This window comes from Halomonas rhizosphaerae, from assembly GCF_030010555.1.
GTDB lineage: Bacteria > Pseudomonadota > Gammaproteobacteria > Pseudomonadales > Halomonadaceae > Halomonas > Halomonas rhizosphaerae.
This window is the reverse complement of record NZ_JASCQP010000023.1, coordinates 1-113,148: the sequence shown is the minus strand read 5'-3', so window position 1 is coordinate 113,148 and position 113,148 is coordinate 1. Positions and strand designations below refer to the sequence as shown.

Genomic DNA, 113,148 nt, shown 5'->3' with positions numbered 1-113,148 from the left:
TCGTTGACCGATGAGGACCGTCAGGACCTGAAGGCCGCCGTGCCGCAGGAACTCCTGCAGATGGATGCGTACCTGCACGAGCTCTCGGCGTCCCTGGCCGAGGCCGGCCAGGCCCAGGACACCGCCCGGCAGGTGGAGGTCTACGGGCGCATGACCGAGACCTGCGTGGCGTGTCACAGCGCCTACGTCACCGACCGCTTCGAGGGGCTACAAGACGCCGATATCCCGACCGGCTGGGGAATGGCTCCCTCCACGCAGGACAACGACTCAGAAGGTTGACCTGCCTGGGGTTTTGCGTCAGAACAGGCTGATAGCCCGGCTCGATGGCGTGATGGCCGCCGGGTCGTTCTGCTTGATCAGCAAGGAGTCTTGAGCGATGCCCCTTTCCCCTTTCGAGCGGACCCTGGCCGCCCTGGATGCCCTGCACGCGGAGGACCCGCGCCGTGTGGAAGTGGACGGCGAACCGCTGCCCCAGGAGCTGTGGCATGCCGGACGCATGAGTGCCTGGCTGGAGCGGCTGCATGAGCACCCCGACGAGCTGATGCGCCTCGCAGTGCGCGGCCAGCACCTGCAGCGCTGGCAGGTGCCGCGCACGGACTACCCCGAGGGGCGGGTGGGCTACCTGACCTGGCGGCGCGACCAGGGCCGGCGCGCCGGCGAGACCACCGCCCGGCTGATGCAGGAGGCGGGCTACCCCGCCGAGCAGGCCGAGCGGGTGGCGCGGATGATCCGCAAGCAGGGCCTGGGGCGCGACCAAGGCGCCCAGGCGGTGGAGGACTGCGCCTGCCTGGTGTTCCTGGAGAACTACTTCGGCGACTTCTCGAAGCAGATCGACCACGACCACCTGATCCGCATCGTGCAGATGACCTGGAAGAAGATGTCACCGCGGGCCCATGAGCTGGCGCTGGGGCTGCCGATGACGGCCGAGGCGCGCGGCCTGGTGGAGGAGGCGCTGGCGGGGTGACGTTGCGCCGAACCGGGTTCAAATAGTGCGGGCGGGTCATGTCACCATGCCCCGCCCGCGTCGTATTGGTTGGTCGTTAGGGGATCAGCGTGCGGGCGGATTCGAGGTAGATCTCGCCGTTGCTGCGTACCCGTTCGACGTTGCTGGTTTCGGAACCGAGGTGGACCTCCTCCAGCACCTCGGCCATTTCCTCCACATCCTCTTCGATCTTCTCCAGGGCGTTCTCCAGGCTATAGGTGAGGATATGGATCTCGCCGATCTCGCGCCTGGTCAGTTCATCCTTGGCCAGCAGGTCGGCAAGCTCTTGGTTGTATTTCGAGAAGTTAGCTACCGCTTCGGCCAGGGAATCCGAAGGCTCTCCCTCGAAATGGGTGCCGGGTTTTTCCTCGGCTAGGATCGGAGTGGCCAGCAGGCCGGTGCAGAGGGCGGCGCAAAGCAGATGCTTCATGGGAGCATCCTCCATATTGATGAGAATCAATCTCATTATTGACGCTATCACCCCGCCCTTGCAGTGACAAGTATTAACATTTTCATTACTGTCGCATTCGGTCCGCGTCATGCGCTGGCGCATGGTCACTCGGTATCGAACTGTACGGTCAGGCTCTCGTCGCTCTCGCAGGGCTTGCCGTGGCGCAGCGTCAGGCGACGCCGGGTCAGGTTCATCACCACCGAGAATAGCGTCTCCATGCGCTCCTCGGGGGGCTGGTCGGGATTGAAGTGGCGGCAGATGGAGAGCGGTGCGCTGTCATGGTCGCTCAAGATGGCGAACAGCTCGCCTTCGCCGAGCTCACCCTCGGCGGGCAGCCGCTCGCGCAGCAGGCTATCCAGCCGCGCCAGGCGCGGGCGCGAGTCGGGTCGCGGGAAGTCCTCGACCTGGCCGGTCGCGGCGCGGGCATAGAGGTGGTTGGTGTGGGTGACCAGGCCACCCTCGGGGGCCAGCCGGCCGGGTTCGCCGGGGTGGACCTCCAGGCCGGCGGCCTGGTCCCCCTCGTTGCCGACCTGGGCACTGGCGATCAGGAAGTGGGCGGGCGAGCAGACCCTGTCGCGGCTGGCCACGGCCACGGCGCTGTCCATGTCGGCGCTCTCGAGGATCTTGCGCAGGGCGACGTGGATGGGCAGCCCCTCGCCGCAGGTCCGCGAGCGAATGGCGTTGAGGCAGACGCCGATGCCGTGCGCGTTCATGCCGATCTTGGCCACCATGCCGGCCTCGCCGATGCTGATCAGGGCGGGGGCGTCGAGGCCGTTGATCTCGAGTGCCACCACGTTGTGCAGCTGGTCGGTGCGCCAGTCCCAGTTCTGGGCCAGCCACTGGGTGCCGTCGCGGTTCAGGGCGAAGGCGGAGCAGCCGCCGCTGGCCTGGGTCAGCGAGATCTCGCTGCGGCAGTTGAGGGTGAGGATGTCCTCGAACTCGAGCCCGGCCCCGCGGGCGATGCCCTCCATCTCCTCGAGGATGGCCGGAAAGCCGCGCTCGATCATCGGCAGGAAGCGGCCGGCCGCCTGGCGCGCCCTAGCCCAGTCCAGCCCCACGAAGTCCTGGAACAGCCGGTCGTAGACCTCGAGGCTGTGGGTGATCAGCCCGGCATGGGCGCGGCCGTGGGCCTCGCCGATCTGGGTGCGGCTGCCGGAGAGGGGGGTGATGTGCATGCTCACAGCACCTCGTCGAGCAGGTTCTGGAAGGCCGCCCAGGACTTCTCGTCGGCCCGCTGCTGGTAGCGGTCCTCGGTGAACACCGTGAAGGCGTGGGGCGCGCCGGAGTAGACCTGAATCTCGTAGGTGACGCCGGCATCCTCGAGCTCCTCGCCCAGGGTGGCGACGTCGTCCAGGGAGATCGACTGGTCGGCGCCGCCATGGGCGATCAGGATGGGGGCGGTATCGCCGTCGTAGGACTGGCCCTCGGGAGTCGCCAGGCCGCCATGGAAGGTGGCGTAGCCGGCCACGTCCTCCGCCTCGCCGGAGCGGGCGAACTCCAGCACAACGGCGCCGCCGAAGCAGTAGCCCATCACCACGGTGGGCCGGGCGGCTCCCTGCTCGCGGGCCTCGGCCAGGCCGGCCAGGGTCAGGCGGCGCATGCGCTCGCGGTCCTCGTAGAGCCGGGCGGTCTCGGCCTTCCTGGCCTCGATCTCCGCCGGGCGATTGCCCTGGCCATAGAGGTCGACGGCGAAGGCGTCATAGCCCTGTGCGGCGAGCATGTCGGCGCGCTCTCGCTCGTAGTCGTCGAGGCCGTCCCAGTCGTGGATGACCAGCACGGTGCCGCGGGCCTCGCCTTCGGCGGTGGCGAGGTAGCCCTCGAAGGCCTCGTCGCCGACGTCATAGGTGACGTCCTGGCCGGCGGGCTCGAAGGCGAAGGCGCTGCTGGTGGCGAGGCCCAGCGTGACGGCCAGGGGCAGGGTGGCGTGAAGCGGGTGGGTCATGGTGTGCCTCCAGGGTCGATGAACGCCTGTCAGTATAGGCGTCGTCTCGGTGAGCGTTGGCGAGGCGGGCTTGTGTTCTGCGGGGAAGGGTTCCAGATTGTGAAGGTGTGTTACCCGAGCAACCTGAGCGAGACGAACAATCATGAAAAAGCGCGTACTGGCGATGGCAGTCGCCGCGTCCACGGTGGCCCTTTCAGGCATGGCCCAGGCCGAGGTCAAGATCGGTTTCCTGGGTGGCTTCACCGGCGGGATCGAGAGCCTGACTCCGCCGATCTTCGATGGTGCCCAGCTGGCGGTGAACCAGATCAACGAGCAGGGGGGGCTCCTCGACGGCCAGATGATCGAGATGCCCACCGGTGATACCACCTGCTCCGATGCCTCGGCGGCCTCCAATGCGGCCGACCGCATGGTCAACACCGAGGAGGTCACGGCCATCGTCGGTGCCCTGTGCACCGGTGCCACCATCGCGGCGGCCAACAACGCGGCCATTCCCGGTGGGGTGGTGATGGTCTCGCCGGCCTCCACGGCCCCGGCGGTCAGCGAGCTGGACGACAACGACTTGGTGTTCCGCACCGTGCCGTCGGACGCCTTCCAGGGCGAGATGCTGGCCAAGCTGCTGATCGAGAAGGGGATCGACGAGGTGGCGGTCACCTACGTCAACAACGACTACGGCCAGGGCCTCTCCGATGCCTTCACCGAGACCTTCGAGGCCGAGGGTGGCACGGTTGCCGAGAACCTGGCCCACGAGGACAACCGCGCCGACTACCGTTCCGAGCTCGGCACCCTGTCTTCCAGCGGCGTGCCGACCCTGGTGGTGCTGGCCTATGCCGACACCTCAGGCCAGACGGTGCTGCGCCAGGCCTACGAGAGCGGCATGTTCACCCAGTACGTGGGGGCCGACGGCATGGTCGGCAACAGCCTGGTGGATGCGGTGGGCGCCGATGTCCTCGAGGGCATGATTGCCACCCGGCCGGGCAGCCCGGACCTGCCCGGTACCGCCATGTTCAGCGAGGCCGCCGAAGCGGCGGACGTCGACCCGGATGCGGTGTTCGCGGCCCAGGCCTACGATGCGGCCTTCCTGCTGGCCCTGGCCATCGAGCAGAACGGCAGCGCCGAGCGCGAGGGGCTCTCCGAGGCGCTGCGCAGCGTCGCCATGGCGCCCGGCGAGGTGATCCTGCCCGGCGAATGGGAGAAGGCGGTGGAGCTGATCGCCGCCGGCACCGAGATCAACTATGAGGGCGCCTCCGGCACCCATGAGTTCGACGAGGCCGGGGACGTGCCGGGCATCGTGGTCGAGATGACCATCGAGGACGGCGAGTTCGTGCAGGTCGGCGAGCTCGAGGGCGACGACCTCTAAGGTCCTGGCGCCGACAACAGCAAGGCCCTGGCGGGCAACCCGCCAGGGCCTTTTCTATAGGGGACCGAGGTTCCCTAGCCGTGGTGGCGGACCTTCTCCGGGAGCAGTCCCTTGGGCGCATAGCGCAGCACCAGGGTGATCAGCAGCCCGATCACGAACACCCGCGCCTGCAGTGCCCGGCTGTCCAGGTTGGTGGGCGCATCCCAGCCGAAGGCGCCCTCGCCGAAGGTGACGGCCAGCTCCATCAGGAACAGTGCCAGCGGCTCGGACATGATCCAGATGATGTAGACCGCCACGGCACCGAAGATGGTACCCAGGTTGTTGCCGGGCCCTCCCAGGATGACCATCACCAGTACCAGGAAGGTATGGTTGAGCGGCAGGTAGCCCTGGGGGTCGAACATGCTGTTGAAGCTGGCCAGGGCCGCCCCGCCGATGCCCATCAGGATGCAGCCCAGCACGAAGATCTCCAGGCGGCGCTTGTTGATGTCCTTGCCCATGGCCGCGGCGGAGATCTCGTTGTCGCGGATGGCGCGGATCATCCGCCCCCAGGGGGCGTGGTAGGCGCGGCTCAGCAGGAAGAAGATCGCCGCGATCATCACCGCGGTGACCGAGAGGTAGAGGGCCCGGGCCAGGGTGAAGCCGACCTCGGACGGTCCCGGTACCGGCCAGGGCAGCGGCGAGACGGTGGCGGTGCCGCGGGTCAGCCAGTCGGAGTTCTTGAGGAAGGCCTTGATGATCTCGGCGATGCCCAGGGTGGCGATGGCCAGGTAGTCGCTGCGCAGCCCCAGGCAGACGCGGCCGATGAAGTAGCCCACCCCGCCGGCCAGCGCCCCGCCGATGATCCAGCCAACGCCGACCGGCAGGCCGAGGCCGCCGATGAAGCCGGCGCGGGACTCGATCTGGTCGGTCACCCCGCGCAGGGCGTTGATCACCACCAGGTAGAGCACCACCGCGAGCATTACGGCGATGACGGTGCGCAGCCTTTTCGGCACGCCGAGCCGGTCGAGCCGGGTGGCAGCGAACACCACCAGCACGGCGGTGACCATGTAGAGCAGCACCCGGCCGAGCTCGCCGGGCAGCTCGCTGCCCCAGAAGGCCTCGTTGACCGGGATGCTGAAGAACATGGCACAGAAGCCGCCAAGGGCCACGAAGCCCATCACGCCGGCGTTGAACTGGCCCGCGTAGCCCCACTGGATGGTCAGGCCCAGGGCCAGGATGGCGTAGCAGGAGGCCTCCACCAGCATGCGGGTGCTGTAGGCCGGGCCCATGACGGCGTAGACGCCCAGCACGGCCACCAGTACGGCGGCGAAGAGGAGGAGTTCGCGCAGCGGGAAGCGGCCCGGCGCGGCGACGGTATCGGCGCGTTTCGTGTCCATCAGATCACCTTGCCCTTGAAGATGCCGGTGGGGCGCCACACCAGGATGACGACCAGGATGAAGAAGGGCACCACGATCTTGTACTCGGTGCCGACGAAGGCCAGGTTGCCGGCCTGGGTCAGCCATTCCGGCAGGCTGTCGCGGAAGGGGCGCAGCAGCACGCTCCAGTTGAAGACCGCGAGGGTCTCGGCGAAGCCGACCACGAAGCCGCCGGCCACGGCGCCGTAGGGGTGGCCCACGCCGCCGACGATGGCGGCGGCGAAGATCGGCAGCAGCAGGAAGAAGCTGAGGTCGGGCTTGAAGGTGACGTCCAGCGACAGCAGGGTGCCGGCGATGGCGGCGAGCGCCCCGGCGATCACCCAGGTCACGGCGACGATGGTGTTGGTGTTGATGCCCGAGGCCTGGGCCAGGTCGGGGTTGTCGGACATGGCGCGCATCGCCTTGCCCAGCCGCGAGCGGCTGAGGAAGAGATGCAGGCCGACGACCGCGACGAGGGTGATCACGAAGAGGTAGAGCTGCGGCTCGGTGACCACCACCGGGGCCCGCGCGCCCTCGAAGGGCAGGGCGAGGCGGAAGATCTCCTTGCGATCATCGATGTAGAGGCTCTGGCCGCCGGTGCCGGCGAACAGCCGGATCAGGCCCTGGAGCATCAGGGTCACCCCCAGCGAGCCGATCACCAGCACGATCGGCTTGACCCCGTGGGCGCGCAGCGGCTTGTAGAACGCCCTGTCGATGCCCACCGCGAGCAGGGCGGTGAGCGCCATGGCCAGCGGCAGCAGGACCAGCGCGGTGGGCACGCCGATGGCGGCCCCGGCCCCGGGGAAGGCGGTGGTCAGCAGCAGCACCATGAAGGCGCCGAAGGTCATCATGTCGCCATGGGCGAAGTGGGCGAAGCGCATGATGCTGAAGATCAGCGTCACGCCCACCGCGCCGATGGCGTAGATCGAGCCGGTCACGCTGCCGGCGATCACCACGTTGTTGATAAAGAAGACCAGTTCATTCACGTCGGTACTCTCCCACCTTCTCAGGCCTTCTGGGCTAGCCGCCCAGGAAGCTCTTGGCGACGTCCGGGTCGGCCAGCAGGGCGGCGCCGGAATCGGTGAAACGGTTCTGGCCGGCGGCCAGCACGAAGCCCCGGTCGGCGATGGCCAGGGCCTGCTTGGCGTTCTGCTCGACCATCAGGATGCCCACGCCGGCCGAGTTGACCAGCTTCACCTGCTCGAAGATCTCGTTCATGTAGAGCGGCGAGAGGCCGGCGGTGGGCTCGTCGAGCAGCAGCAGGCTGGGTTCGGCCATCAGCGCCCGGCCCATGGCCACCATCTGGCGCTGGCCGCCGGAGAGCTCGCCGGCGGGCTGGTGGCGCTTGTCATGGAGCGGCGGGAAGAAGTCGTAGACCTGCTTGAGCATGCGCCTGACGTTGCCGGGCTTGAGGAAGGCCCCCATCTCCAGGTTCTCCTTCACCGTGAGGCTGGGGAAGACGTTCTTCTCCTGGGGGACGAAGCCCATGCCCTTCTGCACCAGCTTGTTGGGCGGCAGGTTGTGGATCGGTTCGCCACGCAGCAGGATCTCGCCCTGGCTGACGCGGAGCAGGCCGAAGATGGCCTTGAGCATGGTGGACTTGCCGGCGCCGTTGGGGCCGACGATCACGCCGATCTCGTCGGCCTCGATGGCCATGTCCACCCCGTTGAGGATGTTCATGCCGCCGTAGCCACCATGCACGTCGCGTGCGTCGAGTAATGGCATTGTCAGACGTTCTCTGCGTTCGTTCTCGTTGTTGGGAAGCGCTGGAATGTGCTGGCCGGGTGCCTGTCCGCGGGCGGCGGCTCTCCCGTCAGGACGCGGCGCCGAAGTAGGCCTCGATGACCTGGGGGTCGTTCTGGATCTCCTCGATGCTGCCCTCGACCATCACGCTGCCCTGGGCCAGCACGATCACCGGGTCGCAGAGCCGCGCGATCATGTCCATGTCGTGCTCGATGACCAGGAAGGTGTAGCCCATCTCGCGGTTGAGCCGCTCGATGTTGGTCACCAGGTCGCCGAGCAGGGTGCGGTTGACCCCCGCGGCGATCTCATCGAGCAGCACCACCCGGGCGTCGGTCATCATGGTGCGGCCCAGTTCCAGCAGCTTCTTCTGGCCACCGGAGAGGTTGCCGGCCAGCTCGTTGCGGACGTGGTGCAGGCCGATGAAGTCGATCACCTCCAGGGCGCGGCGGCGCACCTCGGCCTCCTGCATCGTCACCAGGGAGGGCTTGAGCCAGGCGTTGAAGAGGGTCTCGCCGGCCTGGGCGGGCGGCACCATCATCAGGTTCTCCAGCGCCGTCATCTGCGAGAACTCGTGGGCGATCTGGAAGGTGCGCAGCAGCCCCTTGTGGAACAGCTCGTTGGCGGGCCGGTTGGTGATCTCCTCGCCGTCGAGCAGGATCCGGCCGCTGTCCAGCGGCAGGGCGCCGGCGATGATGTTGAACAGCGTCGACTTGCCGGCCCCATTGGGGCCGATCAGGCCGGTGATCGAACCCTGCTCCACCTGGATCGAGCAGTCATTGATGACCCTGAGGCCACCGAAGGCCTTGTGGACGTGCTGGACGTAGATGATGGCTGCCATGTCGGGTTCCGTCGGTTGTTGTTCTTACAGTGCCTGGCTGTCGTCGGCCAGGAAGGTGCGGCCGGCGGCGAAGGCGCCGACGATCACCACGGCGCCGATGGCCGGGATCAGGTAGCCCTCCACCTGCGGGATGCTGCGCAGGAAGACGAAGGCGACCGCAGCGGGGGCCACGAAGCGCACCAGGAAGCGCCAGATGCGGAACCAGCGCTCGTTGGTGCGCATCTCCTTCATCACCTCGGAGTGGGTCAGCGCCCAGCCGGCGAAGAGCGCGATCAACAGGCCGCCCAGCGGCATGAAGATGTTGGTCAGCAGCTCGATGAAGTCGAAGGCGCTGCGCCCGAAGAGGGCGTGGAAGAGGGTGCCCTCGGCCCAGAGGTTGAAGCTGAGCACGGTGAGCAGCCCCAGTGCCCAGCTGGCGATGACCATGATCGCCACGGCCTGGGGCCGGGTCATGTCGAAGCGCTCGACCAGGAAGGCCGCCACCGGCTCGATCAGCGAGATCGAGGAGCTGATGGCCGCCCCCAGCACCAGGATGAAGAAGGCCCCGCCGACCAGTGCCCCGCCGGGCATCTCGGCGAAGGCCAGCGGCAGGGTGACGAACATCAGCCCCGGGCCCTCGCCGGGGTTGAGCCCAGCACCGAAGACCAGCGAGAAGATCGCCAGGCCGGCGACCATGGCCACGGCGGTGTCGACCACGGCGATGGAGAAGGCGGTGCGGGTCAGCGAGGTCTCGCCGGGCATGTAGGCGCCATAGGCCATGATCGCGCCCATGCCCAGGCTCAGGGTGAAGAACGACTGCCCCATGGCCTGCAGCCAGCCCTCCAGGCTGAGGTCGGCGAGGTTGAAGGTGAACAGGAAACCGGCTGCCGCGCCGAAGTCGCCGATGATGCCGCCGTAGCCTAGCACCACCAGCAGGATCACGAACAGCGAGGGCATCAGCACGCGCAGCCCCGACTCGATGCCCTTGTGGATGCCGAGGCCGACGATCAGCGCCGAGGCGGCGATGAACAGGGTGTGATAGAGGGTCAGCAGCCCGGGCGAGGCGAGCAGGGCATCGAAGCTCTGTCCCACGCCGGCCGCATCCACGTCGACCATGCTGCCGGTGAACATCAGCCCGGTGTAGTGAATCGCCCAGCCGGCGATCACCGAGTAGAAGCTCAGGATCAGGAAGGCCGAGACCGCCCCCAGCCAACCGATCGACTCCCAGGCCCGGGAGGTGTTGTGGGTACGGGTCAGGAAGCGCATGCCCATGATCGGGCTGCGGCGGCTGTTGCGCCCCAGCATGATCTCGGCGATCAGGATGGGAATGCCCACCGCGAAGATGGTCAGGGCATAGACCAGGATGAAGGCCCCGCCGCCGTTCTCGCCGGTCAGGTAGGGGAAGCGCCAGAGGTTGCCGAGCCCGACGGCCGAGCCGACCGCGGCCAGCAGGAAGGTGCCCTTGTGGGTCCAGACGTTGTGCGTGCTCATGGGGATCCAGGATTGCCTTGGTTGGCCTTGTGGGCCTGTCTCCCCAACTTTGCGGCACAAGGCCCCATTCTGGCTAGTCGACCTGCGTTTAGGGGCCGTTGGCGGTCGGGATGGTATCCGCGCCCGCAATCACTCCCTGTCGTCCTCCGGGGCGCTGGGTTCGGGCTCCAGGGCGCGGCAGGCATCCGGCAGGCGCACGGTGTCGCCGAGGGCGAGCTTGCCGTGGGACTTCATGCGCCGGCCGTTGTCGGCGGCGATCAGCGCTGCCACCTCGCCGATGCTGGTGCCGTCGACCCAGGCCTCCACCTTCACCCGGACGATGGCGCCCTGGTAGCGGGCCGAGAGGATGTCGCCGGGCCGTGGCTCGTCGAGCTGCTCGGGCTGGTTCGCGAAATGCTCCAGCACGCTGTTGCGGCCGGGGTCGTCCCACTCCACGTGCTTGTGCATGTCGGCTCTCCTTCGATAGGGGGGATTCCAGCCTCCAGCATAGCCGCCGACGCAGCGAACGACAGCCCGCCGCGGGCGAAAACGAGAGAGCCCGCCGGATGTTACATATAGCACATAAAAGTGTGTAATTTTGATAAGAAGCCGCCTCTGGGCGGCTTTTTCTTGGTCTTCTTGCCATGAGGGTTTATAGTTTAATCAATGTAATTTGTGTAGAGGTGGGCATGGCTGCCGTCAGCGTCGTCGCAAAAATCGTAGAGGACAACACGGGGGTAGCAAGCGAGATCCCTTTGCTGATAACAGAGGAGGGGGAGCTTTCGCCTCTGACCGACTACCTACTGTACCTACACGCCAATGGGCGCTCCAAGTCGACGCTTGGGAAAGTCGTCCGGGCAGTGGCGATGCTTCTGGACTACATGGAAGCAAACGCTGATGCGTTCACAGACCCCGAGAAGCTGTTCCAGGCGTTCGTCAGGCGTCTATACAGCGGGACAGCTTCTGAGTCGGGCCTAGACCCTTCCGGCCTGTACTGGGTGCCCGCCTCCGAAGCCACAGTGAGAGAGCGCATCATCGCACTCACGGGCTTCACGGACTGGCTTGCTGATAAACAGGGCACCAAGCCGCTGAACCCTTTGCGCAAAGCCACGCCTCACGAAGAACGCCTCAACTACGCGGCATGGTTTCGGCGAAACCAGAACGATTTCCTTGGACACCTCAAAGACAAGTCCATCAGCACCACCGTCAAGCGTGCGCGGAGTATCAAGGGTCGCACCCCGCTGGCGAAGACGGAGGATGACGCGATCTCCTTTCCGAATACCCAGTTCGAAGCCTTCTTTACCCAAGGCATCGGCGGCGCCAAAGATCCCCGCGTCGCTTTACGGGATAAGCTGATTCTCCTTTTGATGCACGGCGCGGGGCTTAGGATCAGCGAGGCGATGCTGCTGTGGGTCACTGATGTCTTTGAAAATCCCGCCGATCCAAGTCAGGCGCTTGTACGCATCTACAGCGAGCGCGAAGGTGTCGCCCCCGAAGGCTGGAAGAGTCGTAAGGGCGACCGAACTCGCAAGGTGTATCTGAAAGAGAAGTACGGGCGCATACCGCGCCGCGAGATGAAGGGGACGCAGTACCTTGGCTGGAAGACCAAGCTTGTCGATGATAAGGAAGGCTACTTGATTGCGCAGTGGTTCCCAGTCGATTTTGGCAGGGTTTTCATGACTCTATGGAAGACCTACCTGAAATACCGCGCAACAGCGGACGCGCATCACCCTTACGCGTTCGTCAGCTTCGACAACAAATCGTTTGGCAACCCGTACACGATCAACGCCTTCAACCAGAACTATGCCGCTGGGCTGCGCCGTATCGGCTTGGAGCCGAACAAGGCCGAGGGGCTCGATCCCCATGGGCATCGGCACAACTACGGGCGGCGTCTAACCCAGGCGGGCATCGACCCGCTTATCCGCAAGAAATGCCTTCACCACAAGTCCCTTGAGTCGCAAACGGTCTATACCCTGCCGGGCAACCAGGACGTTTCGAACATGCTCATCGCGGCCTCCGAGCAACTGGCGCGGCCCGACGGCAAGGCGATGAGCACCGACTGGAAGGCACTGGTTGAACACGGCTTTGAGGACATCGATCCGCAGGGGCTTTACACCGGCAAGCGGCCGCGATTGGGAGGGGCATGAGAATGGCACAGAAGAAACACAACGGGCGCTCGACTGATCTGACCCTCTCCTGGCTAACGGGCTCGCATGGCGAGGACTGGCTGCAATGGCAGCAGTATGCGGCAGAGTGGATGGCGACGCAGCACGCTGGCGTTTCTAACAAGCTGGATGCTCTCCGTCATTTCTTCTTCACCTACTTGATGCGCCATGCCTCCTACGCCAGGGATGTCACAGCGTTTTTCAGGGGGCACGCTAGACACAGAGCGTCGTCCGAGGAATTTGTCGAGGTCATGCAGGCTGCGGGCGTCAACAGCCAAGAGTTCCAGGCGAAGTACGTGAACCACGTGGCCGCCTTCATCGACCACGTCATCGAGCAGCATTACAGCGCCGAGGACGATCACGGTGTCGCTCGACCCATTATCTCTAATCCTTTCGAGCGGATCGCGAGACAGGGCTCGACGCAGGAGACCGTCAGGAACCCGCTGCCGTACCGCTACATTCAGCAGCTACGACAGATCCTCTGCCCTTATGACCTCGGCAGCGGACAAGAGGAACCACAAGAAGGGTTTGCCGAGAGTGCTCCGTGGGCCAATCGCCATTTCCGCGACTGGTCGTGGGCGCATGCCAATGTGTTCTATGCGTGGTTCGAGGTGGAGCCAGAGATCATCGACCGCGACGACCCCGACTGCGTGTGGCGCACCAAGGTAGTCACGCGCGAAGGCAAGAAGGCCACCATCCATCAGATGTGGTCGCCGATAACCGCCATGCTGCTGTTCGTCAAACTCCACCTGCCGCTACGCACCTATCAGGTGCGCTTTCTCGATTCCGGCGAAGCCGATACCTGGCGCTATGAGGACGGGCGCTGGGCGTCGAATGCACACCCCTTCGCCTACGGTAGCAAGAAGCGCCCTTACGCCAAAGGCGTGTTCCGTCGCACCTACGATGCGATGACCGAGACCTACGCCACCGCGCTCTACGTCTCCACCAACAAGACCGTCGATCAGAACAAGAATGAAGTGGATCGCGGCTACACGATCCCCTGGCAGCACGAGGAGTTGCTGTACTGGCTTGAGAAACTGCGCAACTGGCAGGAGAAGTACAACCCAATCCCCGCCCCGGTCAGTGCGAGCACACTGAAGAGGAAGCACACTAAGCACGTTAAGAGCGAAACCGCGCTAAAGGCCATGGGCGAGTATTGCTTCCTGTTCCGGGACGCCAGCGCCAAAAGCGCTGAAGACCGTGCCAAGCCAATTTCCGACATGCCCATCGGATTCTCCTGGTATCAACTGCTCCTTCTGTTGGAGCAGAATCTGGCTGCGACGGGCCATGCGCTGAGCGACGGCACTGCGCTGAAACTGGTGGAAGACTACCCGGACGACACGCCTGACAGGGCTAAATGGAAGACCCTATTCCCGCTGCACAGCCTCCGGGTGTCCCTGATCACCGCCTACACCATGGACACGGCCCTGCCCCTGCCGGTCGTCTCCAAGCTGCTCGCGGGCCACACGCGCCTGCTGATGACAATCTACTACAACAAGATCACCCCCTCTGTCATGGCGGAGAAAATGGAAGAGGCGCATGTGGCATTGGATGCCAAGGCGCAAGACTCGCTTCGCACCTTTCTCAAGGATGCGGAGCTGTCCCAGATCCAGGCTCGCACCGTCTGCAACAGCGAGGAATCGGTCGAGGCGGCCATCGCCAACCGAAACCCAATCGGTTGGGAGCACCGCGCGACGGGGCTGTGCCTGGTCGGCGGCAATACCGTTCGTTCGGATGAGCTGAGCACGCTGGGCGGCTGCTGGAACGGCGGCCCGGTCGTCAAGGATGCCGCGAGCGTGCATTCCCGAATATATGCCCCGGTGCCCCACGGGCTGGAGAACTGCATCCGCTGCCGCTGGTTCATCACCGACGCCAGCTACCTGCCCGCGCTGAACAGCCAGTTCAACCAGATCAGTTACAAGGCCCACCAGGCGGCGAGTCTGGCGGTGGAGATCGAGAGTGAGCTGGAAGCGCTAAAGGACGAGCTGTTCTTCGCGGAGGAGCAAGGCGTTCCTTTTGCCAAGCACCATGAGCTTCAAGTGCTGGAGCGGCGCTATGAGAAGCAGAGAATGGAGGCCGATGAATACGCCAAGGACTTCATCGCCTGCTTCAACCTGATCCAGCACTTAATGGATGTCGAGAACCAGCGCGTCGAAGCCGATGACGGCCAGAAGCTCGTAGCCGTGGGCTCGCGCGAGGATCTGGCGGTGAGCATGCGCTTTATCGAGACCGAATCGGAGCTGCTGCACCTGTCGCTGCTCTGCGAGGACGCTGAGTTCCACCCCGACTTGCAGGATGAGCTTCGAAAGACCCCAGCAATCGAAAAGCGAACCCGGCAGCTCAGCCGAATGATGATGCAGAAGGGGTATCAGCCGATATTCATGGAAATGAACGAGCGAGGCCAGCTGATCGCCGCGAACGCCCTGCTTCGCAAAATGGCCAAGCTCGCGCATCCGATCGACAAGCTGGAGGGCTACCGGATCGCGACGGACTACATCGAAGCCCGGAAGTACCTCGAGGACGACCGCCTTCTTGAGGCGAGTATCGAGCAGGTGAGCCAGGCAGCTCCGCTGACCCTCCCTAGCCTCAAGCAAAGGCTGATCGAACGCGAGGAGTTCATCTGATGGAGATCGATATCGACGTCATTCTTGAGGATCTCAAGGAAGGCAAGACCAACAAGACGCGGCAGTCGCTCGACAAGCTCAACGAGACCTTGCGCGAGTACCACGGGCGCGGCGAACGCGACTTCTCGATCACAACCATCGGGCGGGTCTCGGGGGAAGACGGGGGTGTCGGCTACGAGTCCATCCGGGCGACGGCTAACAAGCACTACCGCGATCTGATCGAGGCATGGGCGGCGAAGGCCAAGACCACCACCAAAAAGCCCCTTAGCAGCCATAGCCGATCCCGCCGAGTGCCTCAGGACAATCAGCTGCTTGAGCGCATTTCTGATCCCGCCCTGCGGGTGCTGTTCGGCCAGATCATCGCCGAGCGCAACCGCTACCGTACCCAGCTCAACATTCTCAAGAGCCAGGCCGAGGTCGTGATTGATAAGCGTCCTGTCAGGCAGTTCGAAGCCAGCGCCAAACCCTCCGTCGAGCTTCTCCCTTCGCTCAAGGGCATCATTTCGGATAACGAGCTTAAGGCGCTGCGGTTCGCAGCCTCCGATGAATGTATCGAGCGCCAGGGGTGGCTGGTCACGCAAGCGGGGCAAGTGAAAAACGAGCTTCGGGAGGAGGTATTTCCCCGTGGTTTCATGACGGGACTACGAAAGCTGGTGGGGGAGGTGGAAGTCGATGACTAATTTTCTCAGCCGCCTTCGAAGCAGAGACAGACTGCCGCGCAGCGGAGGGCACGGGGATGGCTAACGGACAACAACTCGCCGCTGAGAACCTGAAACGGTTTGAGTCATGGTCGGAAGAACGTGAAGCTGCCGGCGACTGGGTCGACTACATCCGGCAGGGCCAGCTCAATCGCACCGAAGTCGCCGCCGAGTGCGGCTTTGCCAAGTCCGTGCTGCGTCAGAACCCAGCGGTAAAAACCGCCCTGGGTGCGCTGGAAACGCGTCTACGGGCAGAGGGCATCCTGACCCCTAGCAAGGGGGAGAGGTCGCAGCAGACGCAAGATGAGGCGTCTTCAGCGTCGGTAGATCGGCGCATCGTCACGATCAACAGTCGAAGCGAGCAGCGCGTGAAGGCACTCGAGGAGCAGAATGCCGCCCTTCGCGCCGAGTTGCTGGAGTTGCGCGAGCAGATCAAGCGCTACCGGATGATCGATGACCACCTTGCTCATACGGGTCGAATGGTGCGGCCATGACGGATCTCTCTGTCGAGCTGGCCATCACGTCCGTCCTTAGCCGAGGGGCCCGCGGTGGAGTCATCATGGCCGGTGTCGATACCCAGGGGCGGCGTTATGTTGCGCGCTGTAGCTGGACGCTCGTTCCCGACTCAGCCCTGCCCTGCAATGGCCAGCGATGGGCGCTGCGCGGTTCGCTGAGTATCTACAAGCAAGAGCAGCAGATCGATGTGGAACACGCCGAGCTACTGAGACCATCGGGCAAGAATCTGATCGCCTGGATTGCCGGGTGTCCGGACATCCCCGGTGTAGGCCAGGTCAAGGCGCAGAAGCTCTACGACTGCTTTGGGCCTGAGCTGGTGTCGCTCATTGAGCAGAAGGATATTGACGCCCTGAGCGCTTTTATCAGTCCCGAAGCCGCTGGCCTGCTATGCCACGCCCTTGAGAAATACCAAGTCGCGCAGACGCTTGTCTGGCTCGACCAGGTGGGTATGCCGCGCCGGATCGGCCAGCGAATTGTCGACTGCTATGCCGAGAAGGCGCGAGCGAAGATCGAGGCCAACCCCTATGCGCTGATCAGCTTTGAGGCGCGCTGGGTGACGGTGGATGCCCAGGCGCGACAACGATTCAGCGTGCCTGAAGATGACCCGAGACGACTGGAGGCAGCGGTTGAGGAGACGCTTTACCGGGGGCTGAAAGACGGTCACACCTGCTTGCCGGAAAAGGATGTCAAACGTCGGCTCAAAGCGCTGCTAGGTGACGCCGACCTTGTTGAGCAGGCACTGGCCATTGGCGGGAGCAGTCAGTATCGCAAGGTGGGTGACCTCTACCAACCGACCGGCACCTATCTGATCGAGCTTGAGATCGCACAGCGCCTCTCGGGCATAGCCGCGGGCGAACTGGCCCGGCAGTCATCGCTCTTCGCGGCGGATGAGGTCGATCACGACACGGTGCAGGCGGCTATTCGACGTTATGAGCGCACGCAGGGCTTCGCACTCTCTAATGAGCAGCGCCAGGCCGTATTGGGCAGTGTGAACACCTATCTCAGCCTAATTCTGGGCGGTGCGGGCACCGGCAAGACCACGGTGCTCAAGGCTCTCTACGAGGCGCTAGAGGCCGTGCGGCCGGGCGTGGCCATCTATCAGCTTGCTCTTGCGGGTCGTGCCGCACAGCGCATGCAGGAGGCCACCGGGCGTGATAGCTATACGATTGCCGCCTTTCTCGCTCGGGTCGCTGAAGTGCAACTTGGCCCTGATGCACTGGTCGTCGTCGATGAGGTGTCGATGGTGGATGTGATTCTCTTCTATCGGCTCCTGCGCGACATCCCGCCAGGCACACGACTGATTTTGGTCGGCGACCCGAGCCAGCTCCCGCCCATTGGCCCTGGCCTTGTGCTGCATGCTCTCGCGGGTCATCCGGCAGTTGCCCAGACAGAGCTGAAAGTGGTCAAGCGCCAGTCGGAGGCCAGCGGGATTCTGCCTGTTGCCTCGGCAGTGCGCCGACATAGGTTGCCCGAGTATGCGGCCTACCAGGGCCGGGGTAGCGGAGTGTCGTTTATCGACTGCCCCGAATACGGGCTTGATGAGGCCGTAGAGCAGCTCTACGCAGAGCTTGGGGGTAACGGTGCCGACTACTGCGTTCAGATCCTTTCGACCACACGTAGCAACTTGGGCGGCGTGAAACACCTTAACCAGCGCCTGCATGACCGCTATCGACGTGATGCCGCACCAGTGTATTGCATCGACTCACAATTCGGCGTGGCGCCCGCCAAGACGCTTGAGTATGTACCGCTCAAAGTCGGGGATTTGGTCATCTTCACCAAGAATGACTATACGCTTGGGCTGCGCAACGGATCGCTGGGTCGGATCATTGATGCGCTGCCTGTCGCATATGCAGAGAGCGAGTGCTGCAGGGTCGATTTCGAGGGCATTGAGTATACCCTGAAGACCGCGCAGCTTGAATCGCTCAGCCACGCCTATGCCATCACCGTTCACAAGTCGCAGGGGTCGCAGTTCTCGCGGGTTATCGTGCCGATTCGTCGGTCACGCCTGCTCGACCAGGCCTTGATCTACACCTCGATCACCCGTGGGGTGGATCAGGTCGTGCTGATTGGTAATCGTGAGGCAGCCGGAGCAGCCATTCTCGCCCCGGCCTCTGCCGCACGACGTCACGTATCGCTGCCTGGACTTTTAGGGGGTGCATCACATGGAGCAAAGGCCAGCCCTTGATATTTCATAAGCGCTGCCCGTCAGCGCATGCTGATAGTGGTTAAAAAAATTTAGTTATTATTGAGTTGAGGGTGGCGGCTCTTATCAAAAACAATCCAGAAGCACTTGCCGGTAATGGTGAGAAAAGCTCACTCGATAGTATGGCGTAACATCTAAGTCGTACTCAAACTCACATAGTAAAGCTTCGTCCGCTGAGGAACTTGTTCCACTTTCTGGTGTTTCATCAGGCTCATTGGAGGACCCAGTTACATCATGGACATGCCCAGAGGACGCTGAAGGAAGCTCAACCTGGCTCAGCACCGCTAGGTCATCCGGAAGATCTTCTGCTATACGCTCAGCAAAGTGATAAAGAGTTGGCTCTGCGAGCATGAAAAGCCATGCCTTGTCATCGGTTTCCCCAGTACGCCTGATAACCCTACCCAGCACCTGGCGATAGTGCAGCTCAGTACGGATGCGGCTGAGGTAGCAGCACACCTGAAGACGCGGGATATCCGTTCCCTCGCTAATCATGCCGACTGCCACGATCCATCGGCAATCACTATGCCGAAACAAATTGATCACCTGCTGGGCGCCCGGCGTCCTGTTAGTGACAACATGGCAGGCCTCTCCTCGGGCCTCTAGGGCTAGGGCGATCTGATGAGCGTGTTCAATATCGGTCGCAACGACCAAACCGGCCGCATCTGGCTTGGAGCACCGGATATCATCCAGCCTCTCGCAACCCAGCCCCAGTATCTGATGCATCACATCATCGTGACGCAACAGATCCTCGTAGGTAATAGGGGATTCCCCAAGCAGTGAGGCAATACTGGGGAAGAGCCTGACGGTGCTCTCGGTCTCGAGCGCTTCGGTGAGCTGCACTTTCTGATTGTCAAGAAGAACAATGCGCGGGGAACGGCATACCCCATCGGCGATGGCCTGTTGTAAACCATAACGATAGTCGCAGATCAGCTCTCCTTCCGGAGAGGAGTAGCGCGCAAGGGCGATAGCCAAGTCATCTGAACGCCACGGGGTGCCCGAGAGCGCCAACGTAAAGGCAGCACGGTCCTGAATTTTTTGCAGGATTTGTTGACCCCATACATTGCTCAACAGTGGATCGTGTCCAGCGCAGTGGTGGATTTCATCAAAGACAACAAACACACGATATTCATCGAGAAGCTTCCAGAACGTATCATCTCGGTGCTCCATGGCTTGGTATGTGTAAGCACCGCCAACAGCACCGACCAAGCCATCAAGCCGCTTGCCCAAGACGTCTGTAAATGTCGTGAGAAATCCCTGCACTACCTGGCATGAGGGAGCAAAGCAGAGCACTAGATCGATCTCATCCCTTTCAAAGAGACAGCGGGCCAGAGCTGCTGCTAAGCGTGTTTTGCCAGCTCCAGGCGTCGCCTGGCACAGGAAGTGCGGAGTGGTAATAAAATGGTCCAGCGCTGCCTCAATGCAGCGCTGCTGCCATGTCCTCAGTCCTTGTATCGTCATGGCGAGGACAACGCAGTAATCGTCTTCTCGACCGCCCGGAGGTGACCCAGTAGACGAGAGCTGCGATCCTTGGCCTCTTGATACTCGCTTTCCACACGGCCCCGTAGATGCGGCATCTCACTAAGCAGCTGCTTGTATCGCTCGGCTTCCCCCATTGATGTCAGAAAATCCAGACGGACCTCTTTGAGGGTCGCCTCCAAGCACTGGTGCATATCCTCGTCGGAACTGCTTGGCGCAGAGCTATGCGTGGCTTTGGTTGGGGACTGCTGCCTTTTTCGGCCGGGCGTCAAGCTTAGCTCAAAGCCGTTTTGAATCAGGTTCAGCTGCAAGTGCTCTGGCATGGGACGCAGATGATAGACCTGTCCCCGGCTCTTGCGCTCAGCGTCAGGTACGAGCCAACCCACTCGCAGCATGCGGCGTATCTGCTCATACACATACCTCCGCACATCCTTCAGCTGGAATGAGCCCTCCTCTAGCCTGGAGGCGAAGGCATCCCGGAGGTCCTGAGTTGTAAACCGATCAAGCCCTTTCTCCTGAAGGAGCTCATACAGCCGCGCGTCGAGGGTGAACGAGTTGGGCTTCATGACGTCGAGTCCAAAAAAAGGATGAGATGCGGATTATAATCCGTGGCTCCGTTGTCCGCAAACGCTCGATAGTGCCGCCTCAGCAGATCTTGAGGCGGCTATGGACCAGTTGGCGAAAGCGGTAGGGGAGCGGGTTCGGTACCGGAGGAGGGCGTGCGGGCTATCCCAGGATAACCTGGCCTTGCTGAGTGGCATTGATCGGAGCTATGTAGGACGGATTGAGCGAGGTGAGGTCAACATCACGGTGGAAAAGCTTTACCGCATCGCCAAGGTTCTTGTCTGCGAACCGGCTACATTACTTCCGAAGATCCAGGATATCCATAGTTGAGCTTATCCTTCTCACTGTGCTGTTTAGTACGTCTACGAACCGGCAGACAGGGCGGTCTCAATGGCCAATGCTCAATACCGGATCACCCTGCTTGCTGAAGAGATCTTCGGTAGCCGGGAGAAAGCCACTAGGTGGCTACGCAAGCCGCGTCGGACGCTGGGAGGTATCAGCGCCCTGGAGGCTAGCGCAACGTCGCAGGGCTACGCTGCTGCGAAGAACTGCTGGAACAGATACGTCATGGGTTCGCGTCGTGATCGCATGGCCGCTGGCACCCTACCTATGAGCAACCAAGGATCCTTGCTGATTGGCAGACAAGGCCAGGGTTGGTGGATACCTTTTGGTTGCTACGCCATCGTCTGGCTCGGATTAGGTGTAAACCCCATGCTCTATCCTGCCTATCAGATCCAGCACCTGCTGAGGGTCTTCTTGCATGACATCGATGGGGCGCTTCCACCCCAGTCCCATGGCCTCACGGTGTAACCAGCGATCTGCCGCTGTTCTATCACCCCCAACATTTCGATAGCCGCTTGCCAGGCAGCGATCGCACTGTGCCCTTCTGGCTCAGCGGTACCGAGCATCGCCCAATCCTCGGCTTCTGAGGCGGGATCTCGCGTGGCCTCATGCCCCTGAAGCCGTTCAGGCGGCGTATCGCTTCGATTGGCCATCACTGCCTCCATCGATCAACGAAAAACGTTGGTTTTCTTTACGCCATAATCTCACATTGGTGGCCATGCCAGCATCGGATGCCGGCATGGGAAGCAAAGGATGGAGATGTGTCCGACAAGGCTCCACGATGGCACCTAACTGGAGCTCCTGAAACAGAGCCTGGTAGGCCGTCCGGCCGCATTCTCCCCATCACAACCATGAGGGTGGCCATCTCGGCGGTCAATTACTCAGCGCTTTTCTCGAGCGCGGATATTCCTTGGACGAGCAGCTTGTCGATCCGACGCCCATCCATATCGATGACCTCGATCCGCCAGTCGCCGACGGTGACGTGCTGGCCCACCTGCGGCAGTTCTCCTGCTTGGTGGAGCACGAGGCCGGCCACGGTCTCGTAACCAGATTCTTCCTCCAGCGTGAGACCGATGTGGTCGGCGAACTCGTCGACGGGCATCCACCCGGCGACAAGCAGCGAGCCGTCCGCGCGTTCGACCAGCTTGGGCTCGTCCGCCTCCGCGTCATCGAATCCCCCTGTGATCGCGCCGAGGATGTCCATCGGAGTGATGATGCCCTCGAAATGGCCGTACTCGTCGTAGACGAGCAGCATTTGGGCGGGGGCCGCCTTGAGCTGCTCGATCACCTGCATGGCCGGCAGGGCGTCGTGGACCACCGGGGCAGGCCGTGCGAGAGACCTGGGGTCGAAGCCCCCCTCTTCCATCTGCAGGAGGTCATGGCTCTGCAGGATACCGACGATGTCATCCTGACCGCCCTCACGCAGTGGTAGGCGTGAACGGCCAGAGGCGCGCAGTCGGGCGAGGATCTCGGCACGGGTTTCGCCGACGCTTGCAAGCTCGACCTCATGCCGCGGGGTCATCAGACCACGCGCGAGGCGGTCGGCGATGCGCATGACACCGGTGATCATCCGGGTTTCGCCCTTCTCGATGGTGCCAGCCCCCTCAGCCTCGACGATGATCATCCGGATCTCCTCATCGCTGACGGTGGCCTCCCGCTTGCCAGAATGTCCGAGCAACGTGAGGACGAGCTTGCCCGACCGGACCAGGAGCCAGACGAGCGGCAAAGCGGCGCGGGAAAGCAGATGCATCGCCGGCGCCACACGGGAAGCCACCGTCTCCGGGTTGGCCAGCGCGATCTGCTTGGGGACGAGTTCACCGATGATCAGTGAGAGATAGGTGATCACGACCACGACGACACCCACGCCCATTGGATCGGCAAGCCGTGCTGGAACCCCGAGGCCCGGCAGCGCGTCAGCGAGCCGGGCACCCAGCGTCGCCCCGGAGAAGGCGCCGGAGAGTACGCCGACCAGGGTGATGCCGATCTGGACCGTCGAGAGAAACCGCGCAGGGTCTGCGGAAAGGGCAAGAGCGATCCTCGCGCCACGGGAGCCATCCGCGGCCCGCGTCTTGAGGCGCGTCGAGCGAGAAGAGACGATCGCCAGCTCCGACATGGCAAGCAGGCCGTTCAGTACGATCAGGGACAGAACGATGAGGATTTCGAGGAGCATGATAGCCGGCAAGGTGACGACGGCGAGAGGCGGTCGGGAGAGGGCGCTAAGAATAAGAAGTAGAGCAGCAGCGCGAGTGCCCCTTGATCATGGCACATATCGTGGTCCTCGACATGGGCATCAGTGGTGCTTTCCCTGAGCCGGAACCGACGCATTGCCCCGGCCCGGCGGCCGGGGCAATGCAGAACTTGCCCAGTCTCACATCATGCGCTTCAGCTCCCCATAGTCACCGTCGATGCGCAGTACCACGGTCACCTCGTTGTCGTTGCGGTTGCGGAAGAACCAGCCGTGGTTCCCGGTGAAGGCCGCTTCCAGTTCGCCCTCGTCCTCGGGCACGCCGCGGCCCTTCTCGTAGCTGATCGAATTGCCATTACCGTCACCGTGGGTGTCGAAGTTGATCGGCCCCCCGTCGGACGACCAGGCAAACGTCGCGACGGCGCCCTCTTCCATGGTCAGCTTGTACTCGGTGCCTTCGCCCGGGGTCAGGGTGAAGCTCACCTCATCACGCCAGGTGGCCGCTGCCTCGGGAGCTTCCGAGGCCTCTTCCTGGGACGAGGAGGCGTCAGCCACCGCCTGGCTGGCCTCGGGTTGCAGCTCCTCCTGGGCAGGCGCGGAAGAGGCCACCGGGTCAGTCGCGTCGCTGGAGGCTGAGGCGGTCGCCGGTTGCTCTGGGGTTGCCTCGGGCAAGGTGTCGTCGGTGGCTTGGCTCTCTGCCACGGCCTTGGGCTCCTGCTCCGCGACGACCGGCGACGCCTCGTCCGCGGCGGCCTGTGACGCCTCCCGGTCGAGCTCGGCCTCCTCGGCCAGCTGCTGCTTGATTTCCCCCATCTCGGTCAGGCCCAGCAGGCGCCCGGCGCCGGTGGGGTCGATGGCGTACTCCGCGGGCAGCACCACGGTCACCAGCAGGGTGGCGGCCACCACAGCGGCCACCAGGGTGGAACGGATCAGCTTGCCGGTCGAGGGCAGCTCGGCACGGGTGGGTAGATCGGTGTTGTACATCGTGGACTCCCTGAATCAGGCGACGAAATAGCCGGTGAGCTGATAGCCGATCAGCACGAAGCCGGCGCACATCATGGCGACGTTGGCGGTATAGGCGTGGTGCAGGAATCCGGCGGTGCGACGCCAGAAGCCCATGACGATGAGGATGGCACTCAGGGCCAGCAGCTGGCCGATCTCCACCCCGACGTTGAACGCCAGCAGGTTGGCCAGCAGGCCGTCCGAGGCGATTTCGTACTCGATGATCTTGGTCGACAGGCCGAAGCCGTGGAAGAAGCCGAAGACCAGCGTCGCCGCCTTGGTGTTGGGCTGAACGCCGAACCAGCGCTGGTAGGCACCGAGGTTGTCCAGCGCCTTGTAGACGACGGAGAGCCCGATGATGGCATCGATGAGGTAGCTGTTGATGCCGATGTTGAAGTACACCCCCAGCAGCATGGTCGTGGAGTGACCGATGGCGAAGAGGCTGACGTAGATGGCGATGTGCTGCATCCGGTAGAGGAAGAAGATCACCCCCAGCAGAAACAGGATGTGGTCGTACCCGGTCACCATGTGCTTGGCGCCCAGGTAGACGAACGAGATCAGGTGAACGCCATAGATCTCCTGGATGTAGCCCTTGTCGCCTTCGGCGACGGCATGGGCAAGGGCATCACCGCTGGCTCCCAGGAGCATCACCAGCAGCGTAAGCAGGGTTAGGGCATGGCGTCGGGCCTTGTCAGGCACGCCGAACGCCTCCCCCATTCGGGATGGGAACATGAAACCTCCACGGGTCTGTCTTGGGTATCGGCCGTCCGGTGGGCGGCCCCGGTCATCCAGCGATGACCGGCCGTGGAGGGCGCTCCAGGCGATAGACGCGGCGCAGCGGAACGCCGTGCCGGGCACCGATCCGCAGGGCGTCACGGAAGCGCGGTGCCAGACTCACGCCTGCCGCGAGACGGTCCGCCGTCTCGTGGAAGTGATTGCCACTCTCGTGATGCAGATGGCGACCGTCCCCTTGGTCCCTGTCGTCCCTGTCGTCCATGTGGTCATGGCCATGAGCGTGCCCATGACGGTCGGCCTTTGCCTCCTGGTGCGCTTCCGCGCTCAGCGGCCCATGGGCACGCGCCTCGCCGGCACTGGTCAGGACCAGCCCGGGCAAGAACAACAGCAGCAGGAACAGGTAGCCGAGACGATGGCGCAGCCGGTGGAGCATGAATAGCCAACCAGGATGACAAGGGAAGCCGGGGCGCAGGCGCCGGGCCGCGACGGGCGGCATTGGCACGCTGCCGGCAAGAGCCTAACATCCTCCCTAGGGGGATAGGAACAACGACAGGGAGCCTAAACATGCCACCACATACTCACGAGAGCCACCCCGACATCATCAAGCGGCTCAACCGCGCCCGGGGGCACCTGCAAAGCGTCACCCAGATGATCGAGGAAGGTCGCCCCTGCCTGGACATCGCCCAGCAGCTGCATGCCGTGGAGAAGGCCATCCAGCAGGCCAAGCGCACCCTGGTGCAGGATCACATCGACCACTGCCTGGACGCGGCCATTGGTGCCAGGACGGAGGGCCAGCAGGCCCAGATCGAGGACTTCAAGGCCATCGTCCGCTACCTGTAGCGGCGTGATTGGCCCCACCGGCTCCACCCGCCCTTCCACCATCGATGACAAAGCATGCCTTGCGTGATCAGGCGTGCGCTTCGGTCACTTGCGCCGGCCACAGACGCGCGGCCAGCAGGGTGGCGGCCAGGGACAGGATGGCCAGGGCCGCGAAGGCGGACATCATGCCCAAAGTGCTTCCCAGCCAACCGGCCAGCGGATAGGCCACCAGCCAGCAGGCGTGGGAAAGCGAGAACTGGGCGGCGAACAGCGCCGGGCGCTCCTCGGCCCGGCAGGACTGCTTGAGCAGCCTGCCGGTGGGGGTCATCACCATCGAGGCCCCGGCGCCCAGCACGAACCACAGCAATAGCAGCATCACGAAGCCGGGTCCCATTAGGCCCGCCAGCAGGCTGGCACTCATCAGCAGGCCGCCCGTCAGCATCACCGGGCGCTGGTCCAGGCGCTCCAGTAGCTTGGGCAGGGTGAGGGCGACGACCATCGAGCCGCCGCCCGCCGCCGCGAAGGCGATGGCCACCTGGGTCTCCCCCAGGCCCAGCCCATGGCGCACGTAGACCACCGTATTGACGATCTGCATGGCGCCGGCCGCGGCCACCGCCATGTTGAGGGCGAGCAGCCCACGCAGACGCGGGGTGCCGAGATAGCGGCTAATGCCCTGGGTCAGCCTGGCCCAGACACCGCCGCCGGCCGTCTGCGGATGCGGCGAGGGCAGCGACACGCTGACCACCAACAGCGCCGAGAGCAGGAAAGCCGCCGCGTTCAGCACGAACAGCAGGTTGAAGGACATTACCACCAGCAGCAGGGCGGCGAGCAGCGGGCTCAGCAGGTTCTCCAGGTCATAGGCCAGGCGCGACAGGGAGAGCGCCTGGGTGTAGCGGCGCTCGTCCTCGAAGATGTCGGGAATCGTGGCCTGGAACACCGGCGTGAAGCCCGCCGAGCAGGCGTTGAGCAGGAAGATCAGCAGGTAGATCTGCCACACCTCAGTCACGAACGGCAGGCTCACCACCACCGCAGCGCGCAGCAGGTCGAGGGTGACCAGCAAGACGCGCCGTGGCAGCCGGGTGGCATAGGCGCCGACCACCGGGGCGATGCCCACGTAGGCGATCATCTTGATGGCCAGCGCCGTGCCCAGCACCTCCCCGGCGCGCTCCCCGGCCAGCTCGCTGGCCAGCAGCGCCAGGCCGACCGTGGTCAGCCCGGTGCCGATCAGGGCGATCACCTGGGCGGAGAACAGGTGGCGATAGCGACGATCCCGAAACAGCTCCATACCGCTCCTCTTGTTGACGCGGGGTGACCCGAGGCCACCAGGCATGTCAATTCATATCCCCCCCAGGGGGATATAGGAAGCCTAGTGACTGCCGACCAGGAGGACAATTGATGTTGGGCAACTCATGACGAGATCGCGCATCATGCAGAGGGGGCAACAACGCCATACCGGGCACGACACAAGGAGTGGTGCATGAAGACACTGTATCGAGCCGCCACCTCCCTGCTGGCGGTCATCGCGCTTTCAGGTTGTGCGGTCTACGCCGATGGCTACGGGTATGGAAACGGGTATCCGGGGTACGAACGCAGCCAGGGTTTACCAAGCGGCCACCTGCCACCCCCCGGGGAGTGCCGGATCTGGTACCCAGACCGGCCGGAGGGACAGCAGCCACCACCCGGCGACTGCGATGAGCTCCGTTACCAGGTTCCGCCCGGCGCACGGCTCATTCGTGGCTGATAGCAGAAAGAAAACACACCTTTTCTTTCCATAGAAAGATTTACGCAGTTCCTTTACAAAAAACCGCCCCTCCAGGGCCTCTTGGAGGGGCGGTCAAACGTGCGTAAAGAAAACGACCATATTGCATACAGCCGCTATCGGCCAGGAGCGGACATTGAGGTTTTCCTGATGTATAATGCCTCATTATCCGTCACTTTCCGCACGATACATTGCCTGAGCAAGCATAGAACTAATGGTTGTTTCACCCTCGGGGGTTCTTACCAAGTCGGGACTGTAATCGTCGTTTTGGTACATTGCCCATTCAGCTTCAATGAGCTTTTCTTCGAAGTAGTTGAGGTTCAAATTGAGCCAATTTTGTAGCTGCTGAAAATTATGTACAACTGGTTGACCTTGCTGTTCCTTCTGATGACTTTCAATTACTATCGGGTAGCGAAAATCTTCTGCTGCCATAATAGCTTTTCTCGCTGCCGCTAAGATCAATTGCCCAGAAAAGTTCATAGAATAATCCCAAACATCTTCTCGGAGCCCATACTTGATTCTTAGGCTCTTTGAGTGCGACCAATAGCGGTCTTCAAGTAAGTAGAGTCTCTTGCTGTACATTTTGATTATTTCACCCTCAACCATATCCTTAGTTTCAGACTTTAACTCTTCAAAAGTTTTTAGATTTACATTGCTACTTTGTGCTGCCTCAGTAGCCCCTGATTGAAACCCTTTCTTTGAAACAATAAACCCACGGTCAGCACCAATATCATCTACGATTGCTCTTAAAGCCAGAACATGAGATTTATTTACTTTGCTATTCCAAAACTTAGCCTCGACAACCCAAGTAATATCTTGACCTAAAAACTTGGTTCTAACCAAAATATCAACATCATGGTTAGTCCTAACACCTTCAACTGTTACATTAGTCTGAGCATCGGCTCCTAACGCACGGAAGTGTTCGCAAATAACTTCTTGAAATTGATACCAGTCCATATCTTCTTGCTTCATTTTTACCTCGGATGGCTAACGTCCCGGAATTCTGCTGCGCAGCCTGTCCGGACACCAGCGTAATGTACCTACTACTTAAGCCGTGCCAGCAGCAATTCCTTGTTAGAAGGCATCACCCGCATGGTCACACACCAAGCTACTCCAGGAGCGGGGAGAGGCTGCCAACGACTCTTTCAACCTCCTGCACGAAGCCCGACACCAGTCCGGTGACTGCCTCGCCCTCCGCCACCTCAGGCTCGTTCAAGACCACGGTGAACCTGAACTGGAGCTCTGGGTTCGGCTCCTCGTCAGGGGCGCCTCGATAGAGCTCGAACCCGGGACTGAGCGGAAAGCCCTTATCTGCGGGGTTTAGGAAGAGATCCATGCCCTTCATCGCCTGCACGGCTTCTGCCGGAAACGCGTCGCCGACATGCACAGAGAGAAGCTGGCCGAGGTGTATTCCCGCGGCCTGTGAGCCGACCGTGAACAGGATGCGGTGCTTCTCGATGTTGTTGAGGCGATGGAGCTTCCAGAGAGTGTCATTACCACCCCGGAACGGATGCAGGTCATCCACCGCCGCGATCATCTCCGGAGAAGCACCCTGCAGCTTGGACGCCTTCGTTGCCTCGTACTTCTCTTCACTGTCGGCGATCGGGAAATAGATGCGCCGAGGCTGGGGCGGATGGTCATCAGTGGCTCGGCAGACGAGCTGGTAGGCTAGGTGGTCGAGTCCGCTCACCAGGTTCTGAATCGCGTCGCCTGCCAGCAACGGTATGCCGTCGGGAGCTTCCGCGACGTCCTCAAGGAAGTAGATGAGTCGTCGTTCCTCGTCACGTTTGATGCCAACCCGGTAGGGTTGCGTCTGGAGGAAGCCAGCGACGCTCGACTCAAGGTCGACTGCATGCGTCTTGGCCCGTTCAAGCTTGAGGGTGACATGCCTCGAACGTCTTTCATAGGACATGAGCGCTCACCATTCGGACTAGTACTTCGATGCCTTCTAACTGTTCAACACGATCTAGGTGCCCGCTGCCTATGCCGCCACGGCCGCTTCGGGTCGTCAACTGCCTCATCAGGCTCATCAGCATAGACTAAAGTTCTTCACTCGGCCAAAAGCAGACAATCAGTAAGCTCTGATGTAACGCCGCGCTCTGCGGCAAATTTGGAGCGCAGCGCAAAATTTGTCCGACAGCAGTGCATTGTTAGGCAAATGACCTGCCGCACATGAAATAATTGCCGCCGCATCACAAGCCAAAAAACATTCTGCGCGCATCATCTTTGTGAAGATCATGTTTTGCTATATGGTAGTTTTTAGGTATCACATTGCCTGAGAACAATTTAAAAGGAAGCTCATCTATACAAATCTCTGCCACAACTCCGCTAAAGTCTTTTTCGTAGCAATCTTGAAGAACCTTTAAATTTGTCGATGGAAAGCTATCTTTAAACTCTTTATTAAACTCTGGATAGAAATATCGTATTAACGATGCTTCATACAATGTTATGCGCTCTTGCTCCGTTGTGTTAAACAACTTATCTAGCCCCGACCTAATTCTTGCCGGCCCTTCATCTGTATTTCTAGCGAAAGGGTTCATCATAGTAAACAATTGGCTATTTGGCTGTATTGCCAACAACAACAATGACAATCGATAGCCTTCAGGGATACCTTTCAGTGATATTTTCTGTAGCGTTTCATGTTTAAGAAGGCGATCAATGGCGTTTCTTGATCCGTCTTTACCATATGCTTGGCCAATATATTTAACTTCAAAATTAACGGAACTTGTTTGTTCTGAAAGCTTTGCCTGAATATAGCTTTCATCTGGCCAGGAGCGATGACCATTCGAATCTTCTATATAAAGAAGATCTCCTTCGGCTTTCAAGTCAAACCCCTCTGGAAGCTCGAATAACAAAGAAACATCCTTACCCGCAACCTTGAACATAAGGGTTAACAAATCGCTTTCTTGTTTAGCGTCAACAAGATCAATGATTGGGGTAAGACCAATAAGGTAGATATGACACGTCTCAACAACCTCCATGAGAGGCTTTAGCGCCTCCTTATCGTATATGCACTCTGCCGGGATTGTACAATAACTTACAGCGTACATGCTCAAAGAGTGCTCGACATCAAAGAGCTTATCTGCCATTAACTTCTCGATTTCACGCTTTTCTGCCATTGCAAGAGCCTTTGGTTATTTTTGCGTATCCAATTTCGGGCTAATCGGCGAATGCCTGCTCACCGCTCATAGCCCACGTCCTTCGCCTAACACCAGAGCGCACCGGCGCACTTTAGTGCGTCCGCGTGGCGCGACTTGTTATGCTTTGCATTGCCATTTAACTATCTTTCCCTGAACTTTCTAATATCAACTTGCCTATCCACCAAATTGATTGTCCATAATTCGAGATTAGTTGCTCACCCTGCCTTAAACAAGACTGGCTTTCGTCAATGCCTACAAGTTTCAAAGCATCTGCGATCTTTGAGCTGGTGGGATGGGCATCACCAATTCGCATGTCATATGCGCCAACAATTGGGCTGAATACTTGATGAGCTTTCTCATCCCCTACCCTCTGAGCTAGAATGTTTTGAAGTAGCTTATTCGAACCAAGCTTGTCCTTGTCAGGATGTGTTGAAAGCTTGCGGAGATCTCGAACATTGAGTCGATCTGAAAAAATTCGGACGAGTTCTTTGGCGAGTCTGAGTAAAGATGCCTGGTCTCTGCTCGCAAAGCGGGATATGTGCTGCATAGCTGCAGGAGCATCTAAGGCATGAGAGAAAAGGGTAACGCCATACTCTTGACGAAATACGCCTTCGAGCATGTCCATCACTTTAAACAAAAGATCCTCTACAGCGTGAGTAGGTGCTGGTTGAACCTTTACTTGAGCGGCCAATAGTTCATTTGACACCTTGCCATCCGGAACAACGTTATGAGCAGCCCAAACATGCTGTTCCCATGGTGTTAGTCGAGTAACGTCATAAGCATATACGGTGATTAAATCCGAAGAGTTAATCCCAAAATGTATGACATACCCAGAGGTGGACCGAATTCCTCCTGTTTCTGCGGTATACCATTGCAGAGAGAACCCGCGAAAACCAAGAAGCTCGTTTACTAGGCTTGAGCGAAACCACAGCCAACGCCCTACATCTTCACTATTTAAGCTAGCAGATGCCATGCGCGCCCCGTCAGTTTCTACAATGAATTGAGGTAAATTTGTATCTTCATCCCCTCTGACCCTTTTACTTTGTCCGTGGTGCTCAACCCATTCATCTCGCCAAAACTCGCCCTCTACCCGTATTCCTCCAAAGCCACTCCGATGGCCCTGCGACCGCTCATAACCGGTATTATCATCCCTTTCCGGCCCCATAACCGGGGCATCTTCGTCCTCATCGACATCAGTTCGCCAAGTCCGGAATACAGCCCAACTTCCTCCGAAAACATCATCCAAACTGCGAATTAATAGTTCAAACCGACCGCCATCTCTTTGTTCTTGGCAATCCACTAGATCACAGTACTCACTGTCTTCAACAGAACCAACATTTTCCACTCTTTGGCGATAACATGAGAGCCGCAGTGATAGATTCCTTGCTGCTAAATAATCAAGAAGAAACTCCCGCTTAATTTCAATAAGAGTCTGCTCGCCGCTTTCACCAAGAACCTCTCGAGCAACCACAACGAAATTTTCTTCAGGCCTTACCCAGTTTGTTCCCTCTTTTATTAATCGAAGCGCAACCACTAGGTCAGGATTCAAGACCCAATAGCTTCCGCCTACTACTGGCTGGGGGTGCTCGAATACTAGATGGGTCCCAATCGGTTCCTTTTCGTTGTATTGGTATTGATCAATCGAAGCATAGTGACCATCCTCATAGGCGTAGGGTTGGACACTGCAACCAATTCCAATGTCGATCCAGCTAAGCTGCTCCGCAATTTCTCTATGTTCAGGCGGGAAAGCTACAGAGCCGCATCCGAAGTATTCACTGACGTAGCCAATATTCCGGACTTCACCTTGTTCGTTATTGATGGATGCCCTCAAAGGGACCCAGGTAGCCCTAGAGAAAACTCGGCGAGTCTCTTTCTTTTGAAGAATCCAGTCCTTCTTACTCATAAATCAAAATCTTCCTTGAGCATAACATAGATTAGGCAGTATGCTCTAATATTCGATGAACACGCACGCACGTTCAACAATGTTATCTAGCGCGCCATGCATGGCCTAACCTATTGAAACCCCAAAATGTTAAGCACCATTCGGCGGTATAACACCAATCATCGTGTCGGCTACCTAACATTGATGAGCGTACCTGCAGCCTTTGTCGGCACGACCTCTTTGGGTCGCTAACTGCCCCACAGCAACATCACTATATACTAAAGCTTACCATTCAGCCAGAAGCTGAATTTCAGCCAAAATCAATATAACGCCGACAGCAGGATCTCCAGACGCGTAGCGAAATATTTTACCACGCCTAGCATTGGCAGCATTCATTTCACGTAATCACTATGGATAAAGCCCCATAAGAATCTATCTTTCTCGAACTGGAACACGTGCCAATATATTCCATCACCCTTTAACCCTTCAACACGGTAATCGGTATCTATTCGAGTCATTTCATTTGGTGTGCGACCTGTCTCCTCTGAACTTTTATCTGCCTTCTTGTAAATGGGCACGTTTTCTTGAGAAAGCTCTAAGTAATATTTCTTCCGCTCAGTCCATTGTGTTGCCTGCCTAGTTCGATGAATGGATAGGATAACGTCAAGCGCAGCCGAAAATATATATTCGACCTTGTCAGCTAGTATGTCTTCATCCAACTTGGAAAAATCGTGCTTTACAATCCAGTCCCCATCTTGTGTTTTGTACACTGCTGGGGTCAATCGCCATACATTCCAAAAAGCAGTATTGTCGGCCCCTTGCGTAAGCAACTTCTCATTAACATTGCTATGATCGTATACTATAAAGTCTGTTGGGTCTGTAACATTCTCATCAACATACTGTTTGTTTCGAGCGTAATAAGGAGCATTTGTATATCCGCCTAACAACCCAACGGGCTGGCCGTCTTTATATGCAGAAATATCATACAGGCTTTCGATTTCTAAATAAATTGCTTTTCGGCAAGAAATTGCGCACGTTTCAAACTCGCCAGACTCGAGGGCGCTTTTAGCTTCAAGAAGCACATCCTTTGTTTCACCATCTTTAAGTAAATCTATCGCACTTACGGTCGAAAAAGATGCACCTAATATAGAGCTTGAAACTTCTTCAAAGAATTCCTTTGCAGCTAGTGATAGTCGGAGGCACTCATCTCTTGCTGGCTGTATTCCGTGGTGCTTGGAATCAACTCTAACTCTATTCAACCGAAGCAACCTACTTTTAAACGGCAACTCTTTAGGTGAAATTTTTTCGTTTATTTTGACGAAATATTTGTCGAACTTGGTGTTTTGATCTACTTCTGCTCCAACATAATCAGAAATGCCTACCAAAAAAGCTTCGACGGCGTCTTGGAACAAATTTACAGCAGAAAACAAGTGCATATCGTTCGCAGTTCTTGAGCTGGCGATACCTAACTCATAAAGATGCCTGGCTAATATGATTCGTCGAACTATTTCAATATCCATTCACTTCTACTCAGCAGGATAACAGTTATTAGAGCAAGAATCCTATTATTGACTAATAGAGTCAACTCGTTAAACTAAATAATCGCCACTGACGTCTCTTAACATTGAGCATACCTTGGCAGCCTCTCCTTAATAAACGTGCCCGCAGAATTACCCGGCATGTCCGCTTTGGGTCGATGGCTGACTTTCTCTATCACTCGGAGACTTCATCACATTCTGCCTTTAACTGGTCTAAGTGCCCACCATTTTGCAGTAGTTCAAGAACTTCACAGCCGGCAGAAAATATTAATTCCCGTTGCTCCTCCATTGTTTTGGAACCTCGAAGGACTTCGAGTAGAGGCGTTTCAAGATAGAGTGGGTGATAAGTGTTTGGCTGAGGCTCTGCCCCATGGTCGTAGAATGTCCATCGGCTACCTTGGGTCATTTCACACAGCATGGATTTTAGCTGCCGATAACTGTGCATGGATGGATAGTACCGGCTCAACCCATTGCTTAAGTCGAGTATCAACTGCAATTTAATGCTGTCTTCGATGCGATGATTGATCAGGTGGTCGCTTCCGTCGAGCACGCACCCGATAAAGATGCCTGGACTCCATGCGCGCTTGGCATCGGTCCGGTGAAACTCGATGCCAACTCGCCCCCAACGCATGCGCTTCATCTCGGGTTGGTAGGCACCATCTATTGGCCAGCCATATGCGACGAAGGGGGTAAAGGCCTGTTCCAGTTGTTGGGGTAGCTTGCCCGCGGTGGGAAAGTGACGGATTGCCTCGTGGGCGACAGGCGCCGATGGCTGAAGGCCTTCGTGAGCTAGCAAAGCGAGGAAGCTCTCAATGTGGAAGCGCTCTGTTGCTTCACTCACCCTACCGAGGTAATGCTCCAAGGTTTTGTAGATGTCACTCCAGCAGAGGTTGGCATCGGCTTCTCTACTGTGCTGATGGCGGCTGGCTGTGATGGCCACGACGCACACTGACGCGTCAGGAAAAGCCTGCTGAGCCAATGTTCGGTAGTCCTTGATCTGCGTATCACCCAGTCCTGACCAGACCTTATGCTCGAAGATGATTGCCATGCCTGGCCACATAGCCTGCATATCTGGTCGCCGGCTTCCCAATTGAGCTTGGGTGTTCCATTCGATCTCTTCGCTGTCGCGAGGCAGGTCGAAGCCTTCCCTCTCGGGCATAGCGCGCTGAAGTTGAGTCAGCACTGCCTCACTGATGCCGTTGCCATTGCGCAACAGCCATGCGAACACTTCGGTGATGAAGTTTTCAAGGGAGTCCCTGCCCTCGCGAGGGCGGTATTGGCGAAGGCTGACCAGCAGGCTGCTATCCATTGCGTGTTTCCTGTCCAGCGTGTGCCTGCCGGTTGAAGTGCTGTCTTGTCTCGGCAGGAGATGAGACCAGCCTAGCACAGGATGCTTAGCCTGCTCGGGTAGCGTAAGCTTAGGTAACTAACGCTGCCCACCCTCCATCGACGAGCAGGATGCCGCCACATGGACAAGAAGGCCTTCAGCGAACGGGATATCTGCTCGAAGTTCATCACGCCGGCGTTAGAGCGCGCCGGCTGGGACATCCAGACCCAGGTGCGCGAGGAGGTGTCGTTCACCAATGGCCGCATCATCGTGCGCGGGCGGCTGCACACCCGTGGCAAGCGGCGGCGTGCCGACTACGTTCTCAGCTTCCAGAAGAACCAGCCCATCGCGGTGATCGAGGCCAAGGACAACAAGCACGGCCTCGGCGATGGCATGCAGCAGGGCTTGGCCTACAGCGATGCCCTGGACGTGCCCTTCGTGTTCTCAAGCAACGGCGACGGCTTCCTGTTCCACGACCGCACCGGGCTGGGCAGCCAGACCGAGACCACGCTTGGCCTGGACGATTTCCCTTCGCCCGCGGTGCTCTGGGAGCGTTACTGCCAGTACAAGGGCATCGGCCCGGCCGCACGCCCGGTGGTGGAGCAGCCCTTCTTCGATGACGGCAGCGGGCGAACCCCGCGCTACTACCAGACGGTGGCCATCAACCGCACCGTGGAGGCGGTGGCTCGCGGCCAGGACCGCATCCTGCTGGTGATGGCCACCGGCACCGGCAAGACCTTCACCGCCTTCCAGATCATCTGGCGGCTATGGAAGGCCAAGCAGAAGAAACGCATCCTCTTCCTCGCCGACCGCAACATCCTGGTCGACCAGACCAAGAACAACGACTTCAAGCCGTTCGGCCAGGCGATGACCAAGGTCACCAATCGCACGGTGGACCCGTCCTACGAGATCTACCTCTCGCTCTACCAGGCGGTGACGGGCAGCGAGGACGAGAAGAACATCTACAAGCAGTTCTCGCCGGACTTCTTCGACCTAGTGGTGATCGACGAATGCCACCGCGGCAGCGCCGCCGTGGACTCCGCCTGGCGCGCGATCCTCGAGTACTTCTCCGCGGCCACCCATATCGGCCTGACCGCCACACCCAAGGAGACCAAGGAGGTCTCGAACATCGATTACTTCGGCGAGCCGGTCTACACCTACTCGCTCAAGCAGGGCATCGAGGATGGCTTCCTCGCCCCCTACAAGGTGGTCCGGGTGGACATCGACCGTGACCTGCAGGGCTGGCGGCCGAGCAAGGGACAGCTCGACGCCCTCGGCCAGGAGATCGAGGACCGCATCTACAACCAGAAGGACTTCGACAAGCACCTGGTGCTCAAGAAGCGTACCGAGCTGGTGGCCCGCAAGGTCACGGAGTTCCTGGAGAACAGCGACCCTTACCAGAAGACCATCGTCTTCTGCGAGGACATCGACCACGCCGAGCGCATGCGCCAGGCGCTGGTGAACATGAATCCCAAGCGGGTCGCCGAGAACCGCAAGTATGTGATGCGCATCACCGGTGACGAGAATGAAGGCAAGGCTGAGCTCGACAACTTCATCAACCCGGAAGCGCGCTATCCGGTCATCGCCACCACCAGCAAGCTGATGACCACCGGCGTCGACGCCCAGACCTGCAAGCTGATCGTGCTCGACCAGCGCATCCAGTCGATGACCGAGTTCAAGCAGATCATCGGTCGCGGCACCCGCATCAACGACGACTACCACAAGCACTGGTTCACCATTCTCGACTTCAAGAAGGCCACCGAGCTGTTCGCCGACCCCGACTTCGACGGCGAGCCGGTCAAGGTCTATGAGCCCAAGGGCGACGACGCCTCCATCGTGCCGGATGACGAGACCGCCGACGACGCGCACCCCGACGCCGGCGAGCCGGCCTGTGGGGTCGACGAGGCGGAAGTCGGTTACGAGATCGAGCCCGGCGAGACCTGGCAGACCGACGACCCCTTCACCGGGGCCGACCTTGCTGGTGACGAGCAAGCCGGCAAGCGCGTGAAGTACGTGGTCGACGACGTCGAGGTCAGCGTGGTGGCCGAGCGGGTGCAGTACCTGGGCCCGGACGGCAAGCTGATCACCGAGAGCCTGCGCGACTACACCCGCAAGAAGGTGAAGGAGCAGTTCGCTTCCCTGGATGACTTCCTACGACGCTGGCAGGATGCCGAGCGCAAGCAGGCGATCCTCGAAGAGCTCGAGGAGAACGGCGTCTTCTGGGAAGACCTGACCAAGGACCTTGGCGACACGCTCGGTGACGAGCCCGACCCCTTCGACGTTATCTGCCACATCGCCTTCGACCGTCCACCGCTGACCCGCCGCGAGCGTGCCGCGCAGGTGAGGAAACGCGATATCTTTAACCGATATGAAGGCCAGGCCCGCCAGGTGCTGGAATCGCTGGTCGACAAGTATGCCGATGCCGGCATCGCGCCCATCGAGGACCCCAAGGTGCTCACCCTGGCGCCCTTCAGCGAGATCGGCGCCCCCATGGAGCTGGTCCAGGCCTTCGGCGGCAAGCCCGGCTATACCCGCGCGGTCCACGAACTGGAAGACGCCCTTTACCAGTCCGGCAGCTGATCGCGGTTATCCTATGCACACCCTGATGCCGGCCGCCCTCTATGGGTGAGCCGGCGTCATCGCAACGAACACCAAGGAAGCTCTCGACTCATGGCCATCAGCACCACCATCAAATCTATCCAGGACATCATGCGCAAGGACGTCGGCGTGGACGGGGATGCCCAGCGTATCGGCCAGCTGGTCTGGATGCTGTTCCTGAAGATCTTCGACGACCGGGAGCAGGAGTGGGAGATGTTCGACGACGCCTACCGCTCGCCGATTCCCGAGCCGCTACGCTGGCGCAACTGGGCCGCCGACCCGGAGGGCATGACCGGCGACGAGCTCAAGGAGTTCGTCGACACCATGCTCTTCCCCGGCCTGCAGCAGCTGCAGGCCCGCGGCGACGACTATCGCGGCGTGGTGATCCGCAACGTCTTCGAGGACGCCTACAACTACATGAAATCCGGCCAGCTGATGCGCCAGGTCATCAACAAGCTGCAGGACGGCGTGAACTTCAACAAGGCCAGCGAGCGCCATGAGCTGGGCGACATGTACGAGCAGATCCTCAAGGACCTGCAGAGCGCCGGCAATGCCGGCGAGTTCTACACCCCGCGGGCGGTGACCCGGTTCATGGTCGACCGGGTCGGCCCCAAGCTCGACGAGAGCGTGATGGACCCGGCCTGCGGCACCGGCGGCTTCCTCACCTGCACCATCGATCACAAGCGCAAGCACTACGTGACGACGCCGGAGGACGAGCAGACCCTCCAGCGCACCATCCACGGAGTGGAAAAGAAGCCGCTGCCCCACCTGCTGGCCACCACCAACCTGATCCTCCACGGCATCGAGGTGCCCGACCAGGTCAAGCACGACAACACCCTGGCGCGCCCGCTGATCAGCTGGGGACTGCGGGAGCGGGTCGACGTCATCGTCGCCAACCCACCCTTCGGCGGCATGGAGGAGGACGGCATCGAAACCAACTTCCCCCAGGCCTTCCGCACCCGAGAGACTGCCGACCTGTTCATGACGCTTTTCATTCACTTGCTGAAGGACGGTGGCCGGGCCGCGGTGGTGCTGCCGGACGGCTTCCTGTTCGGCGAGGGCATGAAGACGCGCCTCAAGGAGAAGCTGCTCAGCGAGTGCAACCTGCACACCATCGTCCGGCTGCCCAACGGCGTGTTCAATCCCTACACCGGCATCAAGACCAACCTGCTGTTCTTCACCAAGGGCCGGCCCACCGAGGTAGTGTGGTATTACGAGCACCCCTACCCCGAGGGCGTGAAGAACTACAGCAAGACTCGCCCCATGAAGGTCGAGGAGTTCCAGGCCGAGATCGACTGGTGGGGTGACGAGAGCGACGGCTTCGTCGCCCGGGAAGAAACCCATCAGGCCTGGCGGGTGCCCATCGAGGAGATCAAGGCGCGCCACTACAACCTGGATATCAAGAACCCCTGGCAGGGCGAACAAGTCAGCCACGACCCGGACGAACTGCTGGCGCAATATGCCCAGCAGCAGGCCGAGATCCAGGAGCTTTGCGACCAGCTCAAGCAGATCCTCGGCGATGCGCTGGGCCACTCTGTTCAGGACCTGACCACTCAGGAAGCTCCTCACAAAGAGGAGGAGCAGGCATGAGCGCACGGGAACTGATCACCGAGCACCTCGACCTCTGGACCGGCGCCGTCACCCACAAGAGCAGCGTCGGCCGGGGCAGCAACGGAAAGATCGAACTCACCGGTATCAAGAAGCTGCGCGAGCTGATCCTAGAGCTGGCCGTGCGCGGCAAGCTTGTGGAACAAGATCCTCGCGACGAACCCGCCAGTGTGCTGCTTGAACGCATCGCCGAGGAAAAGGCGCGGCTGGTTAAAGAAGGAAAGATCAAGAAGCCCAAGAAGCCGCCGGAGATTACGGAGGAAGAGAAGCCATTTGAGCTGCCGAAAGGGTGGCAATGGGCAAGGCTGTCCGATGTTCTTCGCGTTATAAATGGCCGAGCCTACAAGAAGCATGAAATGCTTCAAGACGGCACCCCACTGTTGCGGGTTGGAAATCTCTTCACTTCCAATGAGTGGTACTACTCAGACTTGCAGCTTGAGGATGACAAATACATTGATCACGGCGACCTGATCTATGCTTGGTCAGCCTCATTTGGCCCTTTCATCTGGGATGGCGGGCGAGCCATCTACCACTACCACATCTGGAAGCTTGAGCTATTCGACTATCTATCCACTAGCAAGCACTTTCTTTACAACTACCTGAAGGCGGTAACTGAGGAAATAAAATCCTCCGGAAGTGGTATAGCCATGATCCATATGACGAAGGCAAAGATGGATGAACTGGTTGTGCCTTTGCCTCCTTTGGAAGAGCAGCTGCGCATCGTCGAGAAAGTCGATGAGCTAATGGCCCTCTGCAACCGACTGGAGCAGCAGGTCGGCGACCAGCTGGAAGCCCATGAGGTGCTGGTCGATACCCTCCTAGGTGTACTGACCTGCTCCAAGGATCCCGCTGAGCTGGCCGAGAGCTGGGCCCGTATCGCTAAGCATTTCGATAAACTCTTCACCACCGAAGACAGCATCGAAAAGCTCAAGCAGACTATTCTTCAACTGGCGGTGATGGGCCGACTGGTGGCGCAAGATCCTAACGACGAACCGGCCAGCGTGCTGCTGGAGAAAATCGCTGAGGAAAAAACGCGGCTGGTCAAAGAAGGAAAGATCAAGAAGTCGAAGGAGCTGCCGGAGAATACCGATGAAGAGAAACCGTTTGGGCTGCCAGAAGGCTGGGAGTGGACAAGACTCTCAGATGTTCTTAGGGTTATCAATGGTCGGGCCTATAAGAAGCATGAAATGCTTCAAGAGGGCACGCCGCTTCTGCGCGTAGGCAACTTATTCACATCTAACGAGTGGTACTACTCAGATCTTGAACTTGATGATGATAAGTACATCGATCATGGCGACTTAATCTACGCCTGGTCCGCATCTTTTGGCCCATTCATTTGGGATGGTGAGCGAGCCATATACCATTACCATATCTGGAAGCTAGACCTGTACGATAATTCTATAACTGATAAAAAATTTATCTACAACTACCTGAAATCTGTTACAGAAAAAATCAAGGCTTCTGGTAATGGAATTGCCATGATTCACATGACGAAAGCCAAGATGGAAGAGATCATTGTTCCTTTTCCACCTTTAAAAGAGCAACAACGCATTGTCGAAAAAATCGATGAACTTATGGCCCTCTGCAATCAGCTCAAAACCAACCTGGGCAAGGCCGGCGAGACCCGCGTCCACCTGGCAGACGCAGTGGTAGAAAACTTCGTTCAATAAAATAAAATTAACACCTCAGACATGCCCATCATGGAGGATGACAGAGATGAAGCAGGGAAAAGAGCCAACTTTGCAGATGCTAAAGGAAGGTACACTGGTAAAGCATGGAACAACCAGTCGCTCGTTGCAGGGTATCATTGATCAGGGAATACGCCCCAGAGCACACAACTATTATTACCGTAGTGTCGTTGAGCAAACACCGGTAGCCGAACAGGCAGTGTATGTAGGTAAGAATATGGCCTATTGTGCTGCCATGCTGAGCTTTATGGATCTTGTGATGGCAGATGAAATAAAGCCTTCACCGAAGAAGAAAAGCGCCATCCCAATTGTGCTCAATATCCGGTTGGGGGATGACTGCTTGGTAGTGGCGGACGAAGATTTCGTACTTTTGGATCAATATGATCAGCATGGCAATGTTCGGCTGACGCAGAAGTATATTGATGAACTCACAACGTCAGTACGTGAGGAAGGAATAAGAACTTGGGAAGAGTATGGCACTGTTGGGGTGGTCCGGCCAGATGGCATCCCCGCCGCTTGGATAGAAAGCTTTGAACATCCCAGGCTGAAACTAGAAACAAGCCCAGACATTTTCAGTGATATTGAATTGATGTTGCTTGGCTATCGACAGCAACAGGATGGGCTTTCATTGAAAGAAATCTCAGGAAAGATTCATGAATTTGACATACAAGGTGAATCGTTTTCTCAGCGCCATATCTTAACCCCTGAGGGGGTTGAAGCTTACAAGTCCCAAGAGACCCTGAAAAACATTCATGAACGACAACGTTATTGTCGTGAGTTAAGAAGAGCATTGTTCAATTTGGGAACACAAAAACATGGCCTTCCTTTCCACTGATGTTCTGCCGGAACGATGCATGGTGAGAGGGCCATTATAACCACAGTGTTAAAAATCCCACCTCGGCTCTTAAGAGTCAAGAGAGGGGGAGCGTGTTTGGGACTGCAAGCCAGGCATTGCAACGGACGCGGAGACGTTATTCTCTATCAAGCTCAAAGGGAGGTCCCTTTATGGCGCCGAACAAGGAATCTAGAAGCTGGTCGACGGACTGCAGAAGCTTCTTCGGCCCATGGGCCTCGCCGACGAGGGGCTGCTGGAAGAGCAGGTTATGTAGCTCGTATCAAGCTTCATCCGTTATTGGGCCTCTGCCTGCGGAGTAGCTACTCCCAGCAATGAGCAGGATTTATGCGTAAATGATATATAAAATCATAACTTTATAACCAAAAAACACATTCCCATTACGGGAACATCGTGTACAATTACCCAAAAGGGAAATTCTGGGCACTATGAAAATCTTAGGACGTGACAAAATCTACCAGTGCATCCAGAAGCACGCATCCTCAAAAAAAGCGTTGAATGCTTGGTTCATGGAGACCGAGCATGCGAAATGGAAAAATCCTCAAGACATTAAAAATCGTTACCGCAGCGCAGATTTTTTATCAGGAAACAGAGTTATTTTTAATATAAAAGGAAACGACTTCAGGCTTGTCGTACAGGTACGCTATCAGAGCGGAATTGTCGTTGTAGAGTGGGTTGGAACACACGCTGATTATGACAAGAAGCGTTTTTAAGGTGCAAGATTATGGATCACATAAAAATCATCAAGTCGCAGGAAGAGCATGAGAAAGCATTAGAGCGAGTCATTGCTCTAATGGAGTCTGACCCGCTCCCCGGTTCTCGAGAAGCGGACGAGCTTGATGTGCTTGCACTTCTTATTGAGCGCTATGAAGAAGAAAATTTCCCGATGGATATCCCGGATCCGGTTGATGCCATTAAATTCAGGATGGAGCAGCAGGGATTACGGAATAAAGACCTAATTCCATACATAGGTTCTGCTCCCAAAGTGACGGAGGTTTTAAATAAAGACAGAAACCTTAGCTTGAATATGATACGCAGACTTAGCGCGGGGCTTGGTATACCTGCCGAGGTTCTTATTCAGGATCCGATACAAAAATCTGCTGACCAGCAAGATATCGACTGGCAGGCATTCCCGCTGAGTGAAATGAGAAAACGTGGTTACTTTGAGGGCTTCACAGGAAGCCTACAAGAGCTAAAAGAATATGCCCCGGAGTGGATGGGTAAGCTATTTTCTAGTATCCCTGGAGGCTACTCACTGCAACCCGCTATGCTAAGAAGCAGCGCCCACCTTAGGTCTAATGACAAGGAGACTGACAGATACGCCCTCTGGGCCTGGCAAGCGCGGGTGCTTCAATTAGCACAAGAACAGTGTTTGCCATGCATTTATAAAAAAGGGACTGTTAATTTTCAGTGGATGAGAAGCTTAGCTCAACTTTCATGGTCTGAACAAGGCCCCTTACTGGCCATCGAATACCTAAATCGAAGTGGAATACACTTAGTTATCGAGCCGCACCTTCCAAAAACTTATCTTGATGGTGCTGTATGTATAGCTCCTAACGGAAATCCGGTGGTGGCACTGACACTCAGATACGACAAACTAGATAACTTCTGGTTCACATTGATGCACGAGCTTGCGCATATTGCATTGCATCTCGATGGTTCTGAGACTTGGTTCATAGATGATTTGGATTCATTAGGTTCTGATAATTTGGAGCATGAAGCTGACTCACTTGCTCAGAATGCCCTGATTCCAGAAGATGCCCTAAAAGACATCAATCCAGGTGATTCTGGCTCAGTTAATGACTTGGCGCGTAAGCTTAATATTTCTAGCTGCATTATAGCTGGGCGACTTAGGCACGAAGCTAACGACCATAAGTTGTTCGGCAGGCTTTTTAGGGAAAAAATCAAGTGTGCATTAAACAGGTTGGCTACGAAGTAGAATGGTTCCTTAACCTCTGATACCACAGCAGAATTAAAATAAAGGTAGTCCATGGCCATCGAATAAGGGATCTGGAAGCTATCGGATAGCACGGGCAAACGGCCCCAGAAGCTGCGTCCTGCGGGGCTAGCCGACGAGGGGCTGCTGGAAGAGCTGATCATGCAGGACGTCGCGATCCTCAATCGCGACTGGCTGCTGATCGGCCGTCAGGTGCGCACTGCCATCGGCAAGTTGATCGACCTGCTGGCCATCGACTATGCCTCCTGGATGGTCACCCTGGCCGACTACCAGCTGGAGGATATCTACCAAGAGTTCGCCGAGCGTTACGACCGCCCCCAAGCCACCTTGGGCAAGGCCTTCGCGAACAAGTTCGGCATTGACCTAGATGCCGTCACCCTCAATGAGAACCACAAATTAGTGGTGGTTGCCACCCAGCTCAGTGCCAGCAGCGAACGCATAAACAACTACCTCACTCAGCACGCCCAGCTGTCGATCAACGCCATGTACTTCAGCGCTTTCGAGGATGTCGGCAGCCGCTAACTCAGTCGCGCCTGGATGATCAACCCGGACGAGCCTAGCCAGCCCGTGGTCCGCAAGGCCAAGAAGGAGCCCTGGAACGGCGAGTTCTACGCCTCTTTCAGTCCCGATTACCTGTGGGAAGATACCCGTCGCCTTGGCTTCCTTACGCTCAGCGGGGTAACGCACGTTGATCACCTCTCAATCGGTTAAGGTGACAACTACGTTGACGGATAGGGGCGGCGCGGCGTGGTATTCCAAGACGCTCACCATGCTTTCAGAAGGTGACCCCGTCTGGGTCAATCTCCCCAAGACCGGCTACGTAGGCGTGGGCGAGGTGGTCGGCGAGCGCTGCCGCGCGGACGAATACAGTTTCGACACCCCGGAGGGACCCAGAACTCTCCTAAAGATGACGCTGATCGAAGGCTACTCGCAGACCGGCCCGGCTAAGGGGATGACGATGAGGCCGTGTACCTGGTCCCGCTTCGCTGGCTGCATACCGTCGGCCGCAAGGAGGCCTTCAGCGCAGTGGGTTTGTTCGGCAACCAGAACACCGTCTGCAGGCCCACCACGCCTAAGTGGTCACATACCGTGGAGCGCCAGAAGCAGATGTGGTGCATCAGAGACTAGCGCGCTTGAGAATTGCGACCGATCAGCTCGTGCCTGAAAGAGCATAGGTTTCTTACACACTAAGATTACACAGTATGTAAATGCTATAGATTTTAAAAAGCCCCGCAAAAGCAGGGCTATAATTCACTCACTCACTTACTTACATAGAATTTGCTATAAAGAACCTCGAGGCGGGCTCTGGGGGCGGCATGGGCAGCGGACCTTACTTCTTGCCGGCGCGCTTGCGCTCGTTCTCGGTCAGGTGCTTCTTGCGCAGGCGGATGTGGTGCGGGGTGATCTCGACCAGCTCGTCGTCATCGAGGAACTCGATGGCCTGCTCGAGGCTGAACTTCACCGGCGGCGTGAGCACGATATTCTCGTCGTTGCCCGAGGCGCGCATGTTGTCGAGCTTCTTGCCCTTGGTGGGGTTGACCACCATGTCGTTGGCGCGGTTGTTGATGCCGATCAGCATCCCCTCGTAGACCTCGGTGCCGTGGTCGATGATCAGCTTGCCGCGCTCCTGCAGGGCATAGAGGGCATAGGCCAGGGCCTTGCCGGAGACCATGGAGACCAGCACGCCGTTGCGGCGCTCGATCGAGGCATCGGGCTTGAGCGGGCCGTAGTGATCGAAGCGACTGGTGAGGATGCCGGTACCTGAGGTCAGGGTCAGGAACTGGCCACGGAAGCCGATCAGCCCGCGGGCGGGGATCATGAAGTCCAGGCGCACGCGGCCCTTGCCGTCCGGGTTCATGTTGATCAGCTCGCCCTTGCGATAGCCGAGCTCCTCCATGATGGCGCCCTGGTGCTGCTCCTCGCAGTCGATGATCACTTCCTCGTAGGGCTCCTGCTTCTCCCCGTCGATCTCGCGGATGATCACCTCGGGGCGGCCCACGGCGAGTTCGAAACCCTCGCGGCGCATGGTCTCGATCAGTACCGAAAGGTGCAGCTCGCCGCGGCCGGAGACCTTGAACTTCTCCGGGGTCTCGCCCTGCTCGACGCGCAGCGCCACGTTGTGGATCAGCTCCTGTTCGAGCCGGTCCTTGATGTTGCGGCTGGTGACGAACTTGCCGTCCTTGCCGGCGAAGGGCGAGTCGTTGACCTGGAAGCTCATGGAGACGGTGGGCTCGTCCACGGAGAGCGGCGGCAGCGCCTCGACGGCGGCCGGGTCGCACAGGGTGTCGGAGATCGCCAGGTTGTCGATGCCGGTGATGCAGACGATGTCGCCGGCGGTGGCCTCGTCGGTCTGCACGCGCTCCAGGCCCATGTGGGTCATCACCTGGCCGATCTTGCCCTTGCGGGTGTTGCCTTCCTTGGTGATGACGGTGACCTGCTGGTTGGGCTTCACCGCGCCGCGCTTGATGCGGCCCAGGCCGATGACGCCGACATAGCTGTTGTAGTCCAGCGCGGAGATCTGCATCTGGAAGGGGCCGTCGAGCTCGACCTTGGGCGGCTCGACGATGTCGACGATGGACTGGAACATGGGGGTCATGTCCTCGGCCAGCTCATCGGGGTCCGGCCCGGCGATGCCGTTGAGTGCCGAGCAGTAGATGATCGGGAAGTCGAGCTGGTCGTCGCTGGCGCCGAGGTTGTCGAACAGGTCGAAGATCTGGTCGATGACCCAGTCCGGACGGGCGCCGGGGCGGTCGATCTTGTTGACCACCACGATGGGCTTGAGGCCCTGGTCGAAGGCCTTCTGGGTGACGAAGCGGGTCTGCGGCATGGGGCCGTCGACCGCGTCCACCAGCAGCAGCACGGAGTCGACCATGGACATGACGCGCTCGACCTCGCCGCCGAAGTCGGCGTGTCCGGGCGTGTCGACGATGTTGATGTGGTAGTACTGGCCGTCGGGGGCCTGCCAGCGGATCGCCGTGTTCTTGGCCAGGATGGTGATGCCGCGTTCCTTTTCCTGGTCATTGGAGTCCATGATGCGCTCCTGCCCCTCGGCCTTGCGGTCGAGAGTGCCGGACTGGCTGAGCAGTTTGTCGACCAGGGTGGTCTTGCCGTGGTCGACGTGAGCGATGATGGCGATGTTGCGAAGGTTATCGATCACGACGGGATCCTGCTGACAAAATTGGGGGCGCATTATAGGGGCAGGGCGATGACGGCTACCAGCGTTGTCGCCGTGAATCTTGCGGGGCCACGGGATATCAGTGGCTTGGGAGGCTTCGCCGAGCCGTCTGCGGTTCAGGCTATGGCGGCGGTGATCCTGGCCTGGCAGGCATGCAGGCGCTCGATCAGGTCGGGAAGGGCCTCGGCGTCGAGTGCCGGGTCGCAGCCGCCGATGCGCTCGAACCAGGCCCGCGAGACGCAGAGGGTGTCCGCGGGCGTCTGGTGGCGCAGGCGTTGCCAGAGCTGCCTCAGCCGGCTGGGACTCGAGGTGGTCAATACCACGGCATCCCGGCTGTGTTTCTCGATGTCCACCAGTGCCTTCACGAGCCAGCCGGCGGGAATGGCGCGCCCCCGGGGCAGGAACAGCAGTGCCTGCCCCTGGCTATGGGCCACGGCCGTGTTGAGGCGATCCCCCAACGGGGTCCCCTCGGTGGTCACGATGCGTGCGTCATGCCCGCTCGCCAGGCGCAGCAGTCGCGGGTCATCAGTGTCGTCGGCCAACACCACTTCCATGCGCAGGTCGTGCCGCTGGCGGAGTGGCTTCAGGGCTGCCAGGCGTCGGGGCAGACCGGCACCCGCGGAGCGGGCATCGAGGAGGATGCTGCAGACGATCATTCTCGTGCCGGCTCCAGTGGTGGGTCGTGCGCAAGTCGGGCTGACATGGCGCCATCTCCGGAACCCGCGCCTTCCCCGGCCGGCGCCACCATGTAAATGAGTGTAGTTTTTGGTTGTGAAGCGTATCAATGAGGCGCCGGACTGATATTTCTATGCACAAGCCATGACGTCCCGGCCGTCCCGGGCATGAGGCGCGCCATCAACGGGCAAGAATGCCGCGGAATGTTCCAATATGGTGCGCAAGGGTGTCTTGACGCACCTGCGTGGTGCAATGAGATGCGCGACATCCCGAATTCCCGCATCGGCCTGCTGATGCTGGTGCAGGGAGTGTCCGGAGTCGAGGTGCTAAAGTCGCTTTAAATCATATGGATACGAAACGGCTGAAATGAAACGGTGCAAGATTGGCACGTTGCCTGCATTGTTCCGGGCAGTGCCATGTTCGTGCATGGCAGTCGTGGGCAGCGCTGCCGCGGCATGCTACAACACGTGCTGGGATCGCCAGCGCCAATGAATTACCTAAGCCCAACCTTTCGAGCCTAGCTCACAGTGGAGGACACCATGTCTGCCAAGACTCTCGCCCTGATTGAAGAACACGACGTGAAGTGGGTCGACCTGCGCTTCACCGACACCCGCGGCAAGGAGCAGCACGTCACCATCCCGGCCCGTGACGTCGACGAGGAATTTTTCGAGAACGGCCAGATGTTCGACGGTTCCTCCATCTCCGGCTGGAAGGGCATCAACGAGTCGGACATGATCCTGCGCCCCGAAGATGGCACCGCCTTCCTCGACCCCTTCACAGAGGACGCCACCCTGGTGCTGCGCTGCGACATCATCGAGCCGGCCACCATGCAGGGCTACGAGCGTGACCCGCGCTCCATCGCCAAGCGTGCCGAGGCCTACCTGCAGTCCTCCGGCCTGGGCGATACCGCCTTCTTCGGGCCGGAGCCCGAGTTCTTCATCTTCGACGAGGTGCACTGGAAGTCCGACATCGAAGGCTCCATGTACAAGATCTCCTCCGAGGAGGGGGCCTGGTCCACCGACCGTCCGGTAGAAGGCGGTAACCTGGCCCACCGTCCGCGGGTCAAGGGCGGCTACTTCCCGGTCCCGCCGGTGGACAGCTTCCACGACATCCGCGGTGCCATGTGCAACACCCTGGAAGCCATCGGCCAGTCCGTCGAGGTGCACCACCACGAGGTGGCCAACGCCGGCCAGAACGAGATCGGCGTGAAGTTCAACACCCTCGTGAAGAAGGCTGACGAGGTCCAGGAGATGAAGTACGTGATCCACAACGTGGCTCACGCCTACGGCAAGACGGCCACCTTCATGCCCAAGCCGCTGGTCGGCGACAACGGCAGCGGCATGCACGTCCACCAGTCCTTCTGGAAGGACGGCGTCAACCAGTTCGCCGGCGACGAGTACGCGGGCCTCTCCGAGATGGCGCTCTACTACATCGGCGGCATCATCAAGCACGCCCGGGCCCTGAACGCCTTCACCAACGCCTCCACCAACTCCTACAAGCGCCTGGTGCCGGGCTTCGAGGCGCCGGTGATGCTGGCCTACAGCGCCCGCAACCGCTCTGCCTCCCTGCGCATCCCTTACACCGCGAGCCCCAAGGGCAAGCGCGTCGAGACCCGCTTCCCGGACCCGACCGCCAATCCCTACCTGGCCTTCGCGGCGATGCTGATGGCCGGCATCGACGGCATCAAGAACAAGATCCACCCCGGCGATCCCATGGACAAGAACCTCTACGACCTGCCGCCGGAAGAGGGCAAGGCCGTGCCGACCGTGGCTCACAGCCTCGACCAGGCCCTGGAGGCGCTGGATGCCGATCGCGGCTTCCTCACCGAGGGCGGCGTGTTCACCGACGAGATGATCGATGCCTACATCGAGCTGCTCAGCGAGGACGTGGAGCGCATCCGCATGACCACGCACCCGATCGAGTTCGACATGTACTACAGCTGCTGATCGCGGGCGGCCGGCCACCCGGGCCTGCCGGTCCGGCGTGGCTCGCCGTCACGCGCGTTGAGCGAAAGAAGGGGTTCCGCCATGGCGGAACCCCTTTCTTTCATACACTATCCAAGAAAGGGATGATGCAGTCTCTCATGGCCGTTGCCGTCGGGCGGCGGCGACGACGCAGGGGGTAGGCATGAACAAGGCACTCGTGATCCTGGCGCTGGGGCTCTCGGTCAGCCTCGCGGCTCAGGCCCAGACTATCTATCGCACCACCGACGCCCAGGGCAACGCGGTGTTCACCGACAACCCGGAACGTGGCGGCGAGGAGGTCGACCTCAAGCCACTCACCGTGGTGCCCGGCCGCGGCGAGGTCCGCGAGGCGGAGTCGCCGGCCGTGATCGATGGTGGTGGCGGCGAGAGTGAAGGTGGGGCCTCTGCCGGCCCGGGGCAACCCTTCATGCCCTACGACAGCTTCGGCATCCGCTCGCCGAGTCAGGAGGAGACGCTGCCGACCGGAGCCGCCGGCAACGTCCAGGTGATCCTGGGCATCGAGCCGGACCTGCGTGAGGACCATCGGGTGCGCCTGCTGGTGGACGGCCGGGTCAGCCAGTCGGCGATGCACACCGATACCTTCATGCTCAACAACCTGGAGCGCGGGGAACACGTGCTGCAGGCCGAGCTGCTGGATGCCAGCGGTGCGGTGCGCCACCGCACTTCGCCGGTGACCCTCTACGTGCAGCGGGCCAGCGTCAACCTGCCCCAGAACCCCAACAATCCGGGCAGCAATTAGCTTCCCCTTCGCCGGCCACATCGGCCGCTGTGTCCGGACGGCACCCACAGGCCCTGTCGCGAGCCCCCGCCCCGCGACGCGGGTCGCGGCGATGCCTTCGGTCATGCCGACCGGGTGAGCGAGGGCCGCGCCTTCGAGCACCTGGAGCGGTTGCGCGACGACGATATCCCGCGCGACCCCGATGCCGAACGCAAGGCATACCCGCCCCATCGTCATCCTCCCCGCGCCTTCCCGCCCGAGGAGCGTTGACCGTCCCGTTCGCTGTCCGGCCCTGCTGCACGACGATGGGCGCTCGGCGACGCTGTGCACTAAAATAGGGCGTAATGCGGGTGCGACCCTGCCCCGATAAGGCGCCATGCCGTGCCCCATGGGGTGGCGCGCTTCTTGCAGAGAGCTTCTTACAAAAGCTTCTTGCATTAGCTGCTGAAAGCGCCTCCCGAAGGGGGCACCATCGGACCTGGCAGGACCTCCCCATGTACCAACGCTTGATGGAACACCTCACCACGTCGGTGCTGCTGCTCGATGGCGAGCTGCGGCTGCGCTGGATGAATCCGGCCGCCGAGGCGCTGCTGGCGATCAGCCTGAGTCGCCTGAAGGGGCTTCCCCTGCCGTCCCTGGTGGATGGCGGGGAGCAGGTCGGCGAGCTGCTGGCCAAGGCCCGCGACGAGTTTCACCCCTTCACCCAGCGCGAGGCACGTCTGACCCTGGTGACCGGTGAGGTGCTGACCGTGGACTACACCGTTTCGCCGCTCTCCGCCGACGAGCTGCTGCTGGAGGTGGAGCCCCGCGACCGGCTGCTGCGCATCTCCCGGGAAGAGGCGCTGCAGACCCGCCAGGAGACCATCAAGGTGCTTGCCCGGGGGCTGGCGCACGAGGTCAAGAATCCCCTGGGCGGCATCCGCGGCGCGGCCCAGCTGCTGGAGCGTGACCTCGACGACCCCGGCCTGCAGGAGTTCACCCGCATCATCATCGAGGAGGTCGACCGGCTGCGTGACCTGGTCGATTCCATGCTGGGCCCCAACCGGGTGATGCGCCACGCGCCGCTCAACATCCACAAGGTGCTGGAGCGGGTCCGCTCGCTGCTGATCGTCGAGCAGCCGGGGGTATGGATCGAGCGCGACTACGACCCCAGCCTGCCGGACCTCGCCGGGGACGAGTCGCAGCTGATCCAGGCCGTGCTCAACGTGGCGCGCAATGCCGTGGAGGCCATGACCGAGGCCGGTATCGCCTCGCCGCGGCTCACGCTGCGGACCCGCGCCCGCCGCCAGTTCACCCTGGGGGCCGAGCGCCACCGGCTGGTCTGCGAGGTGGCGATCATCGACAACGGCCCGGGCATTCCCGAGTCGCTGCGCGAGACCCTCTTCTACCCCATGGTCTCCGGTCGCGCCGAGGGCAGCGGCCTGGGGCTCTCCATCGCGCAGTCGATCCTGCACCAGCACCAGGGACTGATCGAGTGCGAGTCCGAGCCCGGCCATACCCAATTCCGACTGCTGATTCCGCTGGAGAAGCGCCATGACTGATGTCGCACGCGTGGTGGTCGTCGACGACGATCGCGCCATTCGCTGGGTGCTGGAGCGTGCCCTGGCCCAGCCCGACCTCGAGGTCGAGACCCTCGACCGGGCCGATCGTGCCCTGGAGCGCCTGCTCGAGGCGCCGCCGGACGTGCTGGTCACCGATATCCGCATGCCGGGGATCGACGGCCTGGACCTGATGGCCAAGGTGCGCGAGGTCCATCCGGAGCTGCCGGTGATCGTGATGACGGCCCATTCCGACCTCGACAGCGCCGTGGCCTCCTATCAGGGCGGCGCCTTCGAGTACCTGCCCAAGCCCTTCGACGTCGACGAGGCCCTGGCCCTGGTGCGACGGGCCGTGGCCCATGCCCGCGAGCGGCGTCGTCCGGTCAGCGTGCCCGAGGGGCTGGACGCCGAGATCATCGGCGAGGCCCCGGCCATGCAGGAGGTGTTCCGCGCCATCGGCCGGCTGTCACACTCGCATATCACCGTGCTGATCAACGGCGAGTCGGGGACCGGCAAGGAGCGGGTGGCCCGGGCGCTGCACCAGCACAGTCCGCGGGCCGGCAGGCCGTTCATCGCCCTGAACATGGCGGCGATCCCCAAGGACCTGATCGAGTCGGAGCTGTTCGGCCATGAGAAGGGCGCCTTCACCGGCGCGACCGCCCAGCGCCAGGGGCGCTTCGAGCAGGCCGACGGCGGTACCCTCTTCCTCGACGAGATCGGCGACATGCCCGCCGAGACCCAGACCCGCCTGCTGCGGGTGCTGGCCGACGGCGAGTTCTACCGCGTGGGCGGCCACACCTCCGTGAAGGTGGATGTGCGGATCATCGCCGCCACCCACCAGAACCTGGAGACCCTGGTGGAAGACGGGCGCTTCCGCGAGGACCTCTTCCATCGCCTCAACGTGATCCGCGTGCACCTGCCTCGGCTCTCCGAGCGGCGGGAGGACATCCCGCGGCTGGCACGCCACTTCCTGGTCGAGGCCGCCAAGGAGCTCGCCACCGACGTCAAGGTGCTGACCCCCGAGGCCGAGGCGCACTTCACCCGGCTGCCCTGGCCGGGCAACGTCCGCCAACTGGAGAACACCTGCCGCTGGCTGACGGTAATGGCGTCCGGCCGCGAGGTGCTCGTCGAGGACCTGCCGCAGGAGCTGCGTGAGCCCGGCGCCGCCGAGGGCAATACCGGTGACTGGCGCACCGCCTTCCGCGACTGGGCCGACCGGGCGCTGGCCGCCGGCCACACCCACCTGCTCGAGGAGGCCGTCCCGGACTTCGAGCGCATCCTGATCGAGACGGCGCTCAAGCACACCGGGGGTCGCAAGGGCGAGGCCGCCGAGCTGCTGGGCTGGGGGCGTAATACCTTGACGAGAAAGCTGAAGACGCTGCTGCCGGCACTGGCCGACGGGGAGTAGGCTTGGTCCCAAGCGGCCCGCTGGCGGTGGAGGAATGACCCTGACGGCCTAGGACGAAAGGCGCATTGTTGTGCGTGATGGCGCTGCCGTAGCGTCGAGGCATAAGCAACCTATCATTCAGCAGGACGCCCCATGCCCGCCGCACCCGAAGCGCTTCCGGCGCGTGTCCAGGTCACCGAGGTGGGCCCGCGCGACGGCCTGCAGAACGAACCCGTGCTGCTCCCCACCGGGGACAAGGCAAGGCTGGTCAGGGCCCTGGTGTCGGCAGGCGTCAGGCAGTTCGAGCTGACCTCCTTCGTCAGCCCGCGGGCCGTGCCGGCGCTGGCCGATGCCGCCGAGCTGGTGTCGGCCCTGCGCGGTACGCCGGATGTGCACTTCTCCGCGCTGGTTCCTAACCTGCGCGGTGCCGAGCGGGCCCTGGAAGCCGGGGTCGACTCGGTCGTGCTGTTCGTCTCTGCCTCCGCGACCCACAACGCCAAGAACGTCAACTGTCGCATCGAGGACTCCCTGGCGGCCTTCGAGCAGGTCGCCCGCCGCCTCGAGGGCAGCGGCATCGCGGTCCGCGGCGCCATTGCCACCGCCTTCGGCTGTCCCTTCGAGGGAGAGGTCGACGTCTGCGTGGTGGGGCGTATCGCCCGCCACTTCGCCGACCTCGGCGCGACCCGACTGTCCTTGGGCGATACCACCGGCATGGCCACCCCGCCGCTGGTCACCGAACGGGTCCGCCACCTGCGCGAGGTCGCCCCCTCGCTGTCGCCGACCCTGCACTTCCACAACACCCGCGGCATCGGCCTGGCCAACGTCATGCAGGGGCTCTGGCTGGGCGTCGACCGCTACGAGAGCGCCATCGGCGGACTCGGCGGCTGCCCCTTCGCCCCGGGGGCGTCGGGCAACATCGCCAGCGAGGATCTGGTCTACCTGCTCGAGGAGATGGGCATCGAGACCGGCATCGACCTCGAGGGCCTGATCGAGGCCGGCCGACTGGCCACCCGCCTGATGGGGCGGCCGCTCCCCGCCCAGGTCTCCAGGGCCGGGCCGCGCCTGACCCTTGGCGACTGCTCCGCCGTTCCCACCGCAAGGGGCTGAGGATGTCCGACCACCCATCTCCCGCCGCCGGCTCCCTCGCGGGGATTCGCGTCATCGACCTGACCCGTGTGATCTCCGGCCCCTTCTGCACCCAGATCCTGGGTGACCACGGGGCCGAGGTGATCAAGGTGGAATCGCCGGGCCGCGGCGACGTCGTGCGCTCCCAGGGGAACATGGTCAATGGCTTCAGCTGGTACTTCGCCCAGTTCAACCGCAACAAGCGCTCCATGACGCTGGACCTTCGCCAGGAGGCGAGCAAGGCGGTGCTTCACCGGCTGCTCGAGGATGCCGATGTGCTGGTGGAGAACTTCCGGCCCGGCGTGCTGGCGAAGATGGGCCTCGATGACGAGACCTTGCGGGCACAATACCCGCGGCTGGTGGTCGGGCGCATCAGCGGCTTCGGCTCCACCGGCCCCTATCGCGACCGCCCGGCCTATGACTTCATTGCCCAGGCCATGAGCGGCTTCATGGGCGTCAATGGCCCGGCCGACGGCGAGCCCATGCGGGCGGCCCCGCCCATCAGCGACATGGTGGCCAGCCAGAATCTGGCCTTCGGCATCTGTGCCGCCCTGGTCCGCCGGGAGCGCAGCGGCCAGGGAGACATCGTCGAGACCGCCCTGACCAACGGCCTGATCGGCATGATGGGCTACCTGGCCGCGGAGTTCTTCGCCACCGACCGCGTGCCGGCGCGTACCGGCAACGACCACCCGATGCTCTATCCCTACGGCCTGTTCCGGGCCAGCGATGGCGAGGTGGCCATCGCCCCCAGCAACGACGCCATGGTGGAGCGCCTGCTCAGGGCCCTGGGGATGCTGCACCTGCTCGACGATGAGCGCTTCGCCGACAATGCCCGGCGCATGGCCAACCGCGAGGTGCTGCGCGAGTGCCTGACGGCGGTGACCGAGACGCGCAGCGTCGACGCCTGGATCGACCACCTCAACCGGGCCGGAGTGCCCTGCGGACGCGTCCACGACCTGCGCGAGACCTTTGCGGACCCGCAGGTCCAGGCGCAGCAGATGCGGATCGAGCTCGACCAGGGGGAACTCGGTCGGATTCCCGTGACCGGCTTCCCGGTGAAGATGCAGGAGGCGCCGGCGGCGGTGCACCATCCCGTGCCCCGTCTCGGCGAGCACACCCGCGAGGTCCTGGCGGAGCTCGGCTTCGATGATGGCGAGTTGAAGGCGCTGGAGGCGCAGGGCGTGATTTGAACCTAGGCTGCAGAGGGTCCCGGGCCCGGTGGGGCTCGTGGCCATGACAGCAGTCGCTATAACAACAACCGGAGGATCAACGAGATGCCAACCATGAAGCACGCCACTCGGGGGCTTGCCGCCTCGGCTCTGCTGGGCCTCGGCCTGGTCACCAGCATGCCCGGCCATGCCCTGCCCATCAGCGAATGCATCGCCCCGGCGGATCCCGGCGGCGGCTGGGACTTCACCTGTCGCTCGGTGGGCAAGCTGCTGCTCGACCTGGAGCTGACGGACGGCCCGGTGCAGGTCACCAACATGCCGGGCGGGGTGGGCGCCGTGGCCTTCGCCAACGTCGAGAGCAACCGCGCCGATGACAGCGACCTGATCGTTGCCACCAGCACCGTGGGCGTCACCCAGATCGCCCAGGGCAAGTATCCCGGTGGCGCCGACACCATGCGCTGGCTGGCCATGCTCGGCACCGACGTGGGCGTCATCCTGGTCGATGACGAGAGCGAGTACCAGAGCCTCGAACAGCTGCTCGAGACCCTGGTCGAGGATCCGGGCGCCCTGGCCGTTGCCGGCTCCAGCGGGGCCGGCGGCTGGGACCACATCCGAGCGCTGATGTTGGCCAAGGAGGCCGGCATGCCGGATGACCAGATCGGCAGCCTGCGCTGGGTGCAGTTCGACGGCGGTGGCCCGGCCGTGACCCAGATGATGGGCGGCCATGTGGATGTGGTCTCCACCGACCTGGGGGAGATCGCCGGCTTCATCGAGTCGGGGGACGTGCGCGTGCTGGCGGTGCTCTCCGAGGAGCCGCTGCCCGAGCCCTTCGCCGAGCTGCCCACCGCCGCCTCCCAGGGCTATGACGTGGCGGGCTACAACTGGCGGGGGTTCTACACCGGCGGCGAGGTCTCCGACGAGGACTATGCCGCCATGGTGGAGGACCTCCAGGCGCTCTACGACAGCGACGAGTGGAAGGAGGTCGCCCAGCAGAACGGCCTGGTCCCGCTCTGGCGCGGCGGTGAGGCGTTCGACGCCTTCGTCCGCGAGTCCATCGACGAGGTCGAGGCCATTTCCCGGGAGATCGGGGTCATCCAGTGAGCGATTTCCTGCAGGACGACGCCGGGCGGGTGCCCGGCGTCATCGGCGATCGCATCGCCGGCGCCCTGTTGCTGGTGCTCGCGGTGGGTGCCTGGTGGCTCTCCCACGACCTGGAGTCGGGCTTCATGCAGCCCATCGGGCCGGGCGAATACCCGCGGCTGATCAGCCTGCCCCTGGCGGCGCTGTCGCTGCTGCTGATCCTGCGTCCCGGCTTCAACCAGCGCTGGCCGGGTCGCGCCGCCCTGCTGCGCCAGGCGCTGACCCTGCTGGTGCTCGCCAGCTATGCCGGCCTGGTCAAGCCGCTCGGCTTCCTGCCGGCCTCCCTGGTGGCGGTGGTGCTGCTGGTCCGCCTGTTCGGGGCGGCCTGGAAGCCCGCCCTGGTCAGTGGCGCCGTGCTCGCCCTGGCCCTCTACGCGCTGTTCGAATTCGCCCTCGGTATTCCGCTTCCCGACATGCCGGGCCTGGACTGGTAACGCCGCGACATGGATATCCTCGCCTTCCTCGCCCAGGGCTTTGCCGTGGCCCTGGAGCCCCAGAACCTCTTCCTGGCGTTCATCGGCTGTGTCATCGGCACCCTGATCGGCGCGCTGCCCGGTCTGGGGCCGGTCAACGGCGTGGCGCTGATGATCCCGCTCTCCTTCAACTTCGGCCTGCCGGCCACGGGGGCGCTGATCCTGCTGGTCAGCGTCTACTACGGCTGCATGTATGGCGGGCGAATCAGCTCCATCGTGCTCAACATCCCCGGCGACGAGCCGGCCATGATGACCACCCTGGACGGCTATCCCATGGCGCTGCAGGGGCGTGGCGGCGAGGCGCTGGGGCTCTCCGCGGTGGCCTCCTTCGTCGGCGCCGGGGTGGCGACCCTGGGGCTGGCGCTGTTCGCCCCCCTGCTGGTCCAGTTCGCCATCCGCTTCGGTCCGGCGGAGTACTTCGCCCTCTTCGTGCTGGCCTTCGCCACCATCGGCGGGGTGACCGGCGGCAGCCTGGTCAAGAGCTTCACCGCCGCCTTCCTGGGGCTGCTGCTGGGCAGCGTCGGCATCGATGCGGTGAGCGGGGTGCCGCGCTACACCTTTGGGCTCTACGAGCTCTACGACGGCATCGACTTCATCGTCGCCCTGGTGGGGCTGTTCGCCATCTCGGAGTGTCTGATCTACCTGGAGGATATCCGCGGCACCAGCCGCCCGACCCTGACGCTCGGCTCGGCGATGCCCGGCGTGCGCTCCGCCGGCCGCTGCGCGCCGACCATCGCCCGCGGCTCGCTGATCGGCTTCGTGGCGGGGGTGCTGCCCGGGGCCGGGGCGGCGCTGGGCAGCTTCCTCGCCTACATGCTCGAGAAGCGCTGGGTGGGGCGCGACGGCCGCTTCGGCCAGGGCGACCCGCGCGGCGTGGCGGCGCCCGAAGCGGGCAACAACGCTGCCGCCGGCGGGGCACTGATTCCCATGCTGTCGCTGGGCATCCCCGGCAGCGGCACCACGGCGATCCTGCTGGCGCTGCTGCTGTCGATGAACATCACCCCGGGCCCCCTGCTCTTCGAGCAGCAGCCGGAGATGGTGTGGGGGCTGGTGGCGGCCCTGGTGATCGGCAACTTCGTGCTGCTGGTGCTCAACGTACCGCTGGTGAGCCTGTTCGCCAAGGTGCTGCAGGCACCTGGCTGGTTCCTGATGCCCATGGTCGTGATGGTGGCCTTCGTCGGCGTCTACTCGCTCAACAACAGCGCCTTCGACCTCTACATGATGCTGGGCTTCGGGGTGCTGGGCTATGCGCTTCGCAAGCTGGAGATCCCCACGGTGCCGGTGGTGCTGGGCCTGCTGCTGGGCGGTCAGATGGAGTTCAACCTGCGCCGCGCCATGTCGATCTCGGGCGGCGACTGGAGCATCCTGTGGAACAGTGCCATCTCGGTGGGCATCTACCTCTTTGCCGTGACCCTGATCGTTGCCGGCCTGGTGTACTCCTGGATGGTCAGGGCGCGCCTGCCCTAGCTCGAAGGGCTGGGCGCCGGCGCCGAGGGCTGCCAGAATGGGCCATCCAAGGAGAGAACGCCCATGACGCAGATGAGCTGGGAGCGGCTGCTCGATCCGGGTCGCCTGCACGACCGGCGCGGCGAGCGCCCCGGCGGCGGTCGCGACGAGATCGGCCGCAGTCCCTTCCACAAGGATCATGACCGCATCGTCTTCGCCGGCTCCTTCCGGCGCCTGGGGCGCAAGACCCAGGTCCATCCGCTGACCGACAACGACCATATCCACACCCGGCTGACCCACTCCCTGGAGGTGGGCTGCGTGGGGCGCTCGCTGGGCATGATCGTCGGCGAGCGGCTGAGTGGCCGCCTGCCCGACTGGATCACCCCGGCGGATCTGGGGGTGATCGTCCAGGCCGCCTGCCTGGGCCATGACATCGGCAACCCGCCCTTCGGCCATGCCGGCGAGTACGCCATCCGCGACTGGTTCGCCCGCGCCGCGGCCGATGGCAGCGGCCTGCTGGAGGGGCTCTCGCCGCCCGAGCGCCAGGACCTGCTCACCTACGAGGGCAACGCCCAGGGCTTTCGCATCGTCACCCAGGTGGAGTACAACCAGTTCCGCGGCGGCATGCGCCTGACCACGGCGACGCTCGGCACCCTGCTCAAGTACCCCTGGACCGTGGAGCACGGCGGGGCGGCGGGCAAGTTCGGCTGCTACCAGAGCGAGCGCGAGCTGCTGGCCGAGGTGGCCGAGCGGCTGGGCCTGCTGCCCCGTGGCGAGGGGCGCTGGTGCCGCCACCCGCTGGCCTGGCTGGTGGAGGCCGCCGACGACATCTGCTACGCGCTGCTCGACCTGGAGGATGGCCTGGAGATGGGCATCCTGCGCTATGAGGAGGTGGCCGAGATCCTGATCCAGATCGCCGGCGGCGAACCCGCCGACTATGCCACCATGCAGCGCCACGGGGTCTCCCAGCGGCGGCGCATCGCCGCCCTGCGTGGCGCGGCCATGGAGCGGGCGGTGAACGACGTGGGCGCGGTCTTCGTGCAGCACGAAGCGGAGCTGCTGGGCGGGCGCCCCAAGGACGACCTGCTCGAGCTCTGCCACCCGGACCTGGGCTGGGGCGTCAAGGCGGCCAAGCAGCTGGCCCGGGAGCGCATCTTCCAGAACGAGCGCAAGGCCAAGCTGGAGATCGGTGCCTATACGACGCTGGGCATCCTTCTGGAGGCCTTTATCGGTGCTGCCCATGAGCTCCACCATACTGGCCGCTCGACCTTCAAGCACCAGCGCGTGCTGGCGCTGATCGGCGAGAACACCCCGCGGCCCTCCTGGAGCCTCTATGACAGCTACCGGCGCATGCTCGACTTCATCGGCGGCATGACCGACCACTATGCCGTGGACCTGGCCCAGGAGATGGGCGGCCGGCTGCGGGGAGATTGAGCATGCGCGCCTGGTGCCGGCCACTGCTGGGCCTGGCGGCGGTCCTGCTGGCCAGCCTTGCGCTGGCACAGGAACCCCTCGAGGCGCTTCCTGCCGAGGGCTTCGACCACTACACCCTGGCACTGACCTGGCACCCGGGCTTCTGTGAGAGCCGCTCGCGCCCGCCCCGGGAGTGCCGTGAAGCGGACCTGCGCGAGGGCGCCGAGCGTGGCTTCGTGCTGCACGGCCTGTGGCCCTCGCTGCCGGAACGCTTCGCCGAACGTGGCATCAACCGGCGTCGCTGGTGGCAGGAGGGTTGTTTCCTCGAGACGCCACGGCCCGACGGCAGCTTCTGCCGCGCCCACCCGCCCCTCGGCCTGCCGGCCCCGCTGGGGGAGGCGCTGGACGCCACCATGCCGGGGCGCGCCAGCTGCCTGGACCGCTACCAGTATGCCAAGCATGCCGCCTGCCTGGCGTTGCCCGAGGCGGCGTACTTTTCGGCCTCGGTGGCGCTGGTCGAGAGGGTCAACGCGAGTGCCTTCTCGGCCTTCGTGACCCTCAACCAGGGAGGCGAGGTGGGGCGCAACGACCTGATCAATGCCTTCGAGGCGGCCTTCGGTGAGGGCACGGGCCGCGCGCTGCGCCTGGAGTGCCGCGGACGCGGCAATCGCCTGCTCACCGAGGTGCGTATCGGGATCGCGACCGAGCGCCTGACGCAGTTCCCGGCGGCCGAGAGCCTGGTGCGCCAGGACCGTGGCCGCTGCGCGACCCGGGTGCGCATCGCCACCTTCGACTGATTCAGATCGAGGGGCCTTCCAGGGGCGGCAGGTCCAGCAGGCTGGCGCGATGGCGCAGGGCCGTGATCACGTCATCGTGGGTAGCATCGTCGACCTCGCCCAGCCGGGTCGCGGTGAGCCGCCTGGCCAGGTCGCCGCCACCGACCACCAGCAGGTCGTCCGGTGCCTGGCTGGCGTCGATCTCCCAGCCGGGCAGGGCCAGCACGCCCTTGACCGGTACCGGACCGCCGACCTGGTATTCGAGCCAGCCGGTCAGCCAGCGCGTGGCCTGGCGGGTCTTGCGCAGCGGCCGACGCTCGCTCCAGCCCGGAAAGCGCAGGCGATCCGGCTCCACGGCGACCAGGTTGACCTCGCGGCCGCCGGGGGTGATGGCGGGGGTGCGGGCACGGGTCTCGACCACGAAGATGCCGTGGGGGGTGACCGCCACATGGTCGATGGTGTAGCCATCGCCGGGCACGTCGTGGAAGACATAGTAGGGGTGCGCCTCGGGGCGGATCAGCCGCTCGAGCTCCTGGCCCACGGCGAGTTCGCAGGCCAGCCCCAGCTTGAGACGACGGATGCGCTGGAAGTCGCGGATCAGCAGGAAGCAGAACACCAGCGCCAGCAGGGTGCAGAGCGCGCCGTAGAGCGCCCATTCGACCCAGTTCTGCTCACTGGAAAAGAGCATGCGGCCCATGCCGTAGACCAGCGGCGCCAGGGTGACGATGGGACCCAGGGCGCCGTCGAGGAAGAGGCCGGCAAAGGCGCGGTCGAGGCGGTCGCGCAGGGCCTGCCCCGGCTCGCGCAGCGGATGGGCGTCGAAGGGCGAGCGCACCCGGGCATCGTGCAGGTTGCGCAGCGCCACCACGATCACTGCGGTGGCCGCCAGCGGGAACAGGAAGATCAGCGGGAGCAGGTATTCCAGCCAGGCCATCGGGATTCCTTGCCCTGAGGGGGAGCGTCCATTCTAGACAACCTCCCCCTCGCGGGGCCATGCTCTTTCGGCGACAAGGGCGAGGGACGAGCGATGGGGCATGAGGAGGCAGGCGTGAGACAGGCAACGGCGGTGCCACCGGTCCATGACCTCGAGGCGCTCGCCGCCTTTGTCGCGCGGCACCCGCGCCTGGCGGTGCTCACCGGCGCCGGCATCAGCACCGCGAGCGGCATTCCCGACTATCGCGATGACCGCGGCGACTGGAAGCGCCCGCCGCCCATGCAGCATCAGGTGTTCATGGCCAGCCATGCGGCCCGCCAGCGCTACTGGGCGCGGGCCCTGGTGGGCTTTCGCACCCTGCAGGACGCCAGGCCCAATGCGGCCCACCAGGCACTGGCGCGGCTCGAGGCGATGGGTCATGTCAGCGGGGTGATCACCCAGAACGTCGATGGCCTGCACCAGCGGGCCGGCTCGCGGCGGGTAATCAACCTGCACGGTCGCGCCGACAGGGTGCGCTGCATGGGCTGTGGTGCCCGGCGCATGCGCCATGACCTGCATGCCGAGCTGGCCGCCCGCAACCCGCATTGGCTGGAGGCCGGCGCCCGGGCGGGCCCGGACGGCGATGCCGACCTGGAGGCCGACTTCTCGGGGTTCCGGGTGCCCGACTGCACGCGCTGCGGCGACGGTATCTACAAGCCCGACGTGGTGTTCTTCGGCGACAGCGTGCCGCGCGCCACCGTGGAGGCCGCCTTCGCCCTGCAGGCCGAGAGCGATGCGCTGCTGGTGGTGGGTTCCTCGCTGATGGTCTTTTCCGGCTTCCGCTTCGCCCGGGCGGCGGCCCGGGAGGGCCAGCCCATCGTCTGTCTCAACCTTGGCCGCACTCGGGCCGATGACCTCTATGCGCTGAAGGTAGAGGCCCCGGCCGAGGCCCTGGCCCCCCTGTGCGAGCTGGTGGTGGGCGGCTCGCCCGGAGGCATCAGCCGCCGGCCAGCCTGACCCGGTAGCCGCGCTTCTCCAGCTCGCCCTTGAGCAGCTCGCGGTGGTCGCCCTGGATCTCGACGACGCCTTCCTTGACCGCTCCGCCGGTGCCGCAGCGCTTCTTGAGCGTCTTGGCCAGGGCCTTGAGCTCGCCGGCGGGCAGCGGGATGCCCTCGAGGGTGGTCACGCCCTTGCCCTTGCGGCCGCTGGTCTCGCGGCGGATGCGCACGATACCGTCCAGTTCGGCCAGACGGGCCCGTTCGGCCTGCTCGGCACACGCGCACTCGGCCAGGGGCCGGCGGCAGTCCGGGCAGGTATCGCCATGTTCGGTGGAGTAGACCAGGCCGCCGAGCTGGTCCTTCAGGGATGCCATGTCGGCCTCCTCGCGGTCGAGAGTGTCCGGGCGATGATAGCCCTGCAGAGGGCGGTCTGCATCCGCGTCCGCTGTCCACAGGTGGTGGCGAGAAGGGAGGTGTGGATATCAGGCGTGGGCGGCCAGGGCGCGGGCACTCTCCAGGTGGCCGATCACCGTGGGCAGCTGGAACATGTTGCTGATCATGATGGCCCCTGCCGGCGTCTCCTCGACATCGGGGAAGCGGTTGAGGTGGATCACCGTCATGCCGGCGGCCAGGGCGCCCCTGACGCCCACCAGGGCATCGTCGATGACCACGCACTCCTCGGGGGCGAAACCCATCAGGCTGGCGGCATGGCGGAACAGGCAGGGGTCGGGCTTCCAGCAGTTGGCCGTGTAGGCGCTGAACAGGCGGTTGCCGAACACCGCGGCGAGCCCGGTGGCCTCGAGCGAGGTGCGGATCTTGTTCTCCGGGCCATTGGAGACCACCCCCATGGGATGGCCGGCGAGGGCGGCCAGGGCCTCGGTGGCGCCATGGATGGCGATCAGTTCGCTGGCCAGGCGCCGGTTGAGGTTGGCGCGCATGCGGCACTCGAGGGTATCGAGCCGCTCCGGGTCCACGCTGCCGTGGCGGCGCTCGAGTTCGGCGACGATGTGGCGAAAGCGGGCCCCGCGGAACTCTCCCATGTAGTCGCTGGCCTGGAAGGGCAGGCCGGCGTCGGTCAGGCTGGACGACATCTCGTCGGCGAGCAGTGGCTCGCTGTCGACCAGGGTGCCGTCGCAATCGAAGAGCAGGCAGAGGTGGCGTGCCATCACCGGGCCTCACGATGAATCAGAATGTTATAAGTTCATTGTTACAGATGATGGGTCTTCCTGCCCAATATTAAAGCTCAGTTTCCCTATTTTGTGAACAGTGTTCTTCAATATCGCGATGACGTTGGTGTCAGGGCTTCACGGCGTCACGGCATGATGGCGATGATGCGCTCATGGTGATGAATCATCGTCTGACCGCGATAGGCGGATCGCGTCGGGAAGCCCTTGAGCATGTTGAATGGCGACAGCGCCCGGCGAGCCCGGGACACGCCGGATGCCCGGTTGTTGGAGCCGGGAGCCCGGCCGCTGCCCGAGCCCATCAGGGGGTGGCGTTCGCGGTCACCGACGGCTCATGCCTATACTGACGGCGCGTCCCGGCCAGGAGCAGGCCCATGAATTTCGAACGCGTCGTTTTCGGTTTTTTCATCATCCTTACCCTCAGCCTCAATTACGCGTTCGTCGCGGGGGGCCTCGAGACCCCCGCCCACCACAATGTCTGGATTCTGACGCTCACCATCATCGCCAACCTGGTCGCGATCGGCCTGAAAATGGGGGATCGCTCGCAGACCGGGGCATTGCTGATGGCGTCCGGCCTGGTGGCCGGCCTTCTGCTGATCACGGCGCGCGTCGTCTGGATCGTCGCGGATCCCGGTGGCGGGGGGGGACCGGGGCCTGGAGCAATGGCGGACATCGTCTCGATCGCAACGGGAGCGCTGGTCGCGAACATCATCGCGACGGTGATCCTGGTCGGCGATACGCTGCTCTCGCGGCGCTAGCACGGCACGTGGAACGGTTCAGCGTGGCGGTCGCGATCCGGGACAGGCAGAGGGAGGATTGAACGCGTGACGCAGACCTCCGATCTCGACCGGGTGGCGATGATCGTCCTGCGCTATATGCGTCGGCCGTTGTTTGCGCTGCTGTTCGTCTATTCGGTGGGCATCATGGGCATGGCCCTGATGCCAGGCCAGGTCGTCGATGGTGAGACGACGAACATGAACCTCTTCCATGCCTTCTACTTCTTCACCTACACGGCGACCACGACCGGTTTCGGCGAACTGCCGGACGGCTTCAGCGACGAGCAACGCCTGTGGACCATCTTCTGCCTCTATACCGGCGTGATCGCGTGGTTCTATGCGCTCGGCTCCCTGATTGGCCTGGTTCAGAACCCCCATTTCATCCAGGCCATGGATAGGTTCCGGTTCGCCCGCAAGGTCGACCGCAACGTGGAACCTTTCGTCATCCTTTGCGGTTTCGGCGATACCGGCAGTCTGCTTGCACGGGGCCTGAGCGACCACCATATGCGCGCGGTGATACTCGATTCCGACCCGGAACGCATCAAGGCACTGGGCGTGCGCGATTACACGGTCGCGATGCCGGGACTCCATGCGGATGCCAGCGCGCCGAAACACCTGCTGGCCGCGGGTGTCGAACACACCGCATGCCGGGCCCTGGTCACGCTGACGAACGATGACGATGCCAATCTCAAGATCGCGGTGATGGCGCGGCACCTGAATCCACGGCTCCGGGTCATCTGTCGTTCGACCTCGCCCCGTCACGAGGCCAACCTGCGGGCGCTGGACAATGTAACAGTCGTCGACCCGTTCGAGATCTTCGCCCAACTCCTCTATTGGGCGATCGCACGCCCTGAACTGCACAACCTCAATGCCTGGTTCGTGGGCGCACCTGGCATCGAACTCGGGGCACCGCTACAGGTTCCGCAGGGCAACTGGATTCTGTGCGGGTACGAACGGATGGGGTACTGGATCCATCGATATCTTCATGCCAATGGCATCAACGTATGTATTATCGATCCGGAAGTGGACGCCCAGGGGACCGAAGAAGGTACGGTCATGCTGCAGGCACACGCCGATCATTCGGCCCTGGTGACCGCGGGCATCGACGACGCGGCCGGGGTCGTCGCCGCGACGAATCGCGATTCGGACAATCTCAGTACGCTGTTGGCGGTGACGGAGCTCAATCCGGATGCGTTTCGCATCGTGCGCCAGAACAGCCATGAGAATCAGGTCGCCTTCGATGCCGCGCGGGCGGACCTGGTCCTCCAGCACAGCCTGACAACGGCGCGCCGGATCCTGAAGCTGCTGATTTCGCCCCTCGTCCAGGAGCTGGTCGACTGGCTCGCGCAACATGAACCGGCCCGGACGAAAGAACTGGTCGCCCGTCTGCAGGCGGCCGTGGGCGCAGAACCTCCCCACCTATGGTCGGTGAGGCTGATTCCGGGGGAGGCCCCGGCCGTGACCCAATATCTCGACACCGACGGCGTGATTACGCTCGATGCGCTGTGCCGCGATGCGCGCACGTTCCCGGATACGCTTCCGTGCGAAGCGCTCGCCGTTCGCCGGGCAGGGCAATCGATCATGTTGCCGGATAGAGATTTTTCGCTTGGAGTCGGCGACGAGGTCCTCTTCTGCGGTGTCCATGAAGCAGAGCCGTTGCTGCAGGCGACACTCCATAATCCCTACACGCTTCGCTATGTCATAACGGGGGTCGATGCGCCGCGCGGTTACCTGTTCACATGGCTCGAAGCGAGGTTATGGCGTCGTCGCAGCGATCACAGGCAGACCGGTCGGCGGTCCCGCTCCAGACCATGAAGGCGCGTGGTGCGGCGGCCATGGTCGGCCGAAGCCGCTGTCGGCGCATCGGGATGCCTCGACGTCAAGGGGCCATCAACAGGGTGAGCGCTCCGGCCAGATAGCAGGCGATGATGCCGACGCTCTCGAAGCCGATATGTGCCGGGCCCTGCCGCTCGCGATGGATCATCCCCACCAACAGGATGCCGGTCATCAGCATGGATAGTGCGACCCACAGCGCGACCGTATCGGGAATGGCGTGGTAGACCGAGCCGCCCCGGTAGGCGATGTCGGAGGCCGCGACGAACAGGGTGTCGAAGGCGTTGCCCCCTATGATGCCGGCCACGGCCAGGGTCAGGGCGCCGCGCCGAACCGCCGCCACCGAGGTGACAAGCTCCGGCAGCGAGGTCACCACCGCCGTCATCAGCGCCCCCACCACCGACTGTCCCAGGCCGGTCTGCTCGGCGATCACCGCGGCACAGCGCTCCAGCAGCCAGCCGCTGATGCCGAGCATTGCCGCCAGGGCGACGAATGAGAGCCAGAGCCGTGTCGCCGAGCGCCCCATGGCCCGTTCATCGGGCACATCGGGCTGGGTCTCACGGGTCTGGGCGGGGCGCCACATGGGGTTGTCGCGGCTGCGATCCACCAGACGCAGACCGAACAGGTAGCCGATCAGCAGCAGCGGGGTGACCGGGTGCACCTGCCACAGCGTCCATTCGGGGGCGAAGCGTCCGATCAGTATCAGCGACAGCAGGCACAGCAGCAGCCCCGCCTGCATCAGGTTGCCGAGCGAGGCGGCGGCGTGTTCCAGGTTGGCGCGCCGGTGGGAGATGTCGGCGATGGTCAGGAACAGCGTCTGCACGGCGATGCCGCCCAGGGCGTTGCTCATGGCCAGGGTCGGACGGTCGGCCAGTGCCGCCGAGACCGACACCACGATGCCCGAGAGGGAGGTGGCCATGCCCAGCAGCACCGCGCCGGCGATGGCCTCGCCGAGGCCGGTGCGATCCGCCAGATCGTCGACGATCCCGGTCAGGCGGGTCCCCACGACGCCGATCACCAGAGCGCAGCCGCCGAACAGCAGCAGGGCCATGCCGAGGGAGAGGTCGTCGATCAGCGGGATCATGGGGTTCGCTTCCCGGTCCTGTCGGTCATATCTCTCGCCGTCGGGCGTGGCGAGGGTGGCGCGCTATCCATGGAGGCTCCTCGGGGCGGGGTGTCGAGACGAGCGTAGCGCGTTATGCCCCGCCTGGGCAGGGGCGACCGAGAGCCTGCCGATGAGTGTGCGACCGTGGACCATGTGCCAGATATCGCCACCCCTGGGACCTTCCAGGAGGGGATGTCCTGGAATGAAGCTACTCATTATCTTATTGAAATAAAAGATTTTATCTTCTTTGATCGGCATCCTGGCCCGACGGATGCAGCCTCCTGAGTGAGTGACACGGCCGGTAAGAACCACCCGCTATCGCAGGGGCTCACCGGCCGGGACGTAAAGCCAAGCGGCTTTCCTTATCTCGCCAGTCCACGATTCGATGGAGGTGTGAACATGATGTCCAGGGAAACTCTCAAGAAGCTCGGCATCCTAGGTGTGTCCTTCGGCCTGATCGCCAGCCCGCTGGCCTTCGGCGGTGGTGACGAGGAGTACGAGCCGACCACCACGGAGCAGGAGGAGACCAGCGACTCCGGTGAGGCCATGGGATCCTCCGGTGACAATGCCGGCACGAGCGGCACCGAGTACGAGAACGAGGAGCAGGAGAAGCAGGAGTGGGAAACCTCCGGCTCCGATGACGGCTCCGGCCAGGAATACGAGGAGGAAGAGGAAGAGTGGGATGAGCCCGAGGAAGGTGAGGACGACGAGGAGTCCACCTGGTAAGGCTCACCGCGAGCCACCCCAGGTGGCTCGCCCCATTTCGTGATGGCAGTCTTCAGAGCGAAGAGGCGTTGCCGCCCCGTTGATCGGGGCGGTTTTTTCGGTGCAAGCCTGCCGGAGACGTCATCCGGCCAAAGGTCGGCTAGCATGAAGCAGGGGCCGGCGGCGGGTCGCCTCCTCCGGCCGGTGATGTCATGACAGCGAGGTACCGGATGAAGCAGGACACCCTCTGGTCACTGGTCGGCTCCGTCGCGGCGGTGGCGGCCAGCGTGATGGCCCGAAGGGCCGCCGACAAGACCTATCGGCACGAGGTGGGCGAGGCCCCGCCGGCCAATCCCGACGAGCCGGACGTGGGCTGGCGCCATGCCCTTCTGTGGGGGGCGGCCACCGGCGTGCTGGTGGGCGTAGCCCGGGTAGTGGGCCGCCGCGCCGGCCGCGAGGCCCTGCACCGTGCCCGTCCCGGCTACCAGCGGCGGGCGCTGCGTCGGCTCGGGCGATAGCGTCGCATGCCTGTGGGCGGGCTAGGGCGACGCCTCGGCACGCTCCTCCGCCTCGATGCGCTCGCCGTCGGGCGACAGCAGGTACCAGGCGGCGCCCAGGTGGATGACATCCTGGCCGAGGGCATCGCCGGCAGCCTTGTCGCCTGAGAAGTAGTAGAGCGGCCAGCCGTCATAGGTCACCTGGCGGGAGCCATCCTCGCGTTCGATGGTATCCAGCAGGTCGGCATCGACGTGTTCGCCCGCCTGGGGCCCTGCCTGAGTGGCGTAGGGCGGCCAGGCGATGGCACAGGTCTGGTCGCAGGTGCTGTTGTCGGCCCCTTGCTGATCGTTGGCGAACAGGTAGAGGCTCATGCCGTCGGCGTCGGTCAGGTAGCGCCCGTAGGGGGACTGCTCGCGGGTTTCCACCCGTGCCTGGTCGACGGGCTCAGGGGCGCTCTGCAGGTCAGGATCAGCTTTGCTGGAACGCTGGCCTTCCACCGAGGCGGCGTCGGCGTCGTTGCCGTTGGCGGCGTCGTCCGCCACGCTCGACTGGCTGCCGAGCAGCAGGAGGGGCAATGCGGCCAGCCCGAACACTTGCCAAGCAGGTTTCATGTCGTCTCTCTCCATGGTGACGCTTCGCCTTCACTCTAGGTAGGCCCGGCGAGGGGCTGCAACTTGCGAGCTCGTAGGGGCCATGGGTCGGCTCACTCCGCAGCCATCTCGCCGCGCAGCGGGGTGGCCAGGGCCGACCGCAGCGCCTCACCCTGCAGGCCATCGGCGATGAGCACCTGAAGCTTGGTCAGCGCCGCCTCCGGGGTGAGGTCCTGGCCGGCAATCACGCCCGCGGCTTGCAGCGCCGCGCCGGTGGCATAGGTGCCCTGCACCACTCGGCCCTGCTGGCACTGGCTGACATTGAGTATCGCGATGCCTGCCTGGCCGGCCTGCGTCAACCGGTCGATCAGTGCGCCATCCAGGCCTGGGGGATTGCCTACGCCATAGGTCAGCAGCACCAGCCCCTTGAGCGCAGGGTCTGCCAGCACCGCATCCAGCAGCGATATCGACAGCCCGGGGTGCACTAGCAGCATGGCTACCGCGCCCGAGGCGAAGTGACGTTGCGTGAAGTCCGGGGTGCCGAGAGGCAGGGCCCGATGGCCATGCAAGTTCAGGTGGATACCGCCCTCGCCGAGCCACGGAGCGTCCGGGGAATCGAAGGCGTCGAACCCCTGGCTGCGTACCTTGCGTGCCCGATTGCCGCGTAGCAGCCGGTCGTGGAAGACAATGCAGACCTCCCGAGGGATGGCGGGATCGGCTGCCATCAGTAGAGCGGTGGAGAGGTTGTTGACGGCATCGCTGCGTGGCTCGCCGAGCGGAATCTGTGCGCCGGTGAGCACCACGGGCTTGTCGAGGGGACCGAGCATGAATGACAGCGCCGAGGCGGTGTAGGCCAGGGTGTCGGTGCCGTGCAGCACGATGAAGGCATCGTATTCGCGCCAATGCTCGGCCAGCGCCGCGACGATGCGGTTCCAGTCGGCCGGGGCGCTATCGGCGCTATCGATCAGTGGCGCCAGTTCGATGAGGCGGTAGGCGGGCAGGGTATCCGGGGCTTGGCCCTTCAGGTGTCGGGCCAGGCGCTCGAAAAAGCCGGCCGCCGGCACGTAGCCTTGGGGTGAGGGCTGCATGCCGATGGTACCGCCGGTGTGCAGTATCAGCAGGCGGGTCATGATGGGGGTCCTGGCTGCAAGGAAGAGGACAGGCCCCTCCCGTTCGGGCGGGGCCGTGTGCTTGCCCGGGGGATCGGGCAAACGGGTGAGGCGGGGTCACTGCCGGGCGCGGGCCGGTGCGTTGCCGAGGACGTCATGCATGCGCTCGAGGTCTTCCGGCTCGATCTCCCAGGCCTTGGGATCCAGGTCCATGTCGGGGTGCTGGGTGGCATCGAAGATCGGCTGCTTGATGCCGTCGCGGATCTGGCTGTCGAAGTCCCTGAGGATGCGCAGGCCCGGCTTGAACAGCAGAATCAGGGCGATCAGGTTGGCCACCGCCAGCAGGCCCATGGTCACGTCGGCAAAGCCGAACACGGTGCCGAGATCAGTGGTAGCCCCCCAGCATACCAGCAGCACGATGGTGACGCGGAAGGCGTTGAACAGGGTATGGTTGTCTCGGCTAAAGAAGTTGAGGCTGTTTTCGCCCAGGTAGTAGTTGTAGAGGATGGTGCTGAAGGCGAACAGCAGCAGCGCCAGGCTGACGAAGGTGCGTCCCCATTCTCCAACGTGATCGGCCATCGACGCCTGCGTCAGGGCGATACCTGCGACCTCATTGGTAGAGGCCGGGTCGTAGGCACCGCTGAGCAGGATCATGAAGGCCGTGGCTGAGCAGATGATCACGGTGTCGATGAACACCGAGAAGGCCTGCACGATGCCCTGGTTGGCGGGGTGCGGCACATAGGCCACCGCCGCCACGTTCGGGGCGCTGCCAAGCCCTGCCTCATTGGAGAACAGGCCGCGCTTCACGCCCATCATGATCGCTGCTCCAATGCCGCCGCCGATGGCCGGCTCCAGACCGAAGGCGCTCTTCACGATCAGCGTGATCACCGCGGGGAGCTCTCCGATGTTGAGGATCAGAACGAGCAGCGCGATCAGGATATAGCCACCGGCCATGAAGGGCACCAGCACTTCGGAAATGCGTGCAATGCGCTTGATGCCACCGAAGATGATCAGTCCCACCAGCAGGGCCAGGGCGAGGCCGCTATAGAGTACCGGCACGCCGAAGGCGTCGCCGAAGGAGGTCGCTACCGCATAGGACTGCAGGGCGGTAAACCCGAAGCCGAAGGTGACCAGCAGCAGAATCGAGTAGAGCCCCGCCAGCCAGGACCAGCGGCTGCCCAGCCCCTTGCGGATATAGTAGGCAGGTCCACCGCGGTAGGTGCCGTCCGGTTCGGCTTGCTTGTAGGTCTGTGCCAGGGTGCACTCGAGGAAGCTAGTCGCCATGCCCATGAGGCCGACCATCCACATCCAGAACACCGCCCCTGGGCCGCCGAGGGTGATGGCCACGGCTACGCCGGCGATGTTGCCACCTCCGACGCGCCCGGCCACCGATAGCACCAGTGCCTGGAAGGAACTGAGGTGGCCGTGCTTGTCCCGCTTGAAGGCCTGGCTGGCGCCGAGGATCTGGAACATCCGGCCGAAATAGCGGAACTGAACGAAGCGAGAGGCCACCGTGAAGCCGGCGCCGACCGCGATCAGCAGCACGAGCAGGACCTTGCCCCACAGCAGGTCGTTAAGGAAATCCAACATGAATTGTCTCCGCTCTTGTGTTGTTGGGATTGCGCTTGCGAGTCGTGTGTCCGATTAAATCACTTTGCGAGCGGGATGGAATTTGACGCCCTGTTGCAGCCTGGCGCACCATTCTTCGCACAAGGTGCATCAGACTGCACCAGTCTTCGGGTGCCATGGGCGGGGACATCGATATGCATCACGACTTCGCGGCCAATCTGCGGCTGCTGTGCAGCTATTACCGCTCCATCGCCGAGGTGTGTCGCCGACTGGACATCAACCGGGCCCAGTTCAATCGATACCTGAGCGGTCGCTACAAGCCCGCCGACAGCACCATGCGTCGCATCTGCGATTTCTTCGGGGTCGAGGTCCACGAGATCCTCTTGCCCCACGAGGACTTTCGGCCCCTGGTCCGGCTGCGTCCCGAGACGTTTGGTGGCCCCTCGCGGCAAGCGTCCTCTTTGGGAATTCCCGCCACGCTTCTCGAAAATGGGCGGCTGGGCATGTCACGCTATCTTGGCTGCTATCATGAGTATTACCTGTCGATGTCCCAGCCCGGCCGTGTGCTGTGTACCCTGGTCTGCCTCGAGCGGCGCGGCGACGCCGTGCTTTACCAGCGCACCGAGCGCATGCCGCCCCTGGCCGGTGGACGCGCCTGTCATAATCGATACCGGGGAGTGGCCCTGTTGCTGACCGATCGCCTTTTTCTCGTCGATCATGAGTCGCTCAACGGCCATGAGATCACCCAGACCATCCTGTTTCCTAGCTTCAAGAGCCATGTGTCCCGCCTCACCGGCCTCAAGTTGGGCGTGGCCGACAGTAGCGAGCGTATGCCCTGCTGCGTGCGGGTGGTCTACGACCGGCTGAGCGACACGGTCAGTCCTCGCCGGGCGCTGGCCCGCTGCGGACTGTATGCCCCGGATGATCCCGCCCTCGACCCCGACATCGCCGCAGCGATCCGCAATGAGGTCGGTGGCGACGAGTGGCACTTCCGGGCACGGTTCTAGCCGGGCGGCATGGGCCAGGCTGAACGCACGATGGGCTCCCGTCCCCTGTGGTCAGATTGCGAGGTCAACAAGATGCGATACCTCCCGGTGCCATCACGGCGGGCCTTGCTGGTGCTGGCCCTTCTGCTGCCAGGCCTCATTGGCCTGGTCTCTCCCCGTCAGGCCGACGCTCAGGCACGGCAAGGCGACGCGGCAGCCTGGCAGGCCCTGGCGCAGGGCGGCCATGTGGCCCTGATGCGCCATGCGCTGGCGCCCGGTATCGGCGATCCGGGGGGCTTTGCCCTCGATGACTGCACTACCCAGCGTAACCTCTCGGGGGAAGGGCGTGAGCAGGCGCGCCAGATCGGCGAGCGCTTCCGTGAGCAGGGCATCGAGGTGGCGGCGGTGCATGCCAGCCGCTGGTGCCGCGCCCTGGAGACCGCCGAGCTGCTGGGGCTCGGCGAGGTCTTTCCCACCCCGGCGCTGGACTCCTTCTTCCGTGATCGTGGCGAGGCCGACGACCGCACCCGCGCCGCACGTGCACTGATCCGCGACTGGGACGGTGAGGGCACCCTGGTGCTGGTCACCCACCAGGTCAATATCACCGCCCTGGTGGGCGGCGGCGTCGGGTCCGGCGAGATCGTCGTGGTCAGGCCGCGGAGAGAGGGGCTGTCACGGGTCGGCCGGATCCGCTGAGGGCGGCATCCGCCGGAAACGACAGGGGCGGCCCGCGGCCGCCCCTGTGGATCAACGCGCCGTGATCACTTGACCCTGGGGTCGAGCTCGCCGCGCTCGTAGCGCAGGAACATCTCCTCGAGGTTGATCGGTGTGATCTTCGAGGCGTTGCCGGCGGTACCGAAGGCCTCGTAACGCGCCTTGCAGATCGCCTTCATGGCGGCCGTGGAGGCCTTGAGGAACTTGCGCGGATCGAACTCGGCGGGGTTCTCGGCCAGGAAGCGGCGCACCGCGCCGGTGGAGGCCAGGCGCAGGTCGGTGTCGACGTTGACCTTGCGCACGCCGTGCTTGATGCCCTCGACGATCTCCTCCACCGGCACGCCATAGGTCTCGGGGATGGCGCCACCGAATTCGTTGATGACCGCCAGCCACTCCTGGGGCACCGAGGAGGAGCCGTGCATCACCAGGTGGGTCTCGGGGATGCGGGCGTGGATCTCCTTGATGCGCTGGATGGAGAGGGTGTCGCCGGTGGGCGGCTTGGTGAACTTGTAGGCGCCGTGGCTGGTGCCGATGGCGATGGCCAGGGCGTCCACGCCGGTGGCCTTGACGAAGTCGGCGGCCTCTTCCGGGTCGGTGAGCAGCTGGTCGTGGTCCAGCTTGCCCTCGGCGCCGATGCCGTCCTCTTCGCCGGCCATGCCGGTCTCCAGGCTGCCCAGGCAGCCCAGCTCGCCCTCCACCGAGACGCCACAGGCATGGGCCATCTCCACGGTGCGGCGGGTGACGTCGACGTTGTAGTCGTAGTCCATCGGGGTCTTGCCGTCCTCGCCCAGGGAGCCGTCCATCATCACCGAGGAGAAGCCGAGCTGGATGGAGCGCTGGCAGACGGCGGGGCTGGTGCCGTGGTCCTGGTGCATGACCACGGGGAGGTGCGGGAATTCCTCCACGGCGGCCAGGATCAGGTGGCGCAGGAAGGGGGCGCCGGCGTACTTGCGCGCACCGGCGGAGGCCTGGACGATCACCGGCGAGTCGGTCTCGTCGGCGGCTTCCATGATGGCGCGCATCTGCTCGAGGTTGTTGACGTTGAAGGCCGGCACGCCGTAGCCATGCTCGGCGGCGTGGTCCAGCAGCTGGCGCATGCTGATCAGAGCCATGGATTCACCTGTTCTGTATGGGACGTCATGACGGCGTGGCCGCGGTGGCCACGCCGGAGAGTGGATATCGAGGGTGCGGGTGCCTCAGCGGGCGGCGGCGTCTTCCAGGGCCTTCACCGCCGGCAGGGTCTTGCCCTCCACGTACTCGAGGAAGGCGCCGCCGCCGGTGGAGATGTAGGAGACGCGGTTCTCGATGGCGTACTTGTCGATGGCCGCCAGGGTGTCGCCGCCGCCGGCGATGGAGAAGCCGTTGCTCTCGGCGATGGCCAGCGACAGCGCCTCGGTACCCTTGCCGAACTGGTCGATCTCGAATACGCCCACCGGGCCGTTCCACAGGATGGTGCCGGCATCCTTGAGCAGGCCGCCCAGGCGGCCGGCGGTGTCCGGCCCGATGTCGAGGATCATCTCGTCATCGGTCACCTGGTCGACCCGCTTGACCACGGCCTCGGCCGACTCGGAGAATTCGGTGGCCACCACCACGTCGGTGGGCAGCGGGATCTCGACCCTTTCCATCAGTGCCCTGGCCTGGTCGATCAGCTCACGCTCGTGCAGCGACTTGCCCACGTTGTAGCCGGCCGCGGCGATGAAGGTGTTGGCGATGCCGCCGCCGACGATCAGCTGGTCGCACTTCTCGGAGAGGGCGTTGAGCACCTCGAGCTTGGTGGAGACCTTGGAGCCGCCGACGACCGCGACCATGGGGCGCGCCGGGGTGGCGAGCGCCTTCTCCAGGGCGTCGAGCTCGGCCGCCAGCAGCGGGCCGGCGCAGGCGGTGGGGGCGAAGCGCGCCACGCCATGGGTGGAGGCCTGGGCGCGGTGGGCGGTGCCGAAGGCATCCATCACGAAGACGTCGCAGAGCGCGGCATACTGCCGGGCTAGCGTCTCGTCGTCCTTCTTCTCGCCCGGGTTGAAGCGCACGTTCTCCAGCAGCACCACCTCGCCGTCGGCAACCTCGACCGCGCCGCCCAGGTAGTCCCGGACGAGACGCACGGGACGGCCCAGCAGCTCGCCCAGGTGCTCGGCCACCGGCGCCAGCGAGAACGCCTCGGCCGGCTCGCCCTCGGTGGGACGGCCCAGGTGGCTCATCAGCATCACCCGGGCGCCGGCCGCCAGGGCGGTCTGGATGGTCGCCAGGCTGGCCCGCAGGCGGGCGTCGCTGGTCACCTTGCCGTGCTTGACGGGCACGTTCAGGTCCTCACGGATCAGCACTCGCTGGCCGTCGAGGTCGAGGTCGGTCATCTTGCGCACGTTCATGGAAGCAGGTTCCTCGTCTGGGGAAAGCCGAAGGGACGTCATCTGTCGGGGGTGTCGGGCGGTGCCGGGGGCAGGGCGGCCAGGCGCCGGGCGACATCGAGCATGCGGTTGGCGAAGCCCCACTCGTTGTCGAACCAGCACAGCAGCTTGACCAGGTGGCCACCGGCCACCCGGGTCTGGGTGGCGTCCACGATACCGGAGCGCGGATCGTGGTTGAAGTCGACCGAGGCCACCGGCTCCTCGGTGTAGCCGAGCCGCCCGACGAGTCGACCTCGACTCGCCTCGGCGAGCAGGGCGTTGACCGCCTCGGCCGTGGTGTCGCGGCGCACGCAGATCGACAGGTCCATGGTCGAGACGTTGATGGTCGGCACTCGCACGTGCAGGCACTCGAAGCGACCGGCCAGGTGGGGCATCAGGCGATTGATGCCGCGGGCCAGCCCGGTGTCCACCGGCACGATGGAGTGCATCGCCGAGCGGGTCAGGCGCAGGTCGGTCTGGTGGTAGGCATCGATCACCGGCTGGTCGTTCATCGCCGAGTGGATGGTGGTGGTCACGCCGTGCTCGATCTGAAGCGCCTCGTCGAGCACGGTGAGCACCGGCACCAGGCAGTTGGTGGTGCAGGAGGCCGCGGAGACGATGCGGTGGTGCGCGGCCAGGGTATGGTCGTTGATGCCGCTGACGATGGTGGCATCGACGTCGCTCTCCGCGGGCTGGGAGAACAGCAGCCGCCCGGCGCCGGAGGCGAGATGGCGCTCGGCGGTGGCGCGGTCGCGAAAGCTGCCGGAACACTCCAGCACCAGGTCGATGCCGAGCTCGGCCCAGGGCAGCCTCGCCGGGTCGGGCTCGCACAGCACCCGGATGGTTCGGCCGTTCACCACCAGGCGGTCGCCCTCCACCTCCACGCTGCCGGGAAAGCGGCCATGGGTGGTGTCGTAGCGGGTCAGGTAGGCGATGGTGGCGAGGTCCGAGAGCTCGTTGATCGCCACGATCTCGAGGCGCGGCTCGTCGTGCATGGCATGGCGTGACGCCTCGCTCTCGACGAGGGCGCGCAGCACGCACTGGCCGATGCGGCCGTATCCGTTGATGGCGATGCGAAGGGCCATGAGGGGAAAGGGGACTCCGGGGCCAGGAAACACGAAGCGGCGATTCTAGCGCATCTGCGCCCCGATCGTCTGCTCTAGGGGCCCACCAGTCGCCAGGCGAGCGGCAGCAGCAGGGCGCTGACGATGCCGGTCAGGCTCATGCCCAGCGAGGCGAAGGCGCCGGCGACGGGGCCGATCTCGAAGGCACGCACCGTGCCCAGGGCGTGGCCGTTGAGGCCCAGGGCGAAGCCGATGATGCGTTCGTCACGGATCCCCAGCAGGCGCGCGCCCAGGCCGACGAAGCCGATCGCCACCACCCCGGTGATCAGCAGGCCGCCCATCATCAGCGAGACCGAGCCGCCGAGTTGCTCGGTGATGCCGATGGCGATGGGGGCCGTGACCGACTTGGGGGCCAGCGAGGCGAGGGTCTCCGGCCGGGCGCCGAACAGCCAGGCGATGGCCACTGCATAGGCGGCGGCGAGCAGCGCCGCCGGCGGCAGGCAAGCCAGCAGAGGTCGCCACAGCAGCCGGATCTGCGGCATCTGCTGGTGCAGCGGCAACCCCAGGGCCACCGTGGCAGGGCCCAGCAGCAGCATCAGCCAGGCCGCCCCCCGGCGATAGTCCGCGTAGTCGATGGAAAGCAGGGCCAGCACGCTGGTCAGCAGCAGCGAGGCGACCAGGATCGGCGGGCACCAGGCGGGGGCGCCGAGGGCCTTGAGCAGCCGAATGCCGGCGACATTGGCGGCCAGCGTCAGGGCGATGGCCAGGATCGGGGTGGCCAGCAGGTGGTCGAGCAGTTCAGTCATGGCCGGGGTCCCTGGGGTCACCATGCCTCTTCGCCATCAGCCGGCGCATCAGCCACAGGGTGGTGAGCACGCTGAGCAGGGTGCCACCGACCAGCGCCGCGAGGATCGCCGTCCACTGGCCGGCGAGTTCGTCGACGAGGAAGAAGACGCCCACCACCCCCGGCATGATCAGCATCGCCAGCACCGCGATCAGCGGCTGGGCCGCGGCGGCGATGTCGTCGAAGCCGCCGCCGTGGAGCAGCAGCCAGGCCGTCAGCAGCAGCATGCCGACCACGCCGGCGGAGACCGGCAGCCCGGTGAGCGTCAGCAGGATCTCGCCGAGCAGCAGGAAGCCCAGCAGCCAGAGGAAGCCACGCAGTGCCGGCATGGGGGGTGTCCTTGTAGGAAGAGCGTTCGTGAGCAGGGTGAAGGGCGCGTCCTGGCCCCTTGAAAAGCGTCGAAGCGCTCCTATTGTGCAGATTACCGGGGCGATGTCAGCCGCGAGAGGCGTCCCCCCGCTCAACCACACGAGGTCAATCAGCGTAGGAGGTGTTCGTGATGTTCGGAGATCTCAGGCGTTTCGATACCGGCCGGTCCCAGGGCCTGGACTGGTTCCGGCAACTGATGGACGAGATGCTGCCCGAGGCCGGGGCCGCGGATATCCGCTCGGTGCCCCGCGGCAGCTTCCCGATGATCAACGTAGGGCGCACCGACGATGCGGTGCGGGTCTACGTGTTCGCCGCCGGCCTGTCGGCAGATGACCTGGAGGTGAGCCTCCAGGACAACGTGCTGACCGTCTCCGGCAGGCGTGAACCCGAGGCCGCGCACGAGGACGCGTCAGCGCGCACCGACTTCCGCCGCGAGCGCTTCCGTGGCGAGTTCAGCCGCTCGCTGGCGCTGCCGGATGGCCTGGACGTCGAGCGGGCCGAGGCGCGCTTCCGCGACGGGGTGTGCGAGGTGCTGCTGCCCAAGCGCGAGGAGCTCAAGCCGCGGCGCATCGCGATCCAGGCAGAGTGAGACAGGTCGTGTGTTCGAGGACTTCCGAGGAGGTGAGCGAGATGAACGATGTGACCCGACGTGATGCCCCGCAGGTGCCTACAGACCGCGAGCCGGAGGTGGAGACCCTGCTGCCGCCGGTGGATATCTTCGAGGACGGCAACGCCCTGCACCTGGTCGCCGACATGCCCGGCGTGACCCGCGAGTCGCTGCATATCGAGGTGGACAACAACGTGCTGAGCCTGGAAGGCGAGGTGCGCCTCGAGATGCCCGAGGGGCTGACCGCGATCTATGCCGAGGTCCGCGCACAGCGTTACGCGCGGCGCTTCACCCTGAGCCACGAGATCGATGCCGAGGCCATCCAGGCGCGCATCGACAACGGTGTGGTGGAGCTGGTGCTGCCCCGCAAGGAGACCCATCGCCGGCGGCGCATCGAGGTCAAGGCGGCCTGAGCCTGCGCTGACCGGGGGCGCCTGCCCAGCGCGGGCGCTCCCGTTGCATGCGCGGCCTCCCCTCGGTACGGTTTTCCCCTACGCTGGGAAGAGCGTATTCACCGGTACCAAGGAGAGGAACGACATGAGCGATATCACCAAGCTGCTGGGCAGCGAGGCCGACACCCTGCTGGGACACGTCTGCCGCGGCGTGCCCGCCGAGACGATCCACCCGCCCGGACCTGACTTCGTCGACCGGGTGATGGCCCAGAGCGACCGCCGCCCGAACGTGCTGCGCAGCATGCAGGCGCTGTTCGACCACGGTCGCCTGGCCGGCACCGGCTATCTCAGCATCCTGCCGGTGGACCAGGGCATCGAGCACTCGGCGGGGGCCTCCTTCGCGCCGAACCCGCGCTACTTCGACCCGGCCAACATCGTCGAGCTGGCCATCGAGGGCGGCTGCAACGCCGTGGCCTCGACCCTCGGCGGGCTGGCCAGCGTGGCGCGGCGCTATGCCCACCGGATCCCGATGATCCTCAAGCTCAACCACAACGAGACGCTGAGCTACCCGGCGATCTACGACCAGACGCTGTTTGCCCAGGTCGAGCAGGCCTTCGAGATGGGCTGCGTGGCGGTGGGCGCGACCATCTACTTCGGCTCCCACGAGAGCCGTCGCCAGATCATGGAGATCAGCGAGGCCTTCGAGCGCGCCCACGAGCTGGGCATGGTCACGGTGCTCTGGGCCTACCTGCGCAACCCGGACTTCAAGAAGGATGGCACCGACTACCACGTGGCCGCCGACCTGACCGGCCAGGCCAACCACCTGGCGGCGACCCTCAAGGCCGACATCGTCAAGCAGAAGCTGCCCGAGACCAACGGCGGCTTCCGCGACATCGGCTTCGGCCATACCCATGCCAAGGTCTATGACGAGCTGACCTCGGATAACCCCATCGACCTGGCGCGCTACCAGGTGGCCAACTGCTACCTGGGCCGTGCCGGGCTGATCAATTCCGGTGGCGGCTCCAAGGGCGCCTCCGACCTCGCCGAGGCGGTGCGCACCGCGGTGATCAACAAGCGGGCCGGTGGCATGGGGCTGATCTCCGGGCGCAAGGCCTTCCAGAAGCCCACGGCCGAGGGCATCGAGCTGCTCAACGCCATCCAGGACGTCTACCTGTCACCGGAGGTGACCCTGGCCTGAGGCGATGGAGGCCATCAACGCAGGCGGGCCCGGCATCTGCCGGGCCCGCCTGCGTTCGGGACGAGGTCGTGCCTCACGGGCTCAGCCCAGCAGGGCGGAGGCCTCGGCGACCACGTTGTCCACGGTGAAGCCGAAGTGCTTGAACAGGTCGCCTGCCGGGGCGGACTCGCCGAAGGTGGTCATGCCGACGATGGCGCCGTTCAGGCCCACGTACTTGTACCAGAAGTCGCGATGGCCGGCCTCGACGGCCAGGCGCGCGGTGACGGCGGGGGGCAGCACCCGCTCGCGGTACTCGGCGTCCTGGCGGTCGAAGAGGTCGGTGGAGGGCATGGAGACCACGCGCACCGCGCGCCCCTGTTCCTCGAGCCGCGCCGCGGCGTCCATGGCCAGGCCGACCTCGGAGCCGGTGGCGATCAGGATCAGCTCCGGGCTGCCCTCGCTGTCCCTGAGGACGTAGCCACCGCGCTGGATGTCGGCCAACTGTTGCCTGCTGCGCGCCTGGTGCGGCAGCCCCTGGCGGGAGAAGACCAGGGCGGTCGGGCCGGAGCGACGCTTGATGGCGGCGTCCCAGGCGGCGGCGGTCTCCACGCTGTCGCAGGGGCGCCAGGTGGCCAGGTTGGGGGTGGAGCGCAGGGTGGTCAGCTGCTCGATGGGCTGGTGGGTGGGGCCGTCCTCGCCCAGGCCGATGGAGTCGTGGGTGAAGACGTAGATGGCCTGCTTGCCCATCAGCGCCGCCATGCGCACGGCGTTGCGCATGTACTCCATGAAGATCAGGAAGGTGGCGCCATAGGGCACGAAGCCGCCGTGCAGCACTATGCCGTTCATGATGGCGCCCATGCCGAACTCGCGCACGCCGTAGTGCAGGTAGTTGCCCCCCGGCTCGGCGGGGCTGATCGCCTGGGCGCCCTTCCAGAAGGTCAGGTTGGAGGGGGCCAGGTCGGCACTGCCGCCGAGCAGCTCGGGCATCTGGGGGCCCAGCTCGTCGAGGCAGGCCAGGGAGGCCTTGCGGCTGGCTACGCTGTCGCCCCTGGCCTGGGCGGCCTCGATCATCGCCTCGCTGGTGATGCTGGTCGGCAGGTCACCCTTGATCCGGCGCTGGAACTCCCGGGCCAGCTCCGGGAAGGCCTCGGCGTAGCGCGCGAAGCGTTCCTTCCAGGCGTCCTGGCGGGCCTGGCCGGCCTCGGTGGCGTCCCAGCCGCGGTAGATCTCCTCGGGCACGTGGAAGGGGGCATGGGGCCAGTCGAGCTGGCGACGTGCGGCGGCGACCTCGTCCTCGCCGAGCGCGGCGCCGTGGCACTCCTCCTTGCCCTGCTTGTTGGGCGCACCGAAGCCGATGATGGTCTTGCAGATGATCAGGCTGGGCTTGTCGTCGTGGCTGCGGGCCAGCTCGATGGCGGCCTTGATCTCCTCGGGCTTGTGGCCGTCGACGCTGGGCACCACGTGCCAGCCGTAGGCCTCGAAGCGCTTGGCGGTGTCGTCGGTGAACCAGCCCTCGACCTCGCCGTCGATGGAGATGCCGTTGTCGTCATAGAAGGTGATCAGCTTGCCGAGCCGCTGGGTACCGGCCAGCGAGGCGACCTCGTGGGAGATGCCCTCCATCAGGCAGCCGTCGCCGACGAAGCAGTAGGTGTGGTGGTCGACGATGGTGTGGCCGGGGCGGTTGAACTGGGCCGCCAGGGTGCGCTCGGCCAGCGCCATGCCCACCGCATTGGCCAGGCCCTGGCCCAGCGGGCCGGTGGTGGTCTCGATGCCCGGCGCGTAGCCGTATTCCGGGTGGCCGGCGGTCTTGGCGTGCAGCTGGCGGAAGTTCTGCAACTCCTCGAGACCGAGCTCGTAGCCGGTCAGGTGCAGCAGGGAGTAGAGCAGCATGGAGCCGTGGCCGTTGGAGAGCACGAAGCGGTCGCGGTCAGGCCAGTGCGGATCGGCCGGGTTGTGGACGAGGTAGTCGTTCCACAGCACCTCGGCGATGTCGGCCATGCCCATGGGCGCGCCGGGATGGCCGGAGTTGGCCTTCTGGACGGCATCCATGGACAGGGCGCGTATGGCGTTGGCCAGTTCGAAACGGGACGGCATGGTGTGCTCCTCGCCTGCGGCAGAATATAGGCAACGACACGAACGGGCCAGGGGGGATGCGGCCGGACGTGACTTCTGGCTGGGTGACGCCGCGGGACGGGGCGGCGCGGTCGAATTCGGGCGCCTATTGTCGCCGACTTGCCGCCCTGCATCAAATCGTGGATGCCCGGGGGAGCCGCAGCGTGTAGACTTCGCGACTGCCTATTGCCGATAAGAAGAGGGCCGAGGACGCCATGAGCGAATACTCTCTGTTCACCTCCGAGTCCGTGTCCGAGGGGCATCCGGACAAGATCGCCGACCAGATCTCCGATGCGGTGCTCGACGCCATCATCGCCCGCGACAAGAACGCCCGGGTGGCCTGCGAGACGCTGGTCAAGACCGGCGTGGCCATCGTCGCCGGCGAGATCACCACCTCGGCCTGGGTCGACCTCGAGGCGCTGGTGCGCGAGGTGATCACCGGCATCGGCTATACCTCCTCGGACGTCGGCTTCGACGGCGAGACCTGTGGCGTGCTCAACCTGATCGGCAAGCAGAGCGTGGACATCGCCCAGGGGGTCGACCGCAACAAACCCGAGGACCAGGGTGCCGGCGACCAGGGCCTGATGTTTGGCTACGCCACCAACGAGACCGATTCCTACATGCCGGCGCCGATCCACTACGCGCACCGCCTGGTGGAGCGTCAGGCCGAGCTGCGCAAGCACGGCCTGCTGCCCTGGCTGCGCCCCGACGCCAAGAGCCAGCTGACCTTCCGCTACGACGCGGCGGGCAAGCCCTGCGCCGTGGATGCCGTGGTGCTCTCCACCCAGCACGACCCGGAGATCGACCAGGACGAGCTGCGCAAGATGGTGCGCCGCGAGATCATCGAGCAGGTGATCCCCGCCGAGTGGCTGACCGCGACCACCAAGTACCATATCAATCCCACCGGCAAGTTCGTGATCGGCGGCCCCGTGGGCGACTGCGGCCTGACCGGGCGCAAGATCATCGTCGACACCTACGGCGGCACCGCACGGCACGGTGGCGGCGCCTTCTCCGGCAAGGATCCCTCCAAGGTCGACCGCAGCGCCGCCTATGCCGGCCGCTACGTGGCCAAGAACCTGGTCGCCGCGGGGCTGGCCGACAAGTGCGAGATCCAGGTCTCCTACGCCATCGGCGTGGCCGAGCCCACCTCGGTCTCCGTCAACACCTTCGGGACCGGCCGGGTGGACGACGCGCGCATCATCGCGCTGGTGCGCGAGCACTTCGACCTGCGGCCCAACGCCATCACCCGCATGCTCGACCTGCTGCACCCCATGTACCAGCTCACCGCGGCCTACGGCCACTTCGGTCGCGAGCCCTTCGAGACGAGCTACCGCTGGACCGACACCCAGGGCCAGGCGCATACCGAGACCTTCACGGCCTTCCCCTGGGAGAAGACCGACCGCGCCCACGCCCTGCGCCAGGCCGCCGGGCTGTAGGAGATCGCCTACAGACGATGACGGGCCCCGCTGGCAGCGCCATGTGGGGCCCGTTGCTATGGTCAGGGCAGACCTTGCGTGGGAGCTGCCCTGATGTCCCGGCATCTGGCCGGCTGGCTGCTGGCCCTCTCCATCGTGCTTTTCCCGTCCCCGGCCATGGCCTGTCCCGCCTGGTCCGGGGAACGGGCCGAACGCGAGCTCGCTGCCCTGGACGAGCGGCTGGCCGGGTGGGACGACGCCTATTACCGCCGGGGCGAGTCGCTGGTCTCCGATGGCGTCTATGACCAGGCGCGAGAGCGGCTCGCGGCCTGGCAGCGCTGCTTTCCCGGGGCGCTCGAGGGTGGCGCGCCCGACGTCGCGCGGCCGTCCGGCCCGGTTCGTCATCCCGTTGCCCAGACCGGGCTCGCCAAGCTCGCCGACGAGGCCGCGGTGCGCCACTGGCTGGCGCGCCGCGACGACGCCTGGGTGCAGCCCAAGGTGGACGGCGTGGCGGTGACCCTCGCCTACGCGCAGGGCCGCCTGGCGAGGGCGATCAGCCGAGGGGATGGCCGTCATGGGCAGGACTGGACGCCGGCGGCACGCCGCATCCCGGCGATTCCCGCGCGGCTCCCGGAGGAGATTGATGCGGTCCTGCAGGGCGAGCTCCATCTGCGCCTGGCGGGTCACGTCCAGGCCGAGGCAGGTACGGCCGGGGCCCGCAGCGCGGTGGCCGGGCTGCTGGCCCGCGATGCCCTGGAGGCCGAGGCGGCAGGGCGCATCGGCCTCTTCGTCTGGGACTGGCCGGATGGTCCGGCGGCGATGGACGAGCGGCTCGAGGGGCTCGAACGCCTGGGCTTCGGCGAGGCCGTCGCCCTGACCCGGCCGGTAGAGACCCTGGAAGAGGTGGCCCGCTGGCGGGAGCGCTGGTACCGCGGCCCGCTGCCCTTCGCCACCGATGGCGTGGTGTTGCGTCAGGGGCGTCGACCGCCCGGGAAGGAGTGGTGGGCCGAGCCGCCGGGCTGGGCCGCGGCCTGGAAGCACCCGCCCCGGGAGGTATTGGCGGAGGTGCGCGGCGTCGAGTTCCGCATCGGGCGTACCGGACGCATCACCCCGCTGCTGCACCTGCATCCCGTCGCGCTGGAGGGCCGGACGATCCGCCGGGTCGGCCTGGGGTCGCTGGCGCGCTGGCGAGCGCTCGACATCCGCCCCGGCGACCAGGTGGTGATCGCCCTGGCCGGCCTGACGATTCCCCGGCTGGAGAGCGTGGCCTGGCGAGCCGTCGAGCGCCCGGCGCTCGCCCCGCCGGCGGCGGAGGACTACCACGCCCTGAGCTGCTTCCGGTCGCGGCCGGGCTGCGAGGCGCAGTTCCTCGAGCGCCTCGCCTGGCTGGGTGGCCCGCAGGGGCTCGACCTGCCCGGCGTGGGCCCGGGCACCTGGCACGCCCTGGTCGAGGCCGGACTGGTCACGGGCCTGCTGGACTGGCTGGCCCTGGACGAACGGGCGTTGCGTCGCGCCCACGGCATCGGCGAGGCCCGAGCCAGGGCCCTGGTGGCCGCCTTCGCGGCCACGCGGGCGGCAGCGTTTCCCCGCTGGCTGCAGGCGCTGGGGGCGCCGCCCGGCGTCGAGGCCGCCCTGCCGGCAGACTGGGCGACCCTGACCGGCCATGGCCGTCGCGATTGGACGGCGTTGCCCGGCGTGGGAGCCGAGCGCGCCGAGGCGCAGGTCGACTTCTTCGCCCATCCCGAGATGCAGGCCCTGGCGCGACGACTCGGCGAGGCCGGCATCGACGGCTTCGAGCCGTGATCTCTGCCAGGCATCCGCCTGCGTTGGTTGTCTGGGGTTGTGCTCACTGCCTATAGTGAGGATCACGCGTTTCGTCTTGAAGAGGTGTCGCTCGATGAACCACCCCGCCGTTTCCGCTCCCGTGGCAACCGACTGCAAGGTCGCCGATCTCTCCCTCGCCGACTGGGGGCGTCGCGAGATCCGCATCGCCGAGACCGAGATGCCGGCGCTGATGACGATCCGCGACAAGTACCGCGGCGAGCAGCCGCTGGCCGGCGCGCGTATCGCCGGCTGCATCCACATGACCATCCAGACCGCGGTGCTGATCGAGACGCTGATCGATCTGGGGGCCAGCGTGCGCTGGTCGTCATGCAACATCTTCTCCACCCAGGATCACGCCGCGGCCGCCATCGCCGCCGCCGGCATCCCGGTGTTCGCCTGGAAGGGCGAGAGCGAGGAGGAGTTCTGGTGGTGCATCGAGCAGACGGTGGAGGGCCCAGACGGCTGGACCCCCAATTTGGTGCTGGATGACGGCGGCGACCTGACGGCGCTGCTCCACGAGAAGCGCCCCGAGCTGCTGGATGCCATCCACGGCATCTCCGAGGAGACCACCACCGGCGTGCATCGCCTGCAGGAGATGCTGCGCGACGGCCTGCTGAAGGTGCCGGCGATCAACGTCAACGATGCCGTCACCAAGTCGAAGAACGACAACAAGTACGGCTGCCGCCATTCGCTCAACGACGCCATCAAGCGCGCCACCGACCATCTGCTGGCGGGCAAGCAGGCGCTGGTGGTGGGCTATGGTGACGTGGGCAAGGGCTCGGCCGCCTCGCTGCGCCAGGAGGGCATGATCGTGCGCATCGTGGAGATCGACCCGATCTGCGCCATGCAGGCCTGCATGGATGGCTTCGAGGTGGTCTCGCCCTACCGCGAGGGCCTCAACCGCGGCCTGGAGAGCATCGACCGGGACCTGCTCTCGCGGATCGACCTGGTGGTGACCGCCACCGGCAACATCCACGCCTGCGACGCCGCCATGCTTCAGGGGCTCAAGCCTGGCGCCGTGGTCTGCAACATCGGCCACTTCGACAGCGAGATCGACACCGCCTACATGCGTCGCCACTGGCACTGGGAGGAGGTGAAGCCCCAGGTGCACCAGATCTACCGTGACAGCAAGCCGGGAACATTCGACCCCGACAGTCGCGACTACCTGATCCTGCTCTCCGAGGGCCGCCTGGTGAACCTGGGCAATGCCACCGGCCATCCCTCCCGGGTGATGGATGGCTCCTTCGCCAACCAGGTGCTGGCACAGATCCACCTCTTCGATGGCCGCTTCGCCGAGCTGCCCGAGGGCGACCGGCGGGATGCCCTCGGCGTGACGGTGCTGCCGCGGCACCTCGACGAGGAGGTGGCCCGCTACATGGTGCAGGGTTTCGGTGGGGTGGTCACCCGCATGACCGAGGAGCAGGCCGACTACACCGGCGTCGCCGTCGACGGGCCCTACAAGCCGGACGCCTATCGCTACTGAGTCCTAGACGAAGGCGAGAAAGCGTCCGCAGGCCAAGGCCCCCAACCACAACGGTAGTGAGAGTCCGCCGGCGAGGCGCAGGCGTCGAGGCGAGGCGTGCTCGACCCCTGGGCCTAGGTTGAGTGCCAGGGCGTTGGTAATGGCCAGGGCGATCAACGACAGTTTCAGCCAGAACAGCGGCATGGCCGCGTAGCCGGTCGGATCGGCAAGGAAGAGCATCAGCCCAGCGCCAAGCGCCAGGCTGAGTCCGGCCATGGCCACGGGCTGCAGTAGCCGGCGGAGAGGGGCCAGGGGCAGGCGGCGCCGCCAGCCCAACAGGCGCAGATCCAGGGCGGCAATGGCGCCGACCAGCAGGGCCACGCCCAGCACGTGCAGGGCATTGACGGTCGCATAGCCCCAGCGCGACAGGCGCATCCATTCGGCCAGCGGGGTTCCGGCCAGCCAGGTCAGCAGGGCTTCCACCCCCGGCGCTCAGATGCGATCGGGGTAGAGCACGTGGTGCTCCTCGCCGATCCACAGTTGCTCCGCCTTCAACAGGCGTTCGCCAGCGTGCTCGCCGGAGACGCGCAGCTCGACGCCCTCGGCGAGGTCGCCCTCCGCCAGGCCGGCGCGGGTGTTGCGCCAGGGCTGGCCGACCTCGACCGTCCAGGCTTCACCCTTCACGTCGAGGGTCACCTCGCCATGGGGATTGCCCAGGCGCACCGCGGTGATGGTGCCAGTGAGTTCGATGGTCTCGCCGCCGGTCCAGCCGTGGTGGGCCAGGGCCGGTGACAGAACCAGCAGGGCGCCGACCAGCAAGGCCAGCAGGAAGTGACGTCTTGGCATGGGCGGCTCCTCGTGAGACGACTCTTCCCTAAGGCTAGCCCGATGAGGGCCGGCTGCAAGCCCGCCGAGGGGGGTGGTCGTCGTTACCGGATGCCGGCCAGTGGCATCATCAGCCCCAAGTAGAGGGGGATCAGCAGGGGCGCGGCCAGGGTGGTGATCAGCACCGCCAGGGCGCCCTTCTCGGGGGCGATGCCGAGCTCCATGGCCACCACCACCACGTTGGCGGCCATGGGCACCACGCCGATCAGCAGCAGCGCCAGGGCCAGCTCCCCCGACAGCGGGAAGAGCGCCTGCAGGCCCAGCACCGTGGCCAGCGAAAGCAGCGGCCAGAGGCCGTAGCGGATCGCCACACAGGCGCCGATGAAGCGCAGGTCGAACTCCCGCACGCTGACCCGTCCCAGGGTCATGCCGATGATCATCATGCCGAGCAGGGTATAGGTCGCCGGGAAGGCGGCCAGCCCCTGCATCACCGCGTCCGGCACCCCGATGCCCAGGCCGCTCACCAGCAGGGCGGCGAGGAAGGCGTAGACCAGCGGCAGCCGGACGATCTTGACCAGGCTCTGGCGTACCGAGAACTGTCCCCGGGCGCTCAAGTAGAAGCCCACCGTGAACTCGTAGAGGGTCACGCCCAGCACGCAGAAGAGGTAGAGCGTCACCCCCTGGGGCGGCAGCAGCACCAGGGCCACCGGCAGGCCGAAGTAGCCGGTGTTGCCGGTGCCGGAGGAGAAGGCCAGCAGGGCGGTCTCCTGGGGGGCGAAGCCGTGCCTTGCCAGCCGGTGGACGACCACCGCGATCAGGCTGGCCACCGCGAACAGCGCCGCGGTCAGCAGCAGGTAGCCGGGCGTGGGCCCGCCCTGGATCAGGCCACGGAAGAAGGTCAGCGGGGCGACCAGGTAGATCAGCAGGGTGGCGACGGGGCGCGGGTCCACCGCCAGCCGGCGGGCGGCGAGCCAGCCGAGGCCGACATAGGCGAGCAGGGTCCACAGGGGACCCAACAGGGTGCCGGGGTCGATCGGGGTCATGTCCTTCCCTGGGTCATGGCGGCCGTGTGACCGCCTCTGCATGAACAGGATTGATGCAGCGTCGCGTATCTTTCATTGGTCTGCAGCCAGACCAGCCGTCAGAATAGCCGCAATATGCATCATTTTCATGAGGTAAGCCGATGAGCACGCAGGAACACCCGCTGGGGATCAGCTTCGAGTTCTTCCCGCCCAACACCGACGCCGGTCGGGAGAAGCTGGTCGGCGTTCGCGATGCCCTGGCCAGCCGCGGGCCGCGCTTCTTCTCGGTCACCTACGGTGCCGGTGGCTCCACCCAGGACCGCACCCTGAACACCGTGCGGATGGTGCGCGAGTCCGGCTTCACCACCGCGCCGCACCTCTCCTGCATCGGCAGCGACAAGGGCGCGTTGCGCGAGCTGCTCTCGCGCTACCGGGAGGAGGGCATCGACAGCCTGGTGGCCCTGCGCGGTGACATGCCCTCCGGCATGGGCGGGGGCGGCTACGGCCAGCTGCGTTACGCCAACGAGCTGGTCGAGTTCATCCGCGAGGAGACCGGCGACCATTTCGAGGTCGCCGTGGCCGCCTACCCGGAGTCCCATCCCCAGGCCGCGAACCTCGAGCAGGACCTGGCCAACTTCGCCCGCAAGATGAAGGCCGGGGCCGACCTCGCCATCACCCAATACTTCTTCAGTGCCGAGGCCTATTTCCACTTCGTCGACCGCGCGCGAGCGCTGGGCGTCGAGGCCCCCATCGTGCCCGGCATCATGCCGATCACCAACTACACCAAGCTGGCGCGCTTCTCGGACGCCTGCGGGGCCGAGATCCCGCGCTGGATCCGCAAGCAGCTCGAGAGCTATGGTGACGACAGCGAGGCCATCGGCGCCTTCGGCGAGGAGGTGGTGTCGCGGCTCTGCCAGCGGCTGCTCGACGGCGGGGCCCCGGGCTTGCACTTCTATACCTTGAACCAGGCGACCCCCTGCCTGCGCATCCTCGACAATATCACCGGCTGACACTCCCCCCGCCGCAACGCAACGGGCCCCGCCATTGGCGGGGCCCGTTGCGTTTCAGGGGAGGGTCACGCTCAGCCGGCACTGACGGCCTTGCCCCCGCCGCCGTGGCGGCCGCGCTGCATCATGAACATCAGCGTGCCGATGGCGAGGCCCGCGATGTCGGAATAGATGCCGCCGTAGATCATGCACAGCGCCCCGAGCAGCATCACCAGGCGCTGCCAGGCCTTGACCGGCCCGAAGAACCAGGCCTGGACGGTGGCCGCCAGCAGCACGATGCCCAGGGTGGCGGTCACGCCCACGCGCAGGATCTGCATCCAGCTGCCCTCCATCAGCATGGCCGGGCTGTAGAAGAACATGAAGGGCACGATGAAGGCCGCCAGGCCGATCTTGAACGAGGCCACCGAGGTGCCCATGGCGTTGTCGCCGGAGATGCCCGCCGCCGCATAGGAGGCCAGCGCCACCGGAGGGGTGATCGCCGAGACCACCGCGAAGTAGAACACGAAGAAGTGCGCCACCAGCGGCTGGATGCCGATGTTGATCAGACCCGGCGCAACCACCGAGGCGGCCACCGCGTAGGCGGCGGTGGTCGGCATGCCCATGCCCAGCAGGATCGAGATGCACATGGCGAAGAACAGCGCCAGCAGCTGGCTGACGCCGGCCAGGCCGAGCAGCAGCGAGGAGAAGCGTGCGCCGACCCCGGTCAGCGAGATCACCCCCACGATCAGGCCGGCGCAGGCGCACACGGCGATGATCTGGATGGCCATGGTGCCGGCCAGCTGCAGGGCCTTGAGGATGGCGGGGATGCCCATCTTGTGGGGCGAGAACCAGCTCACCACGGCCGCCGAGGCGGTGGCCAGGGTGCCGGCGCGGATCACCGAGTAGCCCATGAACAGCGCGGCGATGAGGATGATGATCGGCGCGAACAGGTAGACCTGCTTGATCAGCTTCGAGAACAGCGGGATCTCGTCCTTGCGCATGCCGCGCATGCCCTTGCGGGCCGCCTCGAAGTCCACCATGCAGTAGATCGAGAGAAAGTAGAGGATGGCGGGGATAAGCGCCGCCACGGCGATCTCGGTGTAGGGAATGCCGGTGATCTCGGCCATGATGAAGGCGCCCGCGCCCATGATCGGCGGCATGATCTGCCCGCCGGTGGAGGCGGCGGCCTCGATCGCCCCGGCACTGCGGGCCGGGTAACCCACCTTCTTCATCAGCGGGATGGTCAGCGAGCCGGTGGAGACCACGTTGCCGGCGCTGGTGCCGTTGATCATGCCCATCAGGCCGGAGGCGAAGATCGACACCTTGGCGGGGCCGCCACGCGCCCGACCGGCCGCGGCGAAGGCGAAGTTGACGAAGTAGTCGCCCACCTTCGAGGCCTGCAGGAAGGCGGCGAAGATGATGAACAGGATGATGTAGGTCGAGGAGACCGCAGTGGTCGGCCCGAGGATGCCGGCGTCGGTGTAGACCTGGCTGAAGAAGCGTCCCACCGAGAGCCCGGGGTAGCCGAGGAAGCCCGGCAGGTAGGGGCCGGCGAAGACGTAGAGCAGGAAGATGGCGGAGATCACCACCAGCGCCAGGCCGGCGACGCGGCGGGTCAGCTCGAGGATCAGCAGCGAGCCGGCGATGGCCGCGTAGGAGATGCCCATGGGCGCGAAGGAGGTGCCGGTGGAGGCGCGCAGCGGGCTGTTGAACATCACCAGCAGGTAGCCGGCCACGGCCAGGGCGCAGACCATCAGCACCAGGTCGGCCGGCGAGAGGCGGTCGCGGAACTGGCGATAGCTCCAGGCGAGCAGGATGCCGGCCGTGGTGGCGAGGATCAGTGGATAGCCGAAGTGCCAGGCCTCGATCTCCGGGGCGATGCGCATGGCGCCAGCGCTCATCGCCTGGTACATCATCACCACCCGCACCAGGGCGTAGAGGGCGGGGATGAGCATGGCGTAGCTCACCCAGGAGAGCCAGGCGGCAGAGCGGCGCTGGTCCTCGTCGGCGAAGCGGGTGCCGGCATAGAGGCCGTAGCCGAGAATCAGTGCGCCGGCGATGTGCACGATGCGAAACGACCAGGTCTCCATCGGATAGACGTTCAGCGAGACCAGATGGAAGCCGGAGTAGGTGATGGCCAGGGTAGCGAAGAGCAGCCACTGCCAGCCGGTATAGAGCCGACGGTTCGACTCCACGGCTTCTTCATCGACACCCTCGACGACGACGGTATCGGCCGCTTCGTCGTCGGGGCGAGAATCGGGGGTATGGGACATGGGGAACACCCTTGGGGGGATGGCGGAGGAGCACAGGAGCTGCCCCGCATCGGGCTCATGCAGCGCGATGCGGGGCAGCCGATCAGGTCAACGGCTTACAGCTTCAGGTCGTCCGGAATCTCGTGGCCGTTCTCCTCGTACCAGCGCACGGCGCCCGGGTGGAACGGCAGCACGGTGTTGTACTTGATGTTCTCCGGGATGCTGGTCGCGGCGCTGCGGTGGACGTCACGCATGCGGTCGTTGTTCTCCATGCTCAGCTTGGTGACCTCGTAGACGAAGTCCTCCGGCAGGTCACAGCCGGCGATGGTGAAGTTCCACATGGAGACGGCGCGGGCATCCTCCTCGAGGGTCTCGTAGGTGCTGGCCGGGATCATGAACTCGGAGACCGGGAACTCCTCCAGCACCTTGGCCTGCTCCTCCTCGGTGAACTCGATGATGTTGACGTCGGTCTGCACCTCTAGCTGGCTGACGGCGGGAATCGGGATGCCGGCGGCGAAGGCGATGACGTCGATCAGGCCATCCTGCAACTGGCCGCCCAGGTCGGACCAGCCACCGTTGCGGCGGTCGAACTCCACGCCCAGGGTCTCGAGCATGGCTGGGAAGTAGGTGTCTGAGGTGGAGGCCGAAGGGCCGAAGCCGATGCGGGCGCCCTCCGGGATGTCGGAGATCGACTCGATGCCGCTGTCCTCCAGCGCCGTGATCGAGAAGGGCGTCTCGTACATCGGGAACAGGGCACAGACATTGTCCATGGGCACGCCGGGGGCCAGCGGGCTCTCGCCGGCCAGCGCCTCGGCGGCCGGTCCCATGGTGGTCAGGCCCATGGCGACGTCGCCGCCATGGACCAGCGCCATGTTCTGGGTCGGCCCGCCGGTGACCTCGCCCCCGCCGGAGATGTCCAACTCGTCGGCGATCAGGTTGGCCCAGCCGGAGCCGTAGACGAAGTAGGTGCCGCCCTGGCTGGCGGTGCCCACGGTGAAGCTCTCGGGCCAGTCGCTGCGGTCGGACTGGGCCGAGGCCGAGGCCGAGGCGGCGACCAGCAGGGAGCCGGCGAGGGTGCCGGCGAGGATCCGTGAGGTTGCGTTGCGCATGGCGTGTCTCCTGTATGCGGTTGTGCTCTTGTCATCTGCCCGGGCCGTCGTGCCCCGGGGCTGCATGCCATCCCAGTATGGTCACCGGTTGCGGGGCCTGCCGTGAGCCAGGCCGGGGTGGCATCAACGCCCATCAGTAAGCAATGGCCATGCCTTTTCGTTAAAATATCAGTAATTTCAAATGTTTGTGAAGATTTCATTCGACCTTGGTCGAGGCAGCCTTGGCAGGGCGGGGCCGGGATCCCGCACGGGGCGGGCCTTGCGGTGTGCGGATTTCCGCACAGGCTGTCGCGTCGGGGGCGGGCCGTCAGGCGTCGGCGACGAGTGGCGCACTCAGGGCGGCCGTCAGGCGGCTGGCCTGGTGGAGGTCGTTCATCAGCGAGGAGGCGAGCCAGGGATCCAGACGATGCTGGCGCAGCCGCTCGGCCAGTTCGTGCTGCCAGCGGCGGCGAACCTCCTCCAGGGGCGCCTCGATGTCGCGGGCACCCGGGGCGTTGGCCAGGCGGTTGAGGCCCTCGGCGAGGGCCATGCGCAGGTCATCGTGGGCCTCGCGCAGCGGACTCGTCGGCGCGGCGTGGCGCAGCAGGCTGCGCTGCAGCACCTCGCCGAAGCGCACCGCCTCGACCAGGCGTAGGGTGCGAGCATAGAGGGCCTCCAGGCGGGCCTCCTGGGCCGCGGTGAGGGGCGTGTCGATGCGCGAGTAGAAGTCGAGGATCTCCGCCATCAGCGGCTTGATCTGCTCGTGGTAGCGCACGTTCACCAGCGGCCACTCCTCGGGGATGATGGGCGCCTCGATCACGGCCCGGTCGGGCGGGTGGCCGATCGCCTCGGCGCTGGGCACCAGGATGGCCGAGGCGAGCAGGTGGTAGGTGCGGCGGTCGAGCCGTCGGCACTCCTGCTCGATGGCGGCGAGGGCCGTGTCGGCGTGCTGCAGGGCGTTGGCATCCAGGTAGCGCGCCTGGGCCGGGGGAAGCCTTGCCGGCTCGGGGAAGAGCCGCTCCAGGCCGCCGGCCAGCCGGGGGATCCAGGGCAGCATCAGCAGGATGCCGAGGACGTTGAAGAGGGTATGGAAGAGCGCCAGCTTGAGCGGCCAGGCGGTGGTCGCCAGGCCCAGCAGCGCGGCGAGCCGGTCTACCAGCCCGGCCAGCGGCAGCAGCAGCGCCAGGGCCACGGCCGCCGTGACCAGGTTGAAGATCACGTGGGCCCCGGCCAGGCGCCGGCCGGCCGTGCTGGCGCCGAAGGCACCGATCACCGCGGTCACCGTGGTACCGATGTTGGCCCCGATGGCGATGGCCAGGGCCGGCAGGTAGGGCAGCTGGCCGGAGGCCAGCGCCGTGAGGGTGATCAGCAGGGTGGCGTGACTCGACTGCATCACCACGGTGGCCATGACCCCGAAGAGCACCAGCAGCGGCCAGTGCCAGAGGCGCTCGCCGGCCAGGCCGTCCAGGGTGAGGCCATCCTGCCAGGTCTCGAAGCCCAGCTTCATGAAGTCGATGCCCAGCAGCAGCAGGCCCATGCCGAGCAGCAGGCCGGCGATGCCGGCGCGGCTGCCCTGCAGCAGCCGCGAGCCCAGCAGCCCCAGCGCCAGCAGTGGCATCGCGTAGTGGGCCAGGTCGGCCTTGAGCCCGAAGCCGGCGATCAGCCAGGCGCCGGTGGTGGTGCCGAGGTTGGCGCCGAAGAGCAGGGCGATGGCGGCGGGCAGGGCGACCAGGCCGGCGCCGACGAAGGACATGGCCAGCAGGGTGACCAGCGAACTGGACTGGACCAGCGCGGTCGCCAGGGCACCCACGGCGATGGCCCGCGAGGTCCGGCGGGTGGCGGCGTGCAGCCAGCGGTCCAGGGTGCCGCCGGAGAGGCGCTTGATGGCCTCCTCCAGGTGGGTCATGCCCCACAGGAAGAGCCCCAGTCCGGCGGCCAGGGTGGCCAGGTCGAGTCGCGCGACCAGCAGCGCCGCCGCGGCCGCGAGCCCGAGCAGCTCGAGCAGGCGGCGCTGCGGCAGCGGGGTGGCGGCCGTTCCCTGGCCCACGCGTGTCAGTGCCCTTTCGGGTCGAGGATCTTCACGGTCTGCAGGTCGCTGCGCGCCTGCTCCTCGCGCTCGCGATTGACCCGGGTCTCGAGCTCCGGCTCTGCCTCGTCCTCGATGGGCAACTGCTCGAAGAAGTCACAGCTGACGCAGTCGCGGTAGCGGATGCCGTTCTGCTCCCAGCTGCGGATGCGGTCCATCTCGGCGCAGCGCGGGCAGATGGCTCCGGCGATAAAGCGTTTGGTTACGGTCATGTCATCTCCACGATGGGCCGCCGAGTGGGCTCGGCGGCAAAACCTTCTCAGGCGGCACGGATGCCGCTGTGGCGCAGCAGCGGCTCGACGCTGGGTTCGCGGCCGCGGAAGGCGCGGAACAGCTCGGCGGCGTCGCGGGAGCCACCGCGCTCGAGGATCTCGGTGCGGAAGCGCCGACCGGTCTCGGGGTCGAAGATACCGGCTTCCTCGAAGGCGCTCCAGGCATCCGCGGAGAGCACCTCGGCCCACTTGTAGCTGTAGTAGCCCGCCGCATAGCCGCCGGCGAAGATGTGGCCGAAGCCGTTCTGGAAGCGGTTGAAGTCGGCCCGCGGCACCACGGCGACGACGTCGCGCACCGCGTCGAGCAGGGCCTGGATATCGGTGGCGCTCGGGGCGGCGAGCTCGCGGTGCAGGCGGAAGTCGAACAGCGAGAACTCCAGCTGGCGCACCATGCCCATGGCGGACTGGAAGTTCTTGGCCGACAGCAGCCGCTCGAAGAGCGTCTCGGGCAGCGGGGCGCCGGTCTCCACGTGGCCGGCGATCAGGTCGAGCCCCTCGCGTTCCCAGCAGAAGTTCTCCATGAACTGGCTGGGCAGCTCCACCGCGTCCCAGGCCACGCCGTTGATGCCGGAGATGTCGGCGACGGTCTGGCGAGTCAGCATGTGGTGCAGGCCGTGGCCGAACTCGTGGAAGAGGGTGGTGACCTCGTCGTGGGTCAGCAGGGCCGGGGTGTCGCCCACCGGGCGGGTGAAGTTGCAGGTCAGGTAGGCCACCGGCAGCTGCACCGCGTCGCCCTCGAGGCGGCGGACCCGGCACTCGTCCATCCAGGCGCCGCCGCGCTTGCCCTCGCGGGCATAGAGGTCGAGGTAGAAGCCGGCGATGGGCGCGCCCTGCTCCAGAATGCGAAAGTAGCGCACGTCGGGGTGGTAGCGCGGCGCCGTCTCGTCCTCGGCGAAGGTGACGCCGTAGAGGCGCTCGACCACCCGGAAGAGGCCGTCGACCACCCGCGGGGCGGGGAAGTAGGGGCGCAGCTGCTCGTCGGAGATGGCATGGCGCGCCTCGCGCAGCTTCTCGCTGGCGAAGCCCACGTCCCAGGGCGCGAGCGCCTCCATGCCCAGCTCGTCGCGGGCATAGGCCGCGAGCTCCGCGTACTCCTCGCGGGCCTGGGGTACCGCGCGTGCGGCCAGGTCCTCGAGGAAGGTGACCACCTGGTCGGGTGACTCGGCCATCTTGGTGGAGAGCGAGTAGTCGGCGTAGTCGCTGAAGCCCAGCAGCTCGGCCAGCTCGTGGCGCAGCGCGAGGATCTCCTCCATCACCGGGGCGTTGTCGTACTCGCCGGCGTTGGGGCCCTGGTCGGAGGCGCGGGTGACGAAGGCGGTGTAGACCTCGCGACGCAGCTCGCGGTCCTCGGCGTAGGTCATCACCGGGAAGAAGCTGGGAAAGTCCAGGGTGATGCGGTAGCCGGCCAGGCCCTTGGCCTCGGCATTGGCCCGCAGGCTGGCCAGGGCGCTCTCGGGCAGGCCGGCGAGGCGGGCCTCGTCGGCGAGGTCCAGGTGCCAGGCCTGGGTGGCGTCCAGCAACTGGTTGGAGAAGGTGTTGGAGAGCTCGGAGAGCCTCGACTTGATCTCGCCGTAGCGCCGCTTCTTCCCGGCGGGAAGGTCCACGCCGGCCAGGCGGAAGTCGCGCAGCGCATTCTCCACGGTGCGACCCTGGCCCTCGTCGAGGGTCTGCCAGGCGGGGCCGTCGCGCAGCGCCTGCCAGGCCCGGAAGAGCCCCTCGTGCTGGCCGAGCCAGGTGCTGTAGTCGGAGAGCTTGCCCAGGCAGGCCTGGTAGGCCTCGCGCAGCTCGGGGTTGTTCATGGTGCCGTTGAGGTGCGAGACCGGCGACCAGGCCCGCGCCAGTCGGTCGTTGAGGGCCTCCAGCGGGGCGGCCAGGCTGTCCCAGCTCGGGGCGGTGGCGTCGGCGCCCGCGACGAGCGCCTCGATGGCCGTGCGGTTTTCCGCCAGCAGCGCCTCGATGGCCGGCACCACGTGCTCGGGCCGGATGGCATCGAAGGGGGGCAGTTCATGGGGTTCGAGCAGCGGATTGCGGGACATGCACACCTCGGGTCGGGACGGGAGAATGGGTCTTAGATGCGGGCGGCCGCGGCGGGTTTCAATGTGCTAGGCTTGCGCCCTTTTCAGGCTCGCGGAGTGGACCCATGAACGAGACGCTGGAGCGCTGGAGCACGAGGCGCGCCTTCATCCTGGCAGTGACCGGGGCGGCGGTGGGGCTGGGCAACATCTGGCGCTTCCCCTACATCACCGGGGAGAACGGTGGCGCCGCCTTCCTGCTGCTCTACGTGGCCTTCGTGCTGCTGCTGGGGCTGCCGGTGATGATGGCCGAGATCCTGATCGGCCGCGCCGGACGCCGCAGCCCCATGCAGTCGCTGGGCCATCTGGCCGGTCAGGCCGGGGCGAGTCGCCACTGGCGCTGGCTGGGCCTGTTCGGCGCCTTCACCGTGTTCTGCATCCTCTCCTTCTACTCGGTGGTCTCGGGCTGGTCCATCGAATTCCTGGTGGCCGCGGTCAACGGTGACTTCGTGGGGCGCAGCGCGGCGGAGATCGGCGCCGGCTTCGATGCCTTCCTCGCCGACCCCGGGCGCATGACCTTCAACCATACCCTCTTCCTGATGATGACCATGCTGGTGGTCGCTGCCGGGGTGGCCAAGGGCCTGGAGAAGCTCAACAACCTGCTGATGCCGATGCTCTACCTGCTGCTGCTGGTGCTGGCGGGCTACGCGGCCACCACCGAGGGCTTCGGTCCGGCGCTGGCCTGGCTGTTCCTGCCCGACCTCTCGGCGGTGACGCCCATGGTGATGCTGCAGGCCATGGGGCACGCCTTCTTCACCCTGGCGGTGGGCGCCTGTGCGCTGATGGCCTATGGCGCCTACATGCCCGACCACCAGAGCCTGCCCCGGGCCGCCGTCTCGGTGGCGGTGCTCGACGTGACGGTGGCCCTGCTGGCCGGTATCGCCATCTTCTCGGTGGTGTTCGCCCAGGGCATGGATCCCGGCGAGGGGCCGGGGCTGATGTTCGTCACCCTGCCGGTGGCCTTCGCCGAGCTCCCCGGGGGGCCGCTGTGGCTCTCGCTGTTCTTTCTGCTGCTGCTGCTGGCCACCTGGACCTCCTCGATCAACCTGGCCGAGCCCATGGTCGCCACCCTGCAGGGCTGGGGCCTGCGGCGGGGGCCGGCGGCGGCCGTGGTGGGCCTGGCGGTCTGGGGACTGGGGATGCTCTCGGTGCTCTCCTTCTCGAGCCTGGCCGAGACCCGGGTGCTGTTCGGCATGAATCCCTTCGAACTGGTCAGCACCATTCCGCCGGAGATCTTCCTGCCGCTGGGCGGGCTCTTGATCGCCATCTTCGCCGCCTGGGTGATGCCCGAGGAGGCCACCCTGCGGGCGCTGGATGCCGGCCCCAACGGTTTCCGTGCCTGGCGGGCCCTGGTGCGCTGGGTGTCGATCCCGTTGACGCTGGTAGTATTGTTGGCCGGACTGATCTGAAACGCCGGACCTGACAAGAAGAGGTGAGCAATGAGCGAGGCAACGAGCCTGCGACCCTGGAAGGGACAGACTCCGCAGCTGGGTGCGCGGGTCTATATCGACCCGGCCTGCATGGTGCTGGGTGACGTGGTGCTGGGCGACGACTGCTCGGTGTGGCCCATGGCGGTGATCCGCGGCGACATGCACCGCATCCGCATCGGCGCGCGCACCAGCGTGCAGGACGGCAGCGTGCTGCACATCACCCATGCCAGCGACTTCAACCCCGACGGCTTCCCGCTGACCATCGGCGAGGAGGTGACCATCGGCCACAAGGCGATCCTCCACGGTTGCACCCTGGGCAACCGCATCCTGGTGGGCATGGGCGCGATCGTCATGGACGGCGCCGTGGTCGAGGACGAGGTGATCATCGCCGCCGGTGCCGTGGTGACGCCGGACAAGCGCCTGGAGAGCGGCCACGTCTACGCCGGCAACCCGGCCAAGGCGCTGCGCCCGCTCAAGGAGACCGAGCGGGCCTTCTTCCCCTACACCGCCGGCAACTACGTCAGGCTGAAGGACGAGTACCTGGCAGGCTGAGCCTGTCGCCAATTGGCAACTGATTGTTTTTTCTGGCCATGCTGCGCATAATCTGGTTTTTCATCCAGTATTTTCGAGTCTCTGCACATGGCCGATTTTCGTACCCACCTCGGCGTCGCGGTGGCCGGTGGCGCGCTGCTGGGTCTGGGCGCCTGGCAGGCTACCTCGCTGTCCGCCACCGACGCCGCCTCCCTGGCCATCCTGACCGCTTTCGGCGGGATCCTGCCGGATGTCGATGCCGACAATTCCCATGCGATCCGCCTGATCTTCACCCTGCTCGCCGTGCTGTCGGTGGTGGTGGGCGCCCTGCTGCTGCAGGCATGGCTCGGCCCGGGGGGGCTCATCGTCGCCTGTGGCGGCCTGTATGTCGGCGTGCGCTATGTGCTGAGTGCCGTGTTCAGGCGCTTCTCGGTGCATCGGGGTATCTGGCATTCGCTGCTGGCATCGCTGCTGTGCGGGCTGGCGACCACGGTGGCCAGCTACCAGTGGCTCCTGCAGGAGGCCTGGATGGCCTGGGCCCAGGGGCTGGCGCTGGTGCTGGGTACGCTGATCCACCTGCTGCTCGATGAGCTCTACAGCGTCGACCTGGTGGGGACGCGCATCAAGCGCTCCTTCGGTACGGCGTTCAAGCTGTTCGACTATCGCCAGCCGGGCAACTCGGCGCTCATGCTGGTGCTCGTCGCCGCACTGATCCCCTGGCTGCCCCCCTGGGGAACGCTGCAGGAGCTGCTCCGTCAGGGGGCCTCGCTCTGGCGGTAGTCCTCGGCCTTTAGGCCGTACTTCCTGAGCTTGTCGTAGAGGGTCTTGCGCGGCAGGCCGAGCTGCTCGCAGGCCTCACTGACGCAGCCACGGTGGCGGGCCAGGGCCTGGTCGATCAGGCTCTTCTCGAACAGCTCCACCTGCTGGGGCAGGGCCAGGTCGCCGCTGTCGCTGCCCACCCCCTCGAGCAGGGCATCCAGGCGGTAGTCGCAGGTGGCGCCGAGCAGCACGTAGCGCTCGGCCAGGTTGCGCAGCTCGCGCACGTTGCCCGGCCAGTCGTGGGCGAGCAACGCGGAGATGCCGGCGGCATCCAGCGGCGGGGCTTCCAGCCCGCTGCGGTTGGCGGCGACCACGGCGAAGTGCTGGAACAGCAGCGGGATGTCCTCGCGCCGCTCGCGCAGCGAAGGGATCGGCAGGGTGACCACCTCGAGCCGGTAGTAGAGGTCCTCGCGGAAGCGCCCCGCCTCGGCCGCGGCCCTGAGGTCGACCTTGGTAGCGGCGATCACGCGCAGGTCCAGGGGCACCGGCACGTTGGCCCCGAGGCGCTCGATGGAGCGCTCCTGCAGCACCCGCAGCAGCTTGACCTGCAGCGACAGCGGCATCGACTCGATCTCGTCGAGGAACACCGTGCCCCCCTGGGCATGCTCGAATTTGCCGATGCGCCGCTCCACGGCCCCGGTGAAGGCGCCCTTCTCGTGGCCGAACAGCTCCGACTCGATGATGCTCTCGGGGACGGCGCCGCAGTTGATGGCCACGAAGGGGTGGCCGCCGCGGCAGCTGCGCTCGTGGATGGCCCGGGCCACCAGGTCCTTGCCGGCCCCGGTCTCGCCGAACAGCAGCACGTCGGTCTCCACCTGGCTGATGCGCTGGACCATGGAGGCGAGGCGCTGGATGGCCGGGGTGCGCCCCACCAGGCGTGGGCCCGGGGCCGATTGCTGGGCCTCGAGCTCGGCCTTGAGCGCACGATTCTCGAGGCTCAGGCGGCGCTTGTCGATGCCGCGGCGCACCATCTCCACCAGGCGCTCACCGGCGAAGGGCTTCTCCAGGAAATCCCAGGCGCCCTCGCGCATCGCCTCCACGGCGGTGGAGATGTCGCCATGGCCGGTGATCAGGATCACCGGCAGGTCGGGGTCGCGGCCGCGCACCTCGCGCAGCAGGGCCATGCCGTCCATGCCGGGCATGCGGATGTCGCTGACGACCACCCCGGGGAAGTCCGGCGTCAGGGCCGCCAGGGCGGCCTCGGCGCTCTCGAAGGCGCGGGGCTCGTACCCCGCCAGCTCCAGGGTCTGGCCGGCGGTGATGCGCAGGTGCGCCTCGTCGTCAATGATCATCACCGGAAGGGTCGCCGGCTCATGCATGGGTGTCGTGCTCCTCGGGCCTGGTGTCGCCGGTCGCCTCGGGACCGGGGTCGCGGGGCAGGGTAATGGTGAAGCGGGCGCCGCCGCCAGGGGCATTGTCCGCCGCCAGCCGGCCGCCCAGGTCGTCGATGATGCGCGCCGAGATCGACAGCCCCAGCCCCAGGCCGCTGCCCGGCGACTTGGTGGTGAAGAAGGGCTCGAAGATCCGCCCCAGGTGGGCCTCGGCGATGCCTGGGCCGTTGTCGATGACCCGGATCCGCACCTCGCCGCCGTCGGGCTCGATGCCGAGCTGCAGTCGCGGCGTCTCGGTCTGGGCCATGGCCTGTAGCGCATTGCCGATCAGGTTGACCAGCACCTGCTCCAGGCGCACCAGGTCGGCGCGCACCCAGGCCTCCTCCTCGGGCCAGTCGCGCTCGACGGCGACCCCGGCATCGCGCAGCCGCGACTGGAAGAGCCGCAGGGCGTAGCCGAAGCAGGCGGGGACCGAGACGCTGGTGGGCCTGTCACCGCTCTTGCGCGAGAACTGGCGCAGTTGGGCACTGATCTCGGCCATGCGCTCGGTGAGCTCGATGATCTGCGCCAGGTTGCTGCTCGCCGCTTCGGTGCGGCTGCGCGCCAGGAAGGCGGCGGCATTCTCGGCATAGGCGCGAATCGCCGCAAGCGGCTGGTTGAGCTCGTGGTTGATGCCGGCGGCGAGCTGGCCGAGCACGGCGAGCTTAGCGGCCTGGATCAGCTCGTCGCGGGTCTGGCGCAGTCGCTCCTCGGCGCGGCGGCGCTCCTCGATCTCGCCGGAGAGGCGCCGGTTGGTCTCGACCAGGTCGCGGGTGCGGCGCTGGACGTTGAGCTCCAGCTCGTCGCGGGCCCGGGCCAGGGTGCGCCGCTCCCGCTCGGCGAACTGCTCGCGCTCGCGGCGCAGCCGCAGGCGCTGCCAGCCGATGCCGCCGGCCAGGACCACCACGCCGTAGAGGCCGCCGGCCAGCAGGGCGGCGAGCCACTGGGCCTGGATCACCGGCGCCAGCGACTTGAGGATATGCATCTCCCAGCCGAACGCCGGCATGGGGCGCGACAGGCCCAGATAGTCGTCCTCGGCCAGCGGTCCCCGCCGGAAGCCGACCCGCTGGCTGTGCTCGCCCGGGCTCCCGGTGATCTCGATGCCGGCGGGGGCCAGCGGCTCGTCGGCATAGCGACGGGTATCCAGCAGCGCCTCCCGCTCGTCGCCGGAGAGCGGCTGCAGGGCCCGCAGGCGCAGCTCCGGGCGGCTGGCCATGAAGATGATGTCGTCCTTGTCGGTGACCAGCAGCTCGGCATCCTGCTCCGCCCAGCTCGCCTCCAGGGTGTCGAGCAGCACCTTCACCACCATGACGCCATCGGGGCTGGCGTCCGGTGCGGTGTCGTCGAGCCATACCGGCGCCGAGAAGTAGTAGCCGCGCTCCCGGGACTGCACGCCCAGGCCATAGAAACGCCCGGCGTGACCGGCGATGGCATCCTGGAAGTAGCTGCGGAAGGCGTAGTTCTGGCCGATGAAGGTGTTGGGGCGATGCCAGTTGCTGGCGGCCAGGGTGTCGCCGTGGCGGTCGATCAGGTAGATGTCCGAGACGCCGGCGGTGGCCCGGAAGCGGTCCAGCAGCCGGTTGAGGGGCATGGGGTCCTGGCTCTCCGGGGAGGCCAGGAAGCGCCTGACCATTTCCCGCGAGGCGAGCAGGTCGGGCAGGTAGTCGTGGCGAGAGAGATGGCCGACCAGGCTCGCCGCCGAGAGGCGCAGCTCGTTCTCGGCGTCCTGGCGCAGCCCCTGCAGGGCCTGGTCGCGGGCCAGCAGGGCGGCCTGCCACATGGCGAGCACCAGGCCGAGGGGCATCAGCAACCAGAGCAGCTGGCGGGCCCGGAGGCGGGACGTCGTCGGCATGGCCGCCTCAGCGTGAGGTCGCGGGCATGACCTGGGCGCGGCGCAGGGCGCGCTGGGCCCGGGTCTCGGCGCGCTCGACCTCGAGCAGCCCCTCTTCCACGAAGACCAGGTGTTCATGGGCGCGGGTGCGGGCGTCCTCGGCCCGGCCCTCGAGGATCGCATCGAGCAGGGCGCGGTGCTGCTTCATCAGCAGGGGGCGCGATTCGGGCTTCTCGAACAGGTGGGCCAGGTTGTCGACGATGCTCTTCTCCAGCAGGTGGAAGATGCCACGGATGGTATGCAGCAGCAGCACATTGTGGGCCGATTCGGCAATGGCCATGTGGAAGGCCGCGTCGGCGCGGGCCTCGAGCGCCGGATCACGGCCCTTGAAGCACGCCTCGAGCTCCTCGAAGCGCTTGATCAGCAGCGCCTTGTCGGTGGGCGTGGAGCGCAGGGCGGCATAGTAGGCGGAGATGCCCTCCATGGCGTCGCGGAACTCGAGCAGGTCGAGGTGGAACTCCCCGTGGCGCGAGAGCATCTCCAGTAGCGGGTCGCTGTAGCCGCTGTTGAGCTCCTCGCTGATGAAGGTGCCGCCACCCTGGCGGCTGGTCAGCAGGCCGCGGGCCGACAGCTTCTGGATGGCCTCGCGCAGCGAGGGTCGCGAGACGCCGAAGCGCTCGGCCAGTTCGCGCTCCGGCGGCAGGCGCTGGCCGGGCTTCAGGCTGCCCTCGAGGATCAGCGCCTCGAGGCGCTCGGTGATGACGTCGGCGAGGCGAGGCTGTCGGACGGGTTGATAGGCCATGGTGGTGGCTCCGGAACACGTGGCGGATGTCGGCATGGTATCGCCATCAAATTGGTATTACCAAACACTGCGTCTGCGCCTCGCCGTCGCTGTCCCGAGTCGCTTGGATTTATCCTGCCGCATCAAGGTGTTGAGAGAAGCGTTGAAGGCGATAGACTAAAGTATAGGCAGGCGGGGCTGGGAAGCGGGCAGCGCGCGTTTGACACTGCAGGCTCCGCCTCCTAATGTGCGGCAACATTTCAGTGTCAATTGGTTTTACCAATTTTCCGTAGCCCGAATCAACGACTTCAGCGCAATGCTGCCGTGCTCCTGCGCTGTCCAGGATCTGCCATGACGCCAGTCAAGCTCTATCCACCGAAGCCGGAGAAGGTCTATTTCTTCGGGACCTGCCTCGTCGACCTCTTCTATCCGGAGGCTGGCCTGGACGCTATCCGCCTGCTCGAGCGGGAGGGCATCGAGGTGCTCTTTCCCGAGGACCAGACCTGTTGCGGGCAACCGGCCTACACGTCGGGCTACCAGCAGGAGGCCCGGGCAGTGGCGGCGGCCCAGCTCGGCCTCTTCCCCGAGCCCTGGCCGATCGTGGTGCCCTCCGGCTCCTGCGGCGGCATGATGCGCACCCACTACCCCCAGCTCTTTGCCGGGACCGACCTCGAGGAGCAGGCCAATGAAGTGGCCGGGCGGATCCATGAGCTGACCGAGTTCCTGGTCCATGTCTGTCACCTGAAGCTCGAGGATCGCGGCGAACCGGAGAAGGTCGCCATGCACACCTCCTGCAGCGCCCGGCGCGAGATGGGACTGGCCGAGACCGGCCCGGCCCTGCTGGCCCAGCTCGGCCAGGTCGAGGTGGTGGAGCAGGCACGCGCCGCCGAGTGCTGCGGCTTCGGCGGCACCTTCGCCGTGCGTCATCCCGAGGTCTCCGCCGCCATGGTGGAGGACAAGACCACGGCCATCGCGGAGGCCGGCGCCCAGCGCTTCGTGACCTCCGACTGCGGCTGCATGATGAACATCGGCGGGCGCTTCGAGCAGCAGAAGAAGCCGGTCAAGGGCGAGCACATCGCCAGCTACCTGTGGCGGAGGACCTCATGAGCGTGCAGACCTTCACCCCCCGGGAATTTCACCGCCAGGCCCACGATGCCCTGGGCAATCCGCAGATCCGCGCCAACTTCCGCAAGGCGATGGATGGCCTGATGAACAAGCGCCGCGACAGCTTCGGCGACTGGGACCTGGAGACCCTGCGCGAGCTGGGCGCCAACATCCGCCTGCGGGCACTCGCGAAGCTGCCTGACCTGCTAGAGCAGCTCGAGGCCAACTGCGAAGCCAACGGCATAAAGGTGCACTGGGCCGAGGATGGCGAGCAGGCCTGCCGGATCATCCGCGAGATCTGCCAGTCCCACGACGCCAGGTCGGTGATCAAGGGCAAGTCGATGGTCTCCGAGGAGATGCACCTGAACGCTCACCTCGAGGAGGCGGGCATCGAGGCGCTGGAATCCGACCTCGGCGAGTACCTGGTGCAGCTCAACGAGCAGACGCCCTCGCACATCATCATGCCGGCGATCCATCTGAACACCGATGAGATCTCCGACATCATGCACGACAAGACCGGCACCGAGCGCACCCGCGACGTCGACTACATGACCGCGGCGGCCAGGCAACAGCTGCGCGAGCGCTTCATGGCCGCCGACGTGGGGGTCTCCGGTGTCAACTTCGCGGTGGCCGAGACCGGCACCCTGTGCCTGGTGGAGAACGAGGGCAACGGCCGCATGACCACCACGGTGCCGCCGGTACACGTGGCCGTGACCGGCATCGAGAAGGTCGTCGAGCACCTGCGCGACGTCCCGCCCCTCTATGCCCTGCTGACCCGCTCGGCCACCGGGCAGCACGTCACCACCTACTTCAACATGATCAGCTCGCCGCGCAAGGAGGGCGAGCATGACGGGCCCAGTGAGGTGCACCTGGTGCTGGTGGACAGCGGTCGCTCCCGCATCTACCAGGACGACGAACTGCTCGATACCCTGCGCTGCATCCGCTGCGGCGCCTGCATGAACCACTGTCCCGTCTACACCCGGGTCGGCGGCCACACCTACGGCACCACCTACCCGGGCCCAATCGGCAGCATCCTGTCGCCCCACCTGATGGGCCTGGAAGACACCAAGGACCTGCCCACGGCCTCGAGCCTGTGTGGCGCCTGTGGCGAGGTGTGCCCGGTGAAGATCCCGATCCCCGACCTGCTGGTGCGCCTGCGTCGCGAGTCGGTGGGCGAGGGGCGCGGCAACGTGGCCGGTGCCGGCGTCAAGCGCACCCGCAAGGAAGCCGCCGCCTGGAAGGGTTTCCAGTGGATGGCGACCCATCCTTCCGCCTGGCGCGCCGGCACCGCAGTGGCCGGCAAGCTCAGGGCGCTGACGCCCTCTAAGCTGGGCGCCTGGACCGACTACCGCACCGCCCCCAAGCCGGCGGGCACCACCCTGCATGCACTGGTCAAGCGCCATCAGGCGAACAAGACCCGCGAGGAGGAGCGCTGATGAGTGCCCGCAACGCCATTCTCAAGCGCCTGCGCGAGCGGGCCGACGGCCCGCTGAGCGCCCCAGAGAGCGACTTCGCCGTGGTGACCCATAGAGGCTGGAGCCAGGAGGAGCGCCTGGTGCGCTTCGAGCGCTGGATCGCCTCGGTGCACGGCGAGGTTATCCACGCGGACGGGGATGACTGGACCGAGACCCTGGCCAGGGTGCTCGCCGACAAGGGCGTGCGCCGGCTGGCACTGGGGAAGCAGCACCCGGTGGCCGCCGAGGCGCGCCGCGCCCTGGCCGATACCGAGGTGGAGCTGGTCGACGTCGACCGCGACATCGAGTCCTGGCAGCGCGAGCAGTTCGAGAGCGTCGATGCGGGCCTGACCTCGACCCGCGGGGCCATCGCCGAGACCGGCAGCCTGTGGCTCTGGCCAACGCCGGACGAGCCGCGGCTGATCAGCCTGGTGCCGCCGGTGCATATTGCGATGCTGGACGCCCATACCCTCGAGGACACCTTCTTCGATGTCGTCGAGGCCCAGGGCTGGGCCGGCGGCATGCCCACCAACGCCCTGCTGATCTCCGGGCCCAGCAAGACCGCGGACATCGAGCAGACCCTGGCCTACGGGGTCCATGGGCCCCGCGAGCTGGTGGTCATCGTGCGCCATGCCGGCACCGCGGTGGGGGAAGAGACATGACGTCCAAGACCGCCTGGCGCGAGTTGAAGGCGGCGCTGGCGGCGACGATACCCGCCGAGCGGCTGATCGACGACCCGCTGCGTACCCTGGCCTACGGTACCGATGCCAGCTTCTACCGGCTGGTTCCGCAACTGGTGGTCCGCCCCGAGAACGAGGCGGAGCTGCAGCGGACCCTGGCGGAGTGCCGGGAGCGCGAGCTGCCGGTGACCTTTCGCGCCGCCGGTACCTCGCTTTCCGGCCAGGCGGTGACCGACTCGGTACTGATCCAGTTCGGCCGCGGCTGGAGGGACCATGCGGTCCTCGACGAGGGCCAGGCGATCCGCCTGCAGCCCGGGGTCATCGGGGCCAGGGCGAACCAGCTGCTGGCCCCCTACGGGCGCAAGATCGGTCCCGACCCGGCCTCCATCGCCAGCTGCATGGTCGGCGGCATCGCCGCCAACAATGCCTCGGGGATGTGCTGCGGCACGGCCCAGAACAGCTATCGCACGGTGCGCGACATCCGGGTGATCCTGGCCGACGGCAGCCTGCTCGATACCGCCGACGCCGCGAGCGTCGCCGCCTTCCGGGCCTCCCATGGGGTGCTGCTGGCGGGGCTCGAACGTCTTGCCGCCCAGACGCAGGGCAACGATGCCCTGGCCGGGAAGATCCGCCACAAGTACCGGCTCAAGAACACCACCGGCTACGCCCTCAACAGCCTGGTCGATTTCAGTGATGGCATCGAGATCCTCAAGCACCTGATGATCGGCTCCGAGGGTACCCTGGGGTTCATCAGCACCATCACCTACGACACCGTGGTCGACGAGCCCCTGAAGGCCGCGGCGCTGGCCTTCTTCCCCGACATGGGCACGACCTGCCGCGCGACCATCGCCCTCAAGCAGGCGCCGGTCTCCGCCGTGGAGCTGATGGACCGGGCCGCGCTGCGCTCCGTGCAGGACCAGCCTGGCATGCCCGCGGTGCTGAGGACGCTACCCGAGGGGGCGGCGGCGCTGCTGGTCGACGTGCGTGGCAACGACGAGGCCGAGCTCGAGGCGCGCATGCAGGCGGTGCAGGCGACCCTCGAGGGCATCCAGACACTGGAGCCGGTCACCTTCACCCGCGACGCCGCTACCTATGCCCTCTACTGGAAGATCCGCAAGGGGCTGTTCCCTGCCGTGGGGGCGGTGCGCGAGACCGGCACCACGGTGATCATCGAGGACGTGGCCTTTCCCATCGAGCGTCTCGACGAGGGCGTGCTGGCGCTGACCGATATCTTCCATCGGCATGGCTACCGGGATGCGATCCTCTTCGGGCACGCCCTGGAGGGAAACCTGCACTTCGTCTTTCCCCAGGGCTTCGAGAAGCCCGGCGAGGTGGAGCGCTACCAGGCGCTGATGGACGAAGTGGCGCAGCTGGTCGGCGTGGAGTATGGCGGTTCGCTCAAGGCCGAGCACGGCACCGGGCGCAACATGGCGCCCTACGTGGAACTGGAGTGGGGGCCCGAGGCCTATGCGCTGATGTGGGAGATCAAGGCGCTCTTCGATCCCGGCAATCTGCTCAATCCCGAGGTGATCCTCAGCCGCAACCCGACGCTGCACCTGGAGAACCTCAAGCCCCTGCCGGCGGCCGACGCGATCGTCGACAAGTGCATCGAATGCGGTTTCTGCGAGGCAGTCTGCCCTTCGACCGACCTGACGCTGACGCCACGCCAGCGCATCGTGATCCGTCGCGAGCTGGCGAGGCTCGAGGCGTTGGGTAACCAGGTCACCGACGCCGACAAGGACCGCATGAAGCAGCTCGAGGAGGCCTATGTCTACCAGGGCATCGACACCTGTGCGGCCACGGGGCTCTGCGCCACCCAGTGTCCGGTGGGCATCGATACCGGTGAAATGGTGCGTCAGCTGCGTCGCGACCGCTCGCTGGACAAGGCCGCCCTGGCCAGGCGCATCGGCCGACACTTCTCCGGGGCGACGCGTGCGGCGCGGGGCGGTCTGACCGCGGCGGGCGCGGCGCGCGCCGTGCTGGGCGTCAACCTGATGGAAAAGATGAGTACCGGTGCGCGTCGGTTGAGCGGTGACCGCTTGCCCCAGTGGAGTCCGGCCCTGCCCAGGTCGGCGCCGGTCCGGGTGCTGGAACATGCGCCGTCGGGGGATGTATCGAGGGACAAGGTGGTCTACCTGCCCTCCTGTGCCACCCGCATCTTCGGGACGGCCCATGACGATGAGGCCGAGTCACGCTCGGTGATGGAGATCACCCTGGCGCTGCTCGACAAGGCTGGCTTCGAGGTGATCCTGCCGGAGATGATCGGCCACCTGTGCTGTGGCATGGCCTTCAAGTCCAAGGGGCAGTACGAGGAGGCCAACCACAAGGCGCGTGAACTCAACCGCGAGCTGCTGGTGGCGAGCCAGAACGGGCGCTATCCGGTGCTCTGCGACACCAGTCCCTGCACCCTGCAGATGCGGGAGCACCTGGATGAGCGACTCGAGATGCTGGAACCGGTCGCCTTCGCCCATGACCACCTGCTGCCCCGGCTCGCTGTCACGCCGCTCGACGAGAGGGTCGCCGTGCACGTCACCTGCTCGAGCACCCGCATGGGGCTGGCCGACAAGTTCGTCGGGCTGGTGCGAGCCTGTGCCCGGGAGGTGGTGGTGCCCGCGGAGATTACCTGCTGCGGTTTCGCCGGAGACAAGGGGTTCACGACCCCGGAGCTGAATGCCTCCGCACTGGAGGGACTGGCGGAGCAGGTGAAGGGGTGCAGTGCCGGCTACTCGAACTCGCGCACCTGCGAGATCGGCCTGAGCCAGCACGGCAACATCCCCTACCGCTCGATTCTCTCGCTGCTCGACCGGGCCAGCCGCTCCGCTTCGGGCTAAGGTCATCCACAGGCGCCTGACACCAGGCCCTGTGGATGACTCGCCGGGGAGGCGTGAAACTTTTTTACATGAAGGCCTTGCTTGGCCGCGGGGAAATCCGTAAAGTACGGATCCGCTGCCGGCGACGGGCACACGTTGCAGGCGGTGAAAAGTGGCAGAAGTGCCTGTTCCCATTCGGGTTTTTCGAGATGTTCTGGAAAATTCCCGCTTGACGAACTCGCCGCATTCGGTAGAATGCGCGCCAATCGTGACAGAGAGCCGCTGAGGGCTCTATCGGGCGTCACCTCGCTTGCGAGATGACCGCTCGGTCAGCCGGATCGCTTCCTCTGAAGCCATCGACACACACGGTTGACAGCGACAGCCGATCACGTAGAATACGCCTTCCTCGCAGGGCGCCGGCGAGACTGCCGCTTCCATCGGAAGCAGCTGGCCACGACGGCAACAGCGAGACGCTCCCCTCTCTATGAGAGCCCGGAGCCGCTCTTTAACAATCGATCAGGTAATTCATGTGGGCGCTTGTCGGGATGTCGGTGACCAGTCACTGCAACATTCAAGGCAAGCGACTCGTCAAGGACCTTCGGGTCTTTTTGAGAACGTTTGAACCTTGAGCCAGGTTTGGTTCCACCTTAGGAACTATCAGACTTTAAACTGAAGAGTTTGATCATGGCTCAGATTGAACGCTGGCGGCAGGCCTAACACATGCAAGTCGAGCGGAAACGATGGAGCTTGCTCCAGGCGTCGAGCGGCGGACGGGTGAGTAATGCATAGGAATCTGCCCGGTAGTGGGGGATAACCTGGGGAAACCCAGGCTAATACCGCATACGTCCTACGGGAGAAAGCAGGGGATCTTCGGACCTTGCGCTATCGGATGAGCCTATGTCGGATTAGCTTGTTGGTGAGGTAATGGCTCACCAAGGCGACGATCCGTAGCTGGTCTGAGAGGATGATCAGCCACATCGGGACTGAGACACGGCCCGAACTCCTACGGGAGGCAGCAGTGGGGAATATTGGACAATGGGCGCAAGCCTGATCCAGCCATGCCGCGTGTGTGAAGAAGGCTTTCGGGTTGTAAAGCACTTTCAGTGAGGAAGAAGGCCTTGGGGCCAATACCCCCGAGGAAGGACATCACTCACAGAAGAAGCACCGGCTAACTCCGTGCCAGCAGCCGCGGTAATACGGAGGGTGCGAGCGTTAATCGGAATTACTGGGCGTAAAGCGCGCGTAGGTGGCTTGATAAGCCGGTTGTGAAAGCCCCGGGCTCAACCTGGGAACGGCATCCGGAACTGTCAGGCTAGAGTGCAGGAGAGGAAGGTAGAATTCCCGGTGTAGCGGTGAAATGCGTAGAGATCGGGAGGAATACCAGTGGCGAAGGCGGCCTTCTGGACTGACACTGACACTGAGGTGCGAAAGCGTGGGTAGCAAACAGGATTAGATACCCTGGTAGTCCACGCCGTAAACGATGTCGACTAGCCGTTGGGGTCCTAGAGACCTTTGTGGCGCAGTTAACGCGATAAGTCGACCGCCTGGGGAGTACGGCCGCAAGGTTAAAACTCAAATGAATTGACGGGGGCCCGCACAAGCGGTGGAGCATGTGGTTTAATTCGATGCAACGCGAAGAACCTTACCTACCCTTGACATCGTGCGAACTTTCCAGAGATGGATTGGTGCCTTCGGGAGCGCACAGACAGGTGCTGCATGGCTGTCGTCAGCTCGTGTTGTGAAATGTTGGGTTAAGTCCCGTAACGAGCGCAACCCTTGTCCCTATTTGCCAGCGATTCGGTCGGGAACTCTAGGGAGACTGCCGGTGACAAACCGGAGGAAGGTGGGGACGACGTCAAGTCATCATGGCCCTTACGGGTAGGGCTACACACGTGCTACAATGGCCGGTACAAAGGGTTGCAAAGCCGCGAGGTGGAGCTAATCCCGAAAAGCCGGTCTCAGTCCGGATCGGAGTCTGCAACTCGACTCCGTGAAGTCGGAATCGCTAGTAATCGTGAATCAGAATGTCACGGTGAATACGTTCCCGGGCCTTGTACACACCGCCCGTCACACCATGGGAGTGGACTGCACCAGAAGTGGTTAGCCTAACTTCGGAGGGCGATCACCACGGTGTGGTTCATGACTGGGGTGAAGTCGTAACAAGGTAGCCGTAGGGGAACCTGCGGCTGGATCACCTCCTTAAACGACCAGTCCCGGCACCCGGCAAGTGTCCACAATGAATTACCTGATCGA

99 protein-coding genes, 1 rRNA gene and 1 pseudogene (1 of these 101 only partly in view) are annotated in these 113,148 nt (G+C 64.5%); 52 read left to right on the top strand and 49 right to left on the bottom strand.

Features of this window, described 5'->3' with window-relative positions:
- Nucleotides 1-279, top strand: partial view of a hypothetical protein gene (locus tag QLQ83_RS08465; RefSeq protein ID WP_282735083.1) — the final stretch only. It extends 285 nt beyond the left edge of the window; 279 of the gene's 564 nt are visible here — the last part of the coding sequence; the start codon falls outside the window, past its left edge; its stop codon occupies nucleotides 277-279.
- Nucleotides 280-376: 97 nt separating this feature from the next.
- On the top strand, nucleotides 377-964 hold the full coding sequence (locus tag QLQ83_RS08460) for a DUF4202 domain-containing protein (protein ID WP_282735082.1): 588 nt from the start codon (nucleotides 377-379) through the stop codon (nucleotides 962-964).
- A gap of 76 nt (nucleotides 965-1,040) precedes the next feature.
- Here the strand turns inward: QLQ83_RS08460 and QLQ83_RS08455 are convergent, their stop codons facing one another.
- From QLQ83_RS08455 to QLQ83_RS08445, 3 genes are all read right to left on the bottom strand, one after another.
- Nucleotides 1,041-1,412: a DUF6746 family protein gene (locus QLQ83_RS08455; protein WP_282735081.1), complete on the bottom strand. Its 372-nt coding sequence runs from the start codon at nucleotides 1,410-1,412 to the stop codon at nucleotides 1,041-1,043.
- Nucleotides 1,413-1,537: 125 nt separating this feature from the next.
- Complete coding sequence (locus QLQ83_RS08450; RefSeq protein ID WP_282735080.1) at nucleotides 1,538-2,608, bottom strand: C45 family autoproteolytic acyltransferase/hydolase; 1,071 nt, start codon at nucleotides 2,606-2,608, stop codon at nucleotides 1,538-1,540.
- 2 nt (nucleotides 2,609-2,610) lie between these two features.
- A complete protein-coding gene (locus tag QLQ83_RS08445) occupies nucleotides 2,611-3,375 on the bottom strand; it encodes a dienelactone hydrolase family protein (protein WP_282735079.1) in 765 nt (254 codons plus the stop codon).
- Nucleotides 3,376-3,514: 139 nt separating this feature from the next.
- On the opposite strand from QLQ83_RS08445, the gene QLQ83_RS08440 reads away from it, so the two are divergent.
- On the top strand, nucleotides 3,515-4,732 hold the full coding sequence (locus tag QLQ83_RS08440; RefSeq protein ID WP_282735168.1) for an ABC transporter substrate-binding protein: 1,218 nt from the start codon (nucleotides 3,515-3,517) through the stop codon (nucleotides 4,730-4,732).
- Nucleotides 4,733-4,806: 74 nt separating this feature from the next.
- Here the strand turns inward: QLQ83_RS08440 and QLQ83_RS08435 are convergent, their stop codons facing one another.
- The 6 genes from QLQ83_RS08435 to QLQ83_RS08410 form a co-directional block, all read right to left on the bottom strand.
- Entirely contained in the window at nucleotides 4,807-6,108 is a 1,302-nt protein-coding gene (locus tag QLQ83_RS08435) for a branched-chain amino acid ABC transporter permease (protein ID WP_282735078.1), read from the bottom strand.
- Nucleotides 6,108-7,112 (bottom strand): branched-chain amino acid ABC transporter permease, encoded by a 1,005-nt coding sequence (locus tag QLQ83_RS08430; RefSeq protein ID WP_282735077.1) that lies wholly within the window; start codon nucleotides 7,110-7,112, stop codon nucleotides 6,108-6,110. Before QLQ83_RS08430 ends, QLQ83_RS08435 begins: the two co-directional genes overlap by 1 nt.
- Before the next feature lie 34 nt (nucleotides 7,113-7,146).
- A complete protein-coding gene (locus QLQ83_RS08425) occupies nucleotides 7,147-7,851 on the bottom strand; it encodes an ABC transporter ATP-binding protein (protein ID WP_282735076.1) in 705 nt (234 codons plus the stop codon).
- An 88-nt stretch (nucleotides 7,852-7,939) separates the two neighbouring features.
- Complete coding sequence (locus QLQ83_RS08420) at nucleotides 7,940-8,707, bottom strand: ABC transporter ATP-binding protein (RefSeq protein WP_282735075.1); 768 nt, start codon at nucleotides 8,705-8,707, stop codon at nucleotides 7,940-7,942.
- Between the two features lie 24 nt (nucleotides 8,708-8,731).
- The gene (locus QLQ83_RS08415) at nucleotides 8,732-10,177 is read right to left on the bottom strand and encodes a sodium-dependent transporter (protein ID WP_282735074.1); all 1,446 of its coding nucleotides are present in this window, start codon (nucleotides 10,175-10,177) and stop codon (nucleotides 8,732-8,734) included.
- Between the two features lie 129 nt (nucleotides 10,178-10,306).
- Entirely contained in the window at nucleotides 10,307-10,624 is a 318-nt protein-coding gene (locus tag QLQ83_RS08410) for a hypothetical protein (protein ID WP_282735073.1), read from the bottom strand.
- Nucleotides 10,625-10,845: 221 nt separating this feature from the next.
- Here QLQ83_RS08410 and gmtY point away from each other — a divergent pair, with 221 nt between their 5' ends.
- The 5 genes from gmtY to QLQ83_RS08385 all read left to right on the top strand — a co-directional run bounded on the left by gmtY (nucleotide 10,846) and on the right by QLQ83_RS08385 (nucleotide 18,344).
- The gene (gene gmtY / locus QLQ83_RS08405) at nucleotides 10,846-12,303 is read left to right on the top strand and encodes a gamma-mobile-trio recombinase GmtY (protein WP_282735072.1); all 1,458 of its coding nucleotides are present in this window, start codon (nucleotides 10,846-10,848) and stop codon (nucleotides 12,301-12,303) included.
- Between the two features lie 2 nt (nucleotides 12,304-12,305).
- The gene (gmtZ, locus tag QLQ83_RS08400) at nucleotides 12,306-14,945 is read left to right on the top strand and encodes a gamma-mobile-trio integrase GmtZ (RefSeq protein ID WP_282735071.1); all 2,640 of its coding nucleotides are present in this window, start codon (nucleotides 12,306-12,308) and stop codon (nucleotides 14,943-14,945) included.
- Nucleotides 14,945-15,625: a gamma-mobile-trio protein GmtX gene (gmtX, locus tag QLQ83_RS08395; protein WP_282735070.1), complete on the top strand. Its 681-nt coding sequence runs from the start codon at nucleotides 14,945-14,947 to the stop codon at nucleotides 15,623-15,625. The genes gmtZ and gmtX overlap by 1 nt, the downstream gene beginning before the upstream one ends.
- A 56-nt stretch (nucleotides 15,626-15,681) precedes the next feature.
- Nucleotides 15,682-16,137 carry a VPA1267 family protein gene (locus QLQ83_RS08390; protein ID WP_282735069.1) on the top strand — a complete coding sequence of 152 codons (456 nt, stop codon included), beginning with the start codon at nucleotides 15,682-15,684 and terminating at the stop codon, nucleotides 16,135-16,137.
- A gap of 65 nt (nucleotides 16,138-16,202) precedes the next feature.
- The gene (locus QLQ83_RS08385) at nucleotides 16,203-18,344 is read left to right on the top strand and encodes an AAA family ATPase (protein WP_282735068.1); all 2,142 of its coding nucleotides are present in this window, start codon (nucleotides 16,203-16,205) and stop codon (nucleotides 18,342-18,344) included.
- 84 nt (nucleotides 18,345-18,428) lie between these two features.
- Here the strand turns inward: QLQ83_RS08385 and QLQ83_RS08380 are convergent, their stop codons facing one another.
- Nucleotides 18,429-19,820, bottom strand: a complete 1,392-nt coding sequence (locus QLQ83_RS08380; RefSeq protein ID WP_282735067.1) for a DEAD/DEAH box helicase — start codon at nucleotides 19,818-19,820, stop codon at nucleotides 18,429-18,431.
- Complete coding sequence (locus QLQ83_RS08375; protein ID WP_282735066.1) at nucleotides 19,817-20,404, bottom strand: hypothetical protein; 588 nt, start codon at nucleotides 20,402-20,404, stop codon at nucleotides 19,817-19,819. The genes QLQ83_RS08380 and QLQ83_RS08375 overlap by 4 nt, the downstream gene beginning before the upstream one ends.
- A gap of 100 nt (nucleotides 20,405-20,504) precedes the next feature.
- On the opposite strand from QLQ83_RS08375, the gene QLQ83_RS08370 reads away from it, so the two are divergent.
- Both QLQ83_RS08370 and QLQ83_RS19525 read left to right on the top strand, forming a co-directional pair.
- Nucleotides 20,505-20,732 carry a helix-turn-helix domain-containing protein gene (locus tag QLQ83_RS08370; RefSeq protein ID WP_282735065.1) on the top strand — a complete coding sequence of 76 codons (228 nt, stop codon included), beginning with the start codon at nucleotides 20,505-20,507 and terminating at the stop codon, nucleotides 20,730-20,732.
- Between the two features lie 60 nt (nucleotides 20,733-20,792).
- A pseudogene (locus QLQ83_RS19525) lies at nucleotides 20,793-20,924 on the top strand (MbcA/ParS/Xre antitoxin family protein); the annotation flags it as partial.
- 174 nt (nucleotides 20,925-21,098) lie between these two features.
- Here QLQ83_RS19525 and QLQ83_RS08365 read toward each other — a convergent pair.
- The 5 genes from QLQ83_RS08365 to QLQ83_RS08345 form a co-directional block, all read right to left on the bottom strand.
- Complete coding sequence (locus QLQ83_RS08365; RefSeq protein WP_282735167.1) at nucleotides 21,099-21,266, bottom strand: antitoxin Xre/MbcA/ParS toxin-binding domain-containing protein; 168 nt, start codon at nucleotides 21,264-21,266, stop codon at nucleotides 21,099-21,101.
- A 355-nt stretch (nucleotides 21,267-21,621) separates the two neighbouring features.
- On the bottom strand, nucleotides 21,622-22,914 hold the full coding sequence (locus QLQ83_RS08360) for a hemolysin family protein (protein ID WP_282735064.1): 1,293 nt from the start codon (nucleotides 22,912-22,914) through the stop codon (nucleotides 21,622-21,624).
- Between the two features lie 198 nt (nucleotides 22,915-23,112).
- Nucleotides 23,113-23,913 carry a hypothetical protein gene (locus tag QLQ83_RS08355; protein ID WP_282735063.1) on the bottom strand — a complete coding sequence of 267 codons (801 nt, stop codon included), beginning with the start codon at nucleotides 23,911-23,913 and terminating at the stop codon, nucleotides 23,113-23,115.
- Nucleotides 23,914-23,928: 15 nt separating this feature from the next.
- On the bottom strand, nucleotides 23,929-24,663 hold the full coding sequence (locus tag QLQ83_RS08350) for a HupE/UreJ family protein (RefSeq protein WP_282735062.1): 735 nt from the start codon (nucleotides 24,661-24,663) through the stop codon (nucleotides 23,929-23,931).
- A gap of 52 nt (nucleotides 24,664-24,715) precedes the next feature.
- Entirely contained in the window at nucleotides 24,716-25,099 is a 384-nt protein-coding gene (locus QLQ83_RS08345) for a hypothetical protein (protein WP_282735061.1), read from the bottom strand.
- 131 nt (nucleotides 25,100-25,230) lie between these two features.
- On the opposite strand from QLQ83_RS08345, the gene QLQ83_RS08340 reads away from it, so the two are divergent.
- On the top strand, nucleotides 25,231-25,506 hold the full coding sequence (locus QLQ83_RS08340; RefSeq protein WP_035414631.1) for a metal-sensing transcriptional repressor: 276 nt from the start codon (nucleotides 25,231-25,233) through the stop codon (nucleotides 25,504-25,506).
- A 67-nt stretch (nucleotides 25,507-25,573) separates the two neighbouring features.
- Here the strand turns inward: QLQ83_RS08340 and QLQ83_RS08335 are convergent, their stop codons facing one another.
- From QLQ83_RS08335 to QLQ83_RS08305, 7 genes are all read right to left on the bottom strand, one after another.
- Nucleotides 25,574-26,770: an MFS transporter gene (locus QLQ83_RS08335; protein ID WP_282735060.1), complete on the bottom strand. Its 1,197-nt coding sequence runs from the start codon at nucleotides 26,768-26,770 to the stop codon at nucleotides 25,574-25,576.
- A gap of 639 nt (nucleotides 26,771-27,409) precedes the next feature.
- Nucleotides 27,410-28,216: a restriction endonuclease gene (locus QLQ83_RS08330; RefSeq protein ID WP_282735059.1), complete on the bottom strand. Its 807-nt coding sequence runs from the start codon at nucleotides 28,214-28,216 to the stop codon at nucleotides 27,410-27,412.
- Nucleotides 28,217-28,352: 136 nt separating this feature from the next.
- Nucleotides 28,353-29,156, bottom strand: a complete 804-nt coding sequence (locus QLQ83_RS08325) for a hypothetical protein (RefSeq protein WP_282735058.1) — start codon at nucleotides 29,154-29,156, stop codon at nucleotides 28,353-28,355.
- Between the two features lie 280 nt (nucleotides 29,157-29,436).
- A complete protein-coding gene (locus tag QLQ83_RS08320) occupies nucleotides 29,437-30,363 on the bottom strand; it encodes a hypothetical protein (RefSeq protein ID WP_282735057.1) in 927 nt (308 codons plus the stop codon).
- 157 nt (nucleotides 30,364-30,520) lie between these two features.
- Entirely contained in the window at nucleotides 30,521-32,287 is a 1,767-nt protein-coding gene (locus QLQ83_RS08315; RefSeq protein ID WP_282735056.1) for a hypothetical protein, read from the bottom strand.
- Nucleotides 32,288-32,658: 371 nt separating this feature from the next.
- Nucleotides 32,659-33,786: a hypothetical protein gene (locus tag QLQ83_RS08310; RefSeq protein ID WP_282735055.1), complete on the bottom strand. Its 1,128-nt coding sequence runs from the start codon at nucleotides 33,784-33,786 to the stop codon at nucleotides 32,659-32,661.
- Between the two features lie 193 nt (nucleotides 33,787-33,979).
- On the bottom strand, nucleotides 33,980-35,113 hold the full coding sequence (locus QLQ83_RS08305; RefSeq protein WP_282735054.1) for a hypothetical protein: 1,134 nt from the start codon (nucleotides 35,111-35,113) through the stop codon (nucleotides 33,980-33,982).
- Nucleotides 35,114-35,272: 159 nt separating this feature from the next.
- Between QLQ83_RS08305 and hsdR the strand changes: the two genes are divergently transcribed.
- The 7 genes from hsdR to QLQ83_RS08270 all read left to right on the top strand — a co-directional run bounded on the left by hsdR (nucleotide 35,273) and on the right by QLQ83_RS08270 (nucleotide 44,357).
- The gene (gene hsdR, locus QLQ83_RS08300) at nucleotides 35,273-37,711 is read left to right on the top strand and encodes an EcoAI/FtnUII family type I restriction enzme subunit R (protein ID WP_282735053.1); all 2,439 of its coding nucleotides are present in this window, start codon (nucleotides 35,273-35,275) and stop codon (nucleotides 37,709-37,711) included.
- Between the two features lie 90 nt (nucleotides 37,712-37,801).
- On the top strand, nucleotides 37,802-39,319 hold the full coding sequence (locus QLQ83_RS08295) for a type I restriction-modification system subunit M (RefSeq protein WP_282735052.1): 1,518 nt from the start codon (nucleotides 37,802-37,804) through the stop codon (nucleotides 39,317-39,319).
- The gene (locus QLQ83_RS08290) at nucleotides 39,316-41,007 is read left to right on the top strand and encodes a restriction endonuclease subunit S (protein ID WP_282735051.1); all 1,692 of its coding nucleotides are present in this window, start codon (nucleotides 39,316-39,318) and stop codon (nucleotides 41,005-41,007) included. The genes QLQ83_RS08295 and QLQ83_RS08290 overlap by 4 nt, the downstream gene beginning before the upstream one ends.
- Nucleotides 41,008-41,053: 46 nt before the next feature.
- Complete coding sequence (locus QLQ83_RS08285; RefSeq protein WP_282735050.1) at nucleotides 41,054-41,860, top strand: hypothetical protein; 807 nt, start codon at nucleotides 41,054-41,056, stop codon at nucleotides 41,858-41,860.
- Nucleotides 41,861-42,306: 446 nt separating this feature from the next.
- Nucleotides 42,307-42,591 carry a type II toxin-antitoxin system HigB family toxin gene (locus QLQ83_RS08280; RefSeq protein WP_282735049.1) on the top strand — a complete coding sequence of 95 codons (285 nt, stop codon included), beginning with the start codon at nucleotides 42,307-42,309 and terminating at the stop codon, nucleotides 42,589-42,591.
- Nucleotides 42,592-42,602: 11 nt separating this feature from the next.
- Complete coding sequence (locus QLQ83_RS08275; RefSeq protein WP_282735048.1) at nucleotides 42,603-43,817, top strand: ImmA/IrrE family metallo-endopeptidase; 1,215 nt, start codon at nucleotides 42,603-42,605, stop codon at nucleotides 43,815-43,817.
- A 159-nt stretch (nucleotides 43,818-43,976) separates the two neighbouring features.
- Nucleotides 43,977-44,357 (top strand): hypothetical protein, encoded by a 381-nt coding sequence (locus QLQ83_RS08270; protein WP_282735047.1) that lies wholly within the window; start codon nucleotides 43,977-43,979, stop codon nucleotides 44,355-44,357.
- An 808-nt stretch (nucleotides 44,358-45,165) separates the two neighbouring features.
- Here the strand turns inward: QLQ83_RS08270 and typA are convergent.
- Together typA and QLQ83_RS08260 are read right to left on the bottom strand one after the other, a co-directional pair.
- Entirely contained in the window at nucleotides 45,166-46,992 is a 1,827-nt protein-coding gene (gene typA / locus QLQ83_RS08265; RefSeq protein WP_282735046.1) for a translational GTPase TypA, read from the bottom strand.
- 134 nt (nucleotides 46,993-47,126) lie between these two features.
- Nucleotides 47,127-47,666 (bottom strand): glycosyltransferase family A protein, encoded by a 540-nt coding sequence (locus QLQ83_RS08260; RefSeq protein ID WP_282735045.1) that lies wholly within the window; start codon nucleotides 47,664-47,666, stop codon nucleotides 47,127-47,129.
- A gap of 558 nt (nucleotides 47,667-48,224) precedes the next feature.
- On the opposite strand from QLQ83_RS08260, the gene glnA reads away from it, so the two are divergent.
- The 12 genes from glnA to QLQ83_RS08200 all read left to right on the top strand — a co-directional run bounded on the left by glnA (nucleotide 48,225) and on the right by QLQ83_RS08200 (nucleotide 60,876).
- Nucleotides 48,225-49,631 carry a glutamate--ammonia ligase gene (gene glnA, locus QLQ83_RS08255; RefSeq protein WP_282735044.1) on the top strand — a complete coding sequence of 469 codons (1,407 nt, stop codon included), beginning with the start codon at nucleotides 48,225-48,227 and terminating at the stop codon, nucleotides 49,629-49,631.
- Between the two features lie 181 nt (nucleotides 49,632-49,812).
- Nucleotides 49,813-50,409 (top strand): DUF4124 domain-containing protein, encoded by a 597-nt coding sequence (locus QLQ83_RS08250; RefSeq protein ID WP_282735043.1) that lies wholly within the window; start codon nucleotides 49,813-49,815, stop codon nucleotides 50,407-50,409.
- Nucleotides 50,410-50,523: 114 nt separating this feature from the next.
- Entirely contained in the window at nucleotides 50,524-50,658 is a 135-nt protein-coding gene (locus tag QLQ83_RS08245) for a hypothetical protein (protein WP_282735042.1), read from the top strand.
- 224 nt (nucleotides 50,659-50,882) lie between these two features.
- Nucleotides 50,883-51,929, top strand: a complete 1,047-nt coding sequence (gene glnL, locus QLQ83_RS08240) for a nitrogen regulation protein NR(II) (RefSeq protein WP_282735041.1) — start codon at nucleotides 50,883-50,885, stop codon at nucleotides 51,927-51,929.
- Nucleotides 51,922-53,334 (top strand): nitrogen regulation protein NR(I), encoded by a 1,413-nt coding sequence (gene glnG, locus QLQ83_RS08235; RefSeq protein WP_282735040.1) that lies wholly within the window; start codon nucleotides 51,922-51,924, stop codon nucleotides 53,332-53,334. Before glnL ends, glnG begins: the two co-directional genes overlap by 8 nt.
- A gap of 132 nt (nucleotides 53,335-53,466) precedes the next feature.
- Complete coding sequence (locus QLQ83_RS08230; protein WP_282735039.1) at nucleotides 53,467-54,420, top strand: hydroxymethylglutaryl-CoA lyase; 954 nt, start codon at nucleotides 53,467-53,469, stop codon at nucleotides 54,418-54,420.
- A gap of 2 nt (nucleotides 54,421-54,422) precedes the next feature.
- Nucleotides 54,423-55,628, top strand: coding sequence for a CaiB/BaiF CoA transferase family protein (locus QLQ83_RS08225; RefSeq protein ID WP_282735038.1), 1,206 nt, complete (start codon nucleotides 54,423-54,425; stop codon nucleotides 55,626-55,628).
- A 93-nt stretch (nucleotides 55,629-55,721) separates the two neighbouring features.
- Entirely contained in the window at nucleotides 55,722-56,708 is a 987-nt protein-coding gene (locus tag QLQ83_RS08220) for a Bug family tripartite tricarboxylate transporter substrate binding protein (RefSeq protein ID WP_282735037.1), read from the top strand.
- Entirely contained in the window at nucleotides 56,705-57,181 is a 477-nt protein-coding gene (locus QLQ83_RS08215) for a tripartite tricarboxylate transporter TctB family protein (protein ID WP_282735036.1), read from the top strand. The genes QLQ83_RS08220 and QLQ83_RS08215 overlap by 4 nt, the downstream gene beginning before the upstream one ends.
- 9 nt (nucleotides 57,182-57,190) lie before the next feature.
- Nucleotides 57,191-58,687 (top strand): tripartite tricarboxylate transporter permease, encoded by a 1,497-nt coding sequence (locus QLQ83_RS08210; RefSeq protein ID WP_282735035.1) that lies wholly within the window; start codon nucleotides 57,191-57,193, stop codon nucleotides 58,685-58,687.
- A gap of 63 nt (nucleotides 58,688-58,750) precedes the next feature.
- Nucleotides 58,751-60,100, top strand: coding sequence for a deoxyguanosinetriphosphate triphosphohydrolase (locus QLQ83_RS08205; RefSeq protein ID WP_282735034.1), 1,350 nt, complete (start codon nucleotides 58,751-58,753; stop codon nucleotides 60,098-60,100).
- 2 nt (nucleotides 60,101-60,102) lie between these two features.
- Nucleotides 60,103-60,876, top strand: a complete 774-nt coding sequence (locus tag QLQ83_RS08200) for a ribonuclease T2 family protein (RefSeq protein ID WP_282735033.1) — start codon at nucleotides 60,103-60,105, stop codon at nucleotides 60,874-60,876.
- 1 nt (nucleotide 60,877) lies between these two features.
- On the opposite strand, the gene QLQ83_RS08195 is transcribed toward QLQ83_RS08200, so the two are convergent.
- On the bottom strand, nucleotides 60,878-61,789 hold the full coding sequence (locus QLQ83_RS08195) for a nuclease-related domain-containing protein (protein ID WP_282735032.1): 912 nt from the start codon (nucleotides 61,787-61,789) through the stop codon (nucleotides 60,878-60,880).
- Nucleotides 61,790-61,882: 93 nt separating this feature from the next.
- On the opposite strand from QLQ83_RS08195, the gene QLQ83_RS08190 reads away from it, so the two are divergent.
- The gene (locus QLQ83_RS08190; RefSeq protein ID WP_411971120.1) at nucleotides 61,883-62,785 is read left to right on the top strand and encodes an NAD-dependent protein deacetylase; all 903 of its coding nucleotides are present in this window, start codon (nucleotides 61,883-61,885) and stop codon (nucleotides 62,783-62,785) included.
- Here QLQ83_RS08190 and QLQ83_RS08185 read toward each other — a convergent pair.
- Both QLQ83_RS08185 and QLQ83_RS08180 read right to left on the bottom strand, forming a co-directional pair.
- A complete protein-coding gene (locus tag QLQ83_RS08185) occupies nucleotides 62,766-63,140 on the bottom strand; it encodes a translation initiation factor Sui1 (protein ID WP_282735030.1) in 375 nt (124 codons plus the stop codon). The two genes, QLQ83_RS08190 and QLQ83_RS08185, sit on opposite strands and share 20 nt — an antisense overlap.
- Before the next feature lie 108 nt (nucleotides 63,141-63,248).
- Nucleotides 63,249-63,932: an HAD family hydrolase gene (locus tag QLQ83_RS08180; RefSeq protein ID WP_282735029.1), complete on the bottom strand. Its 684-nt coding sequence runs from the start codon at nucleotides 63,930-63,932 to the stop codon at nucleotides 63,249-63,251.
- 392 nt (nucleotides 63,933-64,324) lie between these two features.
- Between QLQ83_RS08180 and QLQ83_RS08175 the strand changes: the two genes are divergently transcribed.
- The gene (locus QLQ83_RS08175) at nucleotides 64,325-64,708 is read left to right on the top strand and encodes a DUF6394 family protein (protein WP_282735028.1); all 384 of its coding nucleotides are present in this window, start codon (nucleotides 64,325-64,327) and stop codon (nucleotides 64,706-64,708) included.
- Between the two features lie 66 nt (nucleotides 64,709-64,774).
- A complete protein-coding gene (locus QLQ83_RS08170; RefSeq protein WP_282735027.1) occupies nucleotides 64,775-66,541 on the top strand; it encodes a potassium channel family protein in 1,767 nt (588 codons plus the stop codon).
- Nucleotides 66,542-66,605: 64 nt separating this feature from the next.
- Here the strand turns inward: QLQ83_RS08170 and QLQ83_RS08165 are convergent, their stop codons facing one another.
- A complete protein-coding gene (locus tag QLQ83_RS08165) occupies nucleotides 66,606-67,643 on the bottom strand; it encodes a sodium:calcium antiporter (RefSeq protein ID WP_282735026.1) in 1,038 nt (345 codons plus the stop codon).
- Nucleotides 67,644-68,063: 420 nt separating this feature from the next.
- Between QLQ83_RS08165 and QLQ83_RS08160 the strand changes: the two genes are divergently transcribed.
- Nucleotides 68,064-68,390 carry a hypothetical protein gene (locus tag QLQ83_RS08160; protein ID WP_282735025.1) on the top strand — a complete coding sequence of 109 codons (327 nt, stop codon included), beginning with the start codon at nucleotides 68,064-68,066 and terminating at the stop codon, nucleotides 68,388-68,390.
- Nucleotides 68,391-68,599: 209 nt separating this feature from the next.
- Complete coding sequence (locus QLQ83_RS08155; RefSeq protein WP_282735024.1) at nucleotides 68,600-68,887, top strand: DUF4235 domain-containing protein; 288 nt, start codon at nucleotides 68,600-68,602, stop codon at nucleotides 68,885-68,887.
- A 21-nt stretch (nucleotides 68,888-68,908) separates the two neighbouring features.
- Here QLQ83_RS08155 and QLQ83_RS08150 read toward each other — a convergent pair whose 3' ends face one another.
- The 3 genes from QLQ83_RS08150 to QLQ83_RS08140 form a co-directional block, all read right to left on the bottom strand.
- Complete coding sequence (locus QLQ83_RS08150) at nucleotides 68,909-69,478, bottom strand: COG4315 family predicted lipoprotein (RefSeq protein ID WP_282735023.1); 570 nt, start codon at nucleotides 69,476-69,478, stop codon at nucleotides 68,909-68,911.
- Nucleotides 69,479-69,570: 92 nt separating this feature from the next.
- Nucleotides 69,571-70,587 carry an asparaginase domain-containing protein gene (locus tag QLQ83_RS08145; RefSeq protein ID WP_282735022.1) on the bottom strand — a complete coding sequence of 339 codons (1,017 nt, stop codon included), beginning with the start codon at nucleotides 70,585-70,587 and terminating at the stop codon, nucleotides 69,571-69,573.
- Nucleotides 70,588-70,683: 96 nt separating this feature from the next.
- Entirely contained in the window at nucleotides 70,684-72,156 is a 1,473-nt protein-coding gene (locus QLQ83_RS08140) for an alanine/glycine:cation symporter family protein (RefSeq protein ID WP_282735021.1), read from the bottom strand.
- Nucleotides 72,157-72,329: 173 nt separating this feature from the next.
- On the opposite strand from QLQ83_RS08140, the gene QLQ83_RS08135 reads away from it, so the two are divergent.
- Nucleotides 72,330-73,142 carry a helix-turn-helix transcriptional regulator gene (locus QLQ83_RS08135; protein WP_282735020.1) on the top strand — a complete coding sequence of 271 codons (813 nt, stop codon included), beginning with the start codon at nucleotides 72,330-72,332 and terminating at the stop codon, nucleotides 73,140-73,142.
- A gap of 72 nt (nucleotides 73,143-73,214) precedes the next feature.
- Complete coding sequence (locus QLQ83_RS08130) at nucleotides 73,215-73,817, top strand: histidine phosphatase family protein (RefSeq protein ID WP_282735019.1); 603 nt, start codon at nucleotides 73,215-73,217, stop codon at nucleotides 73,815-73,817.
- 65 nt (nucleotides 73,818-73,882) lie between these two features.
- Here QLQ83_RS08130 and fba read toward each other — a convergent pair whose 3' ends face one another.
- The 5 genes from fba to QLQ83_RS08105 form a co-directional block, all read right to left on the bottom strand.
- Nucleotides 73,883-74,947 (bottom strand): class II fructose-bisphosphate aldolase, encoded by a 1,065-nt coding sequence (gene fba / locus QLQ83_RS08125; protein WP_282735018.1) that lies wholly within the window; start codon nucleotides 74,945-74,947, stop codon nucleotides 73,883-73,885.
- 84 nt (nucleotides 74,948-75,031) lie between these two features.
- Nucleotides 75,032-76,198 carry a phosphoglycerate kinase gene (locus QLQ83_RS08120; protein WP_282735017.1) on the bottom strand — a complete coding sequence of 389 codons (1,167 nt, stop codon included), beginning with the start codon at nucleotides 76,196-76,198 and terminating at the stop codon, nucleotides 75,032-75,034.
- A gap of 38 nt (nucleotides 76,199-76,236) precedes the next feature.
- Nucleotides 76,237-77,301 carry a type I glyceraldehyde-3-phosphate dehydrogenase gene (locus QLQ83_RS08115; RefSeq protein WP_282735016.1) on the bottom strand — a complete coding sequence of 355 codons (1,065 nt, stop codon included), beginning with the start codon at nucleotides 77,299-77,301 and terminating at the stop codon, nucleotides 76,237-76,239.
- Nucleotides 77,302-77,375: 74 nt separating this feature from the next.
- On the bottom strand, nucleotides 77,376-78,086 hold the full coding sequence (locus QLQ83_RS08110; RefSeq protein WP_282735015.1) for an LrgB family protein: 711 nt from the start codon (nucleotides 78,084-78,086) through the stop codon (nucleotides 77,376-77,378).
- Nucleotides 78,079-78,453, bottom strand: coding sequence for a CidA/LrgA family protein (locus QLQ83_RS08105; RefSeq protein WP_282735014.1), 375 nt, complete (start codon nucleotides 78,451-78,453; stop codon nucleotides 78,079-78,081). The genes QLQ83_RS08110 and QLQ83_RS08105 overlap by 8 nt, the downstream gene beginning before the upstream one ends.
- 170 nt (nucleotides 78,454-78,623) lie before the next feature.
- Here QLQ83_RS08105 and QLQ83_RS08100 point away from each other — a divergent pair, with 170 nt between their 5' ends.
- From QLQ83_RS08100 to QLQ83_RS08090, 3 genes are all read left to right on the top strand, one after another.
- Entirely contained in the window at nucleotides 78,624-79,082 is a 459-nt protein-coding gene (locus QLQ83_RS08100) for an Hsp20/alpha crystallin family protein (protein ID WP_282735166.1), read from the top strand.
- A 41-nt stretch (nucleotides 79,083-79,123) separates the two neighbouring features.
- Nucleotides 79,124-79,513 (top strand): Hsp20/alpha crystallin family protein, encoded by a 390-nt coding sequence (locus QLQ83_RS08095; protein ID WP_282735013.1) that lies wholly within the window; start codon nucleotides 79,124-79,126, stop codon nucleotides 79,511-79,513.
- Between the two features lie 124 nt (nucleotides 79,514-79,637).
- Nucleotides 79,638-80,690 carry a class I fructose-bisphosphate aldolase gene (locus QLQ83_RS08090; RefSeq protein ID WP_282735012.1) on the top strand — a complete coding sequence of 351 codons (1,053 nt, stop codon included), beginning with the start codon at nucleotides 79,638-79,640 and terminating at the stop codon, nucleotides 80,688-80,690.
- An 81-nt stretch (nucleotides 80,691-80,771) separates the two neighbouring features.
- Here the strand turns inward: QLQ83_RS08090 and tkt are convergent, their stop codons facing one another.
- Entirely contained in the window at nucleotides 80,772-82,763 is a 1,992-nt protein-coding gene (gene tkt / locus QLQ83_RS08085; protein ID WP_282735011.1) for a transketolase, read from the bottom strand.
- Nucleotides 82,764-82,996: 233 nt separating this feature from the next.
- Here tkt and metK point away from each other — a divergent pair, with 233 nt between their 5' ends.
- The 3 genes from metK (at nucleotide 82,997) to ahcY (ending at nucleotide 87,503) form a co-directional block, all read left to right on the top strand.
- Entirely contained in the window at nucleotides 82,997-84,217 is a 1,221-nt protein-coding gene (metK, locus tag QLQ83_RS08080) for a methionine adenosyltransferase (RefSeq protein WP_282735010.1), read from the top strand.
- Between the two features lie 93 nt (nucleotides 84,218-84,310).
- Nucleotides 84,311-85,999 (top strand): NAD-dependent DNA ligase LigB, encoded by a 1,689-nt coding sequence (ligB, locus tag QLQ83_RS08075; protein WP_282735009.1) that lies wholly within the window; start codon nucleotides 84,311-84,313, stop codon nucleotides 85,997-85,999.
- A 94-nt stretch (nucleotides 86,000-86,093) separates the two neighbouring features.
- Nucleotides 86,094-87,503: an adenosylhomocysteinase gene (ahcY, locus tag QLQ83_RS08070; RefSeq protein ID WP_282735008.1), complete on the top strand. Its 1,410-nt coding sequence runs from the start codon at nucleotides 86,094-86,096 to the stop codon at nucleotides 87,501-87,503.
- Between the two features lie 3 nt (nucleotides 87,504-87,506).
- Here the strand turns inward: ahcY and QLQ83_RS08065 are convergent, their stop codons facing one another.
- The 3 genes from QLQ83_RS08065 to QLQ83_RS08055 form a co-directional block, all read right to left on the bottom strand.
- Entirely contained in the window at nucleotides 87,507-87,965 is a 459-nt protein-coding gene (locus QLQ83_RS08065; protein ID WP_282735007.1) for a hypothetical protein, read from the bottom strand.
- Between the two features lie 9 nt (nucleotides 87,966-87,974).
- Nucleotides 87,975-88,328 carry a DUF6152 family protein gene (locus QLQ83_RS08060; RefSeq protein WP_282735006.1) on the bottom strand — a complete coding sequence of 118 codons (354 nt, stop codon included), beginning with the start codon at nucleotides 88,326-88,328 and terminating at the stop codon, nucleotides 87,975-87,977.
- Nucleotides 88,329-88,411: 83 nt separating this feature from the next.
- Nucleotides 88,412-89,350: an AEC family transporter gene (locus QLQ83_RS08055; RefSeq protein ID WP_282735005.1), complete on the bottom strand. Its 939-nt coding sequence runs from the start codon at nucleotides 89,348-89,350 to the stop codon at nucleotides 88,412-88,414.
- A gap of 140 nt (nucleotides 89,351-89,490) precedes the next feature.
- Here QLQ83_RS08055 and metF point away from each other — a divergent pair, with 140 nt between their 5' ends.
- Nucleotides 89,491-90,339, top strand: coding sequence for a methylenetetrahydrofolate reductase [NAD(P)H] (gene metF / locus QLQ83_RS08050; RefSeq protein ID WP_282735004.1), 849 nt, complete (start codon nucleotides 89,491-89,493; stop codon nucleotides 90,337-90,339).
- Between the two features lie 71 nt (nucleotides 90,340-90,410).
- Here the strand turns inward: metF and QLQ83_RS08045 are convergent, their stop codons facing one another.
- The 5 genes from QLQ83_RS08045 to prlC all read right to left on the bottom strand — a co-directional run bounded on the left by QLQ83_RS08045 (nucleotide 90,411) and on the right by prlC (nucleotide 98,049).
- Nucleotides 90,411-92,588 (bottom strand): TRAP transporter permease, encoded by a 2,178-nt coding sequence (locus tag QLQ83_RS08045; RefSeq protein ID WP_282735003.1) that lies wholly within the window; start codon nucleotides 92,586-92,588, stop codon nucleotides 90,411-90,413.
- Between the two features lie 95 nt (nucleotides 92,589-92,683).
- Nucleotides 92,684-93,676 carry a TAXI family TRAP transporter solute-binding subunit gene (locus QLQ83_RS08040; RefSeq protein ID WP_282735002.1) on the bottom strand — a complete coding sequence of 331 codons (993 nt, stop codon included), beginning with the start codon at nucleotides 93,674-93,676 and terminating at the stop codon, nucleotides 92,684-92,686.
- A 307-nt stretch (nucleotides 93,677-93,983) separates the two neighbouring features.
- Complete coding sequence (locus QLQ83_RS08035; RefSeq protein WP_282735001.1) at nucleotides 93,984-95,702, bottom strand: Na/Pi cotransporter family protein; 1,719 nt, start codon at nucleotides 95,700-95,702, stop codon at nucleotides 93,984-93,986.
- Nucleotides 95,703-95,707: 5 nt separating this feature from the next.
- The gene (locus tag QLQ83_RS08030; RefSeq protein ID WP_282735000.1) at nucleotides 95,708-95,953 is read right to left on the bottom strand and encodes a YheV family putative zinc ribbon protein; all 246 of its coding nucleotides are present in this window, start codon (nucleotides 95,951-95,953) and stop codon (nucleotides 95,708-95,710) included.
- A 47-nt stretch (nucleotides 95,954-96,000) separates the two neighbouring features.
- The gene (gene prlC / locus QLQ83_RS08025) at nucleotides 96,001-98,049 is read right to left on the bottom strand and encodes an oligopeptidase A (protein ID WP_282734999.1); all 2,049 of its coding nucleotides are present in this window, start codon (nucleotides 98,047-98,049) and stop codon (nucleotides 96,001-96,003) included.
- 104 nt (nucleotides 98,050-98,153) lie between these two features.
- On the opposite strand from prlC, the gene QLQ83_RS08020 reads away from it, so the two are divergent.
- The 3 genes from QLQ83_RS08020 (at nucleotide 98,154) to QLQ83_RS08010 (ending at nucleotide 100,826) form a co-directional block, all read left to right on the top strand.
- Nucleotides 98,154-99,494: a sodium-dependent transporter gene (locus tag QLQ83_RS08020; protein WP_282734998.1), complete on the top strand. Its 1,341-nt coding sequence runs from the start codon at nucleotides 98,154-98,156 to the stop codon at nucleotides 99,492-99,494.
- A gap of 30 nt (nucleotides 99,495-99,524) precedes the next feature.
- Entirely contained in the window at nucleotides 99,525-100,067 is a 543-nt protein-coding gene (locus QLQ83_RS08015) for a gamma carbonic anhydrase family protein (RefSeq protein WP_282734997.1), read from the top strand.
- Between the two features lie 87 nt (nucleotides 100,068-100,154).
- The gene (locus QLQ83_RS08010; RefSeq protein ID WP_282734996.1) at nucleotides 100,155-100,826 is read left to right on the top strand and encodes a metal-dependent hydrolase; all 672 of its coding nucleotides are present in this window, start codon (nucleotides 100,155-100,157) and stop codon (nucleotides 100,824-100,826) included.
- On the opposite strand, the gene QLQ83_RS08005 is transcribed toward QLQ83_RS08010, so the two are convergent.
- The 3 genes from QLQ83_RS08005 to QLQ83_RS07995 are packed head-to-tail and all read right to left on the bottom strand — an operon-like array spanning nucleotide 100,802 to nucleotide 104,868.
- A complete protein-coding gene (locus QLQ83_RS08005) occupies nucleotides 100,802-102,184 on the bottom strand; it encodes a sigma-54-dependent transcriptional regulator (protein ID WP_282734995.1) in 1,383 nt (460 codons plus the stop codon). The genes QLQ83_RS08010 and QLQ83_RS08005 overlap by 25 nt on opposite strands.
- Entirely contained in the window at nucleotides 102,177-104,087 is a 1,911-nt protein-coding gene (locus QLQ83_RS08000; protein ID WP_282734994.1) for a sensor histidine kinase, read from the bottom strand. The genes QLQ83_RS08005 and QLQ83_RS08000 overlap by 8 nt, the downstream gene beginning before the upstream one ends.
- A 7-nt stretch (nucleotides 104,088-104,094) precedes the next feature.
- Nucleotides 104,095-104,868: a GntR family transcriptional regulator gene (locus QLQ83_RS07995; protein ID WP_250062665.1), complete on the bottom strand. Its 774-nt coding sequence runs from the start codon at nucleotides 104,866-104,868 to the stop codon at nucleotides 104,095-104,097.
- Between the two features lie 330 nt (nucleotides 104,869-105,198).
- Here QLQ83_RS07995 and QLQ83_RS07990 point away from each other — a divergent pair, with 330 nt between their 5' ends.
- The 5 genes from QLQ83_RS07990 (at nucleotide 105,199) to QLQ83_RS07970 (ending at nucleotide 113,097) form a co-directional block, all read left to right on the top strand.
- On the top strand, nucleotides 105,199-105,954 hold the full coding sequence (locus tag QLQ83_RS07990) for a (Fe-S)-binding protein (RefSeq protein WP_282734993.1): 756 nt from the start codon (nucleotides 105,199-105,201) through the stop codon (nucleotides 105,952-105,954).
- The gene (locus tag QLQ83_RS07985) at nucleotides 105,951-107,387 is read left to right on the top strand and encodes a LutB/LldF family L-lactate oxidation iron-sulfur protein (RefSeq protein WP_282734992.1); all 1,437 of its coding nucleotides are present in this window, start codon (nucleotides 105,951-105,953) and stop codon (nucleotides 107,385-107,387) included. The genes QLQ83_RS07990 and QLQ83_RS07985 overlap by 4 nt, the downstream gene beginning before the upstream one ends.
- Nucleotides 107,387-108,067 carry a LutC/YkgG family protein gene (locus QLQ83_RS07980; protein ID WP_282734991.1) on the top strand — a complete coding sequence of 227 codons (681 nt, stop codon included), beginning with the start codon at nucleotides 107,387-107,389 and terminating at the stop codon, nucleotides 108,065-108,067. Before QLQ83_RS07985 ends, QLQ83_RS07980 begins: the two co-directional genes overlap by 1 nt.
- On the top strand, nucleotides 108,064-110,916 hold the full coding sequence (locus QLQ83_RS07975) for an FAD-binding and (Fe-S)-binding domain-containing protein (RefSeq protein WP_282734990.1): 2,853 nt from the start codon (nucleotides 108,064-108,066) through the stop codon (nucleotides 110,914-110,916). The genes QLQ83_RS07980 and QLQ83_RS07975 overlap by 4 nt, the downstream gene beginning before the upstream one ends.
- 645 nt (nucleotides 110,917-111,561) lie before the next feature.
- A 16S ribosomal RNA gene (locus QLQ83_RS07970) occupies nucleotides 111,562-113,097 on the top strand.
- The last annotated feature ends 51 nt before the right edge of the window (nucleotides 113,098-113,148 follow it).

Bases quoted from the DNA above. Each gene is read 5' to 3' on its own strand.
- QLQ83_RS08460 (WP_282735082.1), top strand. From the start codon at position 377: ATGCCCCTTTCCCCTTTCGAGCGGACCCTGGCCGCCCTGGATGCCCTG.
- QLQ83_RS08455 (WP_282735081.1), bottom strand. From the start codon at position 1,412: ATGAAGCATCTGCTTTGCGCCGCCCTCTGCACCGGCCTGCTGGCCACT.
- QLQ83_RS08450 (WP_282735080.1), bottom strand. From the start codon at position 2,608: ATGCACATCACCCCCCTCTCCGGCAGCCGCACCCAGATCGGCGAGGCC.
- QLQ83_RS08445 (WP_282735079.1), bottom strand. From the start codon at position 3,375: ATGACCCACCCGCTTCACGCCACCCTGCCCCTGGCCGTCACGCTGGGC.
- QLQ83_RS08435 (WP_282735078.1), bottom strand. From the start codon at position 6,108: ATGGACACGAAACGCGCCGATACCGTCGCCGCGCCGGGCCGCTTCCCG.
- QLQ83_RS08425 (WP_282735076.1), bottom strand. From the start codon at position 7,851: ATGCCATTACTCGACGCACGCGACGTGCATGGTGGCTACGGCGGCATG.
- QLQ83_RS08420 (WP_282735075.1), bottom strand. From the start codon at position 8,707: ATGGCAGCCATCATCTACGTCCAGCACGTCCACAAGGCCTTCGGTGGC.
- QLQ83_RS08415 (WP_282735074.1), bottom strand. From the start codon at position 10,177: ATGAGCACGCACAACGTCTGGACCCACAAGGGCACCTTCCTGCTGGCC.
- QLQ83_RS08410 (WP_282735073.1), bottom strand. From the start codon at position 10,624: ATGCACAAGCACGTGGAGTGGGACGACCCCGGCCGCAACAGCGTGCTG.
- gmtY (WP_282735072.1), top strand. From the start codon at position 10,846: ATGGCTGCCGTCAGCGTCGTCGCAAAAATCGTAGAGGACAACACGGGG.
- gmtZ (WP_282735071.1), top strand. From the start codon at position 12,306: ATGGCACAGAAGAAACACAACGGGCGCTCGACTGATCTGACCCTCTCC.
- gmtX (WP_282735070.1), top strand. From the start codon at position 14,945: ATGGAGATCGATATCGACGTCATTCTTGAGGATCTCAAGGAAGGCAAG.
- QLQ83_RS08390 (WP_282735069.1), top strand. From the start codon at position 15,682: ATGGCTAACGGACAACAACTCGCCGCTGAGAACCTGAAACGGTTTGAG.
- QLQ83_RS08385 (WP_282735068.1), top strand. From the start codon at position 16,203: ATGGCCGGTGTCGATACCCAGGGGCGGCGTTATGTTGCGCGCTGTAGC.
- QLQ83_RS08380 (WP_282735067.1), bottom strand. From the start codon at position 19,820: ATGACGATACAAGGACTGAGGACATGGCAGCAGCGCTGCATTGAGGCA.
- QLQ83_RS08375 (WP_282735066.1), bottom strand. From the start codon at position 20,404: ATGAAGCCCAACTCGTTCACCCTCGACGCGCGGCTGTATGAGCTCCTT.
- QLQ83_RS08370 (WP_282735065.1), top strand. From the start codon at position 20,505: ATGGACCAGTTGGCGAAAGCGGTAGGGGAGCGGGTTCGGTACCGGAGG.
- QLQ83_RS08360 (WP_282735064.1), bottom strand. From the start codon at position 22,914: ATGCTCCTCGAAATCCTCATCGTTCTGTCCCTGATCGTACTGAACGGC.
- QLQ83_RS08355 (WP_282735063.1), bottom strand. From the start codon at position 23,913: ATGTACAACACCGATCTACCCACCCGTGCCGAGCTGCCCTCGACCGGC.
- QLQ83_RS08350 (WP_282735062.1), bottom strand. From the start codon at position 24,663: ATGTTCCCATCCCGAATGGGGGAGGCGTTCGGCGTGCCTGACAAGGCC.
- QLQ83_RS08345 (WP_282735061.1), bottom strand. From the start codon at position 25,099: ATGCTCCACCGGCTGCGCCATCGTCTCGGCTACCTGTTCCTGCTGCTG.
- QLQ83_RS08340 (WP_035414631.1), top strand. From the start codon at position 25,231: ATGCCACCACATACTCACGAGAGCCACCCCGACATCATCAAGCGGCTC.
- QLQ83_RS08335 (WP_282735060.1), bottom strand. From the start codon at position 26,770: ATGGAGCTGTTTCGGGATCGTCGCTATCGCCACCTGTTCTCCGCCCAG.
- QLQ83_RS08330 (WP_282735059.1), bottom strand. From the start codon at position 28,216: ATGAAGCAAGAAGATATGGACTGGTATCAATTTCAAGAAGTTATTTGC.
- QLQ83_RS08325 (WP_282735058.1), bottom strand. From the start codon at position 29,156: ATGTCCTATGAAAGACGTTCGAGGCATGTCACCCTCAAGCTTGAACGG.
- QLQ83_RS08320 (WP_282735057.1), bottom strand. From the start codon at position 30,363: ATGGCAGAAAAGCGTGAAATCGAGAAGTTAATGGCAGATAAGCTCTTT.
- QLQ83_RS08315 (WP_282735056.1), bottom strand. From the start codon at position 32,287: ATGAGTAAGAAGGACTGGATTCTTCAAAAGAAAGAGACTCGCCGAGTT.
- QLQ83_RS08310 (WP_282735055.1), bottom strand. From the start codon at position 33,786: ATGGATATTGAAATAGTTCGACGAATCATATTAGCCAGGCATCTTTAT.
- QLQ83_RS08305 (WP_282735054.1), bottom strand. From the start codon at position 35,113: ATGGATAGCAGCCTGCTGGTCAGCCTTCGCCAATACCGCCCTCGCGAG.
- hsdR (WP_282735053.1), top strand. From the start codon at position 35,273: ATGGACAAGAAGGCCTTCAGCGAACGGGATATCTGCTCGAAGTTCATC.
- QLQ83_RS08295 (WP_282735052.1), top strand. From the start codon at position 37,802: ATGGCCATCAGCACCACCATCAAATCTATCCAGGACATCATGCGCAAG.
- QLQ83_RS08290 (WP_282735051.1), top strand. From the start codon at position 39,316: ATGAGCGCACGGGAACTGATCACCGAGCACCTCGACCTCTGGACCGGC.
- QLQ83_RS08285 (WP_282735050.1), top strand. From the start codon at position 41,054: ATGAAGCAGGGAAAAGAGCCAACTTTGCAGATGCTAAAGGAAGGTACA.
- QLQ83_RS08280 (WP_282735049.1), top strand. From the start codon at position 42,307: ATGAAAATCTTAGGACGTGACAAAATCTACCAGTGCATCCAGAAGCAC.
- QLQ83_RS08275 (WP_282735048.1), top strand. From the start codon at position 42,603: ATGGATCACATAAAAATCATCAAGTCGCAGGAAGAGCATGAGAAAGCA.
- QLQ83_RS08270 (WP_282735047.1), top strand. From the start codon at position 43,977: ATGCAGGACGTCGCGATCCTCAATCGCGACTGGCTGCTGATCGGCCGT.
- QLQ83_RS08260 (WP_282735045.1), bottom strand. From the start codon at position 47,666: ATGATCGTCTGCAGCATCCTCCTCGATGCCCGCTCCGCGGGTGCCGGT.
- glnA (WP_282735044.1), top strand. From the start codon at position 48,225: ATGTCTGCCAAGACTCTCGCCCTGATTGAAGAACACGACGTGAAGTGG.
- QLQ83_RS08250 (WP_282735043.1), top strand. From the start codon at position 49,813: ATGAACAAGGCACTCGTGATCCTGGCGCTGGGGCTCTCGGTCAGCCTC.
- glnL (WP_282735041.1), top strand. From the start codon at position 50,883: ATGTACCAACGCTTGATGGAACACCTCACCACGTCGGTGCTGCTGCTC.
- glnG (WP_282735040.1), top strand. From the start codon at position 51,922: ATGACTGATGTCGCACGCGTGGTGGTCGTCGACGACGATCGCGCCATT.
- QLQ83_RS08230 (WP_282735039.1), top strand. From the start codon at position 53,467: ATGCCCGCCGCACCCGAAGCGCTTCCGGCGCGTGTCCAGGTCACCGAG.
- QLQ83_RS08225 (WP_282735038.1), top strand. From the start codon at position 54,423: ATGTCCGACCACCCATCTCCCGCCGCCGGCTCCCTCGCGGGGATTCGC.
- QLQ83_RS08220 (WP_282735037.1), top strand. From the start codon at position 55,722: ATGAAGCACGCCACTCGGGGGCTTGCCGCCTCGGCTCTGCTGGGCCTC.
- QLQ83_RS08210 (WP_282735035.1), top strand. From the start codon at position 57,191: ATGGATATCCTCGCCTTCCTCGCCCAGGGCTTTGCCGTGGCCCTGGAG.
- QLQ83_RS08205 (WP_282735034.1), top strand. From the start codon at position 58,751: ATGACGCAGATGAGCTGGGAGCGGCTGCTCGATCCGGGTCGCCTGCAC.
- QLQ83_RS08200 (WP_282735033.1), top strand. From the start codon at position 60,103: ATGCGCGCCTGGTGCCGGCCACTGCTGGGCCTGGCGGCGGTCCTGCTG.
- QLQ83_RS08195 (WP_282735032.1), bottom strand. From the start codon at position 61,789: ATGGCCTGGCTGGAATACCTGCTCCCGCTGATCTTCCTGTTCCCGCTG.
- QLQ83_RS08190 (WP_411971120.1), top strand. From the start codon at position 61,883: ATGGGGCATGAGGAGGCAGGCGTGAGACAGGCAACGGCGGTGCCACCG.
- QLQ83_RS08185 (WP_282735030.1), bottom strand. From the start codon at position 63,140: ATGGCATCCCTGAAGGACCAGCTCGGCGGCCTGGTCTACTCCACCGAA.
- QLQ83_RS08180 (WP_282735029.1), bottom strand. From the start codon at position 63,932: ATGGCACGCCACCTCTGCCTGCTCTTCGATTGCGACGGCACCCTGGTC.
- QLQ83_RS08175 (WP_282735028.1), top strand. From the start codon at position 64,325: ATGAATTTCGAACGCGTCGTTTTCGGTTTTTTCATCATCCTTACCCTC.
- QLQ83_RS08165 (WP_282735026.1), bottom strand. From the start codon at position 67,643: ATGATCCCGCTGATCGACGACCTCTCCCTCGGCATGGCCCTGCTGCTG.
- QLQ83_RS08160 (WP_282735025.1), top strand. From the start codon at position 68,064: ATGATGTCCAGGGAAACTCTCAAGAAGCTCGGCATCCTAGGTGTGTCC.
- QLQ83_RS08155 (WP_282735024.1), top strand. From the start codon at position 68,600: ATGAAGCAGGACACCCTCTGGTCACTGGTCGGCTCCGTCGCGGCGGTG.
- QLQ83_RS08150 (WP_282735023.1), bottom strand. From the start codon at position 69,478: ATGAAACCTGCTTGGCAAGTGTTCGGGCTGGCCGCATTGCCCCTCCTG.
- QLQ83_RS08145 (WP_282735022.1), bottom strand. From the start codon at position 70,587: ATGACCCGCCTGCTGATACTGCACACCGGCGGTACCATCGGCATGCAG.
- QLQ83_RS08140 (WP_282735021.1), bottom strand. From the start codon at position 72,156: ATGTTGGATTTCCTTAACGACCTGCTGTGGGGCAAGGTCCTGCTCGTG.
- QLQ83_RS08135 (WP_282735020.1), top strand. From the start codon at position 72,330: ATGCATCACGACTTCGCGGCCAATCTGCGGCTGCTGTGCAGCTATTAC.
- QLQ83_RS08130 (WP_282735019.1), top strand. From the start codon at position 73,215: ATGCGATACCTCCCGGTGCCATCACGGCGGGCCTTGCTGGTGCTGGCC.
- fba (WP_282735018.1), bottom strand. From the start codon at position 74,947: ATGGCTCTGATCAGCATGCGCCAGCTGCTGGACCACGCCGCCGAGCAT.
- QLQ83_RS08120 (WP_282735017.1), bottom strand. From the start codon at position 76,198: ATGAACGTGCGCAAGATGACCGACCTCGACCTCGACGGCCAGCGAGTG.
- QLQ83_RS08115 (WP_282735016.1), bottom strand. From the start codon at position 77,301: ATGGCCCTTCGCATCGCCATCAACGGATACGGCCGCATCGGCCAGTGC.
- QLQ83_RS08110 (WP_282735015.1), bottom strand. From the start codon at position 78,086: ATGACTGAACTGCTCGACCACCTGCTGGCCACCCCGATCCTGGCCATC.
- QLQ83_RS08105 (WP_282735014.1), bottom strand. From the start codon at position 78,453: ATGCCGGCACTGCGTGGCTTCCTCTGGCTGCTGGGCTTCCTGCTGCTC.
- QLQ83_RS08100 (WP_282735166.1), top strand. From the start codon at position 78,624: ATGTTCGGAGATCTCAGGCGTTTCGATACCGGCCGGTCCCAGGGCCTG.
- QLQ83_RS08095 (WP_282735013.1), top strand. From the start codon at position 79,124: ATGAACGATGTGACCCGACGTGATGCCCCGCAGGTGCCTACAGACCGC.
- QLQ83_RS08090 (WP_282735012.1), top strand. From the start codon at position 79,638: ATGAGCGATATCACCAAGCTGCTGGGCAGCGAGGCCGACACCCTGCTG.
- tkt (WP_282735011.1), bottom strand. From the start codon at position 82,763: ATGCCGTCCCGTTTCGAACTGGCCAACGCCATACGCGCCCTGTCCATG.
- metK (WP_282735010.1), top strand. From the start codon at position 82,997: ATGAGCGAATACTCTCTGTTCACCTCCGAGTCCGTGTCCGAGGGGCAT.
- ligB (WP_282735009.1), top strand. From the start codon at position 84,311: ATGTCCCGGCATCTGGCCGGCTGGCTGCTGGCCCTCTCCATCGTGCTT.
- ahcY (WP_282735008.1), top strand. From the start codon at position 86,094: ATGAACCACCCCGCCGTTTCCGCTCCCGTGGCAACCGACTGCAAGGTC.
- QLQ83_RS08060 (WP_282735006.1), bottom strand. From the start codon at position 88,328: ATGCCAAGACGTCACTTCCTGCTGGCCTTGCTGGTCGGCGCCCTGCTG.
- QLQ83_RS08055 (WP_282735005.1), bottom strand. From the start codon at position 89,350: ATGACCCCGATCGACCCCGGCACCCTGTTGGGTCCCCTGTGGACCCTG.
- metF (WP_282735004.1), top strand. From the start codon at position 89,491: ATGAGCACGCAGGAACACCCGCTGGGGATCAGCTTCGAGTTCTTCCCG.
- QLQ83_RS08045 (WP_282735003.1), bottom strand. From the start codon at position 92,588: ATGTCCCATACCCCCGATTCTCGCCCCGACGACGAAGCGGCCGATACC.
- QLQ83_RS08040 (WP_282735002.1), bottom strand. From the start codon at position 93,676: ATGCGCAACGCAACCTCACGGATCCTCGCCGGCACCCTCGCCGGCTCC.
- QLQ83_RS08030 (WP_282735000.1), bottom strand. From the start codon at position 95,953: ATGACCGTAACCAAACGCTTTATCGCCGGAGCCATCTGCCCGCGCTGC.
- prlC (WP_282734999.1), bottom strand. From the start codon at position 98,049: ATGTCCCGCAATCCGCTGCTCGAACCCCATGAACTGCCCCCCTTCGAT.
- QLQ83_RS08020 (WP_282734998.1), top strand. From the start codon at position 98,154: ATGAACGAGACGCTGGAGCGCTGGAGCACGAGGCGCGCCTTCATCCTG.
- QLQ83_RS08015 (WP_282734997.1), top strand. From the start codon at position 99,525: ATGAGCGAGGCAACGAGCCTGCGACCCTGGAAGGGACAGACTCCGCAG.
- QLQ83_RS08010 (WP_282734996.1), top strand. From the start codon at position 100,155: ATGGCCGATTTTCGTACCCACCTCGGCGTCGCGGTGGCCGGTGGCGCG.
- QLQ83_RS08005 (WP_282734995.1), bottom strand. From the start codon at position 102,184: ATGCATGAGCCGGCGACCCTTCCGGTGATGATCATTGACGACGAGGCG.
- QLQ83_RS08000 (WP_282734994.1), bottom strand. From the start codon at position 104,087: ATGCCGACGACGTCCCGCCTCCGGGCCCGCCAGCTGCTCTGGTTGCTG.
- QLQ83_RS07995 (WP_250062665.1), bottom strand. From the start codon at position 104,868: ATGGCCTATCAACCCGTCCGACAGCCTCGCCTCGCCGACGTCATCACC.
- QLQ83_RS07990 (WP_282734993.1), top strand. From the start codon at position 105,199: ATGACGCCAGTCAAGCTCTATCCACCGAAGCCGGAGAAGGTCTATTTC.
- QLQ83_RS07985 (WP_282734992.1), top strand. From the start codon at position 105,951: ATGAGCGTGCAGACCTTCACCCCCCGGGAATTTCACCGCCAGGCCCAC.
- QLQ83_RS07980 (WP_282734991.1), top strand. From the start codon at position 107,387: ATGAGTGCCCGCAACGCCATTCTCAAGCGCCTGCGCGAGCGGGCCGAC.
- QLQ83_RS07975 (WP_282734990.1), top strand. From the start codon at position 108,064: ATGACGTCCAAGACCGCCTGGCGCGAGTTGAAGGCGGCGCTGGCGGCG.